Source organism: Nocardia fodinahabitans (genome assembly GCF_052983615.1).
Genome location: NZ_JBRJJC010000001.1, coordinates 4,802,625 through 4,916,493, shown reverse-complemented (window position 1 = coordinate 4,916,493; position 113,869 = coordinate 4,802,625). Strand labels below are relative to the sequence as shown.

Annotated in this window: 109 protein-coding genes, 2 tRNA genes, 3 rRNA genes and 2 pseudogenes (2 of these 116 only partly in view); 44 read left to right on the top strand and 72 right to left on the bottom strand. The window is 68.8% G+C overall.

All coding sequences use genetic code 11. From position 1 onward, the window contains the following. Window positions 1-944, bottom strand: partial view of a calcium:cation antiporter gene (locus NV348_RS22800; protein ID WP_447148718.1) — the 5' portion only. Its footprint begins 148 nt before the window's first position; 944 of the gene's 1,092 nt are visible here — the first part of the coding sequence; the start codon lies at window positions 942-944; the stop codon falls past the left edge of the window. Window positions 945-1,048: 104 nt separating this feature from the next. On the opposite strand from NV348_RS22800, the gene NV348_RS22795 reads away from it, so the two are divergent. Continuing rightward, window positions 1,049-1,702 (top strand): phosphate signaling complex PhoU family protein, encoded by a 654-nt coding sequence (locus NV348_RS22795; protein WP_447148717.1) that lies wholly within the window; start codon window positions 1,049-1,051, stop codon window positions 1,700-1,702. 2 nt (window positions 1,703-1,704) lie between these two features. Here NV348_RS22795 and NV348_RS22790 read toward each other — a convergent pair whose 3' ends face one another. Both NV348_RS22790 and NV348_RS22785 read right to left on the bottom strand, forming a co-directional pair. Further along, a complete protein-coding gene (locus tag NV348_RS22790) occupies window positions 1,705-2,538 on the bottom strand; it encodes an RNA polymerase sigma factor (protein ID WP_447148716.1) in 834 nt (277 codons plus the stop codon). A gap of 17 nt (window positions 2,539-2,555) precedes the next feature. Next, entirely contained in the window at window positions 2,556-3,434 is an 879-nt protein-coding gene (locus NV348_RS22785; RefSeq protein WP_447151123.1) for a haloalkane dehalogenase, read from the bottom strand. Between the two features lie 246 nt (window positions 3,435-3,680). Between NV348_RS22785 and NV348_RS22780 the strand changes: the two genes are divergently transcribed. From NV348_RS22780 to NV348_RS22770, 3 genes are read left to right on the top strand one after another with little or no spacing between them, the layout of a single operon-like run. Then, window positions 3,681-4,466, top strand: a complete 786-nt coding sequence (locus NV348_RS22780) for an HNH endonuclease family protein (RefSeq protein WP_447148715.1) — start codon at window positions 3,681-3,683, stop codon at window positions 4,464-4,466. Window positions 4,467-4,501: 35 nt separating this feature from the next. Next, a complete protein-coding gene (locus NV348_RS22775) occupies window positions 4,502-4,726 on the top strand; it encodes a hypothetical protein (RefSeq protein ID WP_447148714.1) in 225 nt (74 codons plus the stop codon). Window positions 4,727-4,751: 25 nt separating this feature from the next. Then, the gene (locus tag NV348_RS22770) at window positions 4,752-5,489 is read left to right on the top strand and encodes a phosphatase PAP2 family protein (protein ID WP_447148713.1); all 738 of its coding nucleotides are present in this window, start codon (window positions 4,752-4,754) and stop codon (window positions 5,487-5,489) included. 7 nt (window positions 5,490-5,496) lie between these two features. On the opposite strand, the gene NV348_RS22765 is transcribed toward NV348_RS22770, so the two are convergent. From NV348_RS22765 to NV348_RS22745, 5 genes are all read right to left on the bottom strand, one after another. Further along, window positions 5,497-5,970, bottom strand: coding sequence for a DUF2231 domain-containing protein (locus NV348_RS22765; protein ID WP_447148712.1), 474 nt, complete (start codon window positions 5,968-5,970; stop codon window positions 5,497-5,499). 86 nt (window positions 5,971-6,056) lie between these two features. After that, a complete protein-coding gene (locus tag NV348_RS22760) occupies window positions 6,057-7,268 on the bottom strand; it encodes an FAD-dependent oxidoreductase (protein WP_447148711.1) in 1,212 nt (403 codons plus the stop codon). 161 nt (window positions 7,269-7,429) lie between these two features. Beyond that, entirely contained in the window at window positions 7,430-8,071 is a 642-nt protein-coding gene (locus NV348_RS22755) for a PadR family transcriptional regulator (RefSeq protein ID WP_447148710.1), read from the bottom strand. Between the two features lie 82 nt (window positions 8,072-8,153). Then, entirely contained in the window at window positions 8,154-10,184 is a 2,031-nt protein-coding gene (locus tag NV348_RS22750; RefSeq protein ID WP_447148709.1) for an MDR family MFS transporter, read from the bottom strand. Window positions 10,185-10,251: 67 nt separating this feature from the next. After that, window positions 10,252-10,884 carry a TetR/AcrR family transcriptional regulator gene (locus NV348_RS22745; RefSeq protein WP_447148708.1) on the bottom strand — a complete coding sequence of 211 codons (633 nt, stop codon included), beginning with the start codon at window positions 10,882-10,884 and terminating at the stop codon, window positions 10,252-10,254. A gap of 132 nt (window positions 10,885-11,016) precedes the next feature. Here NV348_RS22745 and NV348_RS22740 point away from each other — a divergent pair, with 132 nt between their 5' ends. Genes NV348_RS22740 through NV348_RS22725 form a run of 4 tightly spaced genes read left to right on the top strand, consistent with a single transcriptional unit; the run spans window position 11,017 to window position 13,700 of the window. Next, window positions 11,017-11,937, top strand: a complete 921-nt coding sequence (locus NV348_RS22740; protein WP_447148707.1) for a sigma-70 family RNA polymerase sigma factor — start codon at window positions 11,017-11,019, stop codon at window positions 11,935-11,937. 39 nt (window positions 11,938-11,976) lie between these two features. Next, on the top strand, window positions 11,977-12,852 hold the full coding sequence (locus NV348_RS22735) for an oxidoreductase (protein ID WP_447148706.1): 876 nt from the start codon (window positions 11,977-11,979) through the stop codon (window positions 12,850-12,852). Window positions 12,853-12,903: 51 nt separating this feature from the next. Beyond that, window positions 12,904-13,335, top strand: a complete 432-nt coding sequence (locus tag NV348_RS22730) for a transcriptional regulator (protein WP_447148705.1) — start codon at window positions 12,904-12,906, stop codon at window positions 13,333-13,335. Beyond that, the gene (locus tag NV348_RS22725; protein ID WP_447148704.1) at window positions 13,332-13,700 is read left to right on the top strand and encodes a DUF3817 domain-containing protein; all 369 of its coding nucleotides are present in this window, start codon (window positions 13,332-13,334) and stop codon (window positions 13,698-13,700) included. The genes NV348_RS22730 and NV348_RS22725 overlap by 4 nt, the downstream gene beginning before the upstream one ends. Before the next feature lie 195 nt (window positions 13,701-13,895). On the opposite strand, the gene rdgB is transcribed toward NV348_RS22725, so the two are convergent. The 10 genes from rdgB to clpS form a co-directional block, all read right to left on the bottom strand. Further along, on the bottom strand, window positions 13,896-14,501 hold the full coding sequence (rdgB, locus tag NV348_RS22720; RefSeq protein WP_447148703.1) for an RdgB/HAM1 family non-canonical purine NTP pyrophosphatase: 606 nt from the start codon (window positions 14,499-14,501) through the stop codon (window positions 13,896-13,898). A 2-nt stretch (window positions 14,502-14,503) separates the two neighbouring features. After that, the gene (gene rph / locus NV348_RS22715) at window positions 14,504-15,268 is read right to left on the bottom strand and encodes a ribonuclease PH (protein WP_447148702.1); all 765 of its coding nucleotides are present in this window, start codon (window positions 15,266-15,268) and stop codon (window positions 14,504-14,506) included. 89 nt (window positions 15,269-15,357) lie between these two features. Next, the gene (locus NV348_RS22710) at window positions 15,358-16,122 is read right to left on the bottom strand and encodes a cyclic nucleotide-degrading phosphodiesterase (protein ID WP_447148701.1); all 765 of its coding nucleotides are present in this window, start codon (window positions 16,120-16,122) and stop codon (window positions 15,358-15,360) included. A gap of 69 nt (window positions 16,123-16,191) precedes the next feature. Continuing rightward, window positions 16,192-16,917 (bottom strand): rhomboid family intramembrane serine protease, encoded by a 726-nt coding sequence (locus tag NV348_RS22705; RefSeq protein ID WP_447148700.1) that lies wholly within the window; start codon window positions 16,915-16,917, stop codon window positions 16,192-16,194. Window positions 16,918-16,973: 56 nt separating this feature from the next. Further along, a complete protein-coding gene (locus tag NV348_RS22700) occupies window positions 16,974-17,936 on the bottom strand; it encodes a PLP-dependent cysteine synthase family protein (RefSeq protein WP_447148699.1) in 963 nt (320 codons plus the stop codon). Window positions 17,937-17,940: 4 nt separating this feature from the next. Next, complete coding sequence (locus tag NV348_RS22695; protein ID WP_447148698.1) at window positions 17,941-18,291, bottom strand: MoaD/ThiS family protein; 351 nt, start codon at window positions 18,289-18,291, stop codon at window positions 17,941-17,943. A 35-nt stretch (window positions 18,292-18,326) separates the two neighbouring features. Then, the gene (locus NV348_RS22690) at window positions 18,327-18,746 is read right to left on the bottom strand and encodes a M67 family metallopeptidase (protein ID WP_447148697.1); all 420 of its coding nucleotides are present in this window, start codon (window positions 18,744-18,746) and stop codon (window positions 18,327-18,329) included. Between the two features lie 113 nt (window positions 18,747-18,859). Then, window positions 18,860-19,918 (bottom strand): P1 family peptidase, encoded by a 1,059-nt coding sequence (locus NV348_RS22685; RefSeq protein ID WP_447148696.1) that lies wholly within the window; start codon window positions 19,916-19,918, stop codon window positions 18,860-18,862. Between the two features lie 23 nt (window positions 19,919-19,941). Continuing rightward, on the bottom strand, window positions 19,942-20,511 hold the full coding sequence (gene aosR, locus NV348_RS22680) for an oxidative stress transcriptional regulator AosR (protein ID WP_447148695.1): 570 nt from the start codon (window positions 20,509-20,511) through the stop codon (window positions 19,942-19,944). A gap of 13 nt (window positions 20,512-20,524) precedes the next feature. Next, window positions 20,525-20,875, bottom strand: a complete 351-nt coding sequence (gene clpS / locus NV348_RS22675; RefSeq protein ID WP_447148694.1) for an ATP-dependent Clp protease adapter ClpS — start codon at window positions 20,873-20,875, stop codon at window positions 20,525-20,527. A gap of 61 nt (window positions 20,876-20,936) precedes the next feature. Between clpS and NV348_RS22670 the strand changes: the two genes are divergently transcribed. From NV348_RS22670 to NV348_RS22645, 6 genes are all read left to right on the top strand, one after another. Beyond that, complete coding sequence (locus tag NV348_RS22670; RefSeq protein ID WP_447148693.1) at window positions 20,937-22,250, top strand: nicotinate phosphoribosyltransferase; 1,314 nt, start codon at window positions 20,937-20,939, stop codon at window positions 22,248-22,250. Between the two features lie 135 nt (window positions 22,251-22,385). Further along, window positions 22,386-22,952: an isochorismatase family protein gene (locus NV348_RS22665; protein WP_447148692.1), complete on the top strand. Its 567-nt coding sequence runs from the start codon at window positions 22,386-22,388 to the stop codon at window positions 22,950-22,952. Window positions 22,953-23,025: 73 nt separating this feature from the next. Beyond that, window positions 23,026-23,562, top strand: a complete 537-nt coding sequence (locus NV348_RS22660) for a DMP19 family protein (RefSeq protein ID WP_447148691.1) — start codon at window positions 23,026-23,028, stop codon at window positions 23,560-23,562. A 394-nt stretch (window positions 23,563-23,956) separates the two neighbouring features. Continuing rightward, on the top strand, window positions 23,957-26,002 hold the full coding sequence (locus tag NV348_RS22655; protein ID WP_447148690.1) for an ATP-dependent DNA helicase: 2,046 nt from the start codon (window positions 23,957-23,959) through the stop codon (window positions 26,000-26,002). Window positions 26,003-26,094: 92 nt separating this feature from the next. Next, complete coding sequence (locus tag NV348_RS22650) at window positions 26,095-26,799, top strand: hypothetical protein (protein WP_447148689.1); 705 nt, start codon at window positions 26,095-26,097, stop codon at window positions 26,797-26,799. Window positions 26,800-26,947: 148 nt separating this feature from the next. Next, window positions 26,948-28,285 (top strand): glycosyltransferase 87 family protein, encoded by a 1,338-nt coding sequence (locus NV348_RS22645; RefSeq protein WP_447148688.1) that lies wholly within the window; start codon window positions 26,948-26,950, stop codon window positions 28,283-28,285. A gap of 3 nt (window positions 28,286-28,288) precedes the next feature. Here the strand turns inward: NV348_RS22645 and NV348_RS22640 are convergent, their stop codons facing one another. The 6 genes from NV348_RS22640 to NV348_RS22615 form a co-directional block, all read right to left on the bottom strand. Next, window positions 28,289-29,101: a hypothetical protein gene (locus NV348_RS22640; protein WP_447148687.1), complete on the bottom strand. Its 813-nt coding sequence runs from the start codon at window positions 29,099-29,101 to the stop codon at window positions 28,289-28,291. Window positions 29,102-29,313: 212 nt separating this feature from the next. After that, window positions 29,314-29,661, bottom strand: coding sequence for a DoxX family protein (locus NV348_RS22635; protein WP_447148686.1), 348 nt, complete (start codon window positions 29,659-29,661; stop codon window positions 29,314-29,316). Window positions 29,662-29,746: 85 nt separating this feature from the next. Next, the gene (locus NV348_RS22630) at window positions 29,747-30,160 is read right to left on the bottom strand and encodes an MTB12 C-terminal domain-containing protein (RefSeq protein ID WP_447148685.1); all 414 of its coding nucleotides are present in this window, start codon (window positions 30,158-30,160) and stop codon (window positions 29,747-29,749) included. 64 nt (window positions 30,161-30,224) lie between these two features. Then, the gene (locus tag NV348_RS22625) at window positions 30,225-31,586 is read right to left on the bottom strand and encodes an NCS2 family permease (protein WP_447148684.1); all 1,362 of its coding nucleotides are present in this window, start codon (window positions 31,584-31,586) and stop codon (window positions 30,225-30,227) included. 97 nt (window positions 31,587-31,683) lie between these two features. After that, window positions 31,684-34,254, bottom strand: coding sequence for an alpha-glucan family phosphorylase (glgP, locus tag NV348_RS22620; RefSeq protein WP_447148683.1), 2,571 nt, complete (start codon window positions 34,252-34,254; stop codon window positions 31,684-31,686). Between the two features lie 118 nt (window positions 34,255-34,372). Next, window positions 34,373-34,795 carry a VOC family protein gene (locus NV348_RS22615; protein ID WP_447148682.1) on the bottom strand — a complete coding sequence of 141 codons (423 nt, stop codon included), beginning with the start codon at window positions 34,793-34,795 and terminating at the stop codon, window positions 34,373-34,375. A 78-nt stretch (window positions 34,796-34,873) separates the two neighbouring features. Between NV348_RS22615 and NV348_RS22610 the strand changes: the two genes are divergently transcribed. The 4 genes from NV348_RS22610 to glgB all read left to right on the top strand — a co-directional run bounded on the left by NV348_RS22610 (window position 34,874) and on the right by glgB (window position 39,970). Then, on the top strand, window positions 34,874-35,464 hold the full coding sequence (locus tag NV348_RS22610; RefSeq protein WP_447148681.1) for a TetR/AcrR family transcriptional regulator: 591 nt from the start codon (window positions 34,874-34,876) through the stop codon (window positions 35,462-35,464). A gap of 59 nt (window positions 35,465-35,523) precedes the next feature. After that, the gene (locus NV348_RS22605; RefSeq protein ID WP_447148680.1) at window positions 35,524-35,730 is read left to right on the top strand and encodes a hypothetical protein; all 207 of its coding nucleotides are present in this window, start codon (window positions 35,524-35,526) and stop codon (window positions 35,728-35,730) included. An 83-nt stretch (window positions 35,731-35,813) separates the two neighbouring features. Beyond that, window positions 35,814-37,817, top strand: a complete 2,004-nt coding sequence (locus NV348_RS22600) for a maltotransferase domain-containing protein (protein WP_447148679.1) — start codon at window positions 35,814-35,816, stop codon at window positions 37,815-37,817. Further along, window positions 37,814-39,970 carry a 1,4-alpha-glucan branching protein GlgB gene (gene glgB / locus NV348_RS22595; RefSeq protein WP_447148678.1) on the top strand — a complete coding sequence of 719 codons (2,157 nt, stop codon included), beginning with the start codon at window positions 37,814-37,816 and terminating at the stop codon, window positions 39,968-39,970. Before NV348_RS22600 ends, glgB begins: the two co-directional genes overlap by 4 nt. Here glgB and NV348_RS22590 read toward each other — a convergent pair. The 5 genes from NV348_RS22590 to NV348_RS22570 all read right to left on the bottom strand — a co-directional run bounded on the left by NV348_RS22590 (window position 39,967) and on the right by NV348_RS22570 (window position 44,248). After that, window positions 39,967-40,359: a nitroreductase family deazaflavin-dependent oxidoreductase gene (locus NV348_RS22590; RefSeq protein ID WP_447148677.1), complete on the bottom strand. Its 393-nt coding sequence runs from the start codon at window positions 40,357-40,359 to the stop codon at window positions 39,967-39,969. The two genes, glgB and NV348_RS22590, sit on opposite strands and share 4 nt — an antisense overlap. A gap of 26 nt (window positions 40,360-40,385) precedes the next feature. Then, window positions 40,386-41,471, bottom strand: a complete 1,086-nt coding sequence (locus NV348_RS22585) for a class I SAM-dependent methyltransferase (protein WP_447148676.1) — start codon at window positions 41,469-41,471, stop codon at window positions 40,386-40,388. 76 nt (window positions 41,472-41,547) lie between these two features. Beyond that, the gene (locus tag NV348_RS22580; RefSeq protein ID WP_447151122.1) at window positions 41,548-42,411 is read right to left on the bottom strand and encodes a tetratricopeptide repeat protein; all 864 of its coding nucleotides are present in this window, start codon (window positions 42,409-42,411) and stop codon (window positions 41,548-41,550) included. Between the two features lie 61 nt (window positions 42,412-42,472). Continuing rightward, window positions 42,473-42,850, bottom strand: coding sequence for a DUF3817 domain-containing protein (locus tag NV348_RS22575; protein ID WP_447148675.1), 378 nt, complete (start codon window positions 42,848-42,850; stop codon window positions 42,473-42,475). A gap of 216 nt (window positions 42,851-43,066) precedes the next feature. Further along, complete coding sequence (locus NV348_RS22570; protein WP_447148674.1) at window positions 43,067-44,248, bottom strand: acetyl-CoA C-acetyltransferase; 1,182 nt, start codon at window positions 44,246-44,248, stop codon at window positions 43,067-43,069. Between the two features lie 198 nt (window positions 44,249-44,446). On the opposite strand from NV348_RS22570, the gene mce reads away from it, so the two are divergent. Next, window positions 44,447-44,908: a methylmalonyl-CoA epimerase gene (gene mce, locus NV348_RS22565; RefSeq protein ID WP_218716780.1), complete on the top strand. Its 462-nt coding sequence runs from the start codon at window positions 44,447-44,449 to the stop codon at window positions 44,906-44,908. 86 nt (window positions 44,909-44,994) lie between these two features. Continuing rightward, window positions 44,995-46,002 carry a coiled-coil domain-containing protein gene (locus tag NV348_RS22560; RefSeq protein ID WP_447148673.1) on the top strand — a complete coding sequence of 336 codons (1,008 nt, stop codon included), beginning with the start codon at window positions 44,995-44,997 and terminating at the stop codon, window positions 46,000-46,002. A 98-nt stretch (window positions 46,003-46,100) separates the two neighbouring features. Here NV348_RS22560 and NV348_RS22555 read toward each other — a convergent pair whose 3' ends face one another. The 28 genes and pseudogenes from NV348_RS22555 to argS all read right to left on the bottom strand — a co-directional run bounded on the left by NV348_RS22555 (window position 46,101) and on the right by argS (window position 77,230). Next, window positions 46,101-46,391, bottom strand: coding sequence for an Rv1322 family protein (locus tag NV348_RS22555; protein ID WP_218716779.1), 291 nt, complete (start codon window positions 46,389-46,391; stop codon window positions 46,101-46,103). A 10-nt stretch (window positions 46,392-46,401) separates the two neighbouring features. Continuing rightward, window positions 46,402-47,145 (bottom strand): endonuclease NucS, encoded by a 744-nt coding sequence (gene nucS / locus NV348_RS22550; RefSeq protein ID WP_447148672.1) that lies wholly within the window; start codon window positions 47,143-47,145, stop codon window positions 46,402-46,404. Between the two features lie 113 nt (window positions 47,146-47,258). Then, a 5S ribosomal RNA gene (rrf, locus tag NV348_RS22545) occupies window positions 47,259-47,375 on the bottom strand. 125 nt (window positions 47,376-47,500) lie between these two features. Next, a 23S ribosomal RNA gene (locus tag NV348_RS22540) occupies window positions 47,501-50,624 on the bottom strand. A gap of 315 nt (window positions 50,625-50,939) precedes the next feature. Next, window positions 50,940-52,458: ribosomal RNA gene (locus NV348_RS22535) — 16S ribosomal RNA — on the bottom strand. Together the 16S, 23S and 5S rRNA genes form the textbook arrangement of a ribosomal RNA operon. 412 nt (window positions 52,459-52,870) lie before the next feature. Further along, window positions 52,871-54,151, bottom strand: a complete 1,281-nt coding sequence (gene murA, locus NV348_RS22530) for a UDP-N-acetylglucosamine 1-carboxyvinyltransferase (protein WP_379310300.1) — start codon at window positions 54,149-54,151, stop codon at window positions 52,871-52,873. Window positions 54,152-54,230: 79 nt separating this feature from the next. Further along, window positions 54,231-54,809, bottom strand: coding sequence for a cob(I)yrinic acid a,c-diamide adenosyltransferase (locus NV348_RS22525; RefSeq protein WP_447148671.1), 579 nt, complete (start codon window positions 54,807-54,809; stop codon window positions 54,231-54,233). Next, window positions 54,806-55,234 carry a DUF2550 domain-containing protein gene (locus NV348_RS22520; RefSeq protein ID WP_218721181.1) on the bottom strand — a complete coding sequence of 143 codons (429 nt, stop codon included), beginning with the start codon at window positions 55,232-55,234 and terminating at the stop codon, window positions 54,806-54,808. Before NV348_RS22520 ends, NV348_RS22525 begins: the two co-directional genes overlap by 4 nt. A 173-nt stretch (window positions 55,235-55,407) precedes the next feature. After that, window positions 55,408-55,776, bottom strand: coding sequence for a F0F1 ATP synthase subunit epsilon (locus tag NV348_RS22515; RefSeq protein ID WP_447148670.1), 369 nt, complete (start codon window positions 55,774-55,776; stop codon window positions 55,408-55,410). Between the two features lie 33 nt (window positions 55,777-55,809). Further along, on the bottom strand, window positions 55,810-57,258 hold the full coding sequence (gene atpD, locus NV348_RS22510) for a F0F1 ATP synthase subunit beta (protein WP_447148669.1): 1,449 nt from the start codon (window positions 57,256-57,258) through the stop codon (window positions 55,810-55,812). 24 nt (window positions 57,259-57,282) lie between these two features. Further along, window positions 57,283-58,256 (bottom strand): annotated as a pseudogene (locus NV348_RS22505) (F0F1 ATP synthase subunit gamma). Window positions 58,257-58,318: 62 nt separating this feature from the next. After that, window positions 58,319-59,959, bottom strand: a complete 1,641-nt coding sequence (gene atpA / locus NV348_RS22500) for a F0F1 ATP synthase subunit alpha (RefSeq protein ID WP_447148668.1) — start codon at window positions 59,957-59,959, stop codon at window positions 58,319-58,321. Between the two features lie 65 nt (window positions 59,960-60,024). Then, the gene (locus NV348_RS22495; RefSeq protein WP_447148667.1) at window positions 60,025-60,837 is read right to left on the bottom strand and encodes a F0F1 ATP synthase subunit delta; all 813 of its coding nucleotides are present in this window, start codon (window positions 60,835-60,837) and stop codon (window positions 60,025-60,027) included. 19 nt (window positions 60,838-60,856) lie between these two features. Further along, on the bottom strand, window positions 60,857-61,414 hold the full coding sequence (locus NV348_RS22490) for a F0F1 ATP synthase subunit B (RefSeq protein WP_447148666.1): 558 nt from the start codon (window positions 61,412-61,414) through the stop codon (window positions 60,857-60,859). A gap of 5 nt (window positions 61,415-61,419) precedes the next feature. After that, window positions 61,420-61,668, bottom strand: coding sequence for an ATP synthase F0 subunit C (locus NV348_RS22485; RefSeq protein ID WP_019045404.1), 249 nt, complete (start codon window positions 61,666-61,668; stop codon window positions 61,420-61,422). Window positions 61,669-61,746: 78 nt separating this feature from the next. Further along, window positions 61,747-62,580: a F0F1 ATP synthase subunit A gene (gene atpB / locus NV348_RS22480; RefSeq protein WP_495885082.1), complete on the bottom strand. Its 834-nt coding sequence runs from the start codon at window positions 62,578-62,580 to the stop codon at window positions 61,747-61,749. Window positions 62,581-62,888: 308 nt separating this feature from the next. After that, a complete protein-coding gene (locus NV348_RS22475) occupies window positions 62,889-63,347 on the bottom strand; it encodes a Cg1360 family ATP-synthase-associated protein (RefSeq protein WP_447148664.1) in 459 nt (152 codons plus the stop codon). A 28-nt stretch (window positions 63,348-63,375) separates the two neighbouring features. Next, entirely contained in the window at window positions 63,376-64,506 is a 1,131-nt protein-coding gene (locus tag NV348_RS22470; protein ID WP_447148663.1) for an MraY family glycosyltransferase, read from the bottom strand. A gap of 13 nt (window positions 64,507-64,519) precedes the next feature. After that, window positions 64,520-65,185, bottom strand: a complete 666-nt coding sequence (locus NV348_RS22465; RefSeq protein WP_447148662.1) for an L-threonylcarbamoyladenylate synthase — start codon at window positions 65,183-65,185, stop codon at window positions 64,520-64,522. A 300-nt stretch (window positions 65,186-65,485) separates the two neighbouring features. Beyond that, the gene (prmC, locus tag NV348_RS22460; protein ID WP_447148661.1) at window positions 65,486-66,382 is read right to left on the bottom strand and encodes a peptide chain release factor N(5)-glutamine methyltransferase; all 897 of its coding nucleotides are present in this window, start codon (window positions 66,380-66,382) and stop codon (window positions 65,486-65,488) included. Between the two features lie 58 nt (window positions 66,383-66,440). After that, a complete protein-coding gene (prfA, locus tag NV348_RS22455; RefSeq protein ID WP_447148660.1) occupies window positions 66,441-67,520 on the bottom strand; it encodes a peptide chain release factor 1 in 1,080 nt (359 codons plus the stop codon). A gap of 219 nt (window positions 67,521-67,739) precedes the next feature. Beyond that, window positions 67,740-67,970 carry a 50S ribosomal protein L31 gene (rpmE, locus tag NV348_RS22450; protein ID WP_022567395.1) on the bottom strand — a complete coding sequence of 77 codons (231 nt, stop codon included), beginning with the start codon at window positions 67,968-67,970 and terminating at the stop codon, window positions 67,740-67,742. A gap of 235 nt (window positions 67,971-68,205) precedes the next feature. After that, window positions 68,206-70,302: a transcription termination factor Rho gene (rho, locus tag NV348_RS22445; protein ID WP_447148659.1), complete on the bottom strand. Its 2,097-nt coding sequence runs from the start codon at window positions 70,300-70,302 to the stop codon at window positions 68,206-68,208. A gap of 340 nt (window positions 70,303-70,642) precedes the next feature. Continuing rightward, window positions 70,643-71,569, bottom strand: coding sequence for a homoserine kinase (gene thrB / locus NV348_RS22440; protein ID WP_447148658.1), 927 nt, complete (start codon window positions 71,567-71,569; stop codon window positions 70,643-70,645). A 25-nt stretch (window positions 71,570-71,594) separates the two neighbouring features. Beyond that, the gene (thrC, locus tag NV348_RS22435) at window positions 71,595-72,689 is read right to left on the bottom strand and encodes a threonine synthase (protein WP_447148657.1); all 1,095 of its coding nucleotides are present in this window, start codon (window positions 72,687-72,689) and stop codon (window positions 71,595-71,597) included. After that, window positions 72,686-74,035 (bottom strand): homoserine dehydrogenase, encoded by a 1,350-nt coding sequence (locus NV348_RS22430; protein WP_447148656.1) that lies wholly within the window; start codon window positions 74,033-74,035, stop codon window positions 72,686-72,688. The genes thrC and NV348_RS22430 overlap by 4 nt, the downstream gene beginning before the upstream one ends. Next, entirely contained in the window at window positions 74,032-75,453 is a 1,422-nt protein-coding gene (gene lysA, locus NV348_RS22425) for a diaminopimelate decarboxylase (protein WP_447148655.1), read from the bottom strand. The genes NV348_RS22430 and lysA overlap by 4 nt, the downstream gene beginning before the upstream one ends. Window positions 75,454-75,568: 115 nt before the next feature. Further along, window positions 75,569-77,230 (bottom strand): arginine--tRNA ligase, encoded by a 1,662-nt coding sequence (gene argS, locus NV348_RS22420; protein WP_447148654.1) that lies wholly within the window; start codon window positions 77,228-77,230, stop codon window positions 75,569-75,571. Between the two features lie 89 nt (window positions 77,231-77,319). Here argS and NV348_RS22415 point away from each other — a divergent pair, with 89 nt between their 5' ends. The 7 genes from NV348_RS22415 (at window position 77,320) to NV348_RS22385 (ending at window position 83,799) form a co-directional block, all read left to right on the top strand. Next, window positions 77,320-78,219: a thioredoxin-like domain-containing protein gene (locus tag NV348_RS22415; RefSeq protein WP_447148653.1), complete on the top strand. Its 900-nt coding sequence runs from the start codon at window positions 77,320-77,322 to the stop codon at window positions 78,217-78,219. Further along, entirely contained in the window at window positions 78,219-78,962 is a 744-nt protein-coding gene (locus NV348_RS22410; RefSeq protein ID WP_447148652.1) for a DUF305 domain-containing protein, read from the top strand. The genes NV348_RS22415 and NV348_RS22410 overlap by 1 nt, the downstream gene beginning before the upstream one ends. Before the next feature lie 111 nt (window positions 78,963-79,073). Continuing rightward, a tRNA-Arg gene (locus NV348_RS22405) sits at window positions 79,074-79,146 on the top strand. A 110-nt stretch (window positions 79,147-79,256) separates the two neighbouring features. Continuing rightward, window positions 79,257-79,874, top strand: a complete 618-nt coding sequence (locus NV348_RS22400; RefSeq protein WP_447148651.1) for an Rv0361 family membrane protein — start codon at window positions 79,257-79,259, stop codon at window positions 79,872-79,874. Window positions 79,875-80,090: 216 nt separating this feature from the next. Continuing rightward, complete coding sequence (locus NV348_RS22395) at window positions 80,091-81,113, top strand: iron ABC transporter substrate-binding protein (RefSeq protein ID WP_447148650.1); 1,023 nt, start codon at window positions 80,091-80,093, stop codon at window positions 81,111-81,113. Continuing rightward, window positions 81,114-82,670 (top strand): ABC transporter permease, encoded by a 1,557-nt coding sequence (locus tag NV348_RS22390; protein ID WP_447148649.1) that lies wholly within the window; start codon window positions 81,114-81,116, stop codon window positions 82,668-82,670. 70 nt (window positions 82,671-82,740) lie between these two features. Continuing rightward, window positions 82,741-83,799, top strand: coding sequence for an ABC transporter ATP-binding protein (locus NV348_RS22385; RefSeq protein WP_447148648.1), 1,059 nt, complete (start codon window positions 82,741-82,743; stop codon window positions 83,797-83,799). Window positions 83,800-83,838: 39 nt separating this feature from the next. Here NV348_RS22385 and NV348_RS22380 read toward each other — a convergent pair. Next, window positions 83,839-83,910: transfer RNA gene (locus tag NV348_RS22380), tRNA-Cys, on the bottom strand. 117 nt (window positions 83,911-84,027) lie between these two features. Between NV348_RS22380 and NV348_RS22375 the strand changes: the two genes are divergently transcribed. Then, on the top strand, window positions 84,028-84,615 hold the full coding sequence (locus tag NV348_RS22375) for a MarR family winged helix-turn-helix transcriptional regulator (protein ID WP_447148647.1): 588 nt from the start codon (window positions 84,028-84,030) through the stop codon (window positions 84,613-84,615). Between the two features lie 90 nt (window positions 84,616-84,705). Here NV348_RS22375 and NV348_RS22370 read toward each other — a convergent pair whose 3' ends face one another. The 3 genes from NV348_RS22370 to NV348_RS22360 form a co-directional block, all read right to left on the bottom strand. Beyond that, window positions 84,706-84,912 carry a hypothetical protein gene (locus NV348_RS22370; protein WP_447148646.1) on the bottom strand — a complete coding sequence of 69 codons (207 nt, stop codon included), beginning with the start codon at window positions 84,910-84,912 and terminating at the stop codon, window positions 84,706-84,708. Window positions 84,913-85,422: 510 nt separating this feature from the next. Further along, entirely contained in the window at window positions 85,423-85,614 is a 192-nt protein-coding gene (locus NV348_RS22365; RefSeq protein ID WP_447148645.1) for a hypothetical protein, read from the bottom strand. Between the two features lie 46 nt (window positions 85,615-85,660). Next, window positions 85,661-86,455, bottom strand: coding sequence for an enoyl-CoA hydratase (locus tag NV348_RS22360; RefSeq protein ID WP_447148644.1), 795 nt, complete (start codon window positions 86,453-86,455; stop codon window positions 85,661-85,663). A gap of 139 nt (window positions 86,456-86,594) precedes the next feature. Between NV348_RS22360 and NV348_RS22355 the strand changes: the two genes are divergently transcribed. Further along, window positions 86,595-87,146: a hypothetical protein gene (locus NV348_RS22355; RefSeq protein WP_447148643.1), complete on the top strand. Its 552-nt coding sequence runs from the start codon at window positions 86,595-86,597 to the stop codon at window positions 87,144-87,146. A gap of 1 nt (window position 87,147) precedes the next feature. On the opposite strand, the gene NV348_RS22350 is transcribed toward NV348_RS22355, so the two are convergent. Beyond that, on the bottom strand, window positions 87,148-88,104 hold the full coding sequence (locus NV348_RS22350; RefSeq protein ID WP_447148642.1) for a DUF2157 domain-containing protein: 957 nt from the start codon (window positions 88,102-88,104) through the stop codon (window positions 87,148-87,150). A 135-nt stretch (window positions 88,105-88,239) separates the two neighbouring features. Here NV348_RS22350 and icmF point away from each other — a divergent pair, with 135 nt between their 5' ends. The 3 genes from icmF (at window position 88,240) to NV348_RS22335 (ending at window position 93,070) form a co-directional block, all read left to right on the top strand. After that, window positions 88,240-91,458, top strand: coding sequence for a fused isobutyryl-CoA mutase/GTPase IcmF (icmF, locus tag NV348_RS22345; RefSeq protein ID WP_447148641.1), 3,219 nt, complete (start codon window positions 88,240-88,242; stop codon window positions 91,456-91,458). 81 nt (window positions 91,459-91,539) lie between these two features. Next, window positions 91,540-92,628 carry an amidohydrolase family protein gene (locus NV348_RS22340; RefSeq protein WP_447148640.1) on the top strand — a complete coding sequence of 363 codons (1,089 nt, stop codon included), beginning with the start codon at window positions 91,540-91,542 and terminating at the stop codon, window positions 92,626-92,628. A 34-nt stretch (window positions 92,629-92,662) separates the two neighbouring features. Then, window positions 92,663-93,070 carry a DUF3224 domain-containing protein gene (locus NV348_RS22335; RefSeq protein WP_447148639.1) on the top strand — a complete coding sequence of 136 codons (408 nt, stop codon included), beginning with the start codon at window positions 92,663-92,665 and terminating at the stop codon, window positions 93,068-93,070. Between the two features lies 1 nt (window position 93,071). On the opposite strand, the gene NV348_RS22330 is transcribed toward NV348_RS22335, so the two are convergent. Beyond that, window positions 93,072-93,821, bottom strand: coding sequence for an SWIM zinc finger family protein (locus tag NV348_RS22330; RefSeq protein WP_447148638.1), 750 nt, complete (start codon window positions 93,819-93,821; stop codon window positions 93,072-93,074). Continuing rightward, a complete protein-coding gene (locus NV348_RS22325) occupies window positions 93,821-96,646 on the bottom strand; it encodes a DEAD/DEAH box helicase (RefSeq protein WP_447148637.1) in 2,826 nt (941 codons plus the stop codon). The genes NV348_RS22330 and NV348_RS22325 overlap by 1 nt, the downstream gene beginning before the upstream one ends. A 200-nt stretch (window positions 96,647-96,846) precedes the next feature. On the opposite strand from NV348_RS22325, the gene NV348_RS22320 reads away from it, so the two are divergent. Next, window positions 96,847-97,209: a hypothetical protein gene (locus tag NV348_RS22320; RefSeq protein ID WP_447148636.1), complete on the top strand. Its 363-nt coding sequence runs from the start codon at window positions 96,847-96,849 to the stop codon at window positions 97,207-97,209. 45 nt (window positions 97,210-97,254) lie between these two features. Next, window positions 97,255-97,941 carry an HNH endonuclease family protein gene (locus NV348_RS22315; protein WP_447148635.1) on the top strand — a complete coding sequence of 229 codons (687 nt, stop codon included), beginning with the start codon at window positions 97,255-97,257 and terminating at the stop codon, window positions 97,939-97,941. A gap of 62 nt (window positions 97,942-98,003) precedes the next feature. Here the strand turns inward: NV348_RS22315 and NV348_RS22310 are convergent, their stop codons facing one another. Continuing rightward, entirely contained in the window at window positions 98,004-98,822 is an 819-nt protein-coding gene (locus tag NV348_RS22310; protein WP_447148634.1) for a sulfurtransferase, read from the bottom strand. 232 nt (window positions 98,823-99,054) lie between these two features. Between NV348_RS22310 and NV348_RS22305 the strand changes: the two genes are divergently transcribed. Then, entirely contained in the window at window positions 99,055-100,260 is a 1,206-nt protein-coding gene (locus NV348_RS22305; RefSeq protein WP_447148633.1) for a benzoate/H(+) symporter BenE family transporter, read from the top strand. An 18-nt stretch (window positions 100,261-100,278) separates the two neighbouring features. Here the strand turns inward: NV348_RS22305 and NV348_RS22300 are convergent, their stop codons facing one another. From NV348_RS22300 to NV348_RS22290, 3 genes are all read right to left on the bottom strand, one after another. Beyond that, window positions 100,279-100,572, bottom strand: a complete 294-nt coding sequence (locus NV348_RS22300) for a HigA family addiction module antitoxin (RefSeq protein WP_447148632.1) — start codon at window positions 100,570-100,572, stop codon at window positions 100,279-100,281. A 13-nt stretch (window positions 100,573-100,585) separates the two neighbouring features. Continuing rightward, entirely contained in the window at window positions 100,586-100,867 is a 282-nt protein-coding gene (locus NV348_RS22295; protein ID WP_447151121.1) for a type II toxin-antitoxin system RelE/ParE family toxin, read from the bottom strand. 66 nt (window positions 100,868-100,933) lie between these two features. Further along, window positions 100,934-101,428 (bottom strand): Lrp/AsnC family transcriptional regulator, encoded by a 495-nt coding sequence (locus tag NV348_RS22290; RefSeq protein ID WP_447148631.1) that lies wholly within the window; start codon window positions 101,426-101,428, stop codon window positions 100,934-100,936. Between the two features lie 170 nt (window positions 101,429-101,598). On the opposite strand from NV348_RS22290, the gene pdhA reads away from it, so the two are divergent. The 6 genes from pdhA (at window position 101,599) to NV348_RS22260 (ending at window position 107,506) form a co-directional block, all read left to right on the top strand. Further along, window positions 101,599-102,681, top strand: coding sequence for a pyruvate dehydrogenase (acetyl-transferring) E1 component subunit alpha (gene pdhA / locus NV348_RS22285; RefSeq protein WP_447148630.1), 1,083 nt, complete (start codon window positions 101,599-101,601; stop codon window positions 102,679-102,681). Then, a complete protein-coding gene (locus NV348_RS22280; protein ID WP_447148629.1) occupies window positions 102,678-103,652 on the top strand; it encodes an alpha-ketoacid dehydrogenase subunit beta in 975 nt (324 codons plus the stop codon). Before pdhA ends, NV348_RS22280 begins: the two co-directional genes overlap by 4 nt. After that, window positions 103,652-104,998 carry a dihydrolipoamide acetyltransferase family protein gene (locus NV348_RS22275; protein ID WP_447148628.1) on the top strand — a complete coding sequence of 449 codons (1,347 nt, stop codon included), beginning with the start codon at window positions 103,652-103,654 and terminating at the stop codon, window positions 104,996-104,998. Before NV348_RS22280 ends, NV348_RS22275 begins: the two co-directional genes overlap by 1 nt. Window positions 104,999-105,074: 76 nt before the next feature. Next, window positions 105,075-106,439: a uracil-xanthine permease family protein gene (locus NV348_RS22270; RefSeq protein WP_447148627.1), complete on the top strand. Its 1,365-nt coding sequence runs from the start codon at window positions 105,075-105,077 to the stop codon at window positions 106,437-106,439. A gap of 84 nt (window positions 106,440-106,523) precedes the next feature. After that, window positions 106,524-106,679 carry a hypothetical protein gene (locus NV348_RS22265; protein ID WP_447148626.1) on the top strand — a complete coding sequence of 52 codons (156 nt, stop codon included), beginning with the start codon at window positions 106,524-106,526 and terminating at the stop codon, window positions 106,677-106,679. A gap of 23 nt (window positions 106,680-106,702) precedes the next feature. After that, the gene (locus NV348_RS22260) at window positions 106,703-107,506 is read left to right on the top strand and encodes an SDR family oxidoreductase (RefSeq protein WP_447148625.1); all 804 of its coding nucleotides are present in this window, start codon (window positions 106,703-106,705) and stop codon (window positions 107,504-107,506) included. A 101-nt stretch (window positions 107,507-107,607) separates the two neighbouring features. Here the strand turns inward: NV348_RS22260 and NV348_RS22255 are convergent, their stop codons facing one another. Further along, window positions 107,608-108,042, bottom strand: coding sequence for an acyl-CoA thioesterase (locus NV348_RS22255; protein ID WP_447151120.1), 435 nt, complete (start codon window positions 108,040-108,042; stop codon window positions 107,608-107,610). A 53-nt stretch (window positions 108,043-108,095) separates the two neighbouring features. Beyond that, window positions 108,096-109,046, bottom strand: coding sequence for an AraC family transcriptional regulator (locus NV348_RS22250; protein WP_447148624.1), 951 nt, complete (start codon window positions 109,044-109,046; stop codon window positions 108,096-108,098). Between the two features lie 81 nt (window positions 109,047-109,127). On the opposite strand from NV348_RS22250, the gene NV348_RS22245 reads away from it, so the two are divergent. Further along, the gene (locus tag NV348_RS22245) at window positions 109,128-109,973 is read left to right on the top strand and encodes an NAD(P)H-binding protein (protein WP_447148623.1); all 846 of its coding nucleotides are present in this window, start codon (window positions 109,128-109,130) and stop codon (window positions 109,971-109,973) included. A 95-nt stretch (window positions 109,974-110,068) separates the two neighbouring features. Beyond that, window positions 110,069-111,424, top strand: coding sequence for an MFS transporter (locus tag NV348_RS22240; RefSeq protein ID WP_447148622.1), 1,356 nt, complete (start codon window positions 110,069-110,071; stop codon window positions 111,422-111,424). Here the strand turns inward: NV348_RS22240 and NV348_RS22235 are convergent. After that, window positions 111,414-113,113 (bottom strand): annotated as a pseudogene (locus tag NV348_RS22235) (nitroreductase family deazaflavin-dependent oxidoreductase). The gene NV348_RS22240 and the pseudogene NV348_RS22235 sit on opposite strands and share 11 nt — an antisense overlap. A 105-nt stretch (window positions 113,114-113,218) precedes the next feature. Between NV348_RS22235 and NV348_RS22230 the strand changes: the two are divergent. Continuing rightward, complete coding sequence (locus tag NV348_RS22230) at window positions 113,219-113,782, top strand: TetR/AcrR family transcriptional regulator (RefSeq protein ID WP_447148621.1); 564 nt, start codon at window positions 113,219-113,221, stop codon at window positions 113,780-113,782. Between the two features lie 3 nt (window positions 113,783-113,785). On the opposite strand, the gene NV348_RS22225 is transcribed toward NV348_RS22230, so the two are convergent. Further along, window positions 113,786-113,869, bottom strand: partial view of a DUF5925 domain-containing protein gene (locus NV348_RS22225; RefSeq protein ID WP_447148620.1) — the end only. It continues 1,071 nt past the right edge of the window; only the last 84 of its 1,155 coding nucleotides appear in the window; the start codon falls outside the window, past its right edge; its stop codon occupies window positions 113,786-113,788.

Genomic DNA, 113,869 nt, shown 5'->3' with positions numbered 1-113,869 from the left:
AGCACCAGTGGTCCGCTCAGCCAGATCGTCGCCAGGGCGATCACCGGAATGGTGAGGCCGATGCTGGCCATGGCCGAGCCGAGCGCGAGATTCAGGCCGATCTGCACCTGGTTGCGGCGCGCGGAGTTGACCGCGGCCAGCGTCTCCGGCAGCAGCACCAGCATCGCGATCACCACGCCGACCGCCGACTGCGGCAGCCCGGCCGAGGCCACGCCCGCTTCCAGCGCGGGCGAGACCACCTTGGCCAGCCCCACCACGCAGACCAGCGCGAGCACCAGCAGACCCAGGCTGATCAGCGCCGCCCGGTTGGACGGCGCATGGTCGTTGGCAGCGCTGTCGTCGACCGCGCCACTGTCTTCCACCGGGAGGAAGTCGTCGGGGTGGCGCACCGTCTGGACCATCACGAACAGCAGATACAGCGCCAGCGAGGCGACCGCGGCGAAGGCCAGCTGCGCGGGCGAGAACTCCGGGCCCGGCTTACTGGTGGTGAAGGTCGGCAGCACCAGACTCAGCGTCGCCAGCGTCGCGACGGTGGCCAGCGCGGCGCCGGTGCCCTCGGGATTGAACACCGCGACCCGCCTACGCAGCGCGCCGACGAGCAGCACCAGGCCGAAGATGCCGTTACAGGTGATCATCACCGCGGCGAAAACGGTATCGCGGGCCAGCGAGGCCGCCTTGTCGCCACCGGAGATCATCATCGTCACGATCAGCGCCACCTCGATCACGGTGACGGCCACCGCCAGCACGAGTGAGCCGAACGGTTCACCGACCCGATGCGCGACCACTTCCGCGTGATGGACCGCGGCCAGTACCGCGCCGACCAGCGCGGCGCCGACCACCGCCACCACGAGTCCCGGCACGTCCCGCCCCCAGGTGACGGTGAGTACGAGCGCGGCGAGAATCGGGACTGAGAGGGTCCATCTAGTCGTCAACGCGGCAATCATGGCCTCCATCGTTCCAGCCACGCGCGAGTGCGCCGGGATCCGCGGCGGCGAAAGATCCGCCGATGGATTCCCCGGGACCGCCTCGATGGGGAACAATTCAGCCCGTGCGGACCCAGTTCACCCTCGAGCTCGTTGCTCTGTCCAACGATCTCACCCTGATGTCGCGCTTGGCCCATGATGCGACCGAGCGGGTCACCGAGGCGCTCGCCGGCGCCGACCTGGCCGCCGCCTACGAGGTCTTCGCGCTCGACGAGCAGCTCCAGCAGATGTTCGCCGCCTGCGAGAGCCGCACCATGGCCCTGCTCGCGCTCCAGGCGCCGGTCGCCCGCGACCTACGCCACGTGGTGACCGCGATCCAGATCGCCGGGGAACTCTCACGAATCGGCAGGCGTACCGAGACCGCCGGTCAGTACGTGTACCGCGCGCATCCGCGGGCCGTGGCCCCGGAGCCGGTCATCGCCGAGCTGGTCCCGATGGGCCTGCTGGCCGCGGAATGTGTTGCGCGGGTGAGCGCGTCGGTCGCGACCGGCCGTTTCACCGAGGACGACGGCGCCGCCGCCACCATGGAGACGCGCTGCGTGCAGCTGCGCACCGTGCTGACCACGGCCGAGGCCGGCGTCGGCACCGGCGCGGCGATCGATCTGGCCTTGCTGGGCAGCCAGTTCCAGCGCTGCGTCGACCACACCGCCCGCATCGCCCGGCTGATCCGCTTCCTCGACACCGGGATTCCGCCCGAGACCGGCACCCTGCCCGACTGAGCTCAGTCGAGCAGCGGAAACCGCCCCGAGCCGAGCAACCCGGTGATCGCCGCGATCTTCTCCTGCGGCGCCGCGTAATCCGGATGCGCCGTCAGCACCGCGGCCGCCTCCCGTAGGTCGCTCAGCTGTGCCGCCGCCTCGGCGACCGTGCGACCCCCCTGCTGCACAGCGTGTTTCGCATAGGCCGGACGCCCAGGATCGATGCGCCCGAGTGCACTCGCGCGGGTCACCCGCCGTGCGCACCGGCACGGCGCCGCCGGATTCGCCAGCCCGCACGCCGCGCGCAGGAAGGCGCCGAGCCGCTGTTTGGCCCGCTCCCAGCGCTTCTGGTACGCGGCCGGGGTGATGTCGAGAACCCAGGCGGCCTCGGCCACCGAGAGCCCGAACACCTCACCGAGGACGAAGGCGATCCGCTCGTCCCGGCCCAGGCATTGCAGCACCGCCTGGGTGCAGCTGAGCCGGACCTCCTCGGCGAGCAGGGTGGCTTCGGGACCGCGGTAGTCCTCGGTGGCCAGCCCGTCGAGCAGGTTCGCGCCGAACTCGTCGAGGCCGACGTGCTCCCGCTCGAGCGCCGAACGCCGGTGCTGTGAGATCAGATAGTTCGCCCCGACCCGATACGCCCAGGTGCGCAGGGCGGCCTCGCTACGCCAGGTGGACAGCCGGGTGACCACCCGGATCAGGATCTCCTGCACCGCGTCCTCGGCGTCGGCCGGGCGGCCGGTCATCCGCAGGGCCAAGCGGTACAGGGGATCCTGCAGGTGCGCGATCACCTCGGTCAGCGCCGCCCGGTCGCCCTCGACGGCACGGGCGACCAGCGCGGCCTCGTCGGTCTCCATGACGACATTGTCGCCGCTCACGCGAGTAGCCCGTGCCGGTCCAGCCAGCCCGCAACGGATTTCGCGATCGCCACCGGCTGATCCTCCGGCGCGTGGTGCGAGCCCCGGCCCACCGGCTCCACATCGAGGTCGGCGAAGGTGGCAGCCGCCCACGCGATCACCTCGGCACTGCCGAGCCCGACGGCGGGCTCCACCGTCATCAGCAGCTTGGGTACCCCCGCGCTCGCCGCCATCCACGCGCCGTAGGCGTTCACCCTGGCCACGACGTCGGCGGGCTCGCCGTCGAGCGGGAATTCCCTGGCCCAGGCCAGCATCGGCGCGCGCGAGGCCGGGGTGGGATAGGGGGCGCGGTAGGCGTCGAGATCGGCCTCGGTGAGCGCGGGGACCAGTGTCGGCAGGTTGTACTCGATGAATTTGTTCTCCGCGAGCACCGCCTGTTCGCCCGCCGGCGAACGGAACAGCCGGAACATCTCGGCGGATCGAGCGGGCAGCTCCGACCAGCGCAGCGGGCGCAGGAAGGTCTCGATCACCGCGATCCCGGCGACCCGGCCGGGGTGCCTGGCGGCGAAATCCATGGCCAGCGTGCCGCCCCAGTCGTGGCCGACCAGGATCGGATCGGTCAGGTCGAGCGCGTCGAACCAGGCGTCGAGGTAGCGGGCGTGATCGTCGAGGCGGTAGGCGATCTCGGGTTTGCCGGAGGCACCCATCCCGATGAGGTCGGGGGCCAGGCAGCGGGCGTGCTCGCGCACTACCGGCAGCACGTCGCGCCACAGATAGGAGCTGGTGGGGTTGCCGTGCAGGAAGACGACGGGTCGGGTGTCGGCACCCGCGTCGCTGTAGGAGATGAACGAGTCGATGACGTCGACGGTCGGCATGGCCGGTTCCTTTCGCTGAATGATCCTTCCCCCGGTTGGACGCGCGAAACCGGCCGCCGCCGACAGGGAATGGACGTGACGTGCATCACTCCTGGTTTATCGCGCTCCGCCGCAGGTCACCACCTGCTATAGACGAACGCTATTGAGCCGCAATTCCTTTGCGGTGCCGTGTGCCGAACGTCATAGACGACAATCAGATACGACACCCGGTGCGGCCGTTAGGTTGTGCCGGTTCATTTTCGACGAAGGCATGTGGGTGGTACGGGCATGAAATGGTCATCGATCAGCGGCTCTCCTCTGGGCCGAGCCCTGCTCGCCCTCGCTGCGGCGGTGGTGATCGGCGTCGTGCTGACCGTCGCCAACTCGATGCTGGACAAGGTGAATCCCACCGCGCCGGGGCCGGGTCCGGCGAGCGCGGCGACGGTGTCGGGCAAGGAGATCGGCGATCTGCTCGGCAAACTCGTTGTCGCCAAGGAAGGCCCGATGACGGGCTACACCAGGGAGAAGTTCCCGCACTGGGACACCAACAAGCCCGAACACGGCTTCGCCGGCGATCTCGCCCAGTACGCCAAGTGCACCAGCCGCGACGTGATGATGCTGCGCGACGCGACCGGCAAAGTCACCCTCGACCCGAAGACCTGCGAGCTGACGATCCCCGCGGGCGCGGGCTGGCAGGACCACTACGGCTTCGTGGACAAGAAGACCGGTGAGCTCGGGCCCTACAAGTTCATCACCGATCCGTCGAAGGTCGACGCCGAGCACATCGTGGCGCTGGCCGAGGCGTGGCGTTCCGGCGCCGCCGACCGCGACGAGGACACCCGCCGCCGCATCGCCAACGACTCGATGAACCTGGTCGCCGCCGATCCCTCGGCCAACCGTTCCAAGGGTGATCAGGACCCGGCGAACTACCTGCCGCCCGGCAATTTCCGGTGTGCCTATGTCGAGCATTACGTCAAGGTCAAGATAAAGTACGCCCTGACCGTTGATACCGCCGAGCACACCGCGTTGCGCACCGCAGTCGACGACTGCCTCCGCCGAGGAGAGTTCAAATAAGCGAGACGATCGAGATCACCGCCGAGAGCGCCGTCATGACCGAAGAGGAAGGGACGGTGTCCGGCGAGCTCGACGTCATGCTCGACGACGCGGGCAAGGGCCTCGTCCGCTACCGCGGTACCGATACCTGGTACACCATCGGCAACATCGACTGCGAACCTCCACGTGTGTGGGACACCGTCGCCGACCTGGTGAAGGCGATCAAGAAGGTCGCGGGCACCCGCGACGTCGCGGGAAACGCGGTCGTCTTCGAAGCCTGAGGCCGATGCTGGCAATCTGGTAGCTATGCCGATCGCCTCGCGCCGACCCCCGCCCGACGACCTCGCGTGGTCGGTCCTGGGCCGACGGCCACCGCTGGCCGCCGCCCTGCTCGCGACCGCCGCCGTCCTGCTCATCGTGCTCACCTGGCAGGTGAACAACGACGCGGGCATCATCCGGATCGATCCACGGGTGCTGGACTGGATGATCGCGCACCGCGGCGAACCGCTCACCGCGATCGCCCGGGTAGTCACCGATCTGGGCGACACGAAGTCGATGACTCTGCTCGCGACGGTCACGGTCGCCTGGTTCGCCTGGCAACGGAATTGGGCGACCGCCGCGCTGGTGGCCGTCACCTCGGCGGGCGCAGGGTTGCTGGTGGTGGTGATCAAACATCTCGTGGGCAGGCACCGGCCGCCGGAGGTCATCCGGCTCGTCGCCGAACCGAGCCTGTCGTACCCGTCCGGACACACCCTGGGCTCGACGGTCGTGGTCGGCATCGTCGCGATCACGGTGATCCCCGGGCTGCGCAGGCGCTGGGTCCGGCGGGTGGCGACGGTGTTCGCGGTGCTGTTCCCGATCGCGGTCGGGCTGTCGCGGATCTATCTGGGCGTGCACTGGTTCACCGATGTGCTGGCGGGCTGGCTCTTCGGCCTGTCCTGGCTGGTGCTGTGCGTCACCGTGTTCTGCCAGCTCCACCGCTCCCCCACCGATCAGCCCACCGCGACCACCAGCGTGCCGAACGCCGCGCCCGGGCGCAGGTAGTCGCGCGTCAGCCCGGCACGGCGGACACCAGCGGCCCCCAGGTCGCCCGGGCTCCCGAGTCCCCGATCCGGATGACCTGCACCGTCGCGGCGACACCCACCGCCACCGCGAGCACGGCCACCACCGCGACCACCCCGCGCGCGAGCGACCTGTCCGCACGCTCGGCCAGCCGCACCCCGACGAGCAGGGCCGCGACCACCAGCAGCGGGATCACGAAATACAGCAGCGTGTCGCCCAGGTCCATGTGGGTGCGGATGGCGGGCGTGCTACCGACCCGCTGCGCGAGCCAGCGTCCCGCGCTCACCGTCACCGGAGTGAGGGCCACGGTGAGCACCGCCAGCGCCGCCGTCGGCCAGACCAGGACGCGCCGGGCCGCGGGCCATACCGCCGCCAGGATCAGCAGCACCGCCGTCAGCGGGACGAGCACCACGAGCAGGTGCACCAGCAGGACATGGGCGGGCAGACCGTTGATCGTCGACACGAGCGTCTCCTGACAACCTGAGTTCGTCCCAGTATGCGCGCGTGCTCGCCCCCGGTCGGCGAATCCCGGCCGGGGGGGAGCGCGGATCAGGACGCGGTGTTCGCGAGCTCCCGCTGGACCGGGGCGTCCCAGTCGATGCGGTAGCGGCGTTCGGCGCCCATCGTCTTCTCCGGGTTCATCACCGTCTTGACCATCAACGGCATCATCGCGTTCATGATCTTGCGGGCGAACGGGCCCGGCGTCTTGCTGTGATTGACCTTGGCCGCGCGCGCCGCCACGCCCTCCACCCTGGACCGGCGCAGGCGCTCGTAGGCCGCGAACGCCTCGGCGGGCGCGTCGATGTCGCGCAGGCAGCGAGCGAGCTGCACGGCGCTCTCGATGGCCAGCGACGCGCCCTGCCCCGAGCTGTTGGACGGCGCGTGCACCGAGTCGCCGACCAGCACCATCCGGTCGCGATACCAGTGCGGCACCGGCGGCATGATGTGCAGCGCGCCGGTGATCTCCAGGTTCTCGGCGGTGGTGCGGCGCGCGAACTCGCCACCCGGAGTGTCGGGCGCGTAGGTCTCGCGCAGCACGCGCAGCCAGTGCTCGGCCGGCACGGCGCGGGCCTCGGTCAGCGAGTAGTACTGCTCGCTGGGCAGATTCGCACCCCACGCGACGCGGCCGTCGGCGTGCTGCCAGTACAGGTAGTAGGCCTTGGCGCCGAAGGCGAACACCATGGTGTCGGCGGGCAGGTCCTGGTCACAGTCGACCAGCGCGCCGAAGCCGAGCATGCCCGTGTAGCCGGGTCCGGGAGCGGCCGGGTCGATCAGGGTCCGGACGGTGGACCGGATGCCGTCCGCGCCGACCAGGATGTCGGCCGACGCGGTGGAGCCGTCGGTGAAGTGCGCGGTCACGCCGTCGGCGTGCTCGTCGACGCGCACCAGCCGCTTGTCGTAGCTGAACGGCACGCCCGCGGCGACCGCGTGATCGTGCAGCGCGCGATGCAGCTCGCCGCGGTCGACGACCTGCAACGGCGGCTGATCGGCCAGCACCGGCAGGACGTGTTCGCGGCCGCCGACGGCCAGCCGCATGCCGCGCACGGGCAGCGCGATCGCGCGGACGGCGTCGCCCGCGCCGAGGATGTCGAGGGCCGCGACCCCGTTGGGGGCGAGCGCGAGCCCGGAGCCGATGCCCTCGGACGGCCCGGAATAGGCCTCGTAGACGCGGGCGTCGATGCCTGCCCGGAGCAGGGCGGTCGCGGCGACGGGTCCGGCGATGCCACCGCCGATGACCAAGGCGGAACGGGTGTTGGACATGAGTGATCTCCAGATCTGTGTCTGCGTCACCCGGGCTATCCTGTGGTTGCCAGCCTCGTAGCCGGGTGCGCATGCGTGTGGGCACGGTGTCGGGACGGTTTCCCGGACTCGGTGGGGTGTTGCCGCACACCACCGGGTCCGGGGTCTTTGCGGGGCGAGAGCTAGCCGGTCCCCCCTTCGCCGAATGCGGGAATCCGGTCGGCGGGCATGCCATCGGCGTGCCACTGCCGCCACATCTCGAGGCCTTCGAAGGTGCCCGCGCGGAGTTCGTCACGCAGCGAGCGCGCCCAGCGCGCCTCGGCCTCCAGCATCGCCACGCCGAATTCGGTCTCGACCAGGAACAGCCGGGGCAGGTTGCCCGCCAGCGCGGCGAGTTCGGTCTTCGCCCGGTCGACGGATCGCTCGAGCGCGTCGATCCGGATGCCGAGCAGCTCGACCACCTCGTCCGGCGGGAGCACGGCCAGGATCGACAGCCCGGCGGTGAACCGGTGGTGTTCGGGCTCGGGCGAGGCGAGCAGTTCCCTGGTCCAGTCGGCCATCTCGGCGCGACCCGCGTCGGTGATCCGGTAGATCACCCGCTCGGGCCGGGCGCCGTCGCGTTCGCTGCCGACGACTTCGAGGAAACCGGCCTTGGCCATGTTCTGGACGACGGTGTAGAGCGAACCCCACTTGATGTCCATGTCCTTGTCTTTGCCATGGGCTCGCAGGGTGGCGGCGATCTCGTAGCGGTGCATCGGCCGCTGCACGATCACCGACAGCACGGCGAGCGCCAGCAGGTTGTTCACCTTGCGCTTCGTGGCCATGCGCACCTCCTTACTCGTATACGAATATACGTCTACGAGTATCCGGTGGGCAAGAGCTGTCCAGCGGACTGGACGAGCCGGATCAGACCTTGGCGACCTCGGCGCTGTCGGCGCCCTGATCGAGCAGCTTGCCCGCGATATTCGACAACGCCGCATCGAGCAGCGCGCGATCGGCGGGGTCGTGGTAGTTCCAGTCGTCGAGGCGGTCGCCGAGCCAGCGCCGCCACCCGGCCCGCAACCGGTCGACCTCGTGGGTGCCCTGTTCGGTCAGCGTCAGCGTGCCGCCCTCATCGAGCAGCAGACCGTCGCCGACGGCCCGCCGGAACACCGGCGAGAGCACCTCCACCGGCAGCCGGTGCCGGAAGGCGATGCCGTGGACGTTGGCAGGCACGCCCTGCCTGTCGTACAGGTACACCTGCCCGAGCGCCCACGCGGTATCCGGTTCCAGCGAGCTGCCCGCCGCCGCGATGAGCTCCGGGATGATCGGTTTCTGCGCCCTGGCCTTGCGCACGGTCGCCGCGACCGAGCGTTCCAGCTGCACCACCCGGTCGTCGGAGTCGGGCACCGAGAAGCCCTCGCCGATATCGCCCGCGCCATGCCTGGCACTGTCGCGCAACCGGACCTGCGGCAGGAACCAGGCGACGGCGAACCCGAGCAGCGCGACCGGGACCACCCACCGGAAGACGTGGTCGATCGAGTCGGCGTAGGCGTCGATGATCGGCGCGGTCTGGTCGAGCGGCAACTCCCGCAGCAGCTTCGGATTCGCGATCACCTCCGGAGTGACGCCCGGGGTCTGCTGGATCGCCTCGGCCAGCGCGTCCTTGCTGTAGTTGTTGTACAGCGTGCCGAACACCGCGGTGCCGAACGCGCTGCCGAGCGTGCGGAAGAAGGTCACCCCCGAGGTGGCGGTGCCGAGGTCGGCGTAGGGCACGGTGTTCTGCACGACGATGGTGAGCACCTGCATGGACAGCCCCAGCCCCGCGCCGAGGATCAGCATGTACAGCGATTCCAGCCAGAGACTGGTCTGGCGGCCCATCGTCGACATCAACCACAGGCCGACCGCCATCACCGCCATACCGACGATCGGGAAGTACCGGTACTGCCCCGTGCGCCCGACCACCTGGCCGGAGAAGACCGAGGTGACGAACAGGCCGACGACCAGCGGCAGCGTCCGCACGCCGGAGATCGTCGCCGTCGCGCCGTCCACGTATTGCAGGTAGGCGGGCAGATACGTCATCGAGCCGAGCATCGCGAAGCCGACGATGAAGCTGAGCACCGACGACACCGTGAACACCCGGCTGCTGAACAGCCGCATCGGCAGCATCGGCGCCTCGGCCCGCTTCTCCACCATGACGAAGGCGGCCAGCAGGATCACCGCGAGCACGAACAGGCCGACGATCTGCCAAGAGCCCCACGGATACTCGTTGCCGCCGAACTCCAGCCCGAGGATCAGCGCCGAGACACCGAGCGCGACCAGCCCGATGCCGAGGTAGTCGATCACCGGCCGCGCGACCGCGCGCAGATGCGGCAGCGTGCGCGCCGCCATCACCACCATGAGGATCGCCAGCGGCACATTGACGTAGAAACACCAGCGCCAGCTCGCGTGATCGGTGAACAGCCCGCCCAGCGTCGGGCCGACGACCGTGGTGATGCCGAACACCGCGCCGAGCGCGCCCTGATACTTACCGCGCTCCCGCAGTGGGATGGTGTCGGCGATCAGCGCCATCGAGGTCACCATCAAGCCACCGGCGCCGATGCCCTGGATGCCGCGGGCGAGGATCAGCACGCCCATCCCGGGCGCCATGCCCGCCAGTGCCGAGCCGGCGATGAAAATGATGCCGCTGATCTGGAACAGCAGTTTGCGGCCGAACAGGTCGCCGAGTTTGCCCGCGAGCACGGTCGCGACGGCCTCGGCGAGCAGATACGCCGTCACCACCCAGGCCATGTGTCCCGCGCTGCCGAGGTCGGCCACGATCGAGGGCAGCGCCGCCGACACGATGGTCTGATCGAGCGCGGCCATGAGCATGCCGAGCACGACCGTGGTGAAGACGAGGTTGATCTTGGCCTTGCTCATCGGCGCGACGGGCTCGTCTACAGCAACACCATCCGACATGGCCCCAGTATGGGCTTTCCGGCCGCGCGCGATGGCCCAGTGACACGGCAGCAATCGGACCGATACGTCAGCGAACGGCGTACTCTCCCAGGCCCGGTTCGAGCGCGTCGAACGCGATCCGCGCGTATTCGGCCATGGCGGTGGCGATCTCGGTACCGGACTCGCCGGCGAGCGTGCGGCGCAGGATCTCCTCGAACAGCACCCGCTGCACGCCGACGAGCTGCGCCGCGGCGATGCGCGGGGTGATGTCGTCGGCCGCCGCGCCGGTGATCTCGCGCAGCACTGCCGCCAGCGCGACCTGCCGCTCGTCGTGGAACTCGCGCAGACGCGCCACCAGCGCCGGGCTGTCGGTGATCATCCGCGCGAACGGTTCTCCGCTGAACCCGATCACCGGGTCCTGCGCGGCCACCGCGGCGAGGTAGGCGCCGCGCAACGCGGCCAGCGCCGACTGCCCCGGCTCGCGCGCGCGGACGACGGCGGCCGGCTGCTCGACGAACACCTCGCCCAGGTCGAGAGCGAGGTCCTCCTTGCGCGGGAAGTAGTTGGTGACCGTCATCTTGGCGACATCGGCGGCCGCGGCGACATCGGCGATCGTCACCTTGTCGAAGCCGCGTTCGAGGAACAGCTCGGTCGCCCGATGCGAGATCTGCTCCCTGGTCTGCTGCTTCTTCCTGGCCCGGAGCCCCTGCTGCGTCGTCATGACCGAAGCATAACTGAAGTCGACCCAAAATTGTTCTTGACATATTTTTAGGTTCATTCTAAGTTTGTGTTCGTCGCCGAGCGCGCCGGCCACCCGGCCGTCCCGCTGCCGCCGCACCGAACGGAGCCCTCCTTGACCGTCACCACCGATTCCGTCCGCGACTACCTGACCGCCATCGCCCGCACTCCCCTGCTGACCGCCGCGGAGGAATACGCCCTCGGCACCCGGATCGCCGCGGGCGCCGCGGCCCGCACCGAACTCGACGAGAACGCCGCGGCGGGAATCGAACTCACCGCCGCGCGACGGGAACAGCTGCGCCGCACCGAGATCGACGGACTGCGCGCGAAAGACCGGATGGTGCGGGCGAACCTGCGCCTGGTCGTCTCCATCGCGCGCCGATTCCCGACCACTACCGGCATGGCGCTGCTCGACCTGATCCAGGAGGGCACCCTCGGCCTGATCCGCGCGGTGGAGAAGTTCGACCACACGCGCGGACTCAAGCTCTCGACGTACGCGACGTACTGGATCCGCCAGTCGATCGGGCGGGCGCTCACCGACCAGGGCCGCACGATCCGGCTGCCGTCCAATGTGGCCGACGTCCTGCACCGGGTGATCCGCGTGCGCCGCGAGCTGACCCAGCGGCTCGGCCGCGCGGTCACCGTCGAGGAGCTGGCCGCGGCCGCCGAACTCACCGTCGCCCAGGTCGAGGCGGTGCTGCGGCACGAGCCGGAGCCGGTGTCGCTGCACGCGCCGGTCGGCGAGGACACCGAACTGGGCACCCTGCTGCCCGATGCCGCGCCCGCGCCGGCGGACGTGGTGGCCGAGCGGATGCTGCCCGGCTACGTCGAGGCGGTGCTCGCGGTCCTCACCGAGCGCGAGTCCGCCGTCATCCGGCTGCGCTTCGGCCTCGATCGCGGCGAGGCGCGCTCATTGGAGGAGGTGGGTTCGGCGCTCGGCGTCTCGCGGGAACGGGCCAGGCAGATCGAGGCGAAGGCGCTGACCAAACTGCGCAGGCCCGCCTGCGCCGGTACGCTGGCCGGACTGCTCGGCTGACCACTTCCCTCCGATCTTACTCCGGAGTAAGGTCGGCGCATGGCATGGAAACCAACTGACATCGCGGACCAGACCGGGCGCACCTTCGTGATCACCGGGGCCAACGGCGGCCTCGGTGCCGAAACCACCAAGGTCCTGGCAGGCAAGGGCGCCACCGTGATCATGGCCTGCCGCAACGCGGCCAAGGCACAGCCGATCGCCGACGCCATCCCGGGCGATGTCCGGGTGGCCGCGCTCGACCTCGCCGACCTGGCATCCGTGCGCGCCTTCGCCGACCAGCAGGGCGAATTCGACGTACTGATCAACAACGCGGGCCTGATGAACATCCCGTTCTCGCGCACCGCCGACGGCTTCGAGACCCAGTTCGGCGTCAACCACCTCGGCCACTTCGCCCTCACCGGCCTGCTGCTCGACCGCATCACCGACCGGGTCGTCACCCTGGCCAGCATCGCCCACAAGCAGACGCCGAAGCTCTGGATCGACGACCTCAACTACGAGCACCGCCGCTACCAGCGCAACCTCGCCTACGCCCAGGCCAAACTGGCCAATCTCATGTTCGCCCGCGAACTGCAGCGCAGACTCACCGAGGCAGGCTCGGCGAAGAAGTCCTACGCCGTGCACCCCGGCGTCTCGGCGACCGACCTGTTCGCCCGCACCGAGACCCCGCTCGACCGGGTCAGCAAGCCGTTCATCAAGCTCATCGGCCACCCGCCGGCCAAGGCCGCCCACTCCAGCCTGTTCGCCGCCACCGAACCCGCGGCCGACCCGACCGTCTACTGGGGCCCCAACAAGTGGATGCAGTCCCAGGGTCCGGTCGAGGCGTGCCCGTCGAGCGCCATCTCGCGCAATCCGGAACTGCTGCGCAGGCTGTGGGAGGAATCCGAGCGGATGACCGGGATCACCTACAAGTTCTGAGCCCGCGACCTGCTCCTACGCCGCCTGTAGTAGGCGGGTACCGTGGAGCGCGTGTCCGCTTCATCTCCCCGCCCGGCGCACAATCGACCGGCCCTGATCGCGCTGGTCATCGTCGTCGCGCTGGGCTGCCTCGCGCTGGCCTGGTGGCAGTGGGAGCGGTTCGAATCGGCCTCCGGAACCGGCCAGAACCTCGGCTACGCCCTGCAGTGGCCACTGTTCGCCGCGTTCGCGGTGTTCGCCTACGTCCGATTCGTTCGCCTCGAGCGCGAGGCCGGGGAACCGGACATGGCACCGCGGACGGCGAAGGCCGAGGCGCCGCGCGAGATCCCCGCCGGGATCCTGCCCGAACGGCCAACGGCCGCGCCCGCCGACGACCCGGAAACGGTCGCCTACAACCAGTACCTGGCGGGACTACACGCCAGCGACATCGATGCGCAGGTCCGCACGGCCGGTCTGCGCGCCCCTGAGAGGAACGCCGGGTGACCACCGACGAGAACACGACCGCACCGTCGCTCGACCAGGCCGCCCCGGCGGGTGACACCGCCAAGATCCGTCCGGCGCTGCAGCGCTACCGGGTGCTGGCGTGGGTCACCGGTCTGTGGCTGCTGCTGCTCACCGGCGAGATGATCGCCAAGTACGGCTTCGACGTCGACACCCCGAGCTGGATCGCGGTCGTGCACGGCTGGGTGTACTTCGCCTACCTGCTCGTCACCGCCGACCTCGCGGTGAAGGTGCGCTGGCCGATCGGCCGCACCGTCGGCACCCTGATCGCGGGCACCATCCCGCTGCTGTCGTTCTTCGTCGAGCACCGCAACGCCAAGGACGTCAAGCAGCAGTACGGGGTGTAACTCTGGAGCTGAGTTCTTGGAGCGCTGGCGCGCTCGAGGTCGCGGCCCCTTGGTCCCGTCGGTCAGGCGCCGTTGCTTGCTCCTTCGTCGCTTGCGCAACGGCGCCTGACCGACGGGACGGCCGCGACGGCCGACTTCGTCGGCCTGCCCCTCCTCGGGGTCGGGGCGTGCGGGCTGGGTTCCGTGACTTTGGCTTCAGGCCAGTGCGGACAGTGCGGGCAGCAGTTGGGTGAGCGCGCGGCCGCGGTGTGAGACCGCGTCCTTCTCGGCCGGGGTCAGCTCCGCCGCGCTGCCGGTGCCGCCCTCGGGCAGGAACAGCGGGTCGTAGCCGAAACCGCCCTCGCCCACCGGTTTCCGGGCGATCGTGCCCGGCCATTCGCCGCGCACCACGGTTTCGGTGCCGTCGGGCAGCACCAGCGCGCAGGTGGAGACGAACCGCGCGCCGCGCCGCTCGTCGGGAACGTCACCGAGCTGACCGAGCAGCAGTGTGTTGTTGGCGGTGTCGTCGCCGTGCCGACCCGACCAACGCGCCGAGAGCACGCCGGGCATGCCGTTGAGCGCGTCCACCTCGAGTCCGGAATCATCGGCCACACACGGCAATCCGGTGGCCACGGCACCGTCGCGCGCCTTGGCGATCGCGTTCTCCTCGAAGGTGGCGCCGGTCTCGGGCGCCTCCTCGTAGGGCGGCACCTCGTTCAGGCTCACCAGTTCGATCCCGGACACGCCCGCCTCGTCGAGGATCCGGCGCAGTTCCTTCAGCTTCTTGGCATTTCGGCTGGCGACCAGCACACGCACGGCCACGGCTACTTCTTGCCAGCCGGCTCGGGCAGCACGCCCGGGTAGGGCTGCGCCAGCACTTCCTTCTGCACCGCGAACAGCTGCTCACAGCCGGCCAGCGCCGAGTCGAGCAGCTTGTCCAGGGTCGAGCGCGGGAACGTCGCGCCCTCGCCGGTGCCCTGGATCTCGACCAGGGTGCCGGTGTCGGTGGCGACCACGTTCATGTCCACCTCGGCGCGCGAATCCTCCTCGTAGGGCAGATCCAGGCGCACCCGGCCGTCGACCACGCCGACGCTCACCGCGGCGATCATGCACGAGATCGGCTGCGGGTCGGCCAGTTTGCCCGCGGCGGCCAGGTAGGTCACCGCGTCCGAGAGCGCCACGTAGGCGCCGGTGATGGCGGCGGTGCGGGTACCGCCGTCGGCCTGCAGCACGTCGCAGTCGAGGGCGATGGTGTTCTCGCCCAGCGCGGCCAGGTCGATGCAGGCGCGCAGCGAACGCCCGATCAGGCGGCTGATCTCCTGGGTCCGGCCGCCGACCTTGCCCTTCACCGACTCACGCCCGCTGCGGGTGTGGGTGGCGGCGGGCAGCATCGCGTACTCCGCGGTGAGCCAGCCCAGCCCGGAATCCCGCCGCCACGGCGGGACGCCCTCGGTGACGCTGGCCGTGCACATCACCCGGGTCTGCCCGAACTCGACCAGCACCGACCCCGCCGGGTGCGTGGTGAAGCCACGGGTGATCCTTACCTCGCGGAGTTCGTCATCCGCCCTGCCATCGGCTCGTCTCGACACAGTGTTGGATTATGCCCGCCTTCGCGGGCAGGTGTTCGCGGCCCCCTCGTGGCCCGGGGGCCGGGGTGGTGCTCCCGAACGGATTTCAGCTAGAGGTCGAAGGTTTCGCCCGGAGACACCGCGTGAACCGGTCCGGAGAACGCGGCCTTGGCCTCGGCGATGACGTCCTCGCGCGAGGTCCACGGGGGAATGTGGGTGAGCAGCAGTTCCTTGGCCCCCGCGCGGGTGGCGATCTCGCCCGCCTCGGTGCCCGAAAGGTGAATGCCGGGAGGGCGATTGGCCGGATCGTGGGTCCACGAGGCTTCCGCCATCAGCACATCGGCGCCCTGCGCCAGGTCGACGACGGCATCGCACATGGCGGTGTCGCCGGTGTAGACGAAGACGCGGCCGTCGTTGGCGGTGATTCGCAGACCGTAGGACTCCGGCGGGTGGTACATCCGGCGGGCCTCGACGGTGTGGCCGGGACCGAACGGCACCGGCACGTTCTCGACCCAGGCCTGCGAGTCGATCACGTCGGACCAGTCGTCGGTCTCGCCGCCGATCTCGGCGGAGGCGTTGCCGATGCGCAGCGCGGCGTCGGAGGGACCGCGCACCAGCGCCAGGCCCTGCGGCGGATTGGGGTGGTAGCGACGCCATACCAGCAGCGCGGGCAGATCGAGGCAGTGGTCGGCGTGCAGGTGGGTCAGGAAGATGTCGACGTCACCCGGGTTCAAGTATTTCTGCAGCGCGCCGAAGATGCCGGGACCGAAGTCGATGACGGTCGGCCTCATATCGGGACCCGTCAGCAGGTAACCCGACGCTGGGGAGTCCGGGCCGGACACGCTGCCCGAGCACCCGAGGACGGTAAGGCGCATGCCCCCATGCTGCCACGACGTGCTGGTGCTCAATGCAGGATCCCCCCATTTTCCAGACCGGATCCCCGGCTACCGCGTAGGTACTGCGCGGCCGACCGATGCTCCACGGCGGCGTCGACGTTCATCACCAGAGAGTACCCAGCCCGCGAGGACTCCACCCACCGCCCCGAAAAGATGTCCCTGCCAAGAAATTAGGGGGTCGCTGGGCAGCACGCCCCACAGCATGGAGCCGTACAGCGCGAAGATCACCACGCCGAGCACGATCTGCCCCACATTGCGGGCGAACCACCCACGGCAGATCAGATAGGTCAGCCAGCCGAACACCAGCGACGACGCGCCGACGTGCACGCTGCCCGACGAGCCGCTCAACCAGGTGCCGACCCCGGCGACCACCCAGATGATCGCCGTGGCGGCGATGCCGCGCCCGATCCCGGACAGCAGCACCAGGAAACCGAGGATCAGCAGCGGCAGCGTGTTGGCCATCAGATGGTCCCAGCCGCCGTGCAGCAACGGCGCCCACAGGATGCCGTCGAGGCCGTCGAGCTCGCGCGGTTCGATCCCGCCCGCGTCGAGCTGACCGGGCGCGCCCGTCGGCCGGTCGTGTGAGAGCACCGCGTCGACGCCCTCGATCACGTACAGCGAGCCGACGAACCCGACGATCACGACCGCCGCGCGCGTCCACGCCCGCACGCCTTCGCGCCGGGCGGGCGGGGTCGCGCCGGGCCGCCCCTGCAGCCCGGCGATCCGGTCCGGATCGAACGAGGCTCCGATTCCTCCGCCACCGCTCACCGACATCGCCTCCACTCGGGCCGGGCCGCCACCGGGCCCACTCCCCACAGGGTACCGAGCCGTCAGGCCCAGAGCTGGCCGTCGAGCCGTTCCTCGGCCTCGTCCAGGGTGCCGTCGTAGGCGCCGGTGGACAGGTACTTCCAGCCGCCGTCGGCGACGACGAACGCGATGTCGGCGCGCTTGCCCGCCTGCTGCGCCTTCTTCGCCACACCGAGCGCGGCGTGCAGGATCGCGCCGGTGGAGATGCCGGCGAAGATGCCTTCCTCGCCGACGAGCTCACGGGTGCGCTTGACCGCGTCGTACGGGCCGACGGAGAACCGGGTGGTCAGCACCGTCTCGTCGTACAGCTCGGGGATGAATCCCTCGTCGATGTTGCGCAGGCCGTAGACCAGTTCGCCGTAGCGGGGCTCGGCGGCGACGATCTCGATGCCGGGCACGTTCTCGCGCAGGAATCGCCCGGTACCCATCAGGGTGCCGGTGGTGCCGAGACCGGCGACGAAGTGCGTGATCTCGGGCAGATCGGCGAGCAGTTCCGGGCCGGTGGTCTCGTAGTGCGCGAGCGCGTTGGCCGGGTTGCCGTATTGGTAGAGCATCACCCAGTCCGGATGCTGCGCGGCGATCTCCTTGGCCATGGCCACGGCCTGGTTCGACCCACCGGCGGCCGGCGAATCGATGATCTCGGCACCGAACATGGTGAGCAGCTGACGCCGCTCCACCGAGGTGTTCTCCGGCATCACGCAGACGATCCGGTAGCCCTTGAGCTTGGCCGCCATGGCCAGCGAGATCCCGGTGTTGCCACTGGTGGGCTCCAGGATCGTGCAGCCCGGGGTGAGCAGCCCGTCGGCCTCGGCCTGCTCGATCATCCGCAGCGCGGGCCGGTCCTTGATCGACCCGGTGGGATTGCGGTCCTCGAGCTTGGCCCACAGGCGGACGTGATCGTCGCCGTCCCACTGCGGGGACAGGGTCTGCAACCCGACGAGCGGGGTGTTGCCGAGGGTCGCGATGAGCGATTCGTAGCGGGCCACGATGTCAGCGCCGACGCGAGCGACGGGCGCGGAGGAGGAAGCCTGCGTAACCACGCAGCGCCCCGGGAGCGTCGAAGTCGACACTGCCGCCGGCCACCGCCGGCAGGATGGTGACCGACGCGTCCGCGGGCACCTCGGCGTCGAGACCACCGGTGAAGCGCACGTCCTCGTCGTCGACGTAGATGTTGACGTAGCGGTTGAGCTTGCCGCCGGAGAGCAGCCGCTCGGCCAGGCCCGGGTGGTTGGCCTCGAGGTTCTCGATCAGCGCCGACAGCGTCGAGCCCTCACCCTGGACGCGCTTCTCGCCTCCGGTGAGACCTCGCATGATGGTCGGAATGGACACGGTTACCGGCATGGGGACTCCTCGGGTGTGACTTCGTTTCGGTGGGTTCAGGCGTCGTAGGAAGCGACGATCCGCACAGGTTCTTCGGTGACCTCGCCGTCGACGATGCGGTAGCTGCGCAGTTCGTGCTGCTCCGGGTCGCGGGTGGAGATCAGCACGTAGTGCGCGAACGGCTCGGCGGCATAGGAGATGTCGGTGCGGCTCGGGTAGGCCTCGGTGGCGGTGTGCGAGTGGTAGACGACAACGGGGGTCTCGTCGGCGTCGTCCATCGCGCGCCAGACCTTCAGCTGCTCGCCGGAATCGAAGCGGTAGAACGTGGGCGAGCGCTCGGCGTTGACCATGGCGACGAAGCGCTCCGGCCGGTCGCTGCCCTCGGGTCCGGCGATGATGCCGCAGGCCTCGTCGGGGTGGTCGGCGCGCGCGTGCGCCACCATCGCGTCCACGAGATCGGCCCTGATCACCAGCACTTCCTCGACCCTTTCCACAAACCTGCCTGCGTGCTGTCGAGCACCACCTCGACAACGAACTACCCTATTCGGGTATTCCGCGCCGCGCGCACCCCGGTCCCCACCAGCGGGAATCAGCGCGGGAACAGATCTCGATAGGCCGGGATCCCGGCGATCGAGGTCGCGCTGAGCACGGCGTCGACGACGGCCCGCTCCACGACCACGGCCGCGGCCGTGCACAGCTGGTCGAGCAGCAGCAGATCGCCGGGGAACGCGCCGGGCAGCGGAATCGGCGGCACCTCGATCGTGCCGGTGGACAGCGCGAACAGTGTGTCGCCGTCGAGCGGGGAATGCACCGGGCGGATCGCGCGGGCCAGCCCGTCGTGCGCGGTGGTGGCCAGCCTGCGGCAGGCGATCGGGTCGAGTGCGGCGTCGGTGGCGACGACGCCGATGGTCGTGTTGAGCACCGTGCCCTTCACCGGCAGGGCGTTGAGCGCGGCGATCTCGGCCTCGGTGCCGGGCCGCAGCCTGAAGAAATCGGGCCCGTCGGTGCCTGCACCCCACAGCAGACCGGTGCGCGGATCGACCACCGAGCCGACCGGATTGGCGACGATCACCGCCCCGACGGTGACACCGGCGCCCGGCCCGTCGGCGAGAACCACACTCGCCGAACCGATTCCGCCCTTGAGCGCACCGGCCCGCGCCCCGACCCCCGCACCGGCGGTGCCGCGCGCGAAGTCCGCCGCGGCCGCCTCGGCCGCCAGGAAACCGAAGTCGGCGCCGGGCCGGATATCCCACGCCCCCACCGGCAGATCGAAGATCACCGCGGCGGGCACGATCGGCACCACCCGGCTCGGATCGGCCGGGTCCATCGGGATGCCCTCGCCGTGTTCCTCCGACCAGCGCATCACACCGTCGGCGGCGGCCAGCCCGTACGCGCTGCCGCCGGTCAGCAGGACGGCGTTGAGCTGACGGACGGTATTGGCCGGATCGAGCAGGTCGGTCTCCCTGGTGCCCGGCCCGCCGCCGCGCACGTCCACCGCGGCGGTCGCGCCACCGGGGACGCGCACCACGGTGCAGCCGGTCGCCGCGCCCGTGCCGAGGGTGACGTCGTCGTCGAGCGCCTGGTGATGGCCGACCAGCACGCCCGCCACATCGGTGATCGAGTTCCGTGGACCTGGAGCACTGCGCATTCCCCGACCCTAACGCGCGAAAATCAGGGCGCGAGCGCCTGCAGCAGCGAGTCCTGCATCCAGGTCAGCCAGTGGTAGACGTCCAGATGCGGCGCGCGCGGATCACCCGGATCGAAGTGCTCGGGCGTGTCGTCGTCGATGTCGAGCAGCGTGCCGAGCGCGAGGCGGACGTCGGTGAGCGCAGCCAGCCAGGCGTCGGCCTGTTCGGGGGTGAGCACGATCTTGCCGCCCGCTTCGGGACAGCTGTCCAGCACGACCCGGCCCGCGGCCAGTTTCGCGTCGATGATCTCGGGCTCGTGCAGGCTGCGCAGGGCGGAGTTGAGGTCGGCGCGCTTGGCGTCGGGCGACCCGGGTTCGGCGCGATGGAAATCGGGCAGCAGGCGCAGCAGCTGCGGGTCGTCGGGCGGGGTGGTGTTGCCGGTGCGCAGACCGGTCAGCGCGGCCAGTTCGTCCTCGGGCGCGTCGGCGGCGCGGTCGCTGAGCAAGCCGGACACGGCGCCGATCAGGGAGCGCAGAACCGTGGCCTCGTGCTCGTCCATCTCGGAACGAAGCTTCAGGCCACTCAGTGAGTTCTTCCTGCTCCACTTGCGCACAGGGTTACGGTACTCAGTCGTCTCGCTGCATGGTTGCCCAGAGTCCCGCCGCGTGCAATCGGCGGACGTCCTGCTCCATCTTGTCGCGTGATCCGGAGGACACGACCGCCTTGCCCTCGTTGTGCACCTGCAGCATCAACTCGGTCGCCTTGGCTTTGCTGTAGCCGAAGAGCTTCTGGAAGATGTAGGTGACGTAGTGCATGAGGTTCACCGGGTCGTCCCAGACGACGGTGACCCACGGCCGGTCCTCGGCCTCGAGGATCTCGGTCTGTTCGACCGCTTCCGGCGTCGCTTGCGCCGCTGACAGTGCGGCGTTCACGGCGTCGGTGACGGCGCCGGCTCGAACGGTATTGCACACGGCCATAAATCCCAGGGTACGACGCGGCCGCGAAGAAACAACACCCGCGGTGACTACAGTTTCCGATGTGCAGACCCGTGACGAGCTCGCCAGCACCGCGCTGCTGACCGATCAGTACGAGCTGACCATGCTCGCCGCCGCCCTGGCCGACGGCTCGGCGCATCGGCAGTGCACCTTCGAGGTATTCGCCAGGCGCTTGCCACACGGTCGCCGCTACGGCGTGGTGGCCGGTACCGGCAGGTTGCTCGACGCGCTGACCCAGTTCCGGTTCGGTCCCGGCGAACTCGACGTGGTCGCCCGGTTCCTGGATACGGCCACCGTCGACTGGTTGCGGGAATATCGCTTCACCGGCGATATCGACGGTTACGCCGAGGGCGAGCTGTACTTCCCCGGCTCGCCGATCCTGTCCGTGCGCGGCAGTTTCGCCGAATGTGTGCTGCTGGAGACGCTGGCCCTGTCGATCCTCAATCACGACAGCGCGATCGCCTCGGCGGCCGCGCGCATGGTGAGCGCGGCGGCGGGCCGACGGATGATCGAGATGGGCTCGCGGCGCACCCATGAACTGGCCGCGCCGTCCAGTTCCCGCGCCGCCTACCTGGCCGGATTCGACGCCACCTCCAATCTGGAAGCCGTGCGCGGCTTCGGCGTACCCGGCGCCGGCACCAGCGCGCACGCGTTCACCCTGCTGCACAGCGGCGCCGACGGCGAGCACGAGGCGGCCGCGTTCCGCAGTCAGATCGACGCACTCGGCGTCGGCACCACCCTGCTCGTCGACACCTTCGACATCACCAGGGGCGTCGCGACCGCGATCGAGGTGGCGGGCACCGAGCTGGGCGGCGTGCGGATCGACTCCGGCGACCTCGGCGTGCTGGCCAGGCAGGTCCGCGACCAGCTCGACGGGCTCGGCGCCACCGGCACCCGCATCGTGGTCTCCGGCGACCTCGACGAGTACGCGATCGCGGCCCTGCGCGCCGAACCGGTCGATGTCTACGGCGTCGGCACCTCGCTGGTCACCGGTTCCGGCGCGCCGACCGCGGGCATGGTCTACAAGCTGGTCGAAGTCGACGGCGTCCCGGTCGCCAAGCGCAGCAGTCACAAACAGTCACGCGGCGGCACCAAGAAGGCGGTGCGGCTGGCCCGCGCGACCGGCACCATCGTCGAGGAGATCGTCTACCCGGCCGACGGCGAAGCACCGGCCACCAACGGTTTCCAGGCCAGGGAGCTGCTGGTGCCGCTGGTCCGCAAGGGCACGGTGGTCGAGGGTCTCGCGACGCTGGCGCAGAGCCGGGAGCTGGTCGCGCGCGGGCTGGTCAGCCTGCCGTGGGAGGGGCTCAAGCTGTCGGCGGGCGAGCCCGCGGTGCCGACCACCTTCCTGGGCTGAGTCCGCGGCCACCGCGGCGGCGGTCGAGTGGCCGCGCCGTCCGGGGCAGCGGAGAATGATGGCGTCGGAGCTCCGCACGGCGCACGACACGACCGGCCGCGCGAGCGCGGACCGGTGGAGGAAGTGGAGGACGGCATGGCACGCGGCCTGGTGATCGTGGATGTACAGAACGACTTCTGCGAGGGCGGCGCGCTCGCCGTCGCCGGCGGCGCCGCGGTGGCGGCGGCGATCAGCGAGTTCGTGGCCGCGCACGACTACGACGCGGTGGTGGCGAGCAGGGATTACCACGTCGATCCCGGCCCGCATTTCTCCACCGAGCCCGACTACGTCGACACCTGGCCCCCACACTGCCGGGTCGGCACCCCCGGCGCGGATTTCCACCCGGCGCTGGATCTCGGCCCGGTCCACGAGGTCTTCTCCAAGGGCGAGTACTCCGCCGCGTACTCCGGCTTCGAAGGCTCGGCCGCCGACGGCAGCACCCTGGCCGACTGGCTGCGTGCCCGTGACATCGACCATGTCGACGTCGTCGGTATCGCCACCGACCACTGCGTGCGCGCCACCGCGCTCGATGCCCGCGCCGCGGGTTTCGGCGCCCGCGTCCTGCTCGGCCTCACCGCGGGCGTCGCCCCGGCGACGGTCACCGCCGCGCTCACCACCCTGTGCGAAGCGGGCGTCGAGCTGTCGGGCGAGCTACCCGCCTGACCGGCCATCCCCCGGAGCGGACGACCGCATGACCACCCGCGGCGCGCGGGTGGGACGCGGCTAGCCTGCACGCATGGACTACCGATTCCCGGCGCAGGCCCGCGACCGCCTGCGGGCGGCGCTGGCCGATCTCGACAGCATCCACGACGCCGCCGACATCGTCTTCTGGTCCAACCCCGTCACCGACGAGTTGCAGCGCCGCGGCGTCGGCGCCTTCGCCGAACTCCCGCCCGCCTTCGCCCACCTGCTGGCCCTGTCGAGCCTGCACACCGTCGTCCTGGACACCGGCTTCAGCGGCTACCTGCGCACCCGTCGCGGCGAACTCCCCTGGGCCACCCGCGGTTTGCGCGCCGCGGGCATGCCACGCCTGGCCGCCGCCGCCATCCTGGCCGCCCGCGACGCCTCCCCCAGCTCCCCCGACGACGCCCTCGACCGCTTCTTCGACGACGAACACCAGACCCTCGCCAACCCCGGCCAGATCCGCCGCCCCGACGGCGCCCGCGCCGACGACCCCGACGAGATCTACGACATCAACGAACCCGCCGACTTCGAACAGCGCATCCTCGACTACATCAGAGACCACCTCGACGACTTCGTCCGCGAGCCCTGACCCGACCACCCAACCCGACCACGCCACACGACCCGACCTCGAGGAGGGTCCGCCGCGCAGCGGCGGGTCGCGGCCGTCCCGTCGATCAGGTGCCGTTGCGCAAGCGACGAAGGAGCAAGCAACGGCACCTGATCGACGGGACCCAAAGGGCCGCGACCTCGAGCGCGCCAGCGCTCCAACAACCCAGGAGGGTCCGCCGCGCAGCGGCGGGTCGCGGCCGTCCCGTCGATCAGGTGCCGTTGCGCAAGCGACGAAGGAGCAAGCAACGGCACCTGATCGACGGGACCAAGGGGCCGCGACCACGAGCGCACCAGCGCTCCAAAAACCCTGGCCGCGACCACGAGCGCGCCAGCGCTCCAAGAATTCTGTCCGAGGGGACGGATAAGCTGCCTGCGTGCCCGAACTTCCTCCCGTCGCCGACCTGCTCGCCACCGCCGTGCATGCCCTGGGCGGCAAGGAACGCACCGGCCAGACCACCATGGCCACGGCGGTCGACCACGCGATCGACACCAAGGAGCACCTGGCGGTGCAGGCGGGCACCGGCACCGGCAAGTCGCTGGCCTATCTGGTGCCGAGCCTGCGGCACGCGGTGCGGACCGGGCGCACGGTGGTGGTCTCCACCGCGACGATCGCGCTGCAGCGTCAGCTGGTCGACCGCGATCTGCCGCGGCTGGCCGACGCGCTCACCAAGCCGCTGGGCCGGGTGCCGCAGTTCGCGATCCTCAAGGGCCGCAACAACTATCTGTGCCTGAACAAGATCAACAGCGTGATCCCGGAGGACACCGGCGGCGAGGCCGAGCTGTTCGACGCGTTCGCCATCTCCAAGCTGGGCCGCGAAGTGCAGCGGCTCAACGAGTGGGCCTCCGACACCGAGACCGGTGACCGCGACGAGATCGCGCCCGGCGTGAGCGACCGGGCCTGGCGCCAGGTCAGCGTGTCCTCGCGCGAGTGTCTCGGCAAGACCCGCTGCCAGTTCGGCCAGGACTGCTTCGCCGAGAAGGCGCGCGCCACGTCGGCCCAGGCCGACGTGGTGGTGACCAACCACGCCCTGCTGGCCATCGACGCGATCAGTGGCATCCAGGTGCTGCCCGAACACGATGTCGTGGTGATCGACGAGGCGCACGAGCTGGTCGACCGGGTCACCGGCGTCGCCACCGCCGAACTCGCCGCGACCGCGATCAGCGCCGCGGCCCGCCGCTGCACCAAGCTCATCGACGAACGCGAGGTCGACCGGCTCGACGGTGCCGCCGAGGCGTTCCACGAGGCGCTCGAGGACCTGGCGCCCGGCCGCTGGGATCAGCTGCCCGACGGCATCGCCCCGGTCCTCGCCCTGGTCCGCGACGCGGCCTGGAACGCGCGCACCGCGCTCGCCCCGCAGGGCAGTGTGAAGGCCACCGACGATCCCGACAACGCCGCCGCCCGCACGATGGCCGTCGCCGCGATCGACGACGTGCACGACGCGGCGGTGCGCACCCTCACCGCGTTCGAGGAGGCCGATCCGGCCGCGCGCCGCGACGTCATCTGGCTTTCGGCCGACGAGATCCGCGGCGTCGCGCGCCGCACCCTGCGGATGGCGCCGCTGTCGGTGGGCGGGCTGCTGCGCAGCAGGCTGTTCGGCACCGCGACCGTCGTGCTCACCTCGGCAACCCTGCAGATCGGCGGCTCGTTCGACGGGCTCGCGATCACCTGGGGTCTGCCCTCGCAGTCCGGCGGCAAGGTCGACCCGGCGCTGGCCAACGGTGCCACCGCGCCCGCCGATCTGGAGTCGGTGCGCTGGAGTTCCCTCGACGTCGGTTCGCCGTTCGACCACGCCAAGTCCGGCATTCTCTATGTCGCCAAGCACCTGCCCGCGCCGGGCCGCGACGGCCTCGCACCCGCCTATCTCGACGAGATCGAGCAGCTCATCACCTCGGCCGGCGGGCGCACGCTCGGCCTGTTCTCCTCGATGCGCGCCGCCAAGGCCGCCACCGAGGCACTGCGCGAGCGGCTCGACACCCCGGTGCTGTGCCAGGGCGACGACTCGATGGGCGCGCTGGTGCGCAAGTTCGCCGACGACCCGGCGACCTCGCTGTTCGGCACGCTCACCCTGTGGCAGGGCGTCGATGTGCCCGGCCCGTCGCTGAGTCTGGTGATCCTCGACCGCATTCCGTTCCCCCGCCCCGACGACCCGCTGCTCACCGCCCGCCAGCGCGCGGTGGAATCGCGCGGGGGCAACGGCTTCATGACGGTGGCGGCCAATCACGCCGCGCTGCTGCTGGCCCAGGGCACCGGCAGGCTGCTGCGCAGCGTCGACGATCGTGGCGTCGTCGCCATCCTCGATTCGCGGCTGGCCACCGCCCGATACGGCGGCTACCTGCGCGCTTCGCTGCCGCCGTACTGGGAGACCACCGACCCCGAGGTGGTCGCGAAGGCACTGCGCAGGCTCACCGCCTCCGCCTGAGCTGAGGGACTTCTGCACCGAGCCCTGCAATCGGCATGACCACACCCGTGAATTCAGCACCGGGCGAACGCAACTCGTGAGAATGTTGGGTGATGAAGCACCACGCCGATGGCGAGGTACTCGGCGAATTTCTGGTCAGTGCACGATCTTTGGCCGAGTACCGCGCGATGTTTCACCTGTCCGACGACGATCTCACCGGGCGCAGAGTGCTCGATTGCCCCGGTGGCGCAGCGAGTTTCGCGGCCGAGGCCACCGCCCTGGGCGCCGCGGTCACCGCGATCGATCCGATCTACGCCCGCCCGACCACCGACCTGGCCGTCGACGCCGTCACCGAGAACGACCGCGCCGTGGCCTGGGCCGCCGCCAATGCCCACCGCTACCGCTGGGACTGGTACGGCTCCCCCGACGGCCATGCCGCCATCCGGCGCGGCGCGGCCCGGCGCTTCGCCGCCGATCTGCGTACCGCGCCCGACCGCTACATCGCCGCGAGCTTGCCCGAACTCCCGTTCCCCGACAAGTCCTTCGACCTGTCGCTGAGCTCGCACCTGCTGTTCAGCTATGCCGACCGCCTCGACGCCGAGTTCCATCTGTCCGCCCTGCTCGAACTGTCCCGCGTCACCGAGGGTGAGGCCCGGCTCTACCCCCTGCTCGACTACACCGGCGCACCACTGGACGACCTCATCGCCCACCTCCGGACCGAACTGCACGACAAGGGTGTGCCCACCGCACTGCGCAAGACCCGCTACGAGTTCCATCACGGCGCCGACACCATGCTGGTCCTGCAACCGACCGCGTGAACGGCGATGCCGAGTTCGGTTCGCCGCCATACCGACCGGCTTGATAGGGATCACCTACCAACGGCGGGCCGCAACGCGCCGTGCCGGTGGGCGGGCGGTAGGTTCTTAGTCGTGCATACGATGCGAGCCGGCCGGTAGTACGGCCGTGGTGGAGAAATCTCGACGCGCGGAGCTCCCGCGCACGGTCTCGACGCTCCTCCTGCTACTCGGTACCGCCGTCCTCGGCGTGACGCTGCTGTTCACCACCATGGATCCGTGGATGGACAGCGGCGGCATCCTCGTCGGCGGCCTGGACGTCCACATCTACCGCGACGGCGGCTGGCGGGTGCTGCACGATCGGGCGCTCTACCTCGAGCCGACGCACTACGGACTCCTCTACACCTACACGCCGTTCTCGGCGCTGGCGTTCCTACCGCTGGTGCTGGTGCCGTGGTCGGCCGTCACCACGACCTGGCTCGTACTGAACCTGGCGGTGCTGTTCGGCTGCGTGCTGCGGAGCTGGCGGATGCTCGGCTACCGGGTGACGCCGCGCCTGGCCGTCGTCAGCGCGCTGATCATGATGGCGTTCGTCTTCGCCGAGCCCGTCCGCACCACGCTGTACTACGGCCAGATCAATCTGTGGCTGATGCTGCTCGTGCTGTGGGACTTCTCCCGCGCCGAGCACAGCAAGCTGCGCGGCCTCGGCGTGGGCATCGCCGCGGGCATCAAGCTGACCCCGCTGTACTTCGTGGCCCAGTATCTGGCCCAACGACAGTGGCGCGCCGCCGCCACGGCCGCGCTCACCTTCGCCGCCACGATCGGCCTGACCGCCCTGGTCCTGCCCAGCGATTCGGTGCAGTACTGGACCTCGACGTTCTTCCAGTCCGGCCGCATCGCCCCCGATGTCCACCCCGCCAACCAGTCGCTGCGCGGCGCCATCGCCCATCTCGTCCACGGCCCCGCCCCGGTCTGGTTGTGGCTGCTGATCGCCGTCCCGATCGCGCTGGCGGCCCTGTGGCTCGCGGCCGAGCTGGTGCGCCGCGACGAACCGCTGCTGTCGGTGACCCTCGGCGGTCTCACCGCCTGCGCGGTGTCGCCGTATTCGTGGGGGCACCACTGGGTCTGGTTCGTGCCGCTGACGGTCTACCTGATCCATCGCGCCCAGACCCGCGGCCGCTGGTGGCTCGCCGCGGGCGCGCTCTACCTCGCCATCGCCGCGTGGACCTACACCTACACTCCCACCTGGGTCAGTGTCGGCACCTTCCTGCTGCCGCCGTGGTGGCCGGGCGCCCAGGTGATGATGAATATCTACGTGGTCGTCTACCTGATCGTGCTGATCGGCGTCTTCCGCCTGGTCCGCTCGACCCCACCGCGCCCACGGCCCGAGCCGATCGCACCGACCATCATCAATCCCCCTGCCGCGGAAGAACTCTCCCACGCCATCCGGCCGGCACGCGTCGCCGGCGGGACACACCCCGACGACGACCGCCCGGCCATGGTGGACTGAGTTCTACCCGCAGGCCCAGTCGAAGACGCCTGACTCCAGATCGAGTTGGGCGTTTCCGCCGCCGAAGTTCATGCCGGAGATCTCCTCGATCTCCAGGTAGTACGGGGTCAGCCCCTCGGGCAGTGCCTGGACGGGGAAGGCGGTGCCGCCGAGGTGGGAACGGCCGAACAGGGGCTCGGCCCAGGGGTTCCAGCCGGAGTCCTCGGTGAGCGGGTCCTGGTAGCGCGAGTTCGGGACGTACTCGACCGGCGGGATGCCGATATTGGGGTCGGCGACACGCTCGGCCAGCCAGACGCCGGTGGTGGGGTGCACGTCGTCCCAGGCGTTGCAGCCCTCGTCGCTCGCGACCGGCGAGCCGGGCAGGCGCACGTCGGCGGGCGGGGCGACCGGGCCCGCGGCGAATTCCGCTTCGGTCAGCCAGATCAGGGCGAAGACGCCGCCGATCTCGTCGTGCAGAATCTGCAGCTGGGGGTGCAGCCGGGTGGAGACCAGCTCCCGGGCGACGGGATCGTCGGCGGACGCGTCGGCCTCGATCGGGTTGGTCGCGTCGGCGAACTGCCCCTCCCCCTGGAAGAAGGCGATTGCCGGGAACTGCGGTCCACGACGCTGATAGTCGACGGGCAGGCGCAGGGTGAGCGCGTGCATCATCGGCAGCCCGGTGACCGGCCCGCGCGGCCAGCTCGCCGGATCGATCGCGGGCCCGTCGCTGCCGATCCACCCCGAGCGCACCGGCGCGTCGAGTGTCAGCGGTTCACCGCCGGGCGTCTCCGCCAGTTTGTCCGCGGAATCCCCGAAACCCAGGTCGTATGCCTTCATCGCAGCTCTCCTCTTCGATGCGCGGACCATGCGTGGCGCCGCGTCGACAAGCGCCGCCGCCGAGGGTAATCGCTACCGGCGACAGGCGCGGGCACTGCGTCGAACCACGGGCATACGGCCGATGACGAAACGCTGCGCGCCCAGCAACGAAAGCGGCGGCGCGGCAACCGGATACCGGTCACCGCGCCGCCGCGGACGACGTTGTGCCCGGCTCAGAGCGCGGCCTTCAGGATCAGGGTCAGCACCGCGGCGACCACGGCGATCGCCACGGCCGCGCCGCCCCAGACGACACCCTGGCGAGCCCACGGGCGCCCGGCGTCGAGCGAGAAGCGCCCCGGGCCGGTGAAGGCCAGACCGGCGGCGGCGATCGCGAAGACCAGCGGCGTCGAGTAGCCGGTCACCGACGGGTCGGCCGGGAAGAGACCGCCAGCCCACAGCACATTGATCGCGTTGATCATCGTGCCGAGCACGATGGCGGCGGCCAGCGGCGTGCACAGACCGAAGACCAGCAGCAGGCCGCCGACCAGCTCACTGAGCCCGGCGAGCGTCCCGAAGAGCACGCCGGGGTCGGCACTTCCGTGACCCTGCTCACACGAAAAGCAGAAAGGCCGCCCCGAAGGGCGGCCTCTGCGCGAAAGACTCAGTTCACCACGCCATGGTCGCGTAGCCGACCAGGGCACTCTCCGACTCCTGCGACAGCTTCCAGGTGCCGTCGATGTCCTTCCAGGTCACCGGGATCGGGTAGGTGTAGTCACCGAGGCGGCTGTTCAGGGTCGCCGAGAGGGTGTCGCCGTCGACGGTGATCGGGCCCGAGACGTCCCAGCTGTAGCCCGGGATCCGGTTGACGGTGTCGCGGACGACGGCGAGGCTGCCGGCGTTGCCCGACTCGAGCTCGGCCGAGGAGCCGTTCATGGCCGCCTGCAGCTTGCCCTGCAGTTCACCGGCCGACGGGGTCGCCGGGGCGGCGATCGCGGCGGGAGCGGTGGCGACGACAGCCGCGGTGACCGGCGCGAAGATGGTGGCAACCGCCATCGACGCGGCAACGAGCGAGCGCTTCATAGGTAACTCTCCTTCAAGCTTGGCTAGGCTAGCCTAAGTATAGGCATACCTATGGTGAGTTCACCTACTCGACGAGGAAGAAGAAGTACCCGAGGAACAACACCATCAAAGCCCACATGGCCGGATGAACTTCCTTGATCCGGCCCCTGGCGACCATCACGACCGGGTAGAAGATCATGCCCATCGCCAGTCCGTTGGCGATCGAATAGGTCAGCGGCATCATGATCACGGTGAGGAAGGCCGGCACCGAGTATTCGAGGTGCTGCCAGTCGATATCGCCCAGCGACCGCGCCATCAGCACGCCGACGACGATCAGCGCGGGGGCGGTGACCTCGGCCGACCCGGCGATCACCGAGAAGATCGGATAGCAGAACATCGCGATCACGAACCAGCCCGCCGTGGTCACCGCGGTGACACCGGTCCGGCCGCCCGCCGAGACACCGGCCGTCGATTCCACATAGGCGGTCGTGGTGGAGGTACCGATGATCGCGCCGGCCGTGGTGCCGACGGAATCGGCCGCCATCGCACTGCGCGCACGCGGCAGCGTGCCGTCCTTGTTCAGCAGACCCGCCTGGTTGGCGACGCCGATGAGCGTGCCCGAGGCGTCGAAGAAGTCGACGAACAGCATGGTGAGGACCACGACGATCATCTGGCCGGTGAACGCGTCGGGCAGATGGATGATCGCCTGACCGAAGGTCTCGTCCAGGCCCTTGGGCATCTCGGCGATGCCGTCCGGAACGGCGACCAGCCCGGTCACCATGCCGAGGACGGTGGTCGCGACGATGCCGTAGAGCACCGCGCCGTGCCAGCCGATCACCAGGAAGACCACCGTCACGACCAGGCCGAACAGCGCCAGCAGCGTGGTGCCCTCGGTGAAGTCACCGAGCGTGACCAGCGTCGCGTCGCTGTTGACCACGATGCCCGCGTTCTTCAGCCCGAGGAACGCGACGAACAGGCCGATACCCGCGCCCACCGCGAACTTCATCTGCAGCGGGATGGCGTTGAGGATCCGTTCCCGGACCTTGGTGATCGCGAGGACGAAGAAGATGATGCCCGACAGCAGGGTGCCCGACAGCGCGACCTGCCACGGAATGCCCATGCTCAGCACGACCGTATAGGCGAAGAACGCGTTGAGCCCCATGCCGGGCGCGAGCGCGATCGGGTACCGCGCCCAGATGCCCATGACCAGGGTGCCGAAGATCGCGGCCACCGCCGTCGCGGTGAACACCGCCTGCATCGGGATGCCCTTGTCGCCCAGGGCGCCCTCGTCACCGAGGATCGACGGATTCACCGCCAGCACATAGGACATCGCCAGGAACGTGATCGTGCCCGCCATCGCCTCGCGCCGGAAGGTGGACCCGCTCGACGTGACACCGAAGTATCCGTCGAGGCGCCCTTGGGCGCGGGTTAGGACATCGCTGGCCATGACACTCCAGTCCGAATTTCAAAGAAGAAGGATGCCCAGGAACGGTAGCGGAAAGTTCACTGAATCGAAGAACCCGCCATCCGTGTCACGACGCAGGTCACGCCCCCGCGACGGCCACCAGCCCCAGCTCGGCATCCGACGCCAGTAGCGCGTTGTGGGGCAGCACACGCACGGTATAGCCGACCGCGCCCGACAGCGGCACCGGCGACTGCACCGCGTACAGCTCGACGCCCTCGTCGGTGCCGGTGTGGGTCATCTCGACGGTGGTGGTGTCGGACAGGTCGTCGGCCGGCGAGACCCGGCCGAGCACCGCCTGCACCACGACGTCCGACGGCGCGAGCCCGCCGAGTTCGATGCGCGCCTCCAGGGACAACTTCGCGCCGATCACCGGGGTATCGGGCAGGCCGGAGCTGTCGACCTGTGCCACCCGCACCGACGGCCAGGCCGCGTCGACCCGCTTGCGGTATTCGGCGACCTGCGCCGCGCCGGCGAACCCGTCGGCGGCGGCCCGGCCGAACGCCGCGGCCGCCGGACCGTAGTACTGCTCGGCGTAGTCGCGCACCATGCGCGAGGCCAGCACCTTCGGACTGGTGGTCTGCAGGGTGTGGCGCACCATCTCGGTCCAGCGCACCGGCACGCCTGCGGCGTCACGGTCGTAGAAGCGGGGCGCGACCGTGCGCTCGACGAGCTCGTAGAGCGCCGAGGCCTCGAGGTCGTCGCGGCGGTGCTCGTCGCGCACGCCGTCGGCGGTGGGAATCGCCCAGCCGTTCTCGCCGTCGAACATCTCGTCCCACCAGCCGTCGCGGATGGACAGGTTGAGGCCGCCGTTGAGCGCGGACTTCATGCCGGAGGTGCCGCACGCCTCGAGCGGGCGCAGCGGATTGTTCAGCCACACATCGCAACCCCAGTAGAGGTAACGGGCCATCGACATGTCGTAGTCGGGCAGGAAGACGATGCGGTGACGCACCGCCGGATCGTCGGCGAACCGCACGACCTGCTGGATCAGCGCCTTGCCGCCGTCGTCGGCGGGATGGCTCTTGCCCGCGACCACCAGCTGCACCGGCCGCTCGGGGTCGAGCAGCAGCGCGCGCAGCCGGTCGGGGTCGCGCAGCATCAGCGTCAGGCGCTTGTAGGTGGGCACGCGACGCGCGAAGCCGACGGTGAGCACCGAGGGGTCGAAGACCTCGTCGATCCAGCCCAGTTCCGCGTCGGCCGCGCCCCGCTGATGCCAGGAATCGCGCAGCCTGCGGCGCACCTCGTCGATCAGCACGCCGCGCAAGGTGTTTCGCGTCGACCACAGCTGTCCGAGATCGACATCGCTGAGCTTCGCCCAGCCGCGCGCCTCCTCGACCAGCTCCGGGCCGACCAGCTCGCGCGCCTTGTCGAGCCATTCCCTGGCCGCCCAGGTCGGCGCGTGCACACCGTTGGTGACCGAACCGATCGGCACCTCGGCCGCGTCGAAGCCCGGCCACAGCCCGGCGAACATATCCCGGCTGACCTCGCCGTGCAGCTTCGAGACGCCGTTGGCGCGCTGGGCCATCCGCAGACCCATGTGCGCCATATTGAACACGGAGGGATCGGACTCCCGGCCGAAGGCCAGGATCCGGTCGACGGAAAGCCCCGGCAGCAGCGCGGATTCGGATTCACCGTGCGCGCCACCGAAGTAGCGGCGCACCAGCGGCATCGGGAACCGGTCGATCCCGGCGGGCACCGGGGTGTGCGTGGTGAACACGGTGCCGGCCCGGACCGCGGCCAGCGCGGTGTCGAAATCCAGTCCGCCCGCGATGAATTCACGGATCCGCTCCACCCCGAGGAAGCCCGCGTGGCCCTCGTTCATGTGGAACACGTCGGGATCGGGCAGCCCGTTGGCACGGGTATAGGCGCGCACCGCGCGGACCCCACCGATGCCGGCCAGGATCTCCTGCTTGATCCGGTGATCCTGATCGCCACCGTAGAGCCGGTCGGTGACCGCGCGCAGCTCCGGATCGTTGTCGGCGATATCGGAATCGAGTAGCAACAGCGGAATCCGGCCCACCTGGGCGATCCACACCCGCGCCCGCAGCACCCGGCCCTCCGGCATACCGACATGGATCAGCACCGGTGAACCGTCGCTGGTGAGCAGGCGCAACGGCAGACCCTGCGGATCCAGCGCCGGGTAATGCTCCATCTGCCAGCCGTCGGCCGACAGCGACTGCCGGAAGTACCCGGAGCGGTACAGCAGCCCCACGCCGATCAGCGGCAGACCCAGATCGGAGGCGGCCTTGAGATGGTCACCGGCCAGGATGCCCAGACCACCCGAGTAGTTCGGCAGCACCTCGGTGACACCGAACTCCATCGAGAAATACGCGATCCCCGCGACATTCGTCCCGGTCTGCTGCTGGAACCAGCGCGGCCGGGCCAGATAGTCGCGCAGCCCCTCGGCGGCCGCGTCCACCCGGGCGCCATACGCGGGATCGGCGGCGAGCGCGTCGAGACGCTCGGCGGGCACCTCCCCCAGCATCCGGACCGGATCTTGGCCGACCACGCGCCACAGCTCCGGGTCGAGTTCGGCGAACAGATCCTGCGTCGGGCCGTGCCACGACCACCGCAGGTTCGTCGACAACTCGCCCAGCGCGGTGAGCCGCTCCGGCAGATGGGCACGGACAGTGAACCGACGAAGTGCCTTCACCCGCCAAACAGTACCGCTGTTCCGCCGCTCCGCGAATTTTTGCGGCGGGAGGTAGGCGGGGAGTTACCCCTGTTCTCACCTGATCAGCCGGTTGCGATGGACGCCACGTCGGCCGGATCTACTGGCTGAATTGGGCGGCGAATTCGGGGGTGGGCGGGACCTCGGTGATGACGTCGACGAGGACGCCGGAGGGGTCGGCGAGGATGAAGTGACGCTGGCCGAAGTCTTCGGTGCGGAGGGACAGTTCGGGGTGCAGGCCGCCGGATTCGACCAGGCGGTGCCATTCGGCGTCGACGTCGTCGACCTCGAAGTTCAGGACCAGGCCCTGGATCGGCTTGCCGAAGCCCGCGGGGATGGTCGGGTGGGTGGGGTCGAGGAGGGCCAGTTCGTAGGCGGGCTCGTTGTCGCGGGCGGGGCGGCGGAGGCTGACGTACCAGTCGGCCTCGAAGGTGATCTCGAAGCCGAACCAGCGCGTGTAGAAGTCGCGGGAGTCCGCGATCCGGGGTGTGGCGAGAACCGGGTAGAAGCTGCTCAGTGCCATGACTTTCCTTTCACATACCGATGGTATGTGTCGTAGGCTAGTTCACATACCAACGGTAGGTCAATGGGAGGACGGCGGATGACATCCACGGCGCGAACGCTGCAACGCGAGGAGACGCGGCGGGTGCTGGTGGCGCAGAGCAGGCGCCTGTTCGCCGCGAAAGGCTATGCGGCCGTTGGCTTGTCGGAGATCGTGACGGCGTCCGGGGTCACCAAGGGCGCGTTGTACCACCACTTCGACAGCAAGGCCGAGCTGTTCCGGGCGGTGCTCACCCAGGTGCAGCAGGAGGTCGGCGAGCAGGTCGCGGCCGCCGCGGACGCCGAGCCCGATCCCTGGGGCCAGCTGACCACCGGATGCGCCGCGTTCCTCCGGGCCAGCGCCGATCCCCTGGTCCAGCGGATCATGTTGATCGACGGCCCGGCCGTCCTCGGCTGGCACGAATGGCGCGCCCTGGACGAGGCCAATTCCGCCCGGCACCTGCACGAAGCGCTGGAATCGCTGGTCGACGCCGGCATCCTGGCGCCCCAGCCCATCGCTCCCCTCACCCAACTGCTCTCCGGCGCGATGAACGAGGCCGCCCTCTGGCTCGCCACCACCCCCGACCCCGGCGCGCTCCCCGACACCATCACCGCGCTGGACAAGCTCCTCGCGGGACTACGCACCACCTGACCCACCGACCGCCACAAAACCACTGGCTGCCACCGCCTACCCCGTGCCACCATGCGGCGATGCCGCACTGGGTCGACGTCCTGCCCGAATTCCTGGTCGCCTCGCTGATCCTGGCCGCGCTGCCGGGCCGGTGCGTCGCGGTCGTGCTGGCCGCCGACCGGGCGGGTGCCTGGCTGCGCCGCGCCGCCATTCGCCAACGCGTGGAGCGGACCCTCGCCGCGATCTTGGTCGCACTGGGCCTCGGCCTGGCCGCGGACGCCCGCTGAAGGCGGCGGGCCCGCGTTCCCGGCTGATCAGTGGGGCTGCGGCGCTCAGCGCCCGGTCGGCGGAAATGCAGTAGGTTTGTGCGGTGACCGGCCGGATTGCCATAGATGACATCGCCCCGTCCATCCCCGGCGGCCGCCCGGCCAAGGCCGCCGTCGGCGAGGTGTTTCCCGTCCGCGCCGTCGTGTGGCGCGAGGGGCACGACGCCGTGGCGGCGACGCTGGCGGTGCGCGCGCCCGGCTCGTCGCGGATCACCCGCCTGCGGATGACACCCGATTACGAGCCCGATGTCTTCAACGGCCTGTTCACCCCGCACACCCCCGGCGTGTGGACCTTCCGCATCGAGGGCTGGAGCGATCCGATCGCGACCTGGCGGTCGGCCGTCGAGGCCAAGCTCGCGGTCGGCCAGACCGCGCTCGACCTGGCCAACGATCTCGAGATCGGCGCCACCCTGTTCGAGCGGGCCGCCCAGGCGGTGCCCAAGAAGCAGTTCGAACGGCTGCGCGCCGCCGCCGCCGCCCTGCGCAGCGACGAGCAGCTGCCTGCCCGGGTCGCCCCGGCGTTCAGCGAGGAGGTCGCCGAGATCCTGCGCGCGACCCCACTGCGCGAGATGGTCACCCGCGGCGCCCAGCATTCGGTGCTGGTCGAGCGCAGGCGCGCGCTGGTCGGCTCGTGGTACGAGTTCTTCCCGCGCTCCACCGGCGGCCGCGATGCCGACGGCAATCCCGTGCACGGCACCTTCGCGACCGCCGCCCGCGAACTCCCCCGCATCGCGGGGATGGGCTTCGACGTGGTCTACCTGCCGCCGATCCACCCGGTCGGCGAGATCAATCGCAAGGGCCGCAACAACGCGCTCACCACCGAACCGGGTGACGTCGGCTCGCCGTGGGCCATCGGCTCGGCCGACGGCGGTCACGACGCCACCAACCCACTGCTCGGCACCGAGGCCGATTTCGTCGACTTCGTCGCCACCGCAACCGATCTCGGCCTCGAGGTCGCCATCGACCTGGCCCTGCAATGCGCCCCCGACCACCCGTGGGTGCGGACGCACCCGGAGTGGTTCACCACGCTGCCCGACGGCACCATCGCCTTCGCGGAGAACCCGCCGAAGAAGTACCAGGACATCTACCCGGTCAACTTCGACAACGACCCCGACGGCCTCTACGCCGAGGTGCTGCGCGTGGTCCGGCACTGGATCACCTTGGGCGTCACCATCTTCCGCGTGGACAACCCGCACACCAAGCCCGCCGATTTCTGGGAGTGGCTGATCGCGCAGGTGCGCCGCACCGACCCCGACGTGATCTTCCTGTCCGAGGCGTTCACCCGCCCGGCCCGGCTCTACGGTCTGGCACGACGCGGGTTCAGCCAGTCCTACACGTACTTCACCTGGCGTGTCTTCAAGTGGGAGCTGGCCGAATTCGGCACCGAACTCGCCGCCAAGGCCGACGAGGCCAGGCCCAATCTGTTCGTGAACACCCCCGACATCCTGCACGAGAGCCTGCAGCACGGCGGTCCCGGCATGTTCGCCCTGCGCGCCGCCCTCGCCGCGACGCTGGCGCCCACCTGGGGCGTCTACTCCGGCTACGAGCTGTTCGAGCACGAGGCCGTGCGCCCTGGCAGCGAGGAATACCTGGACTCGGAGAAGTACGAGCTGCGCCCCCGCGATTTCACCGGCGCGCTGGCCCGCGGCGAGTCCCTGGAACCGTGGCTGACCAGGCTCAACGAGATCCGCCGCGCCCACCCCGCGCTGCAGCAGTTGCGCTGCATCCACTTCCACCCGATCGACAACGACGCCCTGCTGGCCTACTCCAAGATCGATCCGGCCTCCGGTGACGCGGTGCTGGTGATCGTCAACCTGAACCCGTACGGCGCCGAGCAGGGCCACATCTCGCTGGACCTGCCCGCGATCGGCCGCGAATGGCACGACCACCCGGTGGTCTTCGACGAGGTCACCGGCGAGGAATACCACTGGGGCCAGCACAATTTCGTGCGCCTGGACCCGGCGCGGGCACCCGCCCACATCCTCGCGCTGCCCGCCGTCCCCGCCGCCGCTCGGGCCCCGCTGGCCTACCGCCGGACGTTGCGATGAAACGCCGCGACCTGATGCTGCTGGCAGCGGGCACCCACCCCGACCCGCATACCGTCCTGGGCGCGCACCCGCAGCCGGACGGCACCGCGGTGCGCGTGCTGCGCCCGCACGCCGAGTCGGTGACCGTCCTGGTCGGCGCCACCGAGCATCCGCTGAAGTCGCTGGGGCACGGCGTATTCGCCGCCGTCCTGCCGTATCCGCAGGTCGACGACTACCGCGTGCGCACCGCCTACCCCGGCGGCCAGACGGTGGTCACCGCCGACGGCTACCGTTTCCTGCCCACCGTCGGTGAGTTCGACCTGCACCTCATCGGCGAGGGCCGCCACACCCGGCTGTGGGAAGTGCTCGGCGCGCATCCGCGGCATTACACCACCCTCGACGGCGATGTCGACGGCACCTCGTTCGCGGTGTGGGCGCCGAATGCCCGCGGCGTCACCGTCTTCGGCGATTTCGACCACTGGAGCGGCAGTTCCGCGCCGATGCGCGCGCTCGGGTCGTCGGGGGTGTGGGAGGTGTTCGTGCCCGGTGTCGGGCCGGGCACACGCTACAAGTACCGGGTACACGGCGCCGACGGCCGCGTCGTCGATCACGCCGATCCGCTGGCCTTCGCGACCGAGGTCCCACCCGCGACCGCGTCCGTGGTCAGCCGCGCCGATCACGTGTGGACCGACAGCGCGTGGCTGGACCGCCGCGCGGGCGCCGACGCCATCCGCTCTCCCATGAGCGTCTACGAGGTGCACCTCGGGTCGTGGCGCCCCGGCCTCGGCTATCGCGAATTGGCGGAGCAGCTGGCCGATTACGTGCGCACGACCGGCTTCACCCACGTCGAACTGCTGCCGGTCGCCGAGCACCCGTTCGGCGGATCGTGGGGCTATCAGGTCACCTCCTACTACGCGCCCACCTCCCGCTTCGGCAGCCCCGACGACTTCCGCTACTTCGTCGACCACCTGCACAACGCCGGGATCGGCGTGCTGCTCGACTGGGTGCCCGCGCACTTCCCGCGCGACGAATGGGCGCTGGCCCGCTTCGACGGCACCCCGCTCTACGAGCACCCCGACCCCCGCCGCGGCGAGCAACTCGACTGGGGCACCTACGTTTTCGACTTCGGCCGCAACGAGGTCCGCAACTTCCTGGTGGCCAACGCCGCCTTCTGGATCGAGGAGTTCCACATCGACGGCCTGCGCGTCGACGCGGTGGCCTCCATGCTCTACCTGGACTACTCGCGGCCCGACGGCGGCTGGGAGCCGAACGTCTACGGCGGCCGGGAGAACCTGGAAGCCGTCGACTTCCTGCAGGAACTCAACGACACCGTGCATCGCGCGTATCCCGGCGTGGTCACCGTCGCCGAGGAGTCGACCACCTGGCCCGGTGTCACCCGCGGCACCGATGTCGGCGGCCTCGGTTTCACCATGAAGTGGAACATGGGCTGGATGCACGACACCCTCGGCTACCTGGGCCGCGACCCGATCCACCGGTCCTGGCACCACAACGAGATGACGTTCTCGCTGGTCTACGCGTGGAGCGAGAACTACCTGCTGCCGATCAGCCACGACGAGGTCGTGCACGGCAAGGGCACGCTGTGGACTCGGATGCCCGGCGACGACTTCGCCAAGGCGAGCGGCGTGCGCGCGCTGCTGGCCTACATGTGGGCCCACCCCGGCAAGCAGCTGCTGTTCATGGGCCAGGAGTTCGGCCAGTTCCGCGAGTGGGACAACGATCGCGGCCTGGACTGGCAGGAACTGGAAAATCCCCTGCACCAGGGCATCTCGACCATGGTCGGCGATCTCAACCGCACCTACACCGGGCATCCGGCGCTGTGGAGTCAGGACACCACGCCCGGCGGGCACTCCTGGATCGAGGCCGACGACAGCGCCGCAAACGTCTTCGCGTTCCTGCGCTGGGGTGCCGACGGCAGCGCGGTCGCCTGCGTCTTCAACTTCTCCGGATCGACCAGGGAGAACTACCGGATCGGCCTGCCGCACACCGGTATCTGGCGCGAGGTCCTCAATACCGATGCCCAGGAGTACGGCGGGTCCGGCGTCGGCAACCTCGGCGGGGTGCGGGCCGAGGACACCCCGTGGCACGGCCGTCCCGCCTCGGCCACCGTCACCATGGCCGCCAACAGCGCGGTGTGGCTGGCCGCCGAGCGCTAGTCGGCCAGATCGATCCGGATCGTCAGCAGGTCGGTCCCGACCGCGCGCACGGCGGCGCTGTTGTAGCGCGGCAGCGCGCGCAGCCGGGCGCGCGGATCGTCGTCGGGCACCAGGTGGGCGATGCCGCTGTGCCACCGCCCGCGCAGCCGCACCCGGACCCGGTTGTCGGCGAGGATGTTGCGGACATACTGCGAACGCTCGCCGAATTCGGAGACCAGCCAGAACTGGTCACCGACGCGGCGCCCGCCGATCGGCGTGGTCCGCGGCTGCCCGCTCACCCGGCCGGTCGTCTCGAGCAGCTGATGGCCGGGCAGCCGACGCACGACCACGTTGAGCGGCCGCTGGAACGCGGTCACGATCCGATGCTGAATGTCCTTCTTGGAGCCCATGTTCCGACCGTAGCAGCGGCGCGGGCTCAGCCCTTGCTCGCGATGTAGTAGGTATTGAGCGGATCGCCGTCGACCTGGCTGGTGCTGACCTCGGTGAAACCGGCGTCGGCGAGCATCGACAGCGCGCGCTGTTCGCCCCACACCGTGCCGAGCCCGTCCCCGTCCTGCCCCAGCGACACCGACATGCAGTGCATCGTCGACACCGCGTACAGGAACGGACCGAGCGGCAGGTCCATGTTCTCCTCCAGCCTGCTCGACGCGTGCACGTCGACCATCAGGAAGACACCGTCGGGCCGTAGCGCCGTCGCGATGTTGGCCAGCACCCGCGCGGGATGCGCCTGATCGTGGATCGCGTCGAAAACGGTGATCAGATCACAGGATTCGGGCGCGTGCAGCGCCGCCACATCCTGCTCGACGAACGCGACATTGGTCAGGCCCATCGCCTCCGCCTCCGCCCGGCCCGCCGCGATCGCGTCGGCGGAGAAGTCGTACCCGGTGAATCGGCTCGCCGGGAACGCCCGCGCCATCAGGTTCACCGCGTGCCCGCTGCCGCAGGCGATGTCTGCCACGTCCATCCCCATCAGCAGCCGGTCGGTGAGGCCGGGCGACATCGGCAGGATCACCTCGATCAGCGCGGCGTCGAACACCTCGGCGCTCTCCTCGGCCATCAGCGCGTGGAAGCGGACGTAGTCGTCATAGGCCAGGCCGCCGCCGATCCGGAAACGCTCGACGATCTTGGGTTCCACCTCACCGAGCTGGCCGATGAACTGCATGACCCGCGCGAGATTGTCCGGGCCCGCGGCCCTGGTCAGGCTGGCCGCGTGTGCGGGCGGGAGCGTGTAGGTGGCCGTGGGCGAGTCGTAGCGCACGATGCCCGCGGTGGTGACGGCGCCGAGCCACTCCCGCACGTAGCGCTCGTTCAGGCCCGCCGCCTCGGCGAGCTCCTGGCTGGTCGCGGCGGGATAGGCCGCCATCGTGTCGAACAGGCCGACCTGGTGGCCCATGCTGATCATCAGCGCGGTGCTCGCGTGGTCGAGCACCTCGATCATCGATCCCGCGAAGGCTTCCACCTCGGCCTGATCGACCGCGCCCGAGTGGTCGAGTGAGGTCATGTCGTATCTCCTCGAGTCAGCTCGCGGCCCGGTGCCGCGGGTCTATGAGGAGATACGACAGGGCCGTCCCGGCAGTTCAGTACAGCGCGGTGGCCAGCTTGCGGCGAGCCGCGACCACGAAGGGCTCGGCCGGGTCGAACAGCTCGAAGAGCTCGAGCAGCCGGGTGCGGGCCTTGGTGCGGTCGTCGCCCGCCGTGCGCTTGACGGCCGCGATGATGCGCTCGAAGGCGGCCTCGGGGCGCTGCTCGAGCAGCTCCACGTCGGCGGCGTCGAGGGCCGCGTCCAGGTTCGCCGGATCGGCGTCGGCGGTGGCGACCACGGCCGGGTCGATCTGCTGGGCCCTGGTCAGGAAGCGCAGCTGACGCAGGGCCGCCTTGGCTTCCTCGTTGCCGGGCTCCTCGACCAGGATCGCCTCATAGGCCGCCTCGGCGCCGGTGATGTCGCCCTCGGCGAGCGCGTCCTCGGCGGCGGTGAAGCGCGGGTCCTCGACCTCGGGCGCCGCGCCCGCGGCGTTCGGGTCACCCTCGAGCTTGCCCGCCGTCGCGTCCATCACCGCGTCGAGCCACTGGCGCACCTGCGCCTCGGGCTGGGCGCCCTCGAAATCGGCCAGCGGCTGCCCGCCTGCCACCGCGATCACCGTGGGAATGCCCTGCACCCGCAGCGCCTGCACGATGTTCATGTTCGATTCGGCTTCGATCGCGGCCAGGTCCCAGCCGCCGCGGTCGTCGGCGTTGAGCCGCTCCAGCGTGCGGACCAGCTCGACGCTGCCCGGGCTGCGCTGCGAGTACAGCGCAACCACGACGGGCACCTGCATCGAACGGCGGATGACCTTGGCTTCGAAATCCGCCTCGGTGACCGTATGGTTCCCCGGGGCCGCAGGCGCGCCGCCGGGAGCGGCGGGCGGCTGCTTCAGCGCGGACAGATCCACCGCGCCGGACATGGCGGCAGCAGCGGCGGGCGAAGGACGACGGGCAGCGGGTCGAGTCACGCTTTCCAGTTTGTCACGAAGCCGTCGGCGCGGTTGCCGGGGAGCCCTTGCTCGCGTCGGCGCTCAGTTCGCCCAGCTGACCGGTGCGCACGGCCCAGATCTCGAAGGCCACGGTGAACAGCGGCGGAATGCTCGACGCCAGCGCCAGCACGGTGGTCTTCCAGCCCCAGTTCAGTTCCCGCGCGGTCAGCAGCGCCGTGATCACGAACAGGATGAAGATCGCGCCGTGCACCGGACCGAAGATCTTCACGCCGATCTCGTTGCCCTCGGCGGGCAGGTATTTGAACGCCATACCGGTCAGCAGACCGATCCACGACAGTGCCTCGAGCACCGCGAAGAACCGGAAACGACTGGCAGTGGACCGCAGATCGAAGAAACCCATACCAGCCATTGTGCAGCATGACCTACGACACGACGTAGTTGGACGGGTCACATCGACAGCCCAGCCCCGACGACCCGACCTCGAGGAGGGTCCCGCCGCGTCAGCGGCGGTTCGCGGCCGTCCCGTCGATCAGGTGCCGTGGCGTAGGCAACGAAGGAGCAAGCCACGGCACCTGATCGATGCGACGGGAGGGACCGCGAACTCGAGCGCGCCAGCGCTCCAGAATTACCCCACCCGAATGATCAGCGCGTCGCCCTGACCGCCGCCACCGCACAGCGCGGCAGCGCCGACGCCGCCACCGCGACGCTTCAGCTCCAGCGCCAGGTGCAGCAGGATGCGGGCGCCCGACATGCCCAGCGGGTGACCGATGGCGATGGCGCCACCGTTGACGTTGACCTTCTCCGGGTCGTAGCCCAGCTTCTTGGTCGAGGACACGCCGACGGCCGCGAAGGCCTCGTTGATCTCGATCAGATCCAGGTCGGCCGGAGTGATGCCTTCCTTCGCGCACGCGGCGAGGATGGCGTTGGCCGGCTGGTCCTGCAGGGTCGAGTCCGGACCGGCGACCTGACCGGCGGCGCCGATCTCGGCGATCCACTCCAGACCCAGTTCCTCGGCCTTGGCCTTGCTCATGACGATCACCGCGGCCGCGCCGTCGGAGATCTGCGAGGCGGTGCCCGCGGTCACGGTGCCGTCCTTGCGGAAGGCCGGACGCAGCTTGCCCAGCGACTCGACGGTGGTGTCGGCGCGGATGCCCTCGTCCTCGCTGACGTAGATCGGGTCACCCTTGCGCTGCGGCACGGCGACCGGCACGACCTCGTCGGTGAACAGCCCGTTCTTCCACGCGGCGGCGGCGCGCTGGTGCGAGGCCGCGGCCACCGCGTCCTGCTCCTCGCGGCTGACCTTGTCCAGGTCGTTGCGGTCCTCGGTCAGCAGGCCCATCGCCTGGTCGGTGATCACGTCGTGCAGGCCGTCGTAGGCCATGTGGTCGACCAGGGTGGTGTCGCCGTACTTGTGGCCCTCACGGCTCTTGGGCAGCAGGTGCGGGGTCTGGCTCATCGACTCCATGCCGCCGGCCACGATGATCTCGTGCTCACCGGCACGGATCAGCTGATCGGCCAGCGCGATCGCGTTGATGCCCGACAGGCAGACCTTGTTGATCAGCAGCGACGGCACATCCATCGGGATACCCGCGGCGATCGCCGCCTGGCGGGCGGGCAGCTGCCCGGCACCGGCCTGCAGCACCTGACCGAGGATGACGTAGTCGACCTGCTCGGGCGCCACACCACCCTTCTCCAGCGCCGCCTTGATCGCCACACCGGCCAGATCCGAGGCCTTGAAATCCTTCAGACCGCCCAGGAGCCTGCCGACCGGGGTACGCGCACCGGACACGATGACAGAAGTCGTCACGAAAGCCTCGCATTCATTGAGTCGAACCTCGCCGTGACGCACGCAGCGGACAAGCCGCGCACGTCAAGGGTTGCACTCAACGGTAACCGGTATCGGAGCACACCCGGCAGGCAGGTACGCGTACCTCCGCCTGCGCTCCCGCCATGCGCAGGGCTGGGGCCGCTTCGCGTCCGTGCCGATAGGCGCTAGCTTCGAGGGGTGAGCAACGACAACATCATCCCCGCCGACTACGTCATCGCCGTCGACCACGTCGGCATCGCCGTGCCCGACCTCGACGCCGCCGTCGCCTGGTACACCGACAATCTCGGCATGGTCGAGACCCACCGCGAGGTCAACGAGGCCCAGGGCGTCGTCGAGGCGATGCTGTCGTGCCCCGCCGCGGCCGACCGCGCGACCGCCCTGCAGTTGCTGGCCCCGCTGACCCCGGAGTCCACGATCGCCAAATTCATCGACCGCAGCGGACCCGGCCTGCAGCAGCTGGCCTACCGGGTCACCGACATCGAGGCGGTTTCGGCCTTCCTGCGCGGCCGTGGCCTGCGTTTGCTGTACGAAGCCCCTCGTCACGGCACCGCCGATTCCCGCATCAATTTCATCCATCCGAAGGATGCTGGCGGTGTGCTGGTGGAGCTCGTCGAGCCGAACCCGAATGTTACGCACTAGTAGGCGGGTACGGTCGGTAAATCTCGGCGAGATCACAATCACGGTCGAGTCTCCATACGCTCGCTCGAGGCTGTATTTTGTGTGCCATGTCGTCACCTGAGTCCGATCGCAATCGCTTCGTTGCACTGCCCTTCACCGTTGTGCGCAAGGGTTATGCGCAAGACGAGGTGCGCAACTACTTCGACCGCTTCGACGCCGAGCTCCGCGTCACCGCCACCGACCGGGATGCTGCCGCCGCGCAGGCCCGGAATCTCGCCAGCCAGCTGGAAGACGCGCGGGACGAGATCGACGAGCTCCGCAAGGAGGTCGACCGGCTTTCCGTGCCGCCGACCACCGCCGAAGGAATGTCCGACCGTATCTCGCGCATGCTGCGCCTGGCCTCGGACGAAGCGTCCGAGGTCCGTGCGCTGGCGCAGGCCGAAGCCGCCGAGATGGTGTCGATCGCCGAGCAGCAGGCCACCGAGATGCGTGGCAAGTACGAGTCGCTGCTCGCGGAGACCAAGGAGAAGCGCGAGGCGCTCGAGATCGAGTTCGAGCAGACCCTCGCGAACGCGCGCACCGAGTCGGCCAAGATCATCGAAGCCGCCCAAGCCGATGTCGAACGTCTGGGCAAGGAGGCCGAAGCCAAGCGCAAGGCCACCCAGCAGGACTTCGAGGCCACCATGAACGATCGGCGTACCAAGCTGACCCGTGCCATGGAGGAGCTCGAGGCCACCAGCCGCGCCGAGGCCGCCCAGCGGATCAAGGACGCGACCGACGAGTCGAACCGCCTCATCAGCTCGGCCACCCAGACCTCCGAGCGCAAGATCGCGCACGCGAAGGAACTGGCCGAGGAGATGCGTGTGCTGCGCGGCCGGGTGCTGGCCCAGCTGCTCGGTATCCGTGGCCAGCTCGACTCGGTGCCCGCCATGCTCGCCGCGGTCAACCGCGAGAGCGAGCTGCTCGACGGCGCCCCCGAGCGCAAGTCGATCAGCAACAACGGCAACAACAAGTCCGTGTCCGGCTCGCGCCAGACCAAGGCCATCCCCGAGGTCGCCGACGCCGACGAGGACATCGTCGACGACGACCGCGAGAGCGCCGACATCAGCAACTGACGTCGGACCCGCGACGACATTGCTCCACCCTCATAACCGAAGAACCGAAGGCCGCCTCGAATGTTCGAGGCGGCCTTCGGTTTTCGTGGTCTCGCGGCTCAGGACCAGCGACGGGTGATGCCGCGGGTGCGCCTGCCGTTCCAGCACCCCTGATGCCAGTGCCTGCGGTCGTCCTCGCCACCGTCGACGGCCCAGGCGACGATATGGGCGACACCGGGCGCGATCTCGTGGTCGCAGCCGGGACACCGGTAGGTCTTGACCGCCCTGGCGCCGGGAACGGTGCGGACGATGTAGGTTTCCTCGCCCGGTCCGTCCTCGGTGCGCCCGTAGACATCACCGATCGGCGCCGGCTCGCTACGTCGCCCTGAGCGTGGTTTACGTCGCGGCATGGCTCCCAGCCTAGAAGAGGCGGAAAACGTTGCTCTCCGTGCCACGCAGCTCGTCGTAATCGAGCGTGAGGCAGCGGATTCCCCGGTCCTCGGCCAGCGTCCGCGCCTGCGGCTTGATCTGCTGGGCCGCGAACACACCGGCGACCGGCGCCAGCAGCGGATCGCGGTTGAGCAGTTCCAGGTAGCGGGTGAGCTGTTCGACGCCGTCGATCTCACCGCGCCGCTTGATCTCCACCGCCACGGTCGCGCCGTCGGCGTCACGGCACAGCAGGTCCACCGGACCGATGGCGGTCATGTACTCGCGCCGGATGAGGGTGTACCCCTCGCCGAGCTTCGTCACGTGTTCGGCCAGCAGCTCCTGCAGGTGCGCTTCCACGCCGTCCTTGACCAGGCCGGGGTCGATGCCGAGTTCGTGGGAGGAGTCGTGCTCGATGTTCTCGATGGAGATGCGCAGTTCCTCGCCGGCCTTGTTGGTCACCACCCACAGCGCCTTGATGTTGTCCGGCGCCGCCGTTTTGCCCTCTCGCAGCGGCGTCACGCCGTCGGGCAGCTCGGTGGGGACCAGGGCCGCGATATCGCGCTCCTCCAGCCAGCACGGCGGGCTCATCCAGTTCAGCGGCTTGTACGAGCCGCCATCGGAATGCACGAGCACCGAGCCGTCGGCCTTGATCAGCAGCAACCGGCGAGCCATCGGAAGGTGGGCGGTCAGTCGGCCGACGTAGTCGACCTGGCAACGAGCAATGACAAGGCGCACCCCAGCACAGTACCGCCTCCCCGGAATTCGGCCGACGGCCTGGCAGGGCAATTACGTTGTCCGGGAACGCAAAAAGGCCCTCCAGCAATGCTGGAGGGCCTTTCGCAATGATGTTCCGGCGGTGTCCTACTCTCCCACACCCTGTCGAGTGCAGTACCATCGGCGCAGGTGGCCTTAGCTTCCGGGTTCGGAATGGGACCGGGCGTTTCCCCACCGCTATAACCGCCGTAACTCTATGAAACTGTCACACAGAGAGCCACCCCGAACCCGACCCATCTAAGGATCAGACTCGGAGAGTCTTCTCGGTGATCTGTGTGTTGTTTCAGATACCGCACAGTGGACGCGTAACACCTTCGATAGTAAGCCCTCGGCCTATTAGTACCAGTCACCTACACCAGTCACCTGGCTTCCAGTTCCGGCCTATCAACCCCATGGTCTGTAGGGGGCCTTAACCCATCAAGTGGGAGAGAAACCTCATCTTGGAACAGGCTTCCCGCTTAGATGCTTTCAGCGGTTATCCCTTCCGAACGTAGCCAACCAGCAGTGCTCCTGGCGGAACAACTGGCACACCAGAGGTTCGTCCGTCCCGGTCCTCTCGTACTAGGGACAGCCTTCCTCAAGTTTCTAACGCGCGCGGCGGATAGAGACCGAACTGTCTCACGACGTTCTAAACCCAGCTCGCGTGCCGCTTTAATGGGCGAACAGCCCAACCCTTGGGACCTACTCCAGCCCCAGGATGCGACGAGCCGACATCGAGGTGCCAAACCATCCCGTCGATATGGACTCTTGGGGAAGATCAGCCTGTTATCCCCGGGGTACCTTTTATCCGTTGAGCGACACCGCTTCCACTTGCCGGTGCCGGATCACTAGTCCCGACTTTCGTCCCTGCTCGAGCTGTCACTCTCACAGTCAAGCTCCCTTGTGCACTTGCACTCGACACCTGATTGCCAACCAGGCTGAGGGAACCTTTGGGCGCCTCCGTTACATTTTGGGAGGCAACCGCCCCAGTTAAACTACCCACCAGGCACTGTCCCTGAACCAGATCATGGTCCGAGGTTAGAAGTCCAATACGATCAGAGTGGTATTTCAACGACGACTCCACCTGAACTGGCGTCCAAGTTTCACAGTCTCCCACCTATCCTACACAAACCGTACCGAACACCAATACCAAGCTATAGTGAAGGTCCCGGGGTCTTTTCGTCCTGCCGCGCGTAACGAGCATCTTTACTCGTAATGCAATTTCGCCGAGTCTGTGGTTGAGACAGCAGAGAAGTCGTTACGCCATTCGTGCAGGTCGGAACTTACCCGACAAGGAATTTCGCTACCTTAGGATGGTTATAGTTACCACCGCCGTTTACCGGGGCTTAAATTCTCAGCTTCGCGCCTAAACGCTAACCGGTCCTCTTAACCTTCCGGCACCGGGCAGGCGTCAGTCCGTATACATCGTCTTACGACTTCGCACGGACCTGTGTTTTTAGTAAACAGTCGCTTCTCTCTGGTCTCTGCGACCCCACCCAGCTCAGACCGTAAAGATCGTCACCAGATGTGGTCCCCCTTCTCCCGAAGTTACGGGGGCATTTTGCCGAGTTCCTTAACCACAGTTCTCTCGATCGCCTTAGTATTCTCTACCTGACCACCTGTGTCGGTTTGGGGTACGGGCCGTGTACCAACTCACTAGAGGCTTTTCTCGGCAGCATAGGATCACTGAATTCACCACAACGGCTACGCATCACCTCTCAGGCTATATGCAACACGGATTTGCCTATGTTGCGCCCTACAGGCTTACACCAGGTATTCCATCACCTGGCCCAGCTACCTTCCTGCGTCACCCCATCGCTTACCTACTACAGCGAAGGTCCCGTGCAGCAATCATCCCTCTCACCCGAAGGCTCGATAAGACAACATTTGGACAGTTAGTACCACTGATTCGATATTTGGCGCGGATACACGGGTACGGGAATATCAACCCGTTGTCCATCGACTACGCCTGTCGGCCTCGCCTTAGGTCCCGACTCACCCTGGGCGGATTAACCTGGCCCAGGAACCCTTGGTCATTCGGCGGACGAGTTTCTCACTCGTCTTTCGCTACTCATGCCTGCATTCTCACTCCCGTGGCCTCCACAGCTGGATCACTCCGCTGCTTCCACGGCCACAGGACGCTCCCCTACCCATCCACACACCTGGCACTTTTAAGGGTGCAGGCTAATGTGTGAATGCCGCGGCTTCGGCGGTGTACTTGAGCCCCGCTACATTGTCGGCGCAGGATCACTTGACCAGTGAGCTATTACGCACTCTTTCAAGGGTGGCTGCTTCTAAGCCAACCTCCTGGTTGTCTAAGCGACCCCACATCCTTTTCCACTTAGTACACGCTTAGGGGCCTTAGTAAGCGATCTGGGCTGTTTCCCTCTCGACTACGAAGCTTATCCCCCGCAGTCTCACTGCCACGCTCTCACACACCGGCATTCGGAGTTTGGCTGACTTCGGTAAGCTTGTGGGCCCCCTAGGCCATCCAGTAGCTCTACCTCCGGCGTGAAACACGTGACGCTGCACCTAAATGCATTTCGGGGAGAACCAGCTATCACGGAGTTTGATTGGCCTTTCACCCCTACCCACAGCTCATCCCCTCAGTTTTCAACCTAAGTGGGTTCGGGCCTCCACGACGTCTTACCGTCGCTTCACCCTGGCCATGGGTAGATCACTCCGCTTCGGGTCCATAATGTGCGACTAGGAACGCCCTATTCGGACTCGCTTTCGCTACGGCTACCCCACACGGGTTAACCTCGCCACACACCGATGACTCGCAGGCTCATTCTTCAAAAGGCACGCCATCACCCCACGTACAAGTACGAAGGCTCTGACGGATTGTAAGCGCACGGTTTCAGGTACTATTTCACTCCCCTCCCGGGGTACTTTTCACCTTTCCCTCACGGTACTAGTCCGCTATCGGTCACCAGGGAGTATTCAGGCTTACCGGGTGGTCCCGGCAGATTCACAGCAGATTTCACGGGCCCGCTGCTACTCGGGTATCTCCTACAACAGCCAAAGAGTTTTCGTCTACCGGACTATCACCGTCTATGGCGGGCCGTTCCAGACCACTTCGACTAACACTTTGGTTTCTTACTGTTGCTCAATTCGGCAGAATTGAGAAAGAAGACCCCACAACACCGCGTAGACAACGCCTGCTTAACTATCACATCTACACGGTTTAGCCTCATCCGCTTTCGCTCGCCACTACTCACGGAATCACTGTTGTTTTCTCTTCCTGTGGGTACTGAGATGTTTCACTTCCCCACGTTCCCTCCACACACCCTATATATTCAGATGCGGGTAACACGACATCACTCGTGCTGGGTTTCCCCATTCGGAAATCCTCGGATCTCAGCTCGGTTGACAGCTCCCCGAGGCTTATCGCAGCCTCCTACGTCCTTCATCGGCTCCTGGTGCCAAGGCATCCACCGTACGCTCTTAAACACTTACTAACAAAGATGCTCGCGTCCACTGTGCAGTTCTCAAACAACACACCCGCATCGAATCGGTTTCCAAGACCTGCCGGCCAAGCCAGACGGTTTCGAGGAGATCCGAACGGATCGTTTTTTGCCTAGAAAGAACGCGTGTTCTTTCAGGACCCAATAGTGTGTCGGTATATCACCGCGACCAGCTGCTTTGAGCCGGTCTAATGCGATGAGGTAGTCAGTGTTCCACCCATGAGCTCCGCTGGACTACATGTGAGTCCAAAACGGCTCTGCCAGCGATACATTCACCTCTGTGAACAATCGACTGGAGATGCTCCTTAGAAAGGAGGTGATCCAGCCGCACCTTCCGGTACGGCTACCTTGTTACGACTTCGTCCCAATCGCCGATCCCACCTTCGACGGCTCCCTCCCACGAGGGGTTAGGCCACCGGCTTCGGGTGTTACCGACTTTCATGACGTGACGGGCGGTGTGTACAAGGCCCGGGAACGTATTCACCGCAGCGTTGCTGATCTGCGATTACTAGCGACTCCAACTTCACGGGGTCGAGTTGCAGACCCCGATCCGAACTGAGACCGGCTTTAAGGGATTCGCTCCACCTCACGGTATCGCAGCCCTCTGTACCGGCCATTGTAGCATGTGTGAAGCCCTGGACATAAGGGGCATGATGACTTGACGTCGTCCCCACCTTCCTCCGAGTTGACCCCGGCAGTCTCTCACGAGTCCCCGCCATTACGCGCTGGCAACATAAGATAAGGGTTGCGCTCGTTGCGGGACTTAACCCAACATCTCACGACACGAGCTGACGACAGCCATGCACCACCTGTACACCGACCACAAGGGGGCCTACATCTCTGCAGGTTTCCGGTGTATGTCAAACCCAGGTAAGGTTCTTCGCGTTGCATCGAATTAATCCACATGCTCCGCCGCTTGTGCGGGCCCCCGTCAATTCCTTTGAGTTTTAGCCTTGCGGCCGTACTCCCCAGGCGGGGTACTTAATGCGTTAGCTACGGCACGGATCCCGTGGAAGGAAACCCACACCTAGTACCCACCGTTTACGGCGTGGACTACCAGGGTATCTAATCCTGTTCGCTACCCACGCTTTCGCTTCTCAGCGTCAGTTACTTCCCAGAGACCCGCCTTCGCCACCGGTGTTCCTCCTGATATCTGCGCATTTCACCGCTACACCAGGAATTCCAGTCTCCCCTGAAGTACTCTAGTCCGCCCGTATCGCCCGCAAGCTTGGGGTTGAGCCCCAAGTTTTCACGAACGACGCGACGAACCGCCTACAAGCTCTTTACGCCCAGTAATTCCGGACAACGCTCGCACCCTACGTATTACCGCGGCTGCTGGCACGTAGTTGGCCGGTGCTTCTTCTACAGGTACCGTCACTTGCGCTTCGTCCCTGTCGAAAGAGGTTTACAACCCGAAGGCCGTCATCCCTCACGCGGCGTCGCTGCATCAGGCTTTCGCCCATTGTGCAATATTCCCCACTGCTGCCTCCCGTAGGAGTCTGGGCCGTGTCTCAGTCCCAGTGTGGCCGGTCGCCCTCTCAGGCCGGCTACCCGTCGTCGCCTTGGTAGGCCATTACCCCACCAACAAGCTGATAGGCCGCGGGCCCATCTCGTACCGATAAATCTTTCCACCCACTGACATGCATCAGAAGGTCATATCCGGTATTAGACCCAGTTTCCCAGGCTTATCCCGAAGTACGAGGCAGATCACCCACGTGTTACTCACCCGTTCGCCGCTCGTGTACCCCGAAGGGCCTTACCGCTCGACTTGCATGTGTTAAGCACGCCGCCAGCGTTCGTCCTGAGCCAGGATCAAACTCTCCGTTGAAGACTCTTGAAACACCCGAAGGCGAATCAGAAATATCTAAACTAGAGTCCGAAAACCTAGCAAAGCCAAACACCAGCAAAAGTTTGCTGTTGTTTTAAATGTCCAACCTTCCAACCGGGGGGTATGGAAGGCCGGAACCAATAATAATATTGGCACTGACATTCATCGACACACTATTGAGTTCTCAAAGAACACACGCACAAGCATCCACCCACAACATTTCGTAGGAGCTTCAGCAGGGCAACTGTTCCAACCTAGCGCAGCCAACCCGACCGAAGCAAATTCGGAAGGAGTGAGTCTGGCTAGATGATCAATCAGGCGCTCGGCGCCACCGCTGGGGTGTCCGTGCCGCTCTGACTCGAATAAAGTTACGCACCGACGAACACGAAGTCAAATCGCCTGGTCAGACAGGCTATTTCGGCGTATCGACGCGCTCGACCTGTCCACCCAACGCCTGCATCTGCTCGACGAACTTCGGGTAGCCGCGGTCGATGTGGAAGACGTCGTGCACTTCGGTAACACCGTCGGCGACCAGACCGGCCAGTACGAGACCGGCGCCGGCACGGATATCGGAGGACCAGACCGGCGCGCTGGACAGGCGCGGGATACCGCGGACCACGGCGTGATGACCATCGGTGCGGGCATCGGCGCCGAGCCGGATCATCTCCTCGACGAAGCGGAACCGCGCCTCGAAGACGTTCTCGGTGATCATCGACGTGCCGTCGGCGATGGCGGCCAGGCCGATCGCCATCGGCTGCAGGTCGGTCGGGAAACCGGGGAACGGCAGCGTCGCGAAGTTCACCGCGCGCGGGCGCTCCGGCTGCACAACACGGAAACCGTTGGGCTCGTAGGAGATCCGCGCGCCGGCCGAACGCAACTTGTCCAGCACCAGCGCCAGGTGCTTGGGGTTGACCCCGGTGACCCGGACATCGCCGGTGGTCATCGCCGCGGCGATACCCCAGGTGGCGGCGACGATGCGGTCGCCGATCACCCGGTGCGTGGTCGGCGACAGGCTCTTGACGCCCTGCACGGTCAGCACCGAGGAACCGGCACCGTCGATCCGCGCACCCATCTGCACGAGCATGGTGCACAGATCGACGATGTCGGGCTCGCGCGCCGCGTTGTCGATGACCGTCTCCCCCTCGGCCAGCACGGCGGCCATCAGGATGTTCTCGGTCGCGCCGACCGACGGGAAGTCGAGTCGGATGCGCGCGCCCTGCAGCTCGTCGGCACGGGCGACGACGCAACCGTGCTCGATCTCGCTGGTCGCGCCGAGCAGGCGCAGGCCCTGCTGGTGCATATCCAGCGGACGCGAGCCGATCGCGTCACCACCCGGGAGCGCGACGACCGCGCGCTTACAGCGCGCCATCAGCGGACCGAGCACACACACCGAGGCGCGGAACTGGGTCACCGCGGGGAAGTCGGCGTGGTACTTGGGCTCCGGCGGGGTGACGATCGTGCAGACCGAGCGGTCCCCGCTCTCGTCGTCGGAGATCGTCACGTCGCAGCCGAGACCACGCAGAACCTCGGCCATCAGCGGGACATCGAGGATGTCCGGGCAGTTGGTGATGGTGGTCGTACCCTCGGCCAGCAAAGCGGCGGCCATCAGCTTCAGCACGCTGTTCTTCGCGCCGCCGACCGCGACCTCGCCGACGAGCTGATTACCGCCGGAGACCAGAAACCGTTCGCTCACCCCGCCAGCTTATCGACCGTTGCCCGGCGACACGCCCCCCGACGCCAAACCGACCGATCCTGGCGCCACCGACTGGCTTTCAGCGCTCGGCTCCGCCGCCCGGCTGCCACAGCACGTCGCCCTCGGGGTTGGTCGCACGGCTGAGGATGAACAGCAGGTCCGACAGACGATTGAGGTATTTGGCGGGCAATACGCTGGTGTCGTCGGGGTGGGCCTCGACCGCGGCCCACGCCGAACGCTCGGCGCGTCGCACCACGGTGCGTGCCGTGTGCAACAGCGCGGCAATCGGCGTGCCGCCCGGCAGGATGAACGAATTCAGCGGGGCGAGACCCTCGTTGAACTCGTCACACCACTTCTCCAGCCGATCGATATAGGGCTGGGTGATCCGCAACGGCGGATACTTCGGCTCGGCCACCACGGGGGTGGACAGATCGGCGCCCGCGTCGAACAGATCGTTCTGGACCTGGCGCAGCACCGCGAGCACCGCGGGTTCCGGCGCGCCGAGCGCCACCGCGACACCGAGCGCCGCGTTGGCCTCGTCGCAGTCGGCGTAGGCGACGAGCCTGGGGTCGGTCTTGGGCACCCGGGAGAAATCGCTCAGACCGGTGGTGCCGTCGTCGCCGGTCCTGGTGTAGATCCGGGTGAGATGGACGCTCATGCCTGGCCTCCCCTGGTGCGGCGGGCGCGATCGGACGGCCGCGACTCCACCCACGACAGAAAAGCCGCCATCGATCCGCGATCGAGCGCGAGCTCGAAACTGCTGTGCGGATCGGTGACGGCTACCACCACGATGTCCTCGCTCATGATGTCGAATTCGTCGCCCTGCGGCGCGCGGCGCTCGACGATCTCGAGGCCCTGCCGGTGCACGGTGCTGTCCGGACCGAACTTGAGGCTGGTCAATTTGAAGAAGACGAGGCGATCCTCGTCGTAGCGGATGAGGCCGTGCCGCCAGCCCTGGCCGCCGCGCGCGGGCAATACCCGCAGCAGCGCGGCCGTGCCGCCCCGGCGCAGCATCACCAGCCGGTAGGTCGATGCACCGGCTACGAACACGAGCGTCAGCACCAGAATGATCAGGAGAACCATCCCGGTCTGCAATGCCGTACGCCCTTTCGCTCAGCTGGTGTCGAAGACACCCCCGTCGCCATTCAATCACGCCCGATGTGGGCCACTTCGGCGGGATCGGTAATACCGCCGAAAACAGCACTGTCGGCGACGAACCGGAGTTCGTCGCCGACAGTGTGTTGTTCGGAGAGGGATCAGGCAGACACGGTCGCCTCGACCGCGCGCACCTGGCCCTGCGCCACGCGCAGTTCCACCTCGGAGGCGGTCGCGTCGGCCAGCACCTTGCGTGCCGCGTCGACGTCGACCTCGCCCGCGAGTTCCGCGGACTCGGCCAGCACCCGGACGGTGTCGGCGGTGACCGAGAAGAAACCACCGTGCACCGCGGCCACGATCCGATCGCCGTCGGTCGACACGATGGTCACCGTGCCGCCCTCGACGAGCTGACCGAGCAGCGGCTCGTGGCCCGCCATGATGCCGATCTGACCTTCGGTGGTCTGCGCGCTGACGAACGTCGCCTGGCCGGACCAGAGCTTGCGTTCGACGGCGACGAGATCAACTGTCATCGTCCTTGAATTGGACTCTGTCGCCATGGTGGACTACTTCCCGGCGATCTTCTTCGCGGCCGCCTCGACGTCGTCGAGACCACCGCAAGAGTTGAACGCCTGCTCCGGGAAGTGGTCGAACTCGCCCTTGCAGACGCGATCGAAGTCGTCGATGGTCTGCTCCAGCGGCACGACCGAGCCCGGCTGACCGGTGAACTTCTCGGCCACGATGAAGTTCTGGCCGAGGAACTTCTCCAGACGACGGGCGCGGCCGACGAGGACCTTGTCCTCTTCGGAGAGCTCGTCCATACCGAGGATGGCGATGATGTCCTGCAGTTCCTTGTACTTCTGCAGGATCCGCTTGACCTCGTTGGCGACCCGGAAGTGGCGCTCGCCGACGATCGAAGCCTCGAGGATACGAGAGGTCGAGGTCAGCGGGTCGACGGCCGGGTAGATGCCCTTCTGCGAGATCGGGCGCGAAAGCTCGGTCGTCGCATCGAGGTGGGCGAAGGTGGTCGCCGGCGCCGGGTCGGTGTAGTCGTCGGCGGGGACGTAGATCGCCTGCAGCGAGGTGATCGAGCGACCACGGGTCGAGGTGATGCGCTCCTGGAGCTCACCCATCTCGTCCGCCAGCGTCGGCTGGTAACCCACGGCGGAGGGCATACGACCCAGCAGGGTCGAGACCTCGGAGCCAGCCTGGGTGAAACGGAAGATGTTGTCGATGAAGAGCAGCACGTCCTGGTGCTGGACATCGCGGAAGTACTCCGCCATGGTCAGCGCGGACAGGGCCACGCGCATACGCGTGCCCGGCGGCTCGTCCATCTGGCCGAAGACGAGGGCGGTGTCCTGGAGGACGCCCATCTCTTCCATTTCCAGGTGGAGGTCGGTGCCCTCACGAGTACGCTCACCGACGCCCGCGAACACCGAGGTGCCGGAGAACTCGCGAGCGATACGGGTGATCATCTCCTGGATCAGAACGGTCTTGCCGACACCGGCACCACCGAACAGACCGATCTTGCCGCCCTTGACGTACGGGGTCAGCAGGTCGATGACCTTGACGCCGGTCTCCAGCATCTCGGTCTTACCCTCGAGCTGGTCGAAGCTCGGGGGCTTGCGGTGGATACCCCACTGCTCGCCGTCGCGGCCGAGGCCCGGCGAGTCGAGGCAGTCACCGAGGGCGTTGAACACGTGGCCCTTGACGATGTCGCCGACGGGCACCGAGATCGGCTTGCCCGAGTCGGTGACGGTGGCGCCACGGACCAGGCCGTCGGTCGGCTGCATCGAGATGGTGCGCACGATGTTGTCGCCGAGGTGCTGGGCGACCTCGAGGGTCAGGGTCTTGGCCACCGACGGGAGCTTGATGTCGGCGTGCAGAGCGTTGAACAGCTCGGGGATGGCGCCACGCGGGAACTCGACGTCCACGACGGGGCCGATGACACGGACGACGCGGCCGGCGGTTGCGCCCGCCTTGGTCGCGTTGTCCTGAGTGACAGCTGCGGTCATTAGATTGGTTCTCTTCCTGCGCTTCTAGTCGCGGTCCGAGCTCGACGCCAGCGCGTTCACGCCGCCGACGATTTCGCTGATTTCCTGCGTGATCTGGGCCTGACGCACCGAGTTCGCCTCGCGCTGGAGCACACTGGCCAGCTCGTTGGCGTTATCGGTCGCCGCCTTCATTGCGGTGCGCCGAGCCGCGGACTCGGATGCCGCTGCCTCGAGCAACGATGAGTAGATACGCGTGTTGACGTACTTGGGCAGCAGAGCACCCAGCAGCACATCGGCGTCCGGCTCGAATTCGTACTGCGCCGTGGCGACCGCGTTCGGCGAGTCCGACAGCATGTCGTCACCGAGTGCGTAGGCCTCGTCGACGTAGCTGACCTGGATCGGCGCCAGCCGGCGCGCACCTCCGGGGTCTGGGTCAGCATCGAGACGAACTTGGTGTACACGATGTGCAGTTCGTCGACGCCCGCGATGGTTCCGGTGCCGTCCAGCGAGGGAACCTCGCTGTCGGAGCCGGCCATGAACGCCTCGACCAGGTGCTGGCACGCGGCCGACGCGTCGGTGTACTTCGGCTGCTGGGAGAAGCCGGTCCACGACGCCTGGAACGGACGGTTGCGGAACTTGTAGTACGTGAGGCCCTTGTTGCCCATCACGTACAGCACCGGCTCCTTGCCGTCGCCACGCAGCGTGGTCATGAGCTCCTCGGCGCGCTTGAGCACGTTCGAGTTGTAGCCACCGCACATACCGCTGTCACTGGTGATCACCAGGACAGCGGCCCGACGAGCGTTGGGACGCTCGGTCAGCAGCGGGTGCGACAGGTTCTTCGAGGCGCTCGCCAGCTCGCCGAGGACCTTGGTGATCTCCTCGGCGTACGGCTTGGCCGCCGCAACCCTGGCCTGGGCCTTGGAAATTCGCGAGGTCGCGATCAGTTCCTGAGCCTTGGTGATCTTCTTGATCGAATTCACACCACGAATGCGGGAGCGCAATTCACGCAAACTTGCCACTAGCGGTTCACACTCCCTTCATTCGCCAGATCGGAATATGCCGACATCAGTCCTGACCCGGCTTACTTGTCGACGTGCTTGCGGGTGACCGACAGCGACTCGACCTCTTCGTGGTCCAGATCGCCGGCGGCGGCCTCGTTCACGACGCGGCTGCCGTCGGAGGCCAGGAAGCCTTCCTTGAACTTGTCGGTCTCCGACTTGATCGCGTCGGCGGCCTCGCCGTCGAGCGGCTTGCGGCCACCCTCGAGCGCGTCGAAGGACGACTGGGTCGCGCTGTGCAGGTGCTCCAGCAGCTCGGCGGTGAAGCGACGCACGTCGCCGACCGGCACCGAGTCGTAGTAGCCGGCGTCGACCAGGTAGATCGAGATGACCTGATCCTCGACGGCGACCGGGGAGTACTGGTTCTGCTTGAGCAGCTCCACCCAGCGGGCACCGCGCTCCAGCTGCGCCAGCGAGGCGGCATCCAGGTCGGAGGCGAAGGCGGAGAACGCCTCCAGCTCGCGGTACTGCGCCATTTCCAGACGCAGCGAACCGGCGACCTTCTTCATGGCCTTGGTCTGGGCGGCGCCACCGACACGGGAGACCGAGGTACCGACGTTGATCGCCGGGCGGACACCCTTGTTGAACAGGTCGGACTCGAGGAAGACCTGGCCGTCGGTGATGGAGATGACGTTGGTCGGGATGAACGCCGAGACGTCGTTGGCCTTGGTCTCGATGATCGGCAGGCCGGTCATCGAGCCGCCGCCCATCTCGTCGGACAGCTTCGCGCAACGCTCCAGCAGACGGGAGTGCAGGTAGAAGACGTCACCGGGGTACGCCTCGCGGCCCGGCGGACGACGCAGCAGCAGCGAGATGGCGCGGTACGCCTCGGCCTGCTTGGTCAGGTCGTCGAACACGATCAGGACGTGCTTGCCCTGGTACATCCAGTGCTGGCCGATGGCCGAACCGGTGTAGGGAGCCAGCCACTTGAAGCCGGCGGAGTCGGAGGCCGGGGCCGCGACGATGGTGGTGTACTCCATCGCGCCGTGCTCCTCGAGCGCGGTCTTGACGCCCGCGATGGTGGAGCCCTTCTGGCCGATCGCGACGTAGATGCAGCGAACCTGCTTGCTGGGGTCGCCCGACTCCCAGTTCGCCTTCTGGTTCAGGATCGCGTCGACGGCGACGGCGGTCTTGCCGGTCTTACGGTCGCCGATGATCAGCTGACGCTGGCCGCGGCCGATGGCGGTCAGGGCGTCGATCGCGGTGATACCGGTGGCCAGCGGCTCCTCGACCGGCTGGCGCTCCAGCACAGTCGCGGCCTGCAGCTCCAGCACGCGGCGGTCGTCGGCCTCGATCTCGCCGAGGCCGTCGATCGGCTGGCCGAGCGGGTTGACCACGCGACCGAGGAACTTGTCGCCGACGGGAACCGACAGCACGTCGCCGGTGCGGCGGACCTGCTGGCCCTCTTCCAGCGAGGCGTACTCGCCGAGGATGACGGCACCGATCTCGGTGTCCTCGAGGTTCAGCGCGACGCCCAGGACGCCGCCCGGGAACTCGAGCAGCTCGTTGGCCATCGCCGAAGGCAGACCGCTGACGTGCGCGATGCCGTCGCCGGTGTCGGTCACGAGGCCGACTTCTTCGATGGAGGTTTCCGGGGTGTAGCTCTGGGTGTAGCTCTCGATCGCGCTACGGATCTCGTCGGAGGAGATCGTCAGCTCCGCCATGTTGTTCCTGCTCTCGCTGTGGTCTCGAATGTCGGGGGTTGGAGTGGGGCCGCGTGGCGTGTCCGTCAGGACAGCGCCCGGCGCAGCTTCTCCAGTCGGCCGGTGGCGCTGCCGTCGATGACGTCGTCTCCGACGCGCACGACGACGCCGCTCAGCAGCGTCGGGTCGACCTGCACGTGCACGGTGACCGCCTTGCCGTAGATCCGCTGCAGGGAAGCCGAGAGCTTCTCCTTCTGCTGATCGGACAGCTCGACCGCCGAATGCGCGTGGGCGACGATCTGGTCACGACGGGCCGCCGCCAGATCGGACAGGGCGCCGAAGGCGACGCCGATGTTGTTGGTCCGCAGTCGGGTCACCGCCTGCTCGGCCAGCGTCAGGGTGATCGGCTCGGCCTTGCCGGTCAGCAGCCGTTCGATCAGCTCACGCCGCGCCGAGGCCGGCTTGCTCTGATCGGACAGGGCCTGCTCCAGCTGCGGGTTGTCGGCGATGATGCGACCGAGCCGGAACAGCTCGTCCTCCACCGCTTCCAGCCGGCCGCCGTCGGCAGCGGACTCGAGCAGAGCCTCCTGCCCGAGCAGCACCAGGGTGTCGACCAGATCGCGGGTGCGCGACCAGTTCTGGGCCACCGCGGTGGTCAGCACTGCCTGCGTGGCAGCGCTGACCTTGCCGCCGAAGATCCGCTCACTGAGTTCAGCGCGCGCCGAACCCGGCACCGACACGTCCGCGAGCGCCACACGCAGCGAACGCTGGTCGTCCAGCACGGCGACAACGGCGAACAGTTCCGACCCCGTTGTGGCCGCAACAGTTTCGCTTCCGGTCAGAGCGGCCCGAAGCGCCTCCCGAGACCGGGAGCTGGCCTCGCGGCTCGCTGCGTACATGCTTCTCACTTTCGCGTCGTTACCTTCCGACCCCGATGGCGTCGGTGTCGTCGAGTTCGCTGAGGAACTTGTCGATCGACGCCGCCTGCTTTGCCTCGTCCGAGACAGACTGGCCGATGATCTTCTCGGCCAGGTCGACGGCCGTGCGGCCGACCTCGGAGCGCAGCTCGGTCAGGATCTGCTGGCGCTGGGCTTCCAGCTGGGAGTGACCGGCGGCGACAATTCGGTCGCTTTCGGCCTGGGCATCCGTGCGCATCTGCGCGAGGATCTGCTGACCCTGAGTGCGCGCATCCTCGCGGATACGTGCGGCCTCGAGCCGGGCGTCGGCAAGCTGCTGCTGGTACTGCTGCAGCGTCTGCTGTGCCTCTTCCTGAGCGGCTGCGGCCCTGGCGATACCGCCTTCGATCTTGTCGGCACGCTCATCGAGTGTCTTGGTCACACGCGGGATCACGTATTTCCAGAAGAGCACGCCGATGATGGCGACGCAGACGATCGACCAGACGATGTCGTACGTTTCGGGAATGAGAGGATTCACATCCTCTCCCCCTTCGGCAGCGAGCGTGATGAATTCGCGCATCGGAATCAGAAGATGAAGCCGGCGACGAGGCCGATCAGCGCCAGGGCCTCGGTGAACGCGATACCGAGGAACATGTTGGTACGGATCTGGCCGGCCAGCTCGGGCTGACGGGCGAAGCCCTCGATGGCCTTGCCGACGACGATACCCACGCCGATGCCGGGGCCGATCGCGGCGAGACCGTAGCCGATGGCGCCGAAGCCCTTGAAGGTGCTCTCGGTGGTCGCGGCTTCCTGGGCCAGGTAAGCGAGGCTCATGAGTCTTCTTTCCCTTTCTGTTGCTCACCCGCCGGTCGGCGTGTGTAGCAGGTTTGGCAGTACTGGTGTGGATTCAGGTCAGTGGTCGGCGGCGTGCTGCGCGAGGCTGATGTACACCGCGGTCAGCAGGGCGAACACATACGCCTGCAGGAAGATGACCAGCAGCTCGAACAGCGTGAAGCCGATGCCTGCCAGCAGCGAGAAGGGCGTGAAGACCTTCATCCACGCGGTGGCATCGAAGAGGAAGAACCAGGTAGCACTGAAGAACAGCACCAGCATGATGTGGCCGGCCAGCATGTTCGCCATGAGTCGGACGGTCAGCGTGAACGGGCGCAGGATGAACGTCGAGACGAACTCGATCGGAATCAGCAGCACGTGCAGCGCCGTCGGCACATCGGGAACGACGATGCTCGAGCGCATGTACTTGAAGAAGCCGTACTTGCGGATACCCACGTAGTTGAACGCGATGTACGCGATCGCGGCGAGCACCAGCGGCATCCCGACTCGCGCATTCGACGAGATGTTCAGGAACGGAACAATGCTGGAGAAGTTCAGGAACAGAACCGTGAAGAAGATCGTCGCGATCAGCGGGAGGAACCGCTTACCGGTTTCCTTACCGAGTACCTCGTCGGCGATCTGCTCCTTGACGAAAACCACCGCGGTTTCCATCACGTTCTGCAGGCCGCGCGGCACGATCTTCGGCGAGCGGAAAGCCAGCACGAAGACGAGCACCACAACGGCGGTCATCAGCAGCCGGATCAGCATCAGGCGGTCGAGTTCGAACGGCGTACCCTCGAACAGCACTGCTGGAGGGAAGAAGTCGGACAGCGATGGCGCGTGGAACTCGCCCGCCGCCAAAGTGATGACGCTCAGCGTTCTCTCCCGTGTTCGGGCCGCGGGTACGACGGTCATTCCCGCGGTTCGATCGGACATTGACGATCAATGGGGTCGACTCTGGTCGGCTCGAAATTCGACAGTTGCTCGTACGGTGTAACCCCGTAAAGCTTCTGTTCGGGCGTCGGCGACATCGTCGACATGCTTCAACCGGGCACATTCCACCCGGATCGGCAGTAAGCATAGCGGCACCGGGCAGGATCATGGCGATCCCCCCTGGCAACCCGAGGCAATGCCCCGAGTCATCCTGGGCAGCGCCTCCAGCTTGGGTGCTTGCTTACCAACACTTTACCAAGCTATCTACGACAGTGTGTAGCTGGGTGGGATTATTCCTGCTCGGAAGCCGTTTCGCTGTCTCCCGCGCGTGTCGTGACATACGGAACCTTCTGGCTCACAACGCCATACGTCTCCGCGCCGAGCACGATCAGCAGGGCTCCGACCACGGTGAAGAACAGCGTGGGCCTGCTGTAGAAGTCGAACTCGTTGAGCACACCGACGATCACCAGCGCGATCAGCAGCTTGCCGACCCAGCTGACCAGCATGACCAAGCCCGCCGTGCTCGGCGGCAGCTTGGCGCCCAGCAGCACGGCCACCACGGTGGTGAGGATGAACCCACCACCGATCGCCGAGCCGAGCAGCGCGCCCCACAGACCCGGCATCCCGGCCACGGCGGTGGCGATCGCCACCGAGACGACCACGAGGACGCCGAGGCCGATCAGGCCGTAGCGCAGCGCGGTACGCAGCGGGGCGTCGGGGCCGGGCACGGGGCGGGGTGTAAAGCTCACGGGCAGCACTTTACCTTGCGGCCCGTTTTCAGCGATTGGCCGACTCCACCCGGCGCATCGATGGGATCGCGGTCACTACCAGGGCGAACACCAATCCACCCGCCACCAGCAGCACCACCAGGCGCCGATCCATCAGCGAGGTCCCCACCGCACCGAAGGCGAGCACACCGACCCACAAATAGATCAACAGCACAACGCGTCGCTGTGAATGTCCGATCTGCAGCAATCGGTGATGAAGATGCATTTTGTCCGGTGTGGAGAAACTCACGCCGGCGCGCACGCGGCGCACGATCGCCAGCAACAGATCGAGCACCGGAATGAACATCACCGCGCCCACCAGCAAGAGCGGCGAGAGCAAACCCACAATGTCGCGCGGGCCGTAGCCCTGCAGCGGAATTCGGCCCGAGGCGCCGGTGGAAACCGCGGCCAGCATCAATCCGATCATCATCGAGCCGGAATCGCCCATGAAGATTCGAGCGGGCGAGAAATTGTGCGGCAGAAATCCGAGGCACGCGCCCGCCAGCGCGGCGGCCAGCAACGCGGGCGGATAGGTGTCGACCGAACCGCCCTGGTCGTAGAGCAAACCGACGGAGAACACGAAAACCGCGCCGGCGCAGATCAAACCGAGGCCCGCGGCGAGGCCGTCCAGACCGTCGACGAAGTTCATCGCGTTCACCAGGGTGACGGTGATACCCACCGTCACCAGACCGCCCTGCAGCGCGTCGAGGACGACGGTGGTGTCGTTGAACGGGTCGTAGATCACGTACCAGCTCAGGCCCATCACGGCCATCACGCCCGCGGCGGTCACCTGGCCGACGAATTTGGTGAGCGCGTCCAGGCCCCACCGGTCGTCGACGATGCCGACCAGGACGATGATCGTCGCCGCGACCAGGACCGCCGGAATATCGGGCGCGTAATCGAAACCGCGCCGCAGTGCGGGCAATTGGTGTGCGAACAACACCGCGGCGACCACGCCGACATACATGCCGACACCGCCCATCCGCGGAATCGGCGTCACGTGCACGTCGCGCTCACGCGGAATCGCGACCGCGCCGAACGCGATGGCGAGCACCCGGATGCCGCCGGTGGCCAGGAACGTCACCGTGGCGGAGACGAGCAGCACGAGCACCAGCTCGCGCAGGGGAACGACCGTGCTCATCGGATGCGTGCGATCACCGCTGCGCGGGGCTGATCAGGGCATCCGGCGCCATGCCGAGGACCTCCGCGATATCGGCCACCGCCACCGCACCTTCCCGCAACACCCGCGGCTGATCCGCGGTCAGATCGACGATCGTCGACGCCACCGCGTGCTCGGCCGGGCCACCGTCGAGATACACACCCGCCAGCGAACCCAGCTGCTCGCGCGCCTGCTCGACGGTGGCGGCCGGGGGCTGCCCCGACACATTGGCACTCGACACGGCCAGCGGACCGACCTCACGCAGCAATTCCAGCGCCACCGGATGCAGCGGCATCCGCAGCATCACCGTGCCACGGGTGTCGCCCAGGTCCCACGCCAGCGACGGCGCGGCCTGCACGACCAGGCTCAGCGCACCCGGCCAGAACGCCCGGATCAGCTCGCGCGCCTGCGGGCGCACCGAGAACACCAGGCCATCGATGGTGTGCCACGACCCGACGAGCACCGGGACGGGCATATCGCGACCGCGCCGCTTGGCGGCAAGCAGCGCGCCCACCGCGTCGGAATCGAACGCGTCGGCCGCCAGGCCGTACAGCGTATCGGTGGGCATCACGACCAGCCGACCGGACTTCAGCGCACTGGTGGCGGCGGTGAGCCCCGCAGCCCGAGACGCCGGTTCAGCACAGTCGTAGACGGTACTCACGCTTAATTCGCCTCTCCGCGATTCTGCCGGCCTTCGGGTGGGCGACGAAATTTCCGCGGCCCCGGGTCTCGCCGTCATCGGGGTGCGGCAAGGTGTCGGGGTCCCACGATTCTTGCCGGTCTTCGGTGTGCGGCAAGAGTCTAGCCCCCGCTCGACCGTTCACCTGCGCGGGGACTTTCCGAGGCTACGGAGTGCGCATCGCCACGCCCGCGCGACCAGGGTGTTCGCCAGCTGCTGGGAGTGTGCTGGTTCGGCCGAGCCGCGACGGGCAGGCCGGGGACGCGGCGGTAGGCCGCCATGTCAGGGTTTGCCGGGTGCGGCCGCGACGACGAAACGCGGCTTACCCGCCAGGTCCGGGTGCTCGACGATGCCGACCAGCCCGGCGGCGGCGAGCAGCGCCGCGACGCCCCCGCCGTTGGTGTCGTCGTGTTCGATCGCGGTGGCGCCGCCGGGGCGCAGGAGGCGGGCGATGGTGGGGACCATCGGGCGGATGACAGCGAGGCCGTCGGGGCCGCCGAAGAGGGCGCGGTGAGGGTCGTGGTCAGCGACCTCGGGGTCGAGTACGGCCGACTCCGGGATGTAGGGCGGGTTCGAGACGACCAGGTCGACGCGGCCGGACAGGGCGGTGAGCAGGGCCGGGTCGGTGACGTCGGCGGCGTGCAGGGTGATGGGAGTGTCGCCGTCGGCGCTGCGGTCGTCGGCGTTGCGGCGGGCCCAGGTCAGGGCGGCGGGGTCGAGTTCGACAGCGTGGACCTCGGCGTCGGGGCGGGCGTGCGCGATGGCCAGGGCCAGCGCGCCCGAGCCGGTACACAGGTCGACGACGATCGGCGGGTGGTCGTGCGGCAGCGTCTCCAGCCAGGCCAGCGCCCAGGCGAACAGCAATTCGGTCTCCGGGCGCGGCACGAACACGCCGGGACCGACCGCGAGGTCGATCTCGCCCATCGCGGCCGTTCCGGTCAAGTGCTGCAGCGGGATTCGCGCGGCCCGCCGGTCGACGAGATCATCGAACCGCGCGACTTCGCCCGGCTCCACCATCGGGTGCAGCGCCAGGCGCATCCGGTCGACGCCGAGCGCGTGGGCGGCCAGGTGCTCCGCATCGGTCATCGGCGAGGCGACCCCGGCCTCGGCCAGCCGTGCCGCGGCCGCGACGATCAGCGGACGCAGCCGGACCGGCTCGGTCACCGGCTCGTTCGGCATACTCGGGCACCCACCGTGGTCGCGCGGGTTCGCTCCGGACGCTGCGCGCTCATGCCGGTTATTCGGCTGCCATCCGGGCGTCGCGGTCGGCCTTGCCGAGCGCGTCGAGCAGCGCGTCCATGTCACCGTCGAGGACGGCGTCGAGGTTGTGCGCCTTGAAACCGATGCGGTGATCGGCGATCCGGTTCTCCGGGAAGTTGTAGGTGCGGATGCGCTCGGAGCGATCCACCGTGCGGATCTGGCTGGCGCGACCGGCCGCGGCCTCCTGCTCGGCCTGCTCCTCGGCCAGCGCCTGCAACCGGGCTCCGAGCACCTGCATCGCGCGCGCCTTGTTCTGCAGCTGCGAACGCTCGTTCTGGCAGGTCACCACGATGCCGGAGGGCAGGTGGGTGATGCGGACCGCGGAGTCGGTGGTGTTGACGCCCTGGCCGCCCTTGCCGGAGGACCGGTAGACGTCGATGCGCAGGTCGGTCTCGTCGATCTGCACCTGCTCGACCTCGTCGGGCTCGGGGTAGATCAGCACGCCCGCGGCCGAGGTGTGGATGCGGCCCTGCGATTCGGTCACCGGCACGCGCTGCACGCGGTGCACGCCGCCCTCGAACTTGAAGCGCGACCACACGCCGTCGCGGGCCGCGTCCTTGCTCTTGATCGACAGCGTCGCGTCCTTGTAGCCGCCCAGGTCGGAATAGGTGACGTCGAGCGTCTCCACCTTCCAGCCGTGCCGCTCGGCGTAGCGGATGTACATGCGGGCCAGGTCGGCGGCGAACAGCGCCGATTCCTCGCCGCCCTCGCCGGACTTCACCTCGAGCACCACGTCGTCGCCGTCGTGCGGGTCGCGCGGCGCGAGCAGATCGGCCAGCGACTGCTCGAGCTCCACCAGCTGAGCTTCCAGATCGGGCACCTCGGCGGCGAACGTGGCGTCGTCGGCGGCCAGCTCACGGGCGGCCTCGAGATCGTCGCGGACGGACTCGAGCTTGCGGTAGGTCGACATCACCGGCGCCAGCTCGGCGAACCGCTTGCCCACCCGCCGCGCCGCACCGGCGTCGTTGTGCAACGACGGATCGGCCAGCTGCGTCTCCAGGCCGGCGTACTCGGCCAGAATGTCGTCGATGGCGGAAGGGGCCGTCTGATCGGCCATGTCGGTGAACTCCTACTGGGGAGGTAGCGGCTGCGGAGTCTGGTGGGCCGAAGGCCCGTCTCGGCCGCCTCGATTCTGGACTGACGGAGCGAAGGAGCGAAGCGACTGAGCGGAGGAGGGAAGAATCGAGGCCGAAAGGCCGAGACCCCGCGGCGCCCACGCCGCCGAAAATACCGACGCCCGGCCTGCGGAAGCAGAACCGGGCGTCGGGTGAGGCAACTAGCTGGCGTCGGCCTTCTTGCCCGCGCGCTTGCCGTAGCGAGCCTCGAAGCGAGCGACGCGGCCGCCGGTGTCGAGGATCTTCTGCTTGCCGGTGTAGAACGGGTGGCACTGCGAGCAGACCTCGACGGTGATCTGGCCGGACTCCTTGGTGGAGCGAGTCTGGAAGGTGTTGCCGCAACCACACACAACGGTGGTGTCGACATACGTGGGGTGGATTCCTGCCTTCATGGGCGTCCTCTCGATAATGGTCGCCGGGTCGCACACCGCTTGGAGCGCGGGATACGTGAACCGGAACCGACTAGGCGGGATGTCTGCGAACTCGCAGACACACAGCGATCCAGTATGCCAGACCTGGCCGCACCCTTCGAAAACACCCCCGGCCGCCGGTTTGTTCCGTACCCTCCGGCGGCTGGCGCCGCGGGTTCTCGGCCGAAAGGGCCCCGCCGGAGCGGGGCCCTTCGCGTCACTCGTCGAGTGCGCCCGGTGCGGTCTTGGAGACCGTCATCAGGAACTCGAGGTTGTTCTTGGACTTGCGCAGGCGATCCATCAGCAGATCGATCGCCTGGTGCGAATCCAGGCCGGAGAGCACGCGCCGCAGCTTGTGCACCACGGCCATCTCGTCGGGCGACATCAGCAGCTCGTCGTGGCGGGTGCTGGACGGGTTGATGTCCACCGCGGGGAACACGCGCCGCTCGGCGATCTTGCGATCGAGCTTGAGCTCGGCGTTGCCGGTGCCCTTGAACTCCTCGAAGATCACCGTGTCACCGGTGGAGCCGGTCTCGACCATCGCCGTGGCGATGATGGTGAGCGAGCCACCGTTCTCGATGTTGCGGGCCGCGCCGAGGAACCGCTTGGGCGGGTACAGCGCGGTCGAGTCGACACCACCGGAGAGGATGCGGCCCGAGGCGGGCGAGGAGTTGTTGTACGCACGGCCCAATCGGGTGATCGAGTCGAGCAGCACCACAACGTCTTTGCCCATCTCCACCAGGCGCTTGGCGCGCTCGATGGCGAGCTCGGCGACCGAGGTGTGGTCGGCCGGCGGCCGGTCGAAGGTCGAGGCGATGACCTCACCCTTCACCGAACGCTGCATGTCGGTGACCTCTTCGGGACGTTCGTCGACCAGCACGACCATGAGGTAGCACTCGGGGTTGTTGATCGCGATCGCGTTGGCGATGTCCTGCATGATCGTGGTCTTACCCGCCTTGGGCGGGGACACGATCAACGCGCGCTGACCCTTGCCGATCGGCATGATCAGGTCGATCACACGCGTGGTCAGCTTGTTCTGGGTGGTCTCCAGACGCAGCCGCTGGTTCGGGTACAGCGGCGTGAGCTTCTGGAAGTCGGGACGGCGCTTGGCCGCCTCCACCTCGCCGCCGTTGACGGTGTCCAGACGGACCAGCGGGTCGAACTTCTGGCGCTGGTTGCTCTGCTCGCCGTCCCGCGGGGCGCGCACCGCGCCGGTGATCGCGTCACCGCGGCGCAGGCCGTTCTTGCGCACCAGGTTCATCGAGACGTACACGTCGTTCGGGCCGGCCAGGTAGCCGGAGGTCCGCACGAACGCGTAGTTGTCCAGGACGTCGAGGATGCCCGCGACCGGCTGCAGGACGTCGTCCTCGCGGATCTCGAAGTCGCGGGCCTCGCCGCCACCGCCACCGGCGCCACCGTCGCGGTCACGACCACGACGACGCTCACGGAACCGGCGACCCCGGCGACCGCGGCCGCCTTCCTCGTCGTCGCCACCGCGGTCGTCGCGGGGACCGCGATTACCGGCATTGGTGCCGTTCTGGTTCTGGTTGCGCTCGTTCTGGTTGCGCTCGCCACGGTCGCCACCGGCGCGCTCGCCCCGGTCGCCGCCGTTGCGCTCCCCACGGTCGCCACCGGTGCGCTCACCACGGTCGCCACCGGTGCGCTCGCCACGCTCACGCCTGCGCTCGCCCTGCTCGCCACCGTCGGCCTTGTCGGCCTGCTTGGTCTCCTCGGCGCGGTTCTCGGCCTGGGCGTTCTCGCCACCGCCGGAACGGGCCTGGTCACGGCCACGACGCTGCCTGCCACGGCCACGCTGACCCCCGTCGCGACCGGAATCCTCGGTCGACTCGGCGGTCTTGGACTCGGCCGTCCCCTGCTCGGCCGGGGCCTGCTCGGTCACGACCGCGGCGGCCTGCTTCTCGGCGGGCTCGGCCTTGGCCGGCTTGTCGGCCTTCGCGGGCGCGTCGGTCTTGGCGGGCGCTTCGGCCTTGGCCGGCGCTTCGCTCTTGGCGGCGGGCGCGTCGGCCGTCACGGCGGCGGCCTCGACGGGCTTACCCGCCTTCGCAGGCGCTCCGGCCTGATTTTCCTTGATAGCGGCGATGAGATCGCCCTTGCGCATACCGGAGGTGCCTCGGATACCGAGCTCCCCCGCCAATGCGCGCAACTGCGGCAACAGCATTCCAGTCAGCCCCGATCGTGCGACGTCGGTGTGTTCGCTCATTTTCGAAATCTGTCCGGATTCACTTTCGCGGCCGCCCGAGTTCGTAGGGTTGGATTCCACCCCGGGTGTCGCGAGCAGGTCCGTATCTGTCACGGAAATCCTTTCCTTCCCTCGAATGCCGTGTGCTGAATCGAGGGTTCGTTCCGTAGACCCGGCACCGTGTGCCGAGCTCGGATTATGCGTCCGACAGGACGCCTGTGCCGTACTACCCGCCCCGCCGGACCGGAGGCTTCGCCACCAGAAGACGGTGGTGAGGAGAGATCATTCCAGTTGAGCGGCTTCGCGGCGTCGCAGCACCTCCATGGTGTGGAGGCTCGAGCCTGGAGCCTGCTGGAGCGATTGCCCTGATGAAGCACCGGCGTCTGATGCGCACGATGTACGGACTTGCACAGAATAGCTGCCAATTGCGAACAACGGCAAGGCAGGCACGCCGTCAGTCGATCGCGACGCCGTCGGCGATGCCCGGTTCGACCACCCGCAGCCCGTCGGATTCCGCCTGTTTGCGCAGTTCATCGGGGAAATCTCCGGTCGCGAGCGCCAAGATCGTCGGGCCGGCGCCGGAAACTGTGGCCGGAATACCCGCGGCCCGCAGCCGCTCGATCCAGGCCGTGGTGAGCGGTAGCGCGGGAGCACGCTGGGTCTGATGCAGCCGGTCCGCGGTGGCGGGCATCAGCAGATCGGGGCGTTCGGTGAGCGCGACGACGGCCAGCGCCGCCCGGCTGACGTTGAACGCGGCGTCACCGTGCGGCACCTGCTCGGGCAGCAGCCCGCGCGTGTGCGCGGTGGACGAGCGTTCCTGCGGGATCAGCACCACCGGGCGCAGCGCGGCGGCGGGGGTGAGCCGCACGGCCCGGTAGGCGCGATTCTGCTCGGCATCGGATTCGGTCCACGACACCACGATTCCACCGAGCACGCTGGCCGCGGCGTTGTCGGGGTGACCCTCGAACTCCGCGGCCAGCTGCACCAGCTGATCGGCGTCCAGCCGCAGGTCGGGATCGAACTTCGCGGCCAGCCCGGCGCCGGCGGCCAGGCCGCCGACCACGGCCGAGGCGCTGGAACCGAGTCCTCGCGAGTGCGGAATCACGTTGCGGCACACCACGTCGAGACCGTCGGCCCAGACGCCGAGCGACTCCAGCCCGCGCTCGATCGCCCGCACCACCAGATGCGTTGGGCCCCACGGCACGTCGTCGGCGCCCTCACCCTCGACCCGGATCTCGAGACCCGAATCGGTGGTGCGCACCACGATCTCGTCGTAGACACCCAATGCCATTCCCAGGCAATCGAATCCGGGACCGAGGTTGGCCGTGGAAGCGGGAACGCGCACGGTCACTTCGAGACCGGCGGGCAGGGTAGCAGTCATCAGCCTGCTCTCGCGTGCGCTCAACTCAGGCCAGCTCGAGTTCGTGGGCGATGGCCACCGGGTCGACGGCGATCGGCTTGACCTCGGGCATACCGGCCAGCGCGTTGTCGGGGTCCTTGAGACCGTTGCCGGTCACCGTGCAGACCACGGTCAGACCCGAATCCAGCCAGCCCTCCTCGCGGGCGGCCAGCAGACCGGCCACACTCGCGGCCGACGCGGGCTCGACGAACACCCCCTCGGTCGCGGCGACCAGGCGGTACGCGGCCAGGATCTCCTCATCGGTGGCCGCGCGGAAGGCGCCACCGGACTGCTCCTTGGCCTCCATCGCCCCGTTCCACGACGCCGGGGCACCGATCCGGATGGCGGTGGCGATGGTCTCCGGGTCCTTCACCGGGGCGCCGTTGACCAGCGGGGCCGCACCGGCGGCCTGCACACCGAGCATCCGCGGCAGCACCGAGGTGAGGCCGTCGGCGTGGTACTCGCGGTACCCGCGCCAGTAGGCGGTGATATTGCCCGCGTTGCCCACCGGCAGCACGTGTACGTCGGGCGCCTTGCCCAGCACGTCGCAGATCTCGAACGACGCGGTCTTCTGGCCCTCGATCCGCGCCGGGTTCACCGAGTTCACCAGACCGACCTCGGGGAAGTCCGAGGTGACCTTGCGGGCCAGCTCGAGACAGTCGTCGAAATTGCCCTCGACCTGGATGATCTTCGCGCCGAGCATCACGGCCTGGGCCAGCTTGCCCATCGCGATCTTGCCCTGCGGGATCAGCACCGCGCACTCCATGCCCGCGCGGGTGGCGTAGGCGGCGGCCGAGGCCGAGGTGTTGCCGGTCGACGCGCACAGCACGGCCTTCTGCCCGCGGTACTTCGCGTCGGTCATCGCCATGGTCATGCCGCGGTCCTTGAAGGAACCGGTTGGGTTGGCACCCTCGACCTTGAGGTACACCTCGCACCCGGTCAGCTCGGACAGGTGCGTCGCGGGGACCAGCGGGGTACCGCCCTCGAACAGGGTGACCGGCTCCCAGTCGGCCGCACCGACCAGCCGGTCGCGGTAGGCCGCGATCAGACCCGGCCAGCGCGAGTGCACGCCGAGCTGGGGGGCGATGCCAGTGGTGCTCATTCTTCGGTGCCTTCCAATCTGAGAACGCTGGTCACAGAGGTGACGGAATCCATGTCCGCCAATGCCGCGACAGTATCGGCCAGCGAGGACTCCACCGCATGGTGGGTGACGACCACGAGCCGGGCGCCGTCGCCGTGGCCCTGCTGACGCACGGTGGAGATGCTCACCCCGTGCTGGGCGAAGGTGTCGGCCACCGCGGCGAGCACGCCGGGCCGGTCCGCCACCTGCAGGTTCACGTGGTAGCGGGTGGGGGTGTCCCCGATCGGCGCGATCGGCAGCTCAGCATAGACCGACTCACCGGGAGCGCGGCCACCGTAGAACTTGTTGCGCGCGGCCATCACCAGGTCGCCGAGCACGGCCGACGCGGTCGGCGCGCCACCGGCGCCCTGACCGTAGAACATCAGCCTACCGGCGTTGTCGGCCTCGACGACGACGGCGTTGAACGCACCGTTGACCGAGGCCAGCGGGTGCTTGCGCGGGATGAGCGCCGGGTACACGCGCACCGAGACGCGGTCCTTGCCGCCCTCGGCGGAGGTGGGCTCGCCCGGACCGGCCGCGACGCGCTCGCAGATGGCGAGCAGCTTCACGGTGCAGCCGACGGCCGAGGCGGTCTCCAGGTCCTCGGCGGTGATCTTGGTGATGCCCTCGCGGTACACATCGGCCGCGGTCACGCGGGTATGGAAGGCCAGCGAGGCCAGGATGGCGGCCTTGGCGGCGGCGTCGAAGCCCTCGACGTCGGCGGTGGGGTCGGCCTCGGCGTAGCCGAGATCGGTCGCCTCGGCGAGCACGTCGTCGTAGGCGGCGCCGGTCTCGTCCATCGCGGAGAGGATGAAGTTGGTGGTGCCGTTGACGATGCCGACCACGCGGTTCACCCGGTCGCCCGACAGCGACTGGATCAGCGGCCGGACCACCGGGATCGCACCGGCGACGGCGGCCTCGAAGTACAGGTCGGCGCGGCTGCGCTCGGCGGCGGCGGCCAGTTCACCGGTGTAGTCGGCCAGCAGCGCCTTGTTGGCGGTGACGACGGACTTGCCCCCGCTCAGGGCGGCTCCGATCAGCGCACGGGCCGGATCGATGCCGCCCATGACCTCGACGACCAGGTCGACGTCGTCGCGCGCGACGAGTGCCTCGGCATCGGTGGTGAGCAGCTCGGCGGGCAGGCCGCGGTCCTTGCTCAGGTCACGCACGGCGACGCCGCGCAGCACCAGCGGGGCGCCGACGCGTGAGCGCAGGTCCTCGGCGTGGTCGCGCAGCACGCGGACGACCTCGGTACCCACGGTGCCCATGCCGAGCACGGCGACACCCAGCGGGCGCCCCGAGTCTTTGGTCCCGTTGTTCAGGGTCATCCTTCCACCTCCAGGCTGAGCAGGTCCGCCACCGTTTCCCGGCGCAGAATCAGTCGCGACGCACCATCACGCACCGCGACCACGGCGGGCCGGGTGAGCTGGTTGTAGCGGCTCGACATCGAATAGCAGTACGCGCCGGTGGCCGCGACGGCAACCAGGTCACCGGGGCCCGCGTCCGCCGGCATCCAGGTGTCACGAATGACGATATCGCCACTCTCGCAATGCTTTCCGACCACGCGCGCGACGACCGCGTGCGCGTCCGACGAGCGCGAGACCAGACGGCAATCGTAATCGGCCTGGTACAGCGCGGGACGGATATTGTCGCTCATGCCGCCGTCCACGCTGACGTAGCGGCGACGCGCGCCGCCGTCGAGCTCGACATCCTTGATGGTGCCGACCTCGTAGAGCGTGACGGTGCCGGGACCGGCGATGGCGCGACCCGGCTCGACGGCGATGGTCGGCTCGGGCAGCCCGGCGCGGGCGGCCTCGGCGGCGACCAGACCGCGCAGGTTGGCGGCGAACTCGTCCAGCGGCGGCGGGTTGTCGCTCGGCAGGTACGAGATACCGAGGCCACCGCCCAGATCCAGGGTGGAGATCTGCGCGGTGCGCTCGATACCGAATTTGTCGATGGCCTCGCGGAGCAGCCCGAGCATGCGGCGCGCGGCGATCTCGAAGCCGTCGAGCTCGAAGATCTGCGAGCCGATGTGGCTGTGCAGGCCGACCAGGCGCAGGTTGTCGGCCTCGAAGACGCGGGCCAGCGCCTGCATGGCGTCGCCGCCGGCGATCGAGAAGCCGAACTTCTGGTCCTCGTGGGCGGTGGAGATGTACTCGTGGGTGTGCGCCTCGACGCCGACGGTGACCCGGACCAGCACGTCCTGGACCACGCCCGCGGCGCCGGCGACCGCTTCGAGCCGCTCGATCTCGTAGAGCGAGTCGACGACCACATGGCCGACGCCCGCGGCGACCGCGGCCTCCAGCTCGGGCACCGACTTGTTGTTGCCGTGCAGCGCGATGCGCTCGGCCGGGAAACCGGCGTGCAGCGCGATGGCCAGCTCGCCGCCGGAGCAGACGTCGAGCGAGAGGCCCTCGTCGCGGATCCAGCGCGCGATCTCACCACACAGGAACGCCTTGGACGCGTAGTGCACGCGGGCGTTGGGCCCGAACGCGCGCACCATGTCGCGGCAGCGGGAGCGGAAATCGTCCTCGTCGACGACGAACAGCGGGGTGCCGTACTGCTCGGCCAGCTCGGTGATCGGCACGCCGGCGACAGCGACGACACCGTCCTCGCCCCTGGCGGCGTTGCGCGGCCACACGTTGGCGGGGAGGTCGATCATCTCGCTCGGCTCGGTCGGGCGCTCGGGCAGGCTCGGGGCGTGCGGGATCTCTGCGTGCCGGGGACCGGCCGGGTGTGCACTCATGACTGCACCTCGCTGACGCTCGGCTCCGTCACGAGCGCACAATGCGCAGGGCTGTTGGTTCGTTCGCTGCGCTCTCTCACGCGGGGTGCGTCCTTCCTGGAAAGCTTGCCGGTGGTCACATGCGCTCCGGTGCGCTGACGCCGAGCAGGGCCAGACCGTTGGCCAGCACCTGACGGGTGGCCTTGACCAGTTCGAGCCGGGCGGCGTTGAGCCCGGTGACGGCGTCGTCGCCCTTGGGCAGCACGCGCATGTCGTCGTCGGACTGGAAGGGGTGGTAGACACCGGCCAGTTCTTCGAGGTAGCGGGCGATGCGGTGCGGTTCGCGGGTCTCCGCGGCGGTGGCGACCACGCGCGGGAAATCACCGAGGGTACGGATCAGATCACCTTCGCGAGACGAGGTCATCAGCGCGAAATCCGGTGCGACGGTAGCGAACTCGGGGTACTTGGCGGCATTGCCGAGGATGCTGCTGGTCCGCGAGTGCGCGTACTGCACGTAGTAGACCGGGTTCTCGCTGCTCGCCTTGGTCCACAGGTCGAGGTCGATGTCGATGCTCGAGTTCACCGAGGAACGCACCAGCGAGTAGCGGGCGGCGTCGACGCCGATCTGCTCGACCAGGTCGTTGAGGGTCACCACGGTGCCGGCGCGCTTGCTCATCTTCACGGCCTGGCCGTCGCGGACCAGGTTCACCATCTGGCCGATCAGGACCTCGACGGTGTCGGGGTTGTCGCCGAACGCGGCCGCGGCGGCCTTCAACCGGCCGATGTAGCCGTGGTGGTCGGCGCCGAGCATGTAGATGGCCAGGTCGAAGCCACGCGCGCGCTTGTTCTGGAAGTAGGCGATGTCACCGGCGATGTAGGCGGCGTTGCCGTCGCTCTTGAGGACCACACGGTCCTTGTCATCGCCGTATTCGGTGGACGCGATCCACCAGGCGCCGTCCTTCTCGTACAGGTTGCCCGAGTTCTTGAGCTCCTCGACGGCCCGCTCGACGGCGCCGGAGGCGAACAGTTCGCTCTCGTTGAAGTACACGTCGAAGTCGGTGCCGAAGTCGTGCAGATCCTGCTTGATCTGGGCGAACATCTGCTGCACGCCCTCGCGCCGGAACAGCTCGTGCCGCTCGTCGGCGGGCAGGGTGAGCGCCTCGGGGTGCGCGGCGACGATGCTCGCGCTGATCTCCTGGATGTACTCGCCCGCGTACCCGTCCTCGGGGGTCGGCTCGCCGAGCGCGGCCGCGACCAGCGACTTCGCGAAGCGGTCGATCTGCGCGCCGTGATCGTTGAAGTAGTACTCCCGGGTCACGTCGGCGCCCTGCGCGGCCAGGATGCGGCCCAGCGCGTCGCCGACCGAGGCCCAGCGGGTGCCACCGAGGTGCACGGGGCCGGTCGGGTTGGCGGAGACGAACTCGAGGTTGATCTTGGTGCCGGACAGCGCGGCACCGGTACCGAACTTCTCCCCGGCGGCCAGGATCTGCGCGACGATCACGCCCTGCGCCGAGGCGGCCAGGCGGATGTTCAGGAAGCCGGGACCCGCGACGTCGGCCACATCGATGCCGTCGGTCGCCGAGAGCGCCTCGGCCAGCCAGCCCGCGAGTTCGCGCGGATTGGTTCCCACGCGCTTGGCCACCTGCATCGCCACATTCGTGGCATAGTCGCCGTGTTCGGGGTTGCGCGGACGCTCCACTGTGACCTGCTCGGGCAGGACCGACGAGTCCAGTCCGCGTTCGACAAGCACCTTCGCGGCGGTGGTGCGAAGGAGATCTGCAAGGTCAGCTGGAGTCACGAGTCTCTATCCTATTGGCTGGGCGCCTCGCAACCACGACCGCCCGGTACGAACGTCCCGATCCACACGTCGAAAGAGCACAGCGAGCGATGCCGAGCAGGACCAGCGCCACATCAGCCAAGGCCGTCCGGGCCGCGGGGAAGTCGTCTCCGTCCCGCAAACCCGGCAAAGGCAACCTTCCGCACAAGAAGCGCGACGTGCCATGGGCCCTGCTGGGCGCCGGTGTCGCGATCGTCGCGCTGATCGGCCTGCTGGCCTACAGCCTGGTGCCCAAGTACCTGGACCAGGCCGCGATCCGGGAAGCCCAGACCGACCTCAAGGAATGGGTGCCGTCCAAGGAGAACCAGGACCCGTCGACCAAGATCAGCGGCGTCGTCGAGCAGGACTACCCGGCCGGTCTGCACGTGACCGCGGCCCAGCGCGTCGCCTATGACAAGGCGCCCGCCTACGGTGGCCCGCACGACGGCGCGTGGGCCAACTGCACCGGCACCGTCTACGCCAAGCCGATCCGGATGGAGAACGCGGTCCACTCGCTCGAGCACGGCGCGATCTGGATCACCTACAACCCGGACAAGGTCGACGCGGCGGGCGTGGAGAAGCTGTCGAACTTCGTCAAGGGCCGCCAGTACTCGCTGATGTCGCCGTACCCCGGCCTCGACTCCCCGATCTCGCTGCAGTCGTGGGGCCACAAGCTCGCACTCGATTCCGCCGACGACGCGCGGATCAAGCAGTTCATCTCCGCGCTGCGCGAGAACCCGTACGCCTACCCCGAGGTCGGCGCGAGCTGCTCGAACCCGATCTTCGACGCCAACAACCCGCCGCCGTTCGACCCGGCGCCGTACGGCCCCGAGGCCGTGCCGATGGACGGCACGGGCCTGACCCCGGATCCGTCCGAGCTCGGCGCGGGCGCCGGTCTGCCCGGCGGCGCGGGTCTGCCGGGCCTGCCCGACGGCTTCCAGATGCCGGGCACGCAGCCCGCGGGCCAGTAGTGGCAACCGACAGCGCGGTCGACCCCGACGACACCGCGGCCGAGTCCGTCGACACCGCGGCCGAATCGGGCGCGCGTCGCCCGGCCGGGGCGATCCTCGTGCTCGGCGCGATCGGTCTGCTGCTGCTGGGCGCCGTCGCGGGCGTGCTGCTGCGGATGCCGCTGGACAAGGCCGACACTCCGGCGCCGAGCCCTGTCGACGTGGGGTTCAGCCAGGACATGTCGGCCCATCACGCGCAGGCCGTCGACATGGCGGGCGCGGCGCTGATCGGCTCGACCGACAACGACGTGCGCAGGCTCGCCTACGACATCCTCACCACCCAGCAGAACCAGATCGGCCGGATGCAGGGCTGGTTGCAGCTGTGGGGCGAGTCGAACCAGAACGTCGAGGGCTACATGGGCTGGATGACCGAGCACGGCGCGGGTGCGCACGGCCACGGCGCCGCGACGACCACCGGGCACGCGATGTCGGGCCCGATGACGTCGATGCCCGGCATGGCCAGCCAGGAGGAGATGACCACGCTGCGCCAGTCCACCGGCGCCGCCATGGACACTCTCTTCCTGCAGCTCATGCTGCGTCACCACCAGGGTGGCGTGCCGATGCTCGACTACGCCGCCGAGCACGCCGACACCACCGAGGTGCGCATCCTGGCCGCCCAGATGTCCAAGACCCAAGCGGGCGAGTCCCAGCTGATGGAGAGCATGCTCACCGCCCGTGGCGCCACCCCGCTCCCGCTGAGCTGACCGAGCGCCGGACCGGGTCAACCGCCCGGTCCGGCACCGTTTTTGGCGCACCGCACTCGATGCGATACGCTGTCGCTGCCCGATCGCCTCACCGCGACCGGCATCTATCCCGCCCTCGTAGCTCAGGGGATAGAGCGTCTGCCTCCGGAGCAGAAGGCCGCAGGTTCGAATCCTGCCGAGGGCACACTTCGAGGCCCCGTCCGTTCGGTCGGGGCCTCGTTCGTTTGATTCAGGTTGTTCACGCACGGTTCCACAGGTTTCGGGGCCTCGCCCCGATGACATCAGGAGCGAGGCTTGACGAATCCGCCAGAAGGACAGCAACCGCCGTTCGGGCAGCAGCCGCCCGGAATGCCCTCGGGGCCGCCCGGATATCCGCATGCCGGGTTCGGGCCGGGCGAGACACCGCCACCGAATTATCCGAGCGGGCCGGATGTGTTTCTGCCGCCGCAGCCGCCGAAGAAGAAGCGGACCGGGTTGTTCATCGCGCTCGGGATCGTCGCGCTGGTGGTCATCGGCGCGCTGATCACCGGGGTGGTGCTGACGGTGCAGGGGCGCACGCCGCTGGCCTCGGACGAGAAGAAGATCGAGGTCGCGATCCGCGATTTCTACGACACGCTCGACTCGGACGGGTTCATCGCGGCGGCGGAGCTGGCCTGCGAGGCCGACCGGGCCGAGATCGCCAACCTCTCGCCCGAGCAGCGGCAGCAGTTCGATTCGGCGACCGTCTCGGTGACCATCGACAAGGTCGAGGACATCGTCATCACCGGCGACACCGCCAAGGCGACGGTGGTCGGCAAGCTGACGCTCTCGGTCGCGGGCGAGGAGCCCGACACCGAGGACAGCACCGAAGAGCATCTGAAGGAGGAAGACGGCACCTGGAAGATCTGCTCGGCGCCGGCCACCAAACACTGATCGAACCCCCCGGTGGCGCCTCCCGCCATCGGGGGTATTCCGGCCGCGGCGTGGGGTTGTCCGCTCAGCATGCTCGACGACCGGAATCGCACTGCCGCACGGGATTTCTCCGGTCTGTCCGGAAACGCCGGTCGATCGCATCCACACATTTCACGCGGGGTATCTTGCTTAGGTAAGCCTCATCATAGGATGGGGACCCTGTGTGGAAGGACGCCGATGACGTCGCGTAGTTGGAAACCCCTGGCCGGGCTGATGGCGATCGCGGTGGCGGCGCTCGGCGTCAGCGCGTGCTCGTCCTCCTCGGGCGATGCCGACGAGATCACCGTCTACAACGCCCAGCACGAGTCGCTCACCAAGGAGTGGGCCGCGGAGTTCACCAAGGAGACCGGCATCAAGGTCGTCCTGCGCCAGGGTGGCGACACCGCGCTGGGCAACCAGCTGGTCGCCGAGGGTGCCAACTCCCCCGCCGACGCCTTCCTCACCGAGAACTCCCCCGCCATGGCGCTGGTCGAGAACGCGGGCCTGTTCGCCGATGTCGACAAGGCCACCCTGGACCAGGTGCCCGCCCAGTACCGCCCGTCGACCGGCAAGTGGACCGGTGTCGCGGCCCGCGCCACGGTGTTCGTCCACAACAAGGACAAGCTGCCGACCGCGGGCCTGCCCGCCTCGTTGCTCGACCTGGCGCAGCCGCAGTGGAAGGGCCGCTGGGGCGCCGGCACCTCGGGCGCGGACTTCCAGGCGATCGTCGCGGGCCTGCTCGCGCTGAAGGGCGAGGACGTCACCCGCTCCTGGCTGCAGGGCATGAAGGCCAACGCGACCTCGCTGCAGAACAATGTCGCGACCATGAAGGCGGTGAACTCGGGCAACCCCGAGGGCGGCGTGATCTACCACTACTACTGGTACCGCGATCAGGCCAACACCAAGGAAGGCAGCGCCAACACGGCACTGCACTACTTCAAGAACCAGGACCCGGGCGCCTTCGTCAGCGTGTCCGGCGGCGGCGTGCTGAAGTCGAGCAAGAAGCAGGAGGCCGCGCAGAAGTTCCTGGCCTACATCACCGGCAAGCAGGGCCAGGAGATCCTGCGCGACGGCACCTCGATGGAGTACCCGGTGGCCAGCGATGTCGCCGCGAACCCCGCGCTGCCGCCGCTGGCCGATCTGCAGGCGCCCGCGATCGATCCGAGCAAGCTCGATTCGAAGAAGGTCACCCAGCTCATGACCGAGGCGGGACTGCTGTAAGTGGCCCTGCGGACCGCATCGACGACAACACCCCGGGTCGGCAGGCCCGGGGTGTTCGTCACGCTCGTCGCGCTGGCACTGACGGCGGCGACGTTCATCCCACTGGGCTACATCGTCTCGGTGCTGTTCGACACCGGCCTGCGCGAGGCCGCCGAGCTGGTGTTCCGGCCCCGGGTCGGTGAGCTGCTCACCAATACCGTCGCGCTGGTGGTGTGCACGGTGCCGGTATGTGTGGTGCTCGGGGTCGGGCTGGCCTGGCTGGTCGAGCGCACCGACGTGCCGGGCCGGGCGTGGTGGGGTCCGGTGCTGGTCGCGCCGCTGGCGGTGCCCGCGTTCGTCAACAGCTACGGCTGGGTGAGCGCCTTCCCGTCGATGCACGGGCTGTCGGCAGCGGTCATCGTGGCCACGATGTCGTACTTCCCGCTGGTGTATCTGCCGGTGGCCGCCACGCTGCGCAGGCTCGATCCGGCGATCGAGGAGTCGGCGCGCGCGCTCGGTTCGGGGCCAGTGGAGGTGTTCCGGCGCATCGTGGTGCCGCAGTTGCGCCTGGCGATCCTGGGCGGCGCGCTGCTGATCGGCCTGCATCTGCTCGCCGAGTACGGCGCGTTCGTGATGCTGCGCTACGACACGTTCACCACCGCGATCTTCGAGCAGTACCAGAGCAGTTTCGCCGGACCGGCGGGCAGCATGCTGGCCGGTGTGCTCGTCCTGTGCTGCCTGGCGCTGCTCGGCGGCGAGGCGCTGCTGCGCGGGAACGCGCGCTACGCCAGGCTGGGTGCGGGCGCTCAGCGCGCGGCGCGGCCGATCACCTTGGGCTGGTCGCGAATTCCGCTGCTCGGGGTGCTGGTCGCGGTGATCGCCGGAGCGCTGGGCGTGCCGCTGTGGACGATCGGGCGCTGGCTGTGGCTGGGCGGCGCGGCGGTCTGGGACACCGCGGTGATCGGGCAGGCGCTGGGCCAGACCATCGGCCTGGCCGCGGCCGCCGCACTGATCACCACGCTGTGCGCGTTTCCCGTCGCGTGGATCGCGGTGCGCTCGACCAGCAGGTTCGCCCGCGTGATCGAGGGCGCGAACTACGTCACCAGCTCGCTGCCCGGCATCGTGATCGCGCTCGCGCTGGTGACGGTCACCATCCGCTGGGCCCCGCCGCTCTATCAGACGGTGACGCTGATCGTCATTGCCTACGCGCTGATGTTCCTGCCCCGCGCGCTGGTGAGCGTGCGGGCCGGGCTGGCGCAGGTGCCGGTCGGGCTGGAGGAGGTGTCGCGCTCGCTGGGCGAATCGGCCTCGGCCACGTTCTTCCGGGTGACCCTGCGGATGACCGCGCCCGCCGCCGCCTCGGCCGCGGCGCTGGTGTTCGTCGCCGTGTCCACCGAACTCACCGCGACACTGTTGCTGGCGCCCAACGGAACTCGAACCCTGGCCATGCAGTTCTGGGGCCTGTCGGGCGAACTCGACTACGCCGCCGCCGCACCGTACGCGCTGATCATGATCGTCGCCACGGTCCCGGTGACCTACCTGCTGTTCACCCAGTCCAGAAAGGCGGCCGGGGTATGAGCGGTCAGTGCCCGGAGGCGGCAGCGCGCGTAATCACGGACGGCGCCCGCACCTACCGAAAGGACGCAGCATGAGTCGGCTTCTCGTCAACGCGGTGTCGAAGACGTTCGGGCCCACCCGGGTGCTCGATCACCTCGATCTCGACGTCCCCGACGGCACGGCCGCGGCCGTCGTCGGCGCGTCGGGCTGCGGCAAGACGACGCTGCTGCGGGTGATCGCGGGCTTCGAGGCACCCGACGCCGGCACGGTGCAGCTGGGTACGGAAACCGTTGTGCGCCAGAATGTCTGCCTGCCGCCACAGCGCAGGCGGATCGGCTACGTCGCGCAGGACGGCGCGTTGTTCCCGCATCTGAGCGTCGCCGACAATATCGCCTACGGCCTGCACACCGGCTGGCGCGGCCTGGGCGAGCGGCTGCGCCGCCACCGCGATCGCGACCGCATCACCGAACTGCTGGCGATGGTGTCGCTGGATCCCGGCTACGCCGACCGCACACCCCACCAGCTCTCCGGCGGCCAGCAGCAGCGGGTGGCCCTGGCCCGGGCGCTGGCGCGCAAGCCCGATCTGATGCTGCTCGACGAGCCCTTCAGCGCCCTCGACACCGGCCTGCGCGCCACCACCCGCCAGGCGGTCGCCGACACCCTGCGCGCCGCGGGCATGACCAGCATCCTGGTCACCCACGATCAGGAGGAAGCTCTCAGCTTCGCCGAACAGGTGGCGGTCATGCGCGACGGCCGCTTCACCCAGGTGGGGCCGCCCGAGCAGGTCTATCACCACCCGGCCGACCTGTTCACGGCCCGCTTCCTCGGCGACTGCATTCTGCTGGACGCGCTCTGCGAGGCCGACGTCGCCAAATCCGCGCTCGGCGCGGTCCCGGTCCAGCGCGCCGCCCCCACCGGCGAGACCACCCTGATGCTGCGGCCCGAACAGCTCACCGCCGAGGTCGTCGACGCCGAGCACAGCGGGACGGTGACCGAGGTCGATTTCCGCGGCCCCGATGTCATCCTGACCATCGACCTCGCCGAGGGCGCGGGCACCGTCACGGTCCGCCGCACCGGCATCGCGGCACCGGCGCATGGCGATCGCGTACGCCTGACCGTGCAGGGTTCCGGGACGGCCTACGCGAAATAGGCGCTCCACCCCTCCGGGTGAAACGCCTGTTCCGACCAGAGCGAGCGGCGGGAATCGAACCCGCGTATCCGGCTTTGCAGACCGTTGCCTCAACCACTCAGCCACGCCCGCCTCGTCCTGGAGAGTGCCCGGTTCGGTCGGGGTTGCCCAGAGTTACGCTCGGCGTGAGCGAAATGCCGGTTCGCCGACTGGGCGGCAGCGACCTGGCCCTATGCGATGATCAATGCCATGTCTCGGCCACGACCGCTTCCGCATGACCCGATCGCCGAAGCACACCGGCAATGGACCGGGCACGGCTGGGGTGCGGTGGCCGACGGAATGGCCGCGGTGACATCGCTGGTGCGGGCGCAGCAGATCGTGATGGCCAGGGTCGACGAGGCACTGAAACCCTCGGGCCTGACGTTCTCGCGCTACGAACTGCTGCAGCTGCTCAGCTTCAGCAAGACCGGCGCGCTGCCCATGGCCAAGGCCAGCGCACGCCTGCAGGTGCATCCGACCAGCGTGACCAATACCGTCGACCGGCTCGAGGCGGCCGGCCTGGTGGTCCGGGTGCCGCATCCGAGCGATCGGCGCGCGACGCTGATCGAAATCACCGACGCGGGAAGGACATCGGTCGCCGAGGCGACCGCGGCACTGAACGCGCAGGTGTTCGCCGAGCCGGGCCTGCCGCCGGACCGGATCCGCACGCTGCTGACGCTGCTCGCCGAGTTCCGGCACGAGGCGGGCGACTACGAGGTTCCCGACGCGGAAAACCTCGCATTCCACGCGACCTGGCAACCGACGGGCGAATCACCGCGCGACTCGCTTGGCAGCTAGCGGAAATTGGTCCACGATGTAGCCCATGGTGCTGGTCCTGGGGGTATCGGCGGGCGCGGGTGGAGCCCGCGCCGTGCTGACCCACTCCGATCAGCCGCACCTGCCACCGGTGGACCGGCTCCGGCTACCGCGCAGGGCGGGCGGATCGGTCGACGAAGCGGTGTTGTCGGTGATCCGCCGGATGCGGGTCGCGGCGCTGGCGCGCGGCGAGTGCGTCACCGCCACGGCGGTCACCTGCCGGAGCGAGTCGCACGCCGACGCGATCCGGGCGGCGGTCGGCACGTCCGAGGTCGGCATCGTCGACGAACCGCTCGCGCAGCTGCGCTACCTGCGCTTCACCGGCATGCTGCCCGACTCCGAGTCGGTGATCCTCTACGACCTGGGCTGCTCGGGTCTGACTGTCACCCATGCCGATTGCCGCACCGACACGATCCTGGCCAGCAGGCGCAGCACGGTCCTCAGCGGCGACGGCTACGACGCCCTGCTGCGCTGGCAGCTCGCGCGCGGCGGCGTGCTGGCCGACGCGCGTACCATCCGGGAGCATCGCGAGTCGCTGAGCCGGGCCAGGGTGGTGACGGCGACCGACGCCGATACCGGCGGCCGCGCGGTGGTGACCCGCAGCGACCTGGCCGAGCTGTGTGAGGCGGGCCTGCATCATTCGGCGTCGTTCGTGCGTCAGCTGGTCGAGGAGACGGGGGTGCGGCCGGGCGCGCTGGTGCTGCTCGGCGGGTGCACCCGCAATCCGTCGCTGCGCGCCGATCTGGCCCAGCGGATCGGGCTGCCGATCGTCTACGACCCCGAGCCGGACTATGTCTCGGCGCGCGGCGCGGTGCTGCTGGCCGCGCCGCGCCCACCGGCCCGCTTGCGCATGCCGCGCTTACGAGCGGGCAGCGCGGTGGTCCCGCGCGAGACCAGGCCGCGGCCCGGTCGGCGAAAACTCCTCGCCGCGATGGCGGTGACGGCCACGCTCGGCGGCACCGTCGCCGGACTGCTCGGCACCGACGACTGCCGAGCTCACCGATGGTTCGCTACGGCTGAAACAGAACTAGCTGTTGGTGAAGTTCGGCGTGCGCTTCTCGACGAAGGCGGCCATGCCTTCCTTCTGATCGTCGGTGGCGAACAGCGAGTGGAACACCCGGCGCTCGAACAGCACGCCCTCGGTGAGGGTGGTCTCGAAGGCCCGGTTGACCGCCTCCTTGGCGATCATCGCGACCGGCAGCGACATCGAGGCGATGGTCTGGGCGGTCTCGAGCGCGGCGTCGAGCAGCTGGTCGGCGGGCACGATCCGCGACACCAGCCCGGCCCGCTCGGCTTCCTCGACACCCAGGGTGCGGCCGGTCAGGATGAGGTCCATGGCCTTGGCCTTGCCGACCGCGCGGGTCAGCCGCTGCGAGCCGCCGATGCCGGGGATCACGCCGAGCTTGATCTCGGGCTGGCCGAACTTGGCGGTGTCGGCGGCGATCAGGATGTCGCACAGCATCGCCAGCTCACAGCCACCGCCGAGGGCGAAGCCCGCGACCGCCGCGATGGTCGGCTTGCGGAAGTTGGCCAGCCGGTCCCAGCCCGCGAAGGCGTTGGACGCGAACATGTCCATGTAGGACTTGTCGGCCATCTCCTTGATGTCGGCGCCAGCCGCGAAGGCCTTCGCCGAGCCGGTGATCACGACGGCACCGATGGAGTCGTCGTTCTCGAGCTCGTCGAGCGCGGCGATGACGTCCTCGAGAACCTGCGCGTTGAGAGCGTTGAGCGCCTTGGGCCGGTTCAGCGTGATCCAGCCGACCCCGCCTTTGCCCTCGCCGCCGCCCTTGCGCTCCAGCAGAATCGTCTCGAAATCGGTCACCAGGCACCCTCTTGTTCTTCAGTGGTCACGGATGGTGCAGACGATACCGAGCCCGGCCGCCCACCGGCCACGCGGGCAAACCGGCAAGTAGGCGTGGCGCAGTGCCCGATGTGCACCCCCCGCGGGGCACAATCGGGGCATGGGCACCGACCATTTCGCGCGGATCACCCGGCTGCGCGCGCTGATCGAGCACGAGAACACCGGCGCGGACGAGCGGGCAACGGCCCAGCGCATGCTCGACCGGATTCTGCGGAAAACGCACGGCGACACCGTCTCCGCCGCGGCGCCGGATCGCGTGTACGGCGCCAGGCACCACCGGCCGGGCAGGCACGCGAGCACCGCGTCGATCGTCGAGTCGGTGCGTGACGACATCGCCTTCGCCCGGAACTTCGCCGTCGTCGGCGGGCCGGGCGAGCTCACCGTACACAGCCCGCTCGCGGCCGCGCCCGCCGAGCTCACGGTGGCGGTGAGCACGCCGTTCGCCGATCAGATCGTGGTCACCATCACCGATATCCCGCCCGCGTGGGGCTGGGAGTCCGACGAGTTCGACCGCACCACGGCGACCACGGACCTGCGCCGCCTTGCCGACGAACTCGCCGAGATCATCGACAGCTACAACCACGACGGCGCCGATGTGGGCCCGCGATTCTTCCGCACGATCCGCGCCCAGGAGACCACCCTGATCCGCTGACTCAGTCCGGCTGTTTCGGCCCGGCGAGCAGGACGACCAGCCCGACGGTGAGCACGACGGCACCGATCGCCAGCACCACACTCGCGACGACCGGCCCACCGTCGGTCCGCTCGGCCACGGTCTGCCCTACCGCGATCGCCACCGCCGCGGCCCCGCCGACTACCAGGACGGGTTCGCGCCGCAGCGCGTAGAGCAGCAGACACGCCACGCCGACCAGGGCGGTCAGCGCGGGCCGCCACAGCGATACGCCCGGGGTCACCGACTGCGCTCCGCCCACCAGGATCATTCCGCCGATCAGATACCCCGCCCAGTCGGCGACGAACAGCCGGGCCCACGCGAGCCCGACCCACAGCGCACCGAACAGCATCAGCAGCACCCCGGGCCACGCGGACCGGTAGTCGAAGACGGCCGAGGTCGTGGTCACCGCGCTCGCGACCCCGAATCCACCCATCGCGACCATGCCGAGCACGGTGGGCACCAGCAGATATCCGAGAACCGCGACGAGCAGCCCGGCGATCGAGGCCGCGATCTCGGCGTCGTCCCCGAAGGCCGTCACCACCGCACCGCAGACCATGCCCGCGGCCAGCACCAGCAGCACCGCCGCGAGCCTGCTGCGCCCCGCCGACGCGATCGGCACCCGCCGGAAGATCCCGTCGCACCCACCGGCGAGCAGCACCGCGCCGGTGACCGCGCACCCGGCCACGACCAGCAGCAACACCACCCGCCCGGTCTGCGCCACATCCGACCACGCCAGCCCGAGGAACAACACCACACCCGCCGCCACCAGCCCGGCCCCGAGATAGGCGATGATCTCGGCGATCATCCGGCCCGTGCTCGCCCGGCCAGCCCGTTCCTCGGCGTCGACCGCCCGCAACACCGCCCCGCGCTGTTCGCCGCTGATCACTCCCGCCGCCACCAGCCGCTCCAGCGCCACGCCCACCCTGTGTTCGCGAACCATCCGTCGAGTATGTCGACCGGGATGCGCGATTCGGCTGAATCCCACGCGCCGCGTTTCGCACCGGAGTGACGCAGTTCATACTACAATTAGTTGGACGTCCTAGTATTGGTCGTACTATCTGCTGCGGAGGCAGTCATGAGCGAGTCCAGCGCCCTGCATGTGCCGGTCCATCCCGTGCGATTCGTGACCTCGGCGGCCCTGTTCGACGGGCACGACGCGGCGATCAACATCATGCGGCGCATCCTGCAGGCCCAGGGCGCCGAAGTGATCCACCTGGGCCACAACCGATCGGTGCGCGAGATCGTCGACGCGGTGATCGAGGAGGACGTGCAGGGCGTCGCGGTCAGCTCGTACCAGGGCGGGCACCTCGAGTTCTTCGAGTACCTGGCCAGGGCGCTGCGCGAGGCGGGCGCCGCGGACGTGCGGATCTTCGGCGGTGGCGGCGGCGTGATCGTCGCCGAGGAGATCGAGCGGCTGGCGCGCAGCGGCGTGCGGATCTTCTCCCCCGAGGACGGCCAGCGCCTCGGCCTGCCCGGCATGATCAACGAACTCGTCCGGGAGTGCGACGTCGACCGGGCCGCCGCCGCGCCCGACCTCGACGCCCTCTACACCGGCGACCGGAATGCCTTGGCGCGCACCATCACCTGCTTGCAACAGGGCGCGCTGCCCGCGGCGGACCGGACCGCGATCCTCGCGGCGGCGAGCAAGCGCCGGGTGCCGGTGCTCGGCATAACCGGTACCGGCGGCTCCGGAAAATCCTCGCTCACCGACGAATTGGTGCGCAGACTGCGCACCGACCAGCAGGACAAGCTGCGTATCGCGGTCCTCGCCGTCGACCCGACCCGGCGCCGGGCGGGCGGCGCGCTGCTCGGCGACCGCATCCGGATGAACGCGCTCGACGGCGACCACGTGTACTTCCGTTCACTGGCCACCCGTGGCAATCACGAACTGCCCGACGACATCGACACCATGCTCGCCGCCTGCCGCGCCGCGGGCCACGACCTGGTGATCCTGGAGACCCCGGGTATCGGCCAGGGCGACGCGGGCATCGTCGACCACGTCGACGTGGCGGTGTACGTGATGACACCCGAGTTCGGCGCCGCCTCCCAGCTCGAGAAGATCGACATGCTCGACTACGCCGACGTGGTCGCGGTCAACAAGTACGAGCGCCGTGGCGCGGCGGACGCGGTCCGCGACGTCGCGCGCCAATTGATCCGCAACCGTGGCGAATTCGGCGCGCAGCCGACGGATATGCCGGTCTACGGCACCAGCGCGGCCACCTTCGACGACGACGGCGTCACCGCCCTCTACCAGCACCTGACCGGGCTGCTCGCCGAGCACGGCCTCCCGCTCGAGCAGGGCGCGCTGCCGCGCGTCGACACCTTGGTCTCCACCCGCTTCGCCCAGCTGGTACCGCCGTCACGGGTCCGCTACCTGGCCGAGATCGCCGAGACCGTGCGGAACTATCACGCCGACACCACACGGGAAGTCGCCGCAGCCCAACGTGTTCAGCGGCTGCGGCTGGTGCACGACGAATTGCCCGAGGACACCGCGGTCGCCGACCTGCTGCAAGCCGCGCGCACCGCCCTCTCCCCCGGGTCGGCCGCGCTGCTGGCCGAATGGCCCACCGTCGTCGAGAGTTACGCGGGCAAGGAACAGATCGTGCGGGTTCGCGATCGCGAGATCCGCACTCCGCTGCGGCGTGAATCCCTGTCCGGCTCGAGCATTCCCCGCGTCGCCCTGCCCCGCTACACCGACGACGGCGAACTGCTGCGTTTCCTGCGCGCGGAGCATCTGCCCGGCCGATTCCCCTTCACCGCAGGGGTTTTCCCGTTCAAGCGGGACAACGAGGACCCGGCCAGGATGTTCGCCGGCGAGGGCGATCCGGCGCGGACCAACCGACGGTTCAAGGTCCTCAGCGCGCACGCCGAGGCGACCCGGCTCTCCACCGCGTTCGACTCGGTCACCCTCTACGGCCACGATCCGGCCGAGCGCCCCGACATCTACGGCAAGGTCGGCACCTCGGGCGTCTCGGTGGCCACCATCGAGGACATGCGCACTCTGTTCGACGGTTTCGACCTGTGCGCGCCGACCACCTCGGTATCGATGACCATCAACGGCCCGGCCCCGACCATCCTCGCGTTCTTCCTCAACACCGCGATCGACCAGGCACTGGCGCGGTTCACCGAGGCCGAGGGCCGCGCACCGACACCGGACGAGGCAGCCGAGGTCAGGGCACGCACCCTCACGACCGTGCGTGGCACCGTGCAGGCCGACATCCTCAAGGAGGACCAGGGCCAGAACACCTGCCTGTTCTCCACCGAGTTCAGCCTGCGGATGATGACCGACGTGCAGGAATGGTTCGTGCGCAACGATGTCCGCAATTTCTATTCGGTGTCGATCTCCGGGTATCACATCGCCGAGGCCGGCGCGAACCCGATCAGCCAGCTCGCCTTCACCCTGGCCAACGGATTCACCTATGTGGAGACCTATCTCGCCCGCGGGCTGGCGATCGACGACTTCGCGCCGAATCTGTCCTTCTTCTTCTCCAACGGCATGGACCCCGAATACACCGTGATCGGCCGGGTCGCCCGGCGCATCTGGGCGGTCGCGATGCGCGATCGATACGGCGCGGGCGAACGCGCGCAGAAGCTGAAGTATCACGTGCAGACCTCGGGGCGTTCGCTGCACGCGCAGGAAATGCAGTTCAACGACATTCGCACCACCCTGCAGGCGCTGATCGCCGTCTACGACAATTGCAACAGCCTGCACACCAACGCCTTCGACGAGGCGGTGACCACCCCCACCGAGGATTCGGTGCGGCGCGCGCTGGCCATCCAGCTCATCATCGCCAAGGAATGGGGACTGGCGGTCAACGAGAATCCGCTGCAGGGCAGTTTCGTCATCGACGAGCTCACCGACCTGGTCGAGGAAGCGGTGCTGCTGGAATTCGAGCGGATCAGCGAGCGCGGCGGCGTGCTCGGCGCGATGGAGACCGGCTACCAGCGTGGTCGCATCCAGGACGAGTCGATGCGCTACGAGCAGCGCAAACACGACGGTTCACTGCCGATCGTCGGGGTGAACACCTTCCGCGGCCACGACGACGTCGCGCACGGTCCGCTGGAACTGGCCCGCGGCACCGAGCAGGAGCGTCGTTCCCAGCTGGACCGGTTGCACACGTTCATCGACGAGAACGCCGAACAATCCCATCGCGCGCTGGCCAGGTTGGCCGAGGTCGCCCATACCGACGGCAATATCTTCGAGGTGCTGATGGACGCGGCGCGGGTGTGCACTCTACAGCAGGTCACCGATACGTTCTTCGCTGTCGGTGGTCAGTATCGACGGACCGTCTGAAGCGATCGCCGAGAGCATGAATCCAGCCACACCCGGCGCCCGCGTGTGACAATTGCCGCCAGCACAATGCCAGCGGCGGCGATGGGACGTACAGCAATGGACCTGACCGACCTCGACATCATCGATGCGCACATCCATCAGTGGGACCCGCGGACGACCCCGCGCGAATTCAGCAAGCTCGCCACCCTGCTGCGCTATCTGCCGCTGTCGATCGATATCGCGGCGAAGCTGGCGCCCCGCCGTGACCGGGAATTCGTCGGGGATCCCACCGCCTACACCGGCCCCTATCTGCCCGCCGACTACCGCGCCGACCTGGGGACAACGGCGGTACGCGGCATCGGGCACTGTGAAGTGGAATGGACCGGCTGGAAGCCCGACGAGACCCGGTGGGTGGCCAGCCTGCCGTTCGGCGTCGATACCCCGCCCCTGAGCGTCATCGTCGGGGCGGCCGATCCCGCCACCGCGAACTTCGGCGCGGTGCTGGACGCGCATCAGTCGGCCTCGCCGCTGCTGCGCGGGATCAGGACCATGGTCGCCCACCACCCCGATCCGGCCGTGAAGTCGTTCGCCCCGCACGACGGGCATCTGACCTCCCCCGCCTTCCTGAACGGCTTCGGCCTGCTCGCCGAGCGCGGCCTGTCCTTCGATGCCTGGGTGTATTCGGGGCAGCTGGCCGAGGTGACGGCGCTGGCCGAGCGATTCCCCGAGGTCACGATCGTGCTCGATCACCTGGGCACGCCCGCGGGCATCTTCGGGCCGGTCGGCAAGGACACCGGGCACACCGCCGCCCAGCGCACCGCGCTGTTCGACCGCTGGCGCGACGATCTCACCGATCTGGCCGCCCAGCCGAATGTGGTGACCAAGGTCAGCGGCCTGATGATGCCGGTCCTCGGGCACCCGGTGCCGCCGCGCGGCGTCCCGACGCCGGTGCCCACCCTGATCGACCGGGTGCGCCCGATGCTCACCCACGCGCTGACCGCCTTCGGCGCCGACCGGCTGATCTGGGGCTCGAACTTCCCGGTCGACAAGCCGATCACCAGCCTCACCGGCGCGGTCGAGACCGTGGCCGGCGTACTCACCGAGGCCGGGGCGAGCGCCGACGACCTGCGGAAGGTGTTCGGCGGCAATGCCGTCCGCGTCTACCGCATCGACACGACGTCGGCGAGCTGACCGCCGTGTCGGTGGCCCGGTCTAGCATCGCCGCATGAAGACAACCGGCACGTTCGAAGTCACCGCTTTCGACCCCACCGACCTGCAGCCCCAGCCGCCCATCAGCACCGGCCTGCCGGTCGGCGTCACCCGCATGACGAAGGTCTACGCCGGCGAGATCACCGGCACCTCGGCGACACTGTTCACTGCCGCGTTCGACATGTCCACCGGCGCGGGCACCTACATCGCCATGGAGTCCTTCGAGGGCGCCCTGGCGGGCAAGTCCGGCGCGTTCAACTTCATCCACTCGGCCACCACCGGCGGCACCGATCGCACCGACGAGTTCTTCCACATCGTCCCCGCCAGCGGCACCGGCGAACTCATCGGCATCACCGGCACCGGCGCCCTCTACGTCGACGCCACCGGCGGCCACCACATCTGGTTCGAATACGAACTGCCGTGACTCAGCTGTCGAATTCCTGGTACAGCGAACGTAATTCGCGCAGCCCGGTGGCCGCGGTCTGTTCGTCCTCGGTGGACATGCGCAGGGCGCGGCGCAGCGGGATCGGGTCGAGGTCGTCGAGGACGGCGTGGAATTCGATGCGGGGAAGTTCGGGAAGGTTCAGGTCGTCGCCGTAGGGGTCGCCGGATTCGGTGGTGCGGGTGGACTTCTCGACGCCACCGATGAGGGTGTCCAGGTCGAGGCCGCGCAGGGTGAGGATCTCGCCGGGCTGCTCGTCGAGACGTTCGGCGAGCAGGTAGCAGACCGCGGCGACGTGTTTGCACGGCCAGCCCATATCCGGGCAGCTACAGGAGAAGTCCAGTTCGGATGCCGTGGTGGGCAGCAGGTGCGGGCCGAGCGCGGGCGGCAGTGCGCCGGAGGCGATCTCGGCGAGCATGCCGGGCGCCTCCCTGATCTCGGCGAGCAACAGGTCGATTTCCTCCGCGCGCAGCGGCCGGATCGCCAGCACCGAGGTGAACGGGCTGGGCTGGCTGCCCTGCACCTCGGCGGTGACGGCGCCGCGTTCGATCCGGTAGTTCACCACCTGGCCGGCCCTGGCGTAGGTGCGACCGCGCGAGAGTCTGCCCGCGTCGGCGACCTGCTCCACCGCGTCCAGCAGGGACCTGCCCCACCAGGTCCGGCCGAAGCCGCCGCGCGCCTTGGCGCCGCCGGTGACCGGCCTGCGCGGGCCGAACTGACTGAAATCGGTCACTAGTCACCCACCGCCTCGGCGCCGAGGGTGAACAGTTCGCGCAGTTCGTCGGTACTCAGCTCGGTGATCCAGTTCTCGCCCGCGCCGACGGCCAGCTCGGCCAATTGCTTCTTCCCGCTGATCATCTCGTCGATCCGCTCCTCGATGGTGTCGACGCAGACCAGCTTGCGGACCTGCACCGCGCGCTGCTGGCCGATCCGGAACGCGCGGTCGGTGGCCTGGTTCTCCACCGCCGGATTCCACCAGCGGTCCAGGTGGATCACGTGATTGGCGGCGGTGAGGTTGAGCCCGGTGCCGCCAGCCTTGAGCGAGAGCAGCATCAGCGGCGGCCCGTTCTCCGTCTGGAACCCGGTCACCATCTCGTCGCGGCCCTTCTTGGACACCCCACCGTGCAGGAACGGGATGGGGGTGCCGAAGCGTTCGGTGAGGAACGGCAGCACCAGATCGCCGAATTCCCGGAACTGAGTGAACAGCAGCGCCTTCTCGCCGTCGGCGACGACCGCGTCGAGGACGTCCTCTACCAGGGCGAGCTTGCCGGAGCGGTGGCTGCCGCGGCGCAGGATCGGCGAACCGTCACCGAGGTAGTGCGCGGGGTGATTACAGACCTGTTTGAGCCTGGTCAGCGCGCCGAGCACCGCGCCCTTGCGCGCCATGCCCTTCGCGTCCTTCAGTTTGGCCAGCATGTCGTCGACCACCGCCTGGTAGAGCGCGGCCTGCTCGACGGTGAGGTTGGCCCGCACCGTCATCTCCAGCTTCTCCGGCAGATCGCTGATGACGGCCGGATCGGTTTTGAGCCTGCGCAGCACGAACGGGTCGGTGATCAACCGCAACCGGTCGACCGCCCGCTGATCGCGTTCGCGTTCGATCGGCACGGCGAACTTGGCCCGGAACGACTGCGGGCTGCCGAGCAGCTTCGGCATGGCGAAGTCGAACAGCGCGCGCAGTTCCTCGAGGCGGTTCTCCACGGGGGTTCCGGTGAGCGCCAGCCGATGCCGCGCGGGCAGGGCGCGCGCCGCCCGTGCTTGGCGGGTGGCGGCGTTCTTGATGTGCTGGGCCTCATCGAGCACGATCCGCTCCCACCGCTGTTCGCCGAGCAGGGTCGCGTCGCGGGCCAGCAGGGCGTAGGTCGTCACCACGAGGTCCGAATCCGCCACGGCGGCGGCGAATTCCGCCCCGGTGAGGCGTCCTGGGCCGTGGTGGACGAGAACCCGCAGATCGGGGGTGAAACGTTGCGCTTCCCGCTGCCAGTTACCGACCACCGACATCGGGCACACCAGCAGGGAGGGGCCGACCCGATCCAGCGCATCGGCCGGTCCGGTGCCGACCGCGGTGGACTCGCGTTCGTGGGCCAGCAATGCCAGCACCTGCACCGTTTTACCCAAGCCCATGTCGTCGGCCAGGATCGCGCCGCAGTTGAGCCGGCTCATTGTGGCCAGCCAGCTCAGGCCGCGTTCCTGGTAGGGCCGCAGCTCGGCTTTCAGGCCCACCGGCACCGGCACCGGCTCGGGTTCGCCTTCCCTGGCGAACAATTCGGCCGCCCAGCCGACGGCGGTGACCTCGGTGACCGGCACATCGTCGACGCGTTCGGCCGCGAGTTCCCCGATCATGTCGGCCAGGGTGATCGGGCTGTCGTCGGCGTGCAGCGCCACATACCGCGCGGCTGCGGCCAGTACCCGATGATCGGCCTGCACCCATTCCCCGCGCAGCTGCACGAGATCGGACTTGCTGCGGATCAGCCGCTCCATCTCGGCCTCGGTCAGCACCAGGTCGCCGAGCGCCAATTCCCAACGGTAGGAAAGTAATCCACTCAGGCCGACCGTGGTCTCGGCGGCGGCCGGGCTGCTCACCCGCAGCCGCATACTCGGCTCGGCGATGTTCCAGGCCCGTGGCAGCAGCAGGCGGATACCGGCCTCCTGCAAGGCGTGCGCACCGTGCGCGACCAGGTCGGCGACGACCGCGGTGGGCAGCAGCAGGTCGAGCCCGCGCGGGTCCGTGGGCAGGTCACGCAGGCGTGGATACGCCTTGCGCGCGTGGCCGAGTTTCTCCGCCGCGGTTCGGACGAGGACCGGGTCATCGTCGAGGACAACGGGTTTGGGCGCATCGTCGACCGGGCGCAGGCAGACCTGCAATCGCCACAGCGCCACCGATTCGTCGGCGGCGCCGAACTCGCCGTCGGGTTCGCACAGGCGCAGTACGAGTTCCGGTTCGTCGGCGGCGTAGCCTGCCCGCCACTGGCCCAGCGTCTCCGCCAGCCGGTAGGAGCCCGCCTCGAGCGGGGTGTCACCGATCAGCGCCCGCAGCATCGGGTGCGTCAGCGTGCGGTGCGCGAGGTACTCGCGCGCGATCGGGTCGGTGAGCTCGGTGACGAGGTCGTCCAGCACGGCCGACGGCGACCCGGCGACGCGCAGCGCGGCGGGCATCGCGGCGGCCAGCTCGGCCAGCCAGGCCCGCTGCCGCTGCCCCCCGACCAGCCGCCAGCGCACCCACCACTGGCCGTCGGCCCGCTCGACCTGCGGCACCACTCGCCCCGCCCGCACCCACCGTTCGACGCCACGGGCGACATGGCCGAGGAACCGCAGATCGCCGGAGATGTGCTCGCGCCCGAGTCTGCTGCGCAGCACGACGGCCGCCGTCGGCGGCGCGAGCGCGTGCGCGCGCACCTCGGCGGTACCGGACTGCCCCGCGGCATCGACGACGAGCACCTCGGCGCGATGCCGGAACCTGGCGCGTTCGAGGATGTCGCCGAGCACCGAGCCCACGGCCACCGGCTCCCCGTCGTGCCACAGCAGCAGGCCCGACCCGGGGGACCACAGACCGTGCAGCATGGGCTCCATCCAAGCAGTCGGCACCGACAACCGGCGCGGCGCCTCCTCCCCCTGGATTTCTCGCCGATCCCGGAACATACTTGGATATCCCCTGGTCATGGGCCGGACCATCCACCGGCGACAACTACATAACGACCCAGGCGAACCGGGCTCGCTCCGGCTCGGCCGATGAACCCCTTGTATGCGTGTGGAGGGCAGTGATGACGATTCTGCTCCAGGTTCTCGAGCAGAGCTATACCCCGACAACCCCGTGGGAACGGCGCAAATTCACTTTCATCGACACCGGAAAGATCGTCGGCATGCGCTTGGACGGCCAATCCGGTGTGTGGCTCGACCTGTCCCGACCTGGCGAATCCCAGCGTCTGGCCAACACGGTCGATCCACGCGAGTCGATCACCTTCCTGTTGACCGTGTTCGCCAAGATCGCCGAATGCGAGGACCGCGGCGGGTCCTGGCTGGTCGGCCACGACGGCACACACGTGTCCTCGATCGCCGCGACGCGGTTCCCACCGAACTCCAGTGAAGTCGCCGCCGACGACATCCTCGCCCGCGCCTGGCTCTGACCCCGCGCGGGTTGTTGTCGGTGCCTCCGGCTACAACCTGCAGGTATGCGGACATGGGCGCGGCTGCTGGTGATGGTGCTCGCGGTCGCGGGCTGTGGCGTTCTCACCCCGGATGAACCGGTCACCCCGGCACCCGGCAGTCCCACGCGTGCCGAGGTGACGGCACTGCTCGAGCGGGTGCGGGTGATCGCGGCCCGCCCCCGCCCCGGCGGCTACGAGCGCGGCTGCAAGGCGGGTCAGGCGTGTGTGTTCGGCGCCGCCTGGTCCGACGACACCGATGCCCCCGGCGGCCACGACGGCTGCGATACGCGCAACAACGTCCTCGCCACCCAGCTGCGCGGGGTGGTGCTGCGCGGCCGCTGTGTCGTCGTCGAGGGCGTCCTCACCGACCCCTACACCGGCACCGACATCACCTTCCGCAAGTCCGACGGCGGCCGCGTCCAGGTCGACCACGTCTATCCGCTGGCCGCCGCCTGGGACATGGGCGCCGCCGGGTGGCCGCCCGACCGGCGCCTGCGCTTCGCCAACGACCTGTCGGTGAACCTGCTGGCCACCGGCGCCGCCACCAACCAGTCCAAAGGCGACGACACCCCCGCCGACTGGCTCCCCCCGGCCCGCGCCAACCACTGCTTCTACGCCGCCAAGTACCTCACCGTCGCCGTCGACTACGACCTCCCGATCACCGCCGCCGACAACGCCGCCCTCCACGACATCGCCCGTGGCTGCCCGTGAACGGTCGTCTCGGGTGCTACCGCACGGTCGCACTCCTGGCCGATGGCTGAAGCGACGCTCGATCAGGCGCCGGTCGCGACCGGGCGCTTCGGGTCGTTGGACCACTGCGACCAGGAGCCCGGGTACAGCGCGGCCGGGATGCCCGCGACGGCGAGGGCCGCGATCTGGTGGGCGGCGGTGACGCCGGAGCCGCAGTACACGGCGACCGGGCCGTCGCCGAAGGCGGCGAAGCGGGCGCGCAAGGTGTCGGCGGCGTGGAAACGTCCGGTGTCGTCGAGGTTGTCGGCGGTCGGGGCGCTCACCGCGCCGGGGATGTGCCCGGCCTGGGGATCGACCGGCTCCACCTCACCGCGATAGCGTTCGCCCGCGCGGGCATCGAGGAGCACGCCGGACCAGCCTGCCGCGGCGTCGGCGTCGATCACCGGGAGACCACCGGGGCGGACCACCAGGTCACCGGCGTCCGGGTCCGGCTCGGCGCCGGTGGTGAGCTCGCCGTCCGCGGCGATCCAGGCGGGCAGGCCGCCGTCCAGGATGCGGACGTCCGCGACGCCGGCCCAGCGCAGCAGCCACCAGGCCCTGGCCGCGGCCATCCCGCCGGTCGCGTCGTAGACCACCACCGGCTCGCCGTTGCCCAGTCCCCAACTGCGCGCGCACTTCTCGAAGGTGCCCGGATCGGGGAGCGGGTGACGGCCGCGCGCGGGTGCGGGCGCGGCGGCGAGTTCGGTCTCCAGGTCGACGAAGACCGCACCCGGGATGTGCCCGTCGAGGTAGTGCTGCGGGCCGTTCGGATCACCGAGCGCCCACCGCACATCGAGCAGATGGATCTTCTTGTCCGCCAGCTCTTCCCGGAGTTCCTCCGGGGAGATCAACACCGCGCCCACTGCCACTCCTCACCGCCGTTGCCACTGCCGAAACCCCCCGCTGTCACCCTACGCAGCACGCGCGGCTCACCGGTGCCGAACCTGACTCCGACCTCACCCGTGAGGTCCGTCGTCGCAGCGCGAGCCGACTCCCGTCATCGCGAACTGGACCTGTCCGGGCGAAGGGCCGATCAGGCCACTTTCCCGGTACTGGCAGGCGACAGCGGCTGCGCGGACGGGCAATATCGGCACAATGTCGCAGGTCACCACCACCACACCCGATGAGGTCACCGAGCCGCGGGCGGGGATCGCGCAGCCGCTCGGCGCGGGCGCGATCACCGCACTGGTCGGGTTCACCAGTTCGTTCGCGGTGGTGCTCAGTGGTTTGCGGGCGGTGGGCGCGAGTCCGGCGCAGGCGGCATCCGGGCTGATGATCCTGTGTTTCACGCAGGGCATCGGCATCCTGCTGCTCAGCTTCCGGTACCGGATTCCGATCACCCTGGCCTGGTCGACACCGGGTGCGGCGCTGCTGGCGAGCACCGGGCTGGTGGCCGGTGGCTGGCCCGGCGCGGTGGCGGCGTTCGCGGTGACCGGCGTGCTCATCGTCATCACCGGGCTGTGGCAGCGACTCGGGTCGCTGGTGGCGGCGATCCCGGTGCCGATCGCACAGGCGATGCTCGCCGGTGTGCTCGTCCCGCTGTGTCTGGCGCCGGTCAAGGCGCTGCACACCGCCCCCGCCGTGGTGGTGCCGGTCATCCTGGTGTGGCTGGTGTTGCAGCGGTACGCGCCGAAGTGGGCGGTGCTGGTCGCCTTCGTCACCGCGGCGATCGGCACCGGCGTCGATATCGCGGTCCGCGACCGCCACCTCGATCTCGCCGCCATGGTCCCGACTGTGGAATGGACGGCGCCGCACTGGCATTGGCAGGCGATCGTCGGCATCGCGGTGCCCCTCTACATCGTCACGATGGCCTCGCAGAACATCCCCGGTGTCGCGGTGATGCGCTCGTTCGACTACCAGGTCCCGTGGCGCGCGTCGATGCTCGTCACCGGAATCGGCACCATCGCCGGCGCCGCGGCAGGCGGCCACGCGATCAACCTCGCCGCCATCAGCGCCGCGCTGTCCGCCGCCCCCAGCGCGAGCCCCGACCCGAAACGCCGCTGGATCGCCGCCGCCACCGCGGGCGCCGCCTACCTGATCCTCGGCCTCGCCTCGGCCGCCCTGGTCACCCTGATCGCCGCCGCCCCGGCAGGCACCCTCGAAACCGTCGCGGGCCTGGCTCTCCTGGCCACCCTCGCCGCCGCTCTCACCGGCGCCCTCACCGACCCCGACGACCGGATGGCAGGCCTGGTCACCTTTCTCGTAGCCGCCTCCGGCACCACCCTTTTCGGCATCGGCGGCGCCTTCTGGGCCCTCGCCGCCGGCCTCCTCGTCCGCCGCTTCCTCCCCTCGGGCAAGTAGCGCCCTGCGGACAGGTCGCTACGCCACCCGCAACGGCTGGATCGCCGCCAACGCCTCGCCGATCGCGTCACGTTCGATCTCCAGGTCGTGGCGATTCTGCAGGTTCAACCAGAAGAGATCGCTCGTGCCGAAGTACCGGCCGAGCCGCAGGGCCGTGTCGGCCGTGATCCGTCGCTTCCCGTGCACGATCTCGTTGATCCTGCGCGGTGGCACCCCGATTGCCACGGCGACTCGGTGCTGGGTGATTCCGAGCGGCTCGATGAAGTCCTCCATCAGCACCTCGCCCGGATGTACCGGAGCCAGCTTGCCCATCTCGTCACCTCCTTCAGTGGTAGTCCACGATTTCCACACCCTCGGGACCAGCATCGGTCCACACGAAGCAGATTCGCCACTGATCATTTACCCGAATACTGTACTGCCCCTTGCGATTTCCTTTCAGAACCTCCAGCCGGTTGCCCGGTGGTACACGAAGCTCCCCCAGGGATACCACCGCATCCAGGATCGCGAGCTTCCGCAACGCCACCCGGACGATCCGGGAGTCGAACTTCGCTACGTACTCACGACGCCACAAACGCTCGGTGTCCCGGTCTCCGAATGACCTGATCACCATCCAAGCATAACGCATTGCGTTAATAACGATGCGCGTCATGTGCATTACCCCGGCGCAGCTTGCTCAATTCGGGCCGGCGAGGCGGTCGAGAAGGGGGCCGGTGCGGGGACCGACCAGTTCGCGCATGACGAGGGCCATGTTGGTGCGTTCCACGCCGGGGATCTTGAGGATCTGGCCGGCGATGCGGTAGAGATCGTCGGCGTCGCGGGCGACGATGCGGACGGTGAGATCGGTGGAACCGGTCATGCCGCAGACCTCGGTGACCTCGGGGACATCGGCCAGTTCGTCGACGACGGAGTCGAGTTGATGCTGGTCGACGACCACCGCGACGAAGGCCGCCAGGGGGTAGCCGAGGGCGCGTGGCTCGACGCGTCGCTCGAAGCTGCCCAGCACGCCGCCGTTGTCCCAGCGGGCCAACCGAGCCTGGACGGTGTTGCGGGACAAGCCGAGGCGGGCGGCCAGCTCGACGCCGGTGGCCCGGGGATTGGCGATCAGCTCGCGCAGCAGCCGGGCGTCGGTGGCGTCCAGTGTCACGGCGTCGGGTTCGCGACTGGTCATACAACGCAGTATGACACCGTGCGACGGGTCCGGACCATGCATTCTGCTCATTCCCGTGTCGGCCACTTGCGCAGTCGGCTTTATCGTGGATGCTGAGTGATACACATCGCACTCAGCGATTGTCGTACTTGCATCGGCCCACAAGGCGCGGTGGTGAGGAGGCGATCTCGATGTCGGAGAAACAGACCTACCCGGTCCAGTTGGTGCAACCGGACGGCAGGCGGGTGTTCGATCGCGAACACGCCGCGCTGGTCGCCGACATCGGTGCCGAACGGTTGCGGCAGCTCTATCAGGATCTGGTCGTGACCCGCCGGATCGACGTCGAGGCCACCGCCCTGCAACGACAGGGACAGCTCGGCCTGTGGCCACCACTGCTCGGCCAGGAGGCCGCCCAGGTGGGCTCGGCACACGCCCTGCACCCCGACGACTATGTGTTCTGCTCCTACCGCGAGACCGCGGTGGCCTACGTCCGCGGCGTCGCGCCCGAGCAGCTGACCACCCTGTGGCGCGGCGCCGCCCACCACTGCTGGGACCCGGACGAGGTCAACATGACCAACGCCAACATCGTCGTCGGTTCCCAGGGCCTGCACGCCACCGGCTACGCCTACGCCGCCCACCTCGACGGCGCCGATATCGCCACCATCGCCTACTTCGGCGACGGCGCGACCAGCCAGGGCGACATCGCCGAAGCGCTCGGTTTCGCCGCGACCTGGAGCGCACCGGTGGTCTTCTTCTGCCAGAACAACCAGTGGGCGATCAGCGAACCGGTGACGGTGCAGAGCCACGTGCCGCTGGTGCGCCGGGCCGACGGCTACGGCATCCCGGGCGTGCAGGTCGACGGCAACGATGTGCTGGCCGTGCTCGCCGTCACCCGCCAGGCGGTGGAGCGGGCCCGCACCGGCGGCGGCCCGACCTTCATCGAGGCGATGACGTACCGGATGGGCCCGCACACCACCGCCGACGACCCGTCGCGGTACCGCACCGCCGCCGACACCGAATACTGGGAACACCGCGACCCGATCGAGCGCATCCGCCTGCTGCTCGTCCGCGAGGGCCACCTCGACCCGGAGTTCGCCCGCCAGGTCGCCGACACCGCCGACGACGTCGCCCGCCGCGTGCGCACCGCGACGCTGGCGATGCCCGACCCCGACCCGGAGCGCATGTTCGACCACGTCTACGCGACCGAGCACCCACTGATCACCGAAGAGGCACAGCAGTTCTCGGCCTACCTCGCCGAAGGAGCGCAGTCATGATCACCACCTTCGCCGCCGCCCTCAACACCGGCCTGCGCCGCGCCATGGAAGACGACGCGAAGGTGGTCCTGCTCGGCGAGGACATCGGCAGGCTCGGTGGCGTGTTCCGGGTGACCGACACCCTGCAGAAGGATTTCGGCGACAACCGCGTCATCGATACCCCGCTGGCCGAATCCGGCATCGTCGGAACGGCTTTCGGCATGGCCCTGCGCGGCTACCGGCCGGTGGTGGAGATCCAGTTCGACGGCTTCGTCTATCCCGCCTTCGACCAGATCGTCTCCCAGGTCGCCAAGATCCATTACCGCACCGGCGGCAAGGTGAAGGCGCCGTTGACGATTCGCATTCCGTTCGGCGGTGGCATCGGCGCGGTCGAGCACCATTCGGAGTCACCGGAGGTGTATTTCGCGCACACCGCGGGTCTGCGGGTGGTCTCGCCGAGCACCCCGGCCGACGCGTATTCGATGATCCGCCAGGCCATCGCACTCGATGATCCGGTGGTGTTCTTCGAACCGAAACGTCGCTATTGGGATAAATCCGACGTAGATTTCGACGGCGAACCGGATCTGCCGCTGCATCGGGCCAGGGTGTGCACGCGCGGCGCCGACGCGACCGTGGTCGCCTACGGCGGCACCGTCGCCACCGCACTGACAGCGGCGAAGATCGCGGCCGAGGAAGGACATTCGCTGGAGGTGATCGATCTGCGCAGTCTCTCGCCGATCGACGTCGACACGATCGCCGAATCGGTCGACAAGACCGGCCGCCTGATCATCGTGCACGAGGCGCCGGTGTTCGCCGGGCTCGGCGCCGAGATCGCGGCCAGGATCACCGAACGCTGCTTCTATCACCTCGAGGCGCCGGTGCTGCGCGTCGGTGGCTACGACATCCCCTACCCCCCGGCTAAGCTCGAAAAGCACCACCTGCCCGACCCCGACCGCATTCTGGCGGCGGTCGATCGCTGTCTAGCCGCGTGATGAAAGGTGCCTCAGTGCCGGAACAAGCCGCCGACGACGGTCATGTTCTCGAATTCCGCCTGCCCGATCTGGGCGAGGGCCTCGCCGACGGTGACCTGGTGTCCTGGGCCGTCGCCGTCGGCGACACGGTGGAACTGAACCAGACCATCGCGGAGGTGGAGACCGCCAAGGCCGTCGTCGCGCTGCCGTCGCCGTTCTCCGGGGTGGTGGTCGAGCTGCTGGCCCAGCCGGGCGACACCGTCCCGGTCGGCGCGCCGCTGATCCGGGTGCGCAACGATCTCGAGGTCACCGCGCCGCCAACCGCGGAGTCCGTCAGCCGTAACGACGTGCTGGTCGGCTACGGCCCGGAAGCCGAATCCACTTCGCGCAGGCGCACTTCCACCCCCGCGGCCGCGATGGCAGCGAGCACGCCGAGTACCCATCGCGCGGCGGCCACGCCCGCGGCGCGCAAGCTGGCCAAGGAACTCGGCATCGATCTCTGGTTCGTCGCGGGATCGGGACCCGAAGGCGCGGTCACCGTAGAGGACGTGCGCTCGGCCGTTCCGGTCACGGCGCCGCGCACACCGGCGCGCCTCGGCGAGACCACGCCCGCCCCGGTCGCCGGGCATTCCGGCGACGCCGACGACGGGCTGATCGAGCCGACGGCCCGCGAGCAGCGCACCCCCATCACCGGCGTCCGCAAGCGCACCGCCGCGGCGATGCAGGCCAGTTCCCGCACGATCCCGCAGGCCAGCACCTTCGTCACCGTCGACTGCACCGCCTCGATGGAGCTGCTCGATCACCTGCGCACGACGAAATCCTTCGAGGGGCTCACCCTCACGCCGCTGGCGCTGGTGGCCAAGGCGGTGCTGGCCGCGATCGCGGAGCATCCGGGGATCAACGCCGCCTGGGACGAGCAGAACCAGGAGATCGTCACCAAGCATTACGTGAACCTGGGGATCGCGGTCGCCGCCGAGCGCGGGCTGCTGGTGCCGAATCTCAAGGAGGCGCAGTCGCTGAGTCTGCGCGAGCTGTGCCGGGAGATCAGCTGGTCGGCCGAGACGGCCCGCTCGGGCAACGCCACACCCGCCGATCTGCGCGGCGGCACCTTCACCATCACCAATGTCGGGGTGTTCGGCGTCGACACCGGGGTGCCGCTGGTCAATCCGGGCGAGGCCGCGATCCTGTGCCTCGGTTCGATCCGCAAGCGGCCGTGGGTGTTCCGCGACGAACTGGCCGTGCGCTGGGTGACCACACTGGGCCTGAGCTTCGATCACCGGATGGTCGACGGCGAGCTCGGCGCCCGCTTCCTGGCAACCACCGCCGGCTTCCTCGAGGACCCGTTGACGCTGCTCAGCCGCGTCTGAGCGATATACCCGACCCGTCACACCGCCGAAACACGACGCGCATCGGCGGTAAAAATGGCGGGCTACAAACAGGTGCATGAGCGAGTTACATCCCGTCGACACCCGGCTGCCGTTCGTGCGGCAGCTGGTGTTCGGCATCCAGCACGTCTTGATCATGTACACGGGATGTATCACCGTGCCGCTGGTGTTCGGCGCGGCCGCGGGACTCGACCGGTCGACGATCGGACTGCTGATCAGCGCCGATCTGCTGGTCGCCGGGATCATCACGCTGGTACAGAGCCTCGGCGTCGGCAAGCTGGCGGGCGCGCGGCTGCCGATCGTGTGCGGCGCGACCTTCGTCGGCCTGAATCCGATGATCCTGATCGCCAAGGAGTACGGCCTCGACGCCGTCTACGGGTCGATGCTGATCGGCGGTGTGGTCGGTATCGCGCTGGCCTGGCCGTTCGCCCGGGTGGTGCGATTCTTCCCGCCGCTGGTCACCGGCACCGTGCTGACGGTGGTCGGTGTGTCGCTGATCGGGGTCGCCGGGGGCCTGATCATCGGCACCGACCCGAAGTCGCCGAGCTTCGCCTCGCCATCGAACATCGGGCTGGCCGCGGTCGTCGTGCTCATCGCGGTCGGGTTCGTCTGCCTCGGGCGCGGGGTGTGGTCGCAGCTGGGCGTGCTCATCGCGCTGGTCGCCGGGATCGCGATCGCGCTGCCGATGGGCCTGGTGCAGACCACGGGCATCGGCACCGCGGACTGGATCGGCATTCCGCAGCCGTTCCACTTCGGCGCGCCGCAGTTCCCGGTGACCGCGGTGGTGGCGATGAGCATCGTCATGGCCGTGGTGTTCGCCGAGTCGACGGCCAGCATGCTCGCGATCAGCGAGATCACCGGCAAGCCGATCGGCAAGGGCGATCTGGCGCGCGGCCTGGTCGGTGACGGACTCTCGGGTGTCCTGGGCGGCGTCTTCACCGCCTTCGTCGACACGATCTTCAACCAGAACGTCGGCGCGGTGGCGGCGACGCGGATCTACAGCCGGTACGTGACCGCGGTGAGCGGCGCGATCCTGATGGTCCTCGGACTGGTGCCACGGATCGGCGAGGTCGTCGCGGCGATCCCGAAGCCGGTGGTCGGCGGTGTCGGGCTGGTGCTGTTCGCGACGGTCGCGGTGGTCGGCGTCAACACGCTGCGCCAGGCCGACCTGCTCGACCGGGTGAACGCGACCATCGCCGCCACCGCGATCGGCATCGGTCTGCTGCCCGAGCTGACCAGCGGCATGTTCACCAAGTTCCCGACCTCGGCGCAGATCCTGCTCGACAGCGGCGTCACGCTGGGCGCGGGTGCCGCGTTCCTGCTGAACCTGATCTTCAATCACACTCGCCTGGGCGCCATGGCCCGCGCCGCGCTCGCCCCGGCCGAACCGGTGGCACCGCAGCCGGCGGCGGTCACCACCTGACAGCGGACGCGACACCACGACTCGGCCTATCCTCGACGCGACGGCACCGCGTCGGGGACGGGCCGAATTCGTCAGGCGGGCACCATGATCGAGATCAGCATCATTGCGACCGCGGCCGCGCGAGTCGACGCCCTGCGCCCCGCGTGGCGGCCCGATCTCGTGCCGGGAGTGACCACCGCCGTCCTGCTCCGGGCGATCGAGCGCATCACCGTGGTGGCGGAATTCCCCGCCGGGCGGTGACGGCCGCCGGTTAGGGTGCGGACATGGAGATTGCAGGCAAGGTCGGCATCGTTACCGGCGCGGGCGGCGGCATCGGCGCCGCGCTCGCCCATCGGCTCGTCGCGGGCGGTGCGCAGGTCGTCGTCGCCGACATCGACGCGGACACCGCGGCGAAGGTAGCGGGTGAGCTGGGCGCGAACGCGGTCGCGGTCGGCGGTGACGTGACCGACGAGCAGGTGATCGCCGAGCTCATCGCGGCCGCGGAACGCTCGTTCGGTCCGGTCGATCTGTTCTTCGCGAACGCGGGCATCGGCGGCGGACCCGGGCTGGAGAGCACCGAGGACCAGTGGTCGGCGGCGCTCGAGGTGAACGTGATGGCGCATGTGCGCGCCGCGCGCCTGCTCGTCCCCGGCTGGGTCGAGCGCGGCGGCGGGTACTTCGTCTCGACCGCGTCGGCGGCCGGGCTGCTCACCCAGATCGGCTCGGCGCCCTACTCGGTGACCAAGCACGCGGCCGTCGGCTTCGCCGAATGGCTCTCGGTCACCTACGGCGACCAGGGTGTCCGGGTGAGCTGCCTGTGCCCGATGGGCGTGGACACCCGGCTGCTCAGCGGCGACCTGATCCCCGACGCGCCGGAGGCGGCCGCGCTGGCGGTCAAGGCCGTGACGACGGCGGGCGCGGTGCTCTCGACCGAGGAGGTCGCCGAGACGGTGATCGAGGCGATGGCCGCCGAGCACTTCCTGATCCTGCCGCACCAGGAGGTGCTGCAGATGTACCGCAACAAGGGCTCCGACTACGACCGGTGGATTTCCGGCATGCGCCGGTTCCAGACGATGCTGCGCGGGTGAGCGCCGGAATCGATCGCTCGGTCCCTGCCACGATGATCGATAGCCGCCGGTCACGATCCGCTGATCGGCGCAGGGTCGGCGTCATCGCCTCCTGAGCGCGGCTACTCGGTGACGAGTTCGGCCGCGGCGGTCCGGACGACCTCCGGGATCGCCACCGGTTTGCGGGTGTCGGCGTCGACGTAGACGTGCACGAAATCGCCCGTCGCGGCCAGCTCGAGTCCCGCCTCGGTCTCCTTGAAGATCGCCAGGTCGTAGGTGATGCTCGACGTGCCGAGGCGGGCGATGCGCAGGCCGACCCGCAACTGGTCGGGGAAGCTCACCGAGCCGTGGAACCGGCACGCGGTCTGGGCGACGACGCCCAGGGCGGGCAGCGCGGTGATGTCCATGCCGGTGGCGCGCATCAGCCAGGCGTTCACCGCGGTGTCGAAGTAGGAGTAGTAGGTCACGTTGTTCACGTGGCCGTACTGGTCGTTGTCGGCCCACCGGGTCGGCATCGGCCACAGGACGGGATAGCTCACGCTGCCATCATGCAGCATGCGCGGGCGGCCGCCATGGTCACGCTCCGCTACCGCCTCGGGCCGCTGAGCGCTCATGCCGAAGACGACAGCGCGGCCGCGTTCCCCTGCCGGTGGTCGCGCGGGCTCACCCCGAAGTGCCGTTTGAACGCGGTGCTGAGCGCGAAGGCGCTGCCGTAGCCGACCTGGTGGGCGATGGCCTCGACCGTCGCGTCGGACTCGGCCAGCAGGTCGGCGGCCAGCGACAGCCGCCATTCGGTCAGGAAGGTCATCGGCGGCTCGCCGACCAGCTCGGTGAACCGGCGGGCCAGCGCGGCCCGCGACATCCCGACCGCCTCGGCCAGCGCGACCACCGTCCACGGGTGGGCCGGGTTGTGCTGGAGCAGGCGCAGGGCCTTGCCGACCAGCGGGTCGCTGTAGGCGTGATACCAGGCGGGGGCGTCGTCGCGGGCGAACCAGACGCGCAGGGCGGCGATGAGCAGCAGGTCGAGCAGGCGATCCAGCACCGCGGTCTGGGCGGGCAGGTCCTTGGTGGCCTCGTCGACGAGCAGATCGAGCAGGCGGGTGTCGAGATCACCGCGCGGCAGCACCGCGACCTGCGGCAATGCCCGCAGCAGCCGCCTGCTCACCGCGCCCGCCGATTCGTAGGTGCCGGTGACCATCAGCGTCTCGCCGTCGGCGTCGGTGCCCCACTGCCGGACGCCGAGACTCAGTGTCTCGCACAGGATCTCACCATCCGGCGTGGTGGTGACCTGGCCCGGCTGGATGATGATCTGCGGTTCGGTCGCCGGATCGTCGGCCACCGTATACGGCTGCGGCCCACGGAATACCGCGACATCGCCCGCGCGGAGCTGCCGCGGCGGCTGGGAATCGGTACTGACCCAGGCCTTTCCACGGATCATCGCGAGCACCGTCAACGGCGCCTCGTCCTGGATCCGCAGTGACCACGGCGGGTTCAGCAGCGAGCACATCAGGAACGCACCGCGAGCACGCGGCCCTTCGAGCAGTCCGGCCAACGCATCCACGTCGTCCACAGTAGACGACCGCGTATGTTCGCGAGCGGTACGACGATGTTGCCCGCGGCCGCCGCCCGATGTACTTATCTCATGACAAACACCACTTCTCACCAGCAGCTTTTCCTCGTCACCGGCGGCACCGGCAAGACCGGCGGCCGGGTCGCGGCACTCCTCGCGGCCGCGGGCCACCAGGTCCGGATCGGCTCGCGCACCGCCCCGATCCCGTTCGACTGGACCGACCGGGCCACCTGGGCTCCGGCCCTGGCGGGCGTCGACTCGGTCTACCTGTCCTACCAGCCGGATCTCGCCGTTCCGGGCGCGCCGGATGTCATCCGCGCGTTCACCGCGGCCGCGCGGGCGGCAGGCGTGCGATCGGTGGTGCTGTTGTCGGGGCGCGGTGAGCCCGAGGCGCGCGAATGCGAAGTGATCGTGGAGAATTCGGGCCTGGCCTGGACCGTGGTGCGCAGCGCCTTCTTCGCGGAGAACTTCAGCGAGGGCGCCTTCCTCCCCGATGTGCTCGCCGGCGCGGTGGCCCTGCCCAACGGCGATGTGCCCGAACCGTTCGCGCATGCCGACGACATCGCCGAGGTCGCGGTGGCCGCGCTCACCGATCCCCGGCACGCGGGCGAGATCTACGAGATCACCGGCGCGCGGGCGCTGACGTTCGCCGACGCTGTGGGCGAGATCGCCGCGGCTACCGGCCGCGAGATCGCGTTCATCCCGGTCTCGCGCCCGGAATTCGTCGCGGCACTGAGCGAATACCAGGTCCCCGACGACGTGATCAGCCTGCTCGACTACCTCTTCGGCACCATCCTCGACGGCCGCAACACCGCGACCGCCGACGGCGTCCAGCGCGCACTCGGCCGCGCGCCCCGTGATTTCACCGAGTACGCCAAGGCCGCCGCCGCCACCGGAATCTGGACGCCCCAGGAATGATCCGGGCCATGGATCACCACGTGCCGAGAACCATCGGCACGTGGTGATCTCGGTCCTGCCCATGTCCGATACCTGTCGCGGGTACCGTCGAATCGGTGACGGCAGCGACGATCGACCGCGAGCTCCGGTTGGCCAGGGCCGCGGTCTTCTCCGTATTCACGCTGAACGGGTTCCTGCTGGCCATGTGGGTGGTCCACATTCCGGCGATCACCGATCGGACCGGGGTGTCGTCCTCGCTGCTCGGGATGTTCGTGTTGCTGCTGGCGGGGGCCGCGATCGTGGGGATGCGGCTCGCGGGCCCGGCGGCCGATCGGTTCGGCAGCCGCACGCTCGTCGCGGTGGCCGCGACCGCCATCTCGGTGACGGTGCTCGGTCCCGCGCTGGCGACGGGCCCGGTGACGCTGGCGATCGCGCTGGCCTGTTTCGGGCTCGGCAACGGCGCGCTCGACGTCTCGATGAATACCCAGGCGGTGCACGTCGAACGGGCCTATCACCGGCCGATCATGTCGGCGTTCCACGCCATGTTCTCCGGCGGCGGGTTCGCGGGCGCGCTGGTCGGCGCCGCCACTCAGCGCCTCGGCTGGTCCCCGCAGCTGACGCTGACGATCGCGGGGATCGCGGGACTCGCCGTCACCGCCGCGCTCGTGCCGCACCTGATTCCGCACCACCGGCCCGACACCGGCTCGCGGCCGGAGCACTACGACGACGCGGTCGCCGACCCCGACCGGACGCACGAAGCGGACGCCGGTAACTCCGACCGTGCCTACCCGGCCGAGTCGGTGACCCGCGACGGGCGCCCGGACATCGGCCCGCCCGTGCGCGCCGAACCGGCGGGCGCCGATGCCACCCGATCGACAATCGCGTCGTCGGGCCCGGCTACCGAGCCGACGCAAGGACAGCACGCCCACGCGCGCACCCGAAAGGTGCTCTCCCTCGGCGTGATCGCTTTCGTCCTGCTGCTCGCCGAAGGCGTCGCGGGCGACTGGAGCGCGCTCCAGGTGCGCGAACACCTGCACGTGTCCGAGTCCGCAGCCGCACTCGCGTTCGGCGCCTTCTCCGCGACCATGACGCTGGGCCGGTTCCTGGCCGACCGGGTGGCCGGGGCCATCGGCCCGGTCGCCATCGTGCGCTACGGCAGCCTGCTCGCCGGGGCCGGTTTCGCGGTGGTCATGGCGTCGCCGTGGTTGCCGCTCACCCTGGCGGGCTGGGCGATGTGCGGCCTCGGCCTCGCCGGCGGCGTGCCCCAGATCTTCACCGCCGCAGGCAATCTCGGTGGCACGACGGCCGCCACCGATATGTCGCGGGTTTTCACCATCGGCTATCTGGGACTGCTCGCCGGGCCCGCGATGATCGGCTGGCTGACCGCGCTCGTCCCGCTCACCGCGGCGCTGGCCGTGCCGCTCGTGCTCACCCTGGCCTGTGCCGCGCGGGCCGAGGTCGTCAGTCGGTGAAGGTGATCCGGACCGAGATCGGTGTGGTCTGCAACGCGCGGAAGGTCGCCGCGGTCAGCCCGGCGAACACCGGATTCGGCGCGAAGCTGCGCGCCCGCGCGACGACGTCGTCGGCCGGACGCAACTCCGCGATCCCGGTGCGCCACCGATTGCCCTGGCGGACCCGGACTTTCGGCTCGGCGCCGATATTGGCCGCCCAGCCCGACCTGGTCCCGTGCTGGCTGATCACCCACGCGCCGGTGTCGTCGAACGACACCGACACCGGGACCACCCTGGCCTGTCCGGACTTGCGGCCGGTCGTCTCCAGCTCGGTAGCGAACGAGGTACGGACGCCGATCCGGCTCAAGGCGCGGACGGCCGGATTGGCGAGATAGCGCCCGACCGCGCGTTCGAACTCGAACTTGCGCAGGGCCGGGTCCTTGGCCGGTTGGGTCACGGTCGAACTCCTTCTGCTCCGGAACGCGTCGACACCATGGTGTTTCAGCATGGCCGCCGCCGTGAGCCACGGCGCGCGGTCGGGATCGGGGTCGGCGCCCGCGCCGACGCGATGCAGCTGGTCGGTGTGCCACTGCAGGTCGAGGGCACCCTCGAGACTCTTGACATTGGGCAGCGCGGCCACCCGCGCCGGCAGGCCGAGCGAGATGCTGGGCGAGTGCAGGCGCTCGATGCGCTGATGCAGGATCTGTGCCGCCGCGCCGGGATCGACGGCGCTGGGCCGCCCGAGGCCGACCACATCGCACTCCCCCGACTCGACCGCGTCGAGCATGGCGAGGCGGGACCGGAAGCCGCCGGTGACGGCCAGCGGCACCGATCCCGCGGCCGCCCGCACCGACCGCGCGTACCGAGGAAGTACGCCTCGCGGGCCGCGGTGCTCGCCGAACGGGCCACCGGCCTGCCCATCATGGCGGGCGATTCGTAACTGCCGCCGCTGATCTCGATCAGATCGAGTCGTTCGCCGGCGAGGCGCCGCACCACCGCGCGCGACTCGTCCTCGGTGAAGCCGCCGCGCTGGAAGTCCGCGGAGTTGAGCTTGATCGCGACCGCGAACGACGACGACACCTCGGCCCGGATCGCGCGGACCAGCTCGACCACGAACCGCGCCCGCCGATCGGGGTCACCACCCCAGCGGTCGTCGCGCCGATTGGCCAGCGGCGAGAGGAATTGCGAGACGAGATACCCGTGCGCGCCGTGGATCTGCACGCCGTCGAAGCCCGCCCGCTCGGCGATCCGCGCGGTGGTGGCGAAGCGGTGCACGATGTCGACGATCTCGGCGTCGGTGAGCGCGCGCGGCGCGGGGATGCCGGGCAGGCCGAGGCCGATCGCCGACGGCGCCACCGGCTGGGCCTTGGTCATCAGCGGATTCGCCTGGCGCCCGGGGTGATTGATCTGCATCCAGACCCGGGCGCCTGCCCCGGTCGCGTGGGCCGACCAGCGGCGCAGGTCGTCGAGGTGGCGCTCGTCCTCGACGACGACATTGCCCGGTTCGCCGAGATGGTCGCGGTCGACCATGACGTTGCCGGTCACCACCAGGCCGAAGCCGCCGGTTCCCCACCGGCGGTAGAGCCGGTCGAGACGTTCGTCGGGCCCGGCCTCCGGATTGCCGAGGCCCTCGCTCAGCGCGGCCTTCATCAGCCGGTTGCCGAGCACCTGGCCGCACGGCAGGGCGAGCGGGTCGCTCAGGGCTGTCATCGTCGGCTCCTCCACGGATCGCGCGCACTACACCGATCGGTGTACTTGCTCGAACGGTAGTACACCGATCGGTATACTTCAATCGAACCGACCGAAAGGACGCCGATGGCCGCACGCGACGGACTCGTGCAGAGCGCGATCGACCTGGTCCGCCGCAATGGCGTGACCGGGACCGGAGTCGCGCAGCTGCTCGACCACAGCGGGCTCTCCCGCCGGACGATCTACCTGAACTTCCCCGGCGGCAAATCCGAGCTGATCACCGAGGCCACCCGGGTCGCCGGGCGGTCGATGACCGCACTCATCGAGACGTTCAGCGCCGACGCCGAGCCGGAGACGACCATCGCCTCGTTCGCCGACGCGTGGAAGCACGTCGTCGAGTCCAGCGGCTTCCTGGCCGGCTGCCCGATCGTCGCCGCGGCACTCGGCCGCTCGGAATCCCCCGCCGCCGCCGACGCCGCGGGCGAGGCCTTCACGGACTGGGAAAACGCGCTGGAGACACGGCTGCGCGCGGAGAACATCGCCCCCGACACCGCCCGATCACTGGCGACGACGGTCATCGCCACCATCGAGGGCGCGGTGGTGATGTCGCTCGCCAAGCACAGCACCGAGCCACTCGACCGAGTCGGCGCTCACCTCACCGAGCTGATCAGGGCCCACACTCCGGCGTGACCGTCACAGGTACATGCCGACTTCGGTCGCGTCCGGAGTGACGGACTGGATCTGGATCTCGCCGTCGCGGCGGGCGACCAGCTCCGC

What these genes read in the sequence shown, in the direction of transcription:
- NV348_RS22755 (WP_447148710.1), bottom strand. Translation starts at nt 8,071, where the DNA reads ATGGCCACGAAGCGCAAGGTGAACAACCTGCTGGCGCTCGCCGTGCTG.
- NV348_RS22615 (WP_447148682.1), bottom strand. Translation starts at nt 34,795, where the DNA reads ATGGCACTGAGCAGCTTCTACCCGGTTCTCGCCACACCCCGGATCGCG.
- NV348_RS22290 (WP_447148631.1), bottom strand. Translation starts at nt 101,428, where the DNA reads ATGACCAGTCGCGAACCCGACGCCGTGACACTGGACGCCACCGACGCC.
- NV348_RS22580 (WP_447151122.1), bottom strand. Translation starts at nt 42,411, where the DNA reads ATGTCCGGCGCGGTGGATCTGTCCGCGCTGAAGCAGCCGCCCGCCGCT.
- NV348_RS22280 (WP_447148629.1), top strand. Translation starts at nt 102,678, where the DNA reads ATGATCACCACCTTCGCCGCCGCCCTCAACACCGGCCTGCGCCGCGCC.
- NV348_RS22605 (WP_447148680.1), top strand. Translation starts at nt 35,524, where the DNA reads ATGCCGCACTGGGTCGACGTCCTGCCCGAATTCCTGGTCGCCTCGCTG.
- NV348_RS22230 (WP_447148621.1), top strand. Translation starts at nt 113,219, where the DNA reads ATGGCCGCACGCGACGGACTCGTGCAGAGCGCGATCGACCTGGTCCGC.
- pdhA (WP_447148630.1), top strand. Translation starts at nt 101,599, where the DNA reads ATGTCGGAGAAACAGACCTACCCGGTCCAGTTGGTGCAACCGGACGGC.
- NV348_RS22375 (WP_447148647.1), top strand. Translation starts at nt 84,028, where the DNA reads ATGTCTCGGCCACGACCGCTTCCGCATGACCCGATCGCCGAAGCACAC.
- prmC (WP_447148661.1), bottom strand. Translation starts at nt 66,382, where the DNA reads ATGCCGAACGAGCCGGTGACCGAGCCGGTCCGGCTGCGTCCGCTGATC.
- rpmE (WP_022567395.1), bottom strand. Translation starts at nt 67,970, where the DNA reads ATGAAGGCAGGAATCCACCCCACGTATGTCGACACCACCGTTGTGTGT.
- clpS (WP_447148694.1), bottom strand. Translation starts at nt 20,875, where the DNA reads ATGGCCGTGTGCAATACCGTTCGAGCCGGCGCCGTCACCGACGCCGTG.
- NV348_RS22695 (WP_447148698.1), bottom strand. Translation starts at nt 18,291, where the DNA reads ATGCCGGTAACCGTGTCCATTCCGACCATCATGCGAGGTCTCACCGGA.
- NV348_RS22775 (WP_447148714.1), top strand. Translation starts at nt 4,502, where the DNA reads ATGACCGAAGAGGAAGGGACGGTGTCCGGCGAGCTCGACGTCATGCTC.
- NV348_RS22370 (WP_447148646.1), bottom strand. Translation starts at nt 84,912, where the DNA reads ATGCCGACCTCGGACGTGCCGACCGCCGCCCGGATCGCGTCGGCGTGC.
- NV348_RS22490 (WP_447148666.1), bottom strand. Translation starts at nt 61,414, where the DNA reads ATGCGCGAATTCATCACGCTCGCTGCCGAAGGGGGAGAGGATGTGAAT.
- NV348_RS22495 (WP_447148667.1), bottom strand. Translation starts at nt 60,837, where the DNA reads ATGTACGCAGCGAGCCGCGAGGCCAGCTCCCGGTCTCGGGAGGCGCTT.
- NV348_RS22335 (WP_447148639.1), top strand. Translation starts at nt 92,663, where the DNA reads ATGAAGACAACCGGCACGTTCGAAGTCACCGCTTTCGACCCCACCGAC.
- thrC (WP_447148657.1), bottom strand. Translation starts at nt 72,689, where the DNA reads ATGAGCACCACTGGCATCGCCCCCCAGCTCGGCGTGCACTCGCGCTGG.
- NV348_RS22470 (WP_447148663.1), bottom strand. Translation starts at nt 64,506, where the DNA reads ATGAGCACGGTCGTTCCCCTGCGCGAGCTGGTGCTCGTGCTGCTCGTC.
- NV348_RS22355 (WP_447148643.1), top strand. Translation starts at nt 86,595, where the DNA reads ATGGGCACCGACCATTTCGCGCGGATCACCCGGCTGCGCGCGCTGATC.
- NV348_RS22270 (WP_447148627.1), top strand. Translation starts at nt 105,075, where the DNA reads ATGAGCGAGTTACATCCCGTCGACACCCGGCTGCCGTTCGTGCGGCAG.
- NV348_RS22760 (WP_447148711.1), bottom strand. Translation starts at nt 7,268, where the DNA reads ATGTCCAACACCCGTTCCGCCTTGGTCATCGGCGGTGGCATCGCCGGA.
- prfA (WP_447148660.1), bottom strand. Translation starts at nt 67,520, where the DNA reads ATGGCCGATCAGACGGCCCCTTCCGCCATCGACGACATTCTGGCCGAG.
- NV348_RS22300 (WP_447148632.1), bottom strand. Translation starts at nt 100,572, where the DNA reads ATGGGCAAGCTGGCTCCGGTACATCCGGGCGAGGTGCTGATGGAGGAC.
- NV348_RS22590 (WP_447148677.1), bottom strand. Translation starts at nt 40,359, where the DNA reads ATGGGCTCCAAGAAGGACATTCAGCATCGGATCGTGACCGCGTTCCAG.
- atpA (WP_447148668.1), bottom strand. Translation starts at nt 59,959, where the DNA reads ATGGCGGAGCTGACGATCTCCTCCGACGAGATCCGTAGCGCGATCGAG.
- NV348_RS22710 (WP_447148701.1), bottom strand. Translation starts at nt 16,122, where the DNA reads ATGCGCCTTACCGTCCTCGGGTGCTCGGGCAGCGTGTCCGGCCCGGAC.
- NV348_RS22305 (WP_447148633.1), top strand. Translation starts at nt 99,055, where the DNA reads ATGTCGCAGGTCACCACCACCACACCCGATGAGGTCACCGAGCCGCGG.
- NV348_RS22350 (WP_447148642.1), bottom strand. Translation starts at nt 88,104, where the DNA reads ATGGTTCGCGAACACAGGGTGGGCGTGGCGCTGGAGCGGCTGGTGGCG.
- NV348_RS22245 (WP_447148623.1), top strand. Translation starts at nt 109,128, where the DNA reads ATGACAAACACCACTTCTCACCAGCAGCTTTTCCTCGTCACCGGCGGC.
- NV348_RS22560 (WP_447148673.1), top strand. Translation starts at nt 44,995, where the DNA reads ATGTCGTCACCTGAGTCCGATCGCAATCGCTTCGTTGCACTGCCCTTC.
- NV348_RS22255 (WP_447151120.1), bottom strand. Translation starts at nt 108,042, where the DNA reads ATGCTGCATGATGGCAGCGTGAGCTATCCCGTCCTGTGGCCGATGCCG.
- NV348_RS22485 (WP_019045404.1), bottom strand. Translation starts at nt 61,668, where the DNA reads ATGAGCCTCGCTTACCTGGCCCAGGAAGCCGCGACCACCGAGAGCACC.
- NV348_RS22735 (WP_447148706.1), top strand. Translation starts at nt 11,977, where the DNA reads ATGGCATGGAAACCAACTGACATCGCGGACCAGACCGGGCGCACCTTC.
- NV348_RS22275 (WP_447148628.1), top strand. Translation starts at nt 103,652, where the DNA reads ATGAAAGGTGCCTCAGTGCCGGAACAAGCCGCCGACGACGGTCATGTT.
- NV348_RS22395 (WP_447148650.1), top strand. Translation starts at nt 80,091, where the DNA reads ATGACGTCGCGTAGTTGGAAACCCCTGGCCGGGCTGATGGCGATCGCG.
- NV348_RS22650 (WP_447148689.1), top strand. Translation starts at nt 26,095, where the DNA reads ATGAAGCACCACGCCGATGGCGAGGTACTCGGCGAATTTCTGGTCAGT.
- NV348_RS22665 (WP_447148692.1), top strand. Translation starts at nt 22,386, where the DNA reads ATGGCACGCGGCCTGGTGATCGTGGATGTACAGAACGACTTCTGCGAG.
- NV348_RS22260 (WP_447148625.1), top strand. Translation starts at nt 106,703, where the DNA reads ATGGAGATTGCAGGCAAGGTCGGCATCGTTACCGGCGCGGGCGGCGGC.
- NV348_RS22640 (WP_447148687.1), bottom strand. Translation starts at nt 29,101, where the DNA reads ATGAAGGCATACGACCTGGGTTTCGGGGATTCCGCGGACAAACTGGCG.
- glgB (WP_447148678.1), top strand. Translation starts at nt 37,814, where the DNA reads ATGAAACGCCGCGACCTGATGCTGCTGGCAGCGGGCACCCACCCCGAC.
- NV348_RS22585 (WP_447148676.1), bottom strand. Translation starts at nt 41,471, where the DNA reads ATGACCTCACTCGACCACTCGGGCGCGGTCGATCAGGCCGAGGTGGAA.
- NV348_RS22705 (WP_447148700.1), bottom strand. Translation starts at nt 16,917, where the DNA reads ATGTCGGTGAGCGGTGGCGGAGGAATCGGAGCCTCGTTCGATCCGGAC.
- NV348_RS22610 (WP_447148681.1), top strand. Translation starts at nt 34,874, where the DNA reads ATGACATCCACGGCGCGAACGCTGCAACGCGAGGAGACGCGGCGGGTG.
- NV348_RS22770 (WP_447148713.1), top strand. Translation starts at nt 4,752, where the DNA reads ATGCCGATCGCCTCGCGCCGACCCCCGCCCGACGACCTCGCGTGGTCG.
- NV348_RS22515 (WP_447148670.1), bottom strand. Translation starts at nt 55,776, where the DNA reads ATGACAGTTGATCTCGTCGCCGTCGAACGCAAGCTCTGGTCCGGCCAG.
- NV348_RS22325 (WP_447148637.1), bottom strand. Translation starts at nt 96,646, where the DNA reads ATGCTGCACGGTCTGTGGTCCCCCGGGTCGGGCCTGCTGCTGTGGCAC.
- NV348_RS22790 (WP_447148716.1), bottom strand. Translation starts at nt 2,538, where the DNA reads ATGGAGACCGACGAGGCCGCGCTGGTCGCCCGTGCCGTCGAGGGCGAC.
- NV348_RS22385 (WP_447148648.1), top strand. Translation starts at nt 82,741, where the DNA reads ATGAGTCGGCTTCTCGTCAACGCGGTGTCGAAGACGTTCGGGCCCACC.
- NV348_RS22265 (WP_447148626.1), top strand. Translation starts at nt 106,524, where the DNA reads ATGATCGAGATCAGCATCATTGCGACCGCGGCCGCGCGAGTCGACGCC.
- NV348_RS22750 (WP_447148709.1), bottom strand. Translation starts at nt 10,184, where the DNA reads ATGTCGGATGGTGTTGCTGTAGACGAGCCCGTCGCGCCGATGAGCAAG.
- NV348_RS22745 (WP_447148708.1), bottom strand. Translation starts at nt 10,884, where the DNA reads ATGACGACGCAGCAGGGGCTCCGGGCCAGGAAGAAGCAGCAGACCAGG.
- atpB (WP_495885082.1), bottom strand. Translation starts at nt 62,580, where the DNA reads ATGACCGTCGTACCCGCGGCCCGAACACGGGAGAGAACGCTGAGCGTC.
- NV348_RS22625 (WP_447148684.1), bottom strand. Translation starts at nt 31,586, where the DNA reads ATGGCCAGCGATGTCCTAACCCGCGCCCAAGGGCGCCTCGACGGATAC.
- NV348_RS22780 (WP_447148715.1), top strand. Translation starts at nt 3,681, where the DNA reads ATGAAATGGTCATCGATCAGCGGCTCTCCTCTGGGCCGAGCCCTGCTC.
- NV348_RS22555 (WP_218716779.1), bottom strand. Translation starts at nt 46,391, where the DNA reads ATGCCGCGACGTAAACCACGCTCAGGGCGACGTAGCGAGCCGGCGCCG.
- NV348_RS22520 (WP_218721181.1), bottom strand. Translation starts at nt 55,234, where the DNA reads ATGGTTCTCCTGATCATTCTGGTGCTGACGCTCGTGTTCGTAGCCGGT.
- NV348_RS22415 (WP_447148653.1), top strand. Translation starts at nt 77,320, where the DNA reads ATGCCGAGCAGGACCAGCGCCACATCAGCCAAGGCCGTCCGGGCCGCG.
- atpD (WP_447148669.1), bottom strand. Translation starts at nt 57,258, where the DNA reads ATGACCGCAGCTGTCACTCAGGACAACGCGACCAAGGCGGGCGCAACC.
- NV348_RS22685 (WP_447148696.1), bottom strand. Translation starts at nt 19,918, where the DNA reads ATGCGCAGTGCTCCAGGTCCACGGAACTCGATCACCGATGTGGCGGGC.
- NV348_RS22660 (WP_447148691.1), top strand. Translation starts at nt 23,026, where the DNA reads ATGGACTACCGATTCCCGGCGCAGGCCCGCGACCGCCTGCGGGCGGCG.
- NV348_RS22525 (WP_447148671.1), bottom strand. Translation starts at nt 54,809, where the DNA reads ATGAGCGTCCATCTCACCCGGATCTACACCAGGACCGGCGACGACGGC.
- NV348_RS22320 (WP_447148636.1), top strand. Translation starts at nt 96,847, where the DNA reads ATGACGATTCTGCTCCAGGTTCTCGAGCAGAGCTATACCCCGACAACC.
- thrB (WP_447148658.1), bottom strand. Translation starts at nt 71,569, where the DNA reads ATGACTGCTACCCTGCCCGCCGGTCTCGAAGTGACCGTGCGCGTTCCC.
- NV348_RS22575 (WP_447148675.1), bottom strand. Translation starts at nt 42,850, where the DNA reads ATGGCTGGTATGGGTTTCTTCGATCTGCGGTCCACTGCCAGTCGTTTC.
- NV348_RS22430 (WP_447148656.1), bottom strand. Translation starts at nt 74,035, where the DNA reads ATGACCCTGAACAACGGGACCAAAGACTCGGGGCGCCCGCTGGGTGTC.
- icmF (WP_447148641.1), top strand. Translation starts at nt 88,240, where the DNA reads ATGAGCGAGTCCAGCGCCCTGCATGTGCCGGTCCATCCCGTGCGATTC.
- NV348_RS22340 (WP_447148640.1), top strand. Translation starts at nt 91,540, where the DNA reads ATGGGACGTACAGCAATGGACCTGACCGACCTCGACATCATCGATGCG.
- NV348_RS22630 (WP_447148685.1), bottom strand. Translation starts at nt 30,160, where the DNA reads ATGAAGCGCTCGCTCGTTGCCGCGTCGATGGCGGTTGCCACCATCTTC.
- NV348_RS22315 (WP_447148635.1), top strand. Translation starts at nt 97,255, where the DNA reads ATGCGGACATGGGCGCGGCTGCTGGTGATGGTGCTCGCGGTCGCGGGC.
- lysA (WP_447148655.1), bottom strand. Translation starts at nt 75,453, where the DNA reads ATGAGTGCACACCCGGCCGGTCCCCGGCACGCAGAGATCCCGCACGCC.